Genomic DNA, 115,343 nt, shown 5'->3' with positions numbered 1-115,343 from the left:
ATTGCATGCCGCTGCCAGTCCGTGATCCCGGTACCACGTGCAGAACGCCTCCGCGCACCAAATCGCTGACAACAATTTCGGGCGCCACCAGAAGGCATTTTCCCGTCATGACCGCCGGCAGAGCAAGGTAATTGTGATCGTATCGCGCGCCCGTCTTGACGTCTGCAAAAGTCAGGCTCATCGCCCGCAGCCAGGTGGGCAGGATGTCGGGCCGCGACGTGATGTTCAGAATTGGCATTGAGCGAACGATCGAGAGGTTCTTGCCATTCACGTGACTTGGCGAGCCTACGCAGACGAGTTGCTCGTTGTAGACCTCCCAATCATCGGCCGGTTCGATCATGGAAAGATCGCGCGTAATCAAAACGTCGTAGTCGTCCGACGATGTCGGCTGAGATAGCGAACTCGTGACATCCACGATGACGCCGCCCATCTCAGCGGAAAATGCCTGGAGATTCGGAATCAGAAGCGAGTAGGCGAACGTTGAAAGCGACGTGCGCACCACAATCCGATTGGCGCTTGGGCGAGTCCGCCGGCGCATCCTTTTTGCGGTGAAGCACACTGTGTCCAATGGTTCGGCGACCGTGTTTGCAAAAAGCCTTCCGAATTCCGTCAATTCGCTCCGTTTCCCGCGTCGCGCGATAAGGTCTGTCCCCAGATACTCCTGCAGCACGGCGAGATAGCGGCTGACCGAGCTCTGTGTCACTCCCAGCGCGCTGGCCGCGCGCGTGACGCTTCCTTCTCGCGCAATCGCCACGAACACGCGAATCGCGTTGATCGGCACTTCATCGTCGTCGCTGGCCATCTTCTATTCCGGCGGGTTCTGGGATGTCCGCTGATTTCACGCTGGGCATCGTCAACCGAAGATACTTCATCACATTATTCGATGCTTCTATCCTATTTGATGTTTCTAGCTGGATTGCTGCTTGTGGGCAGCACTTCGCGCACAAAACCTGCGCGGGTTAAACATCGGTACGACCCGTACCGTCAGGCTTCAACACGTCAATTGACCGTCCACCCCCGGAGCCGCATCTCAAGTGCGCCGTGGGAATGGCCGTCGATGCCTCTCCTCGCAATCGACCCACACAGCATCGGCCTCATGATCGCCTGATAGGCGCCGGGACGTCACTTACCGCATTGAAACTTTGACGGATGCGGCTGGAAGGAATGTTGCGTTCAGCGGAGGAACCGAGCTTCAGCGGCCTTAACCTCGTCCATCTTCTGAAGTCTGAAAATCTCCTCCACCGGCAGAATGTCCTTGTGGACGTTCTGGACGCCACCGTCGGCGATGATGCGGCGGAAGGTCTCCTGCATGGCAGTTGCAGCAGCGCGGATGCCATAATTGCCATAGATCATCATGCGCACGTTGCGGAGCGCCTTGACGCGCTCGGCGTCGAGATCCGGGTAGGCGTTCGGAACGATGACCAGCGGCACCGCTCCGGCCCAGGCCCGCGAAAAACTTTCGATCTCGGAAGGATCCTTCTTTTTCGAATGGATCAGGATCATGTCGGCCCCAGCCTTCACATAGGCTTTGGCGCGATCGAGGGCTTCCGCTTCGCCAAGTCCCGCGATCAACGCTTCGGTGCGGGCGATGACGAGAAAATTCGGGTCTCGCCTTGTCGAAACCGCAGCCTCGATCTTGCCTTGAAACTCTTCAATGCGCAGCAGTTCCTGGCGGCCGTCGGCAACAAGGCTGGTCACTTTCGGGAATGTCTTGTCCTCGATAACGACGGCGCTGGCGCCGGCCCGCTCGTATTCGCCGATGGCGTGGATGACATTGATCGCATTACCGTAGCCCGTATCGATGTCGGCGACGATCGGTAGCCTCGTGCGTCCGGCGATCGCCCGCAGCATCTCAAGATGCTGTGTCATCGAGATCAGGCTCATGTCGGGCAGGCCGTAAAGTGCAGACAGCTCGAACCCGGAAGCCCACAGGCCATCAAATCCGGCTTGTTCCGCGAGGATTGCCGAAAACGGGCTATGGGCGGCCATGATGTGGACAAGGGCGGTCTCGGCCATGCGGGCGCGGAGGCGTTTGGCAGCGGACATCGGAGAGATCCTTCAAGATAGCGCCGCGCAGGCCGCGATAATGCGATCGCAGGCGCGCGTGAGGTCCTCAAGCGAGGAAGCAAAGGAGATGCGGATATAGGGCGAGGCCATAAAGCCGCAGCCGGGCACGACGGCCACTGCGAAGGAGTCGAGCAGATACATGGCGAAATCGGTGTCGGTTTCGATCACCTTGCCGTCTGGCGTGCGCTTGCCGATAACACCAACGCAGGAGGGGAACACGTAGAAGGCACCATCTGGTACCCGGCACGAAAGCCCCTCGGCCTGATTCAGCTTGGCGACGACGAGATCGCGGCGCCCGAGAAATGCGCTCGCGAATTCCTTGATGTGGCGCCGGCCGCCGGACAGCGCCTCGATGGCGGCATATTGCGAAATCGAGCTGGTATGCGAAGAGGTCTGGCCCTGGACGAGGTTCATGGCTTTGATGAGCGCCAAAGGTCCCGCGCCGTAACCGACCCGCCAGCCAGTCATCGCGTCGGCCTTGGACACGCCGTTGACCGTCAGTGTGCGCTCATAGAGGTCTGGCGCGACCACGGCCATGGTCGCGAAGGCATCGTTATATGTGAGCTTCTCATAGATGTCGTCGGACAACACGTGGACATGGGGATGCCGGCGCAGCATCACGGCGAGCGCAAGCAACTCGCCTTGGCTGTACACCGCACCGGTCGGATTGCACGGCGAGTTCAGCATCAGCCACTTCGTGTGCGGCGTGATCGCCGCTTCCAACGCCTCGGGGCGCAGCTTGAATCCATGGAATTCACTGCACGCGACGAGAACAGGCTTGCCGCCGGCCAGCGCCACCATATCGGGATAGGAGACCCAGCACGGCGCCGGGATCACCACCTCGTCGCCCGGATCGAGACTTGCGAAGAGCGCGTTGAAGACGACCTGCTTGGCGCCGCAGCCCACCGTGATCTGGTCGATACCGTAGTCGAGGCCGTGATCGCGCCCCAGAGTCTTGCGGATCGCCTCGCGCAGCCGCTTGATTCCGGGGACGGGCGTGTATTTCGTCCGTCCGTTGCGGATGGCCTGGATGCCGGCTTCGCCGATCGCGGAGGGCGTGTCGAAATCCGGTTCGCCCTGACTGAGCGTGATGACATCAATGCCCTGATCACGCAATTCGGCGGCGCGAGCCGTCATGGCTTTGGTTTCAGAGGGGCGGACGACGTCGAGGCGGTTTGCAACGAGGGGCAAGCTAGAATGTCCAAGAGCTTAGAAGAAATGTGGACCACCTCTACTCGCTCTCAAACAGCCAAACCAATCAGATTATCGAATTTGTGAATGGAATGATCGAGAGTCGCGATATTTCAATCTGGTCGGCCTGCGCGCTTGCCAAGCTTTGCCTCCCCGGACACGATCTGCCGATCGCCCTCGTGCTGATGGGCCTGCTCCTGCGGCATCAGGTGCTCGCGCTGCCGCCTTTCACCCTCGCTTATCAGCCGGGCATTTTGAACACCTATGTAAGGCTATTCCGGACGATGTGGTGCATGAAGATCTTTGGCGCAGGCGCAGATCAGTGACGTGCCGTAGAAATCCTTCGGCAAAAGTCGGCTTTCCACCCAAAATGCAATTCCCAATAGTGTGTGCAACCAGGCTGCCTTGGGCGCGCCAAGCGCAGTGTCACGCTTCATGCCTAGTTTCTTCAGCAATAGGGCCGCCACATATAACGCATGAAAGAAGTAACTGTAGGATTTTATCGAAAGGCACGATCGAAGCGCCAATTTGCGAAGTTCACTTGCATCGTACCGTAGGTAATGGCGGTAATGTTCATCATAGTTCGACCAGAGCTCTTGCCGCGCTGGCACTGTAATGATCAACAAACGCAGCGCCGGAAAGGCACGAAAAATTGCTTCGATGAATGTCGAGGGCTGCTCGATGTGCTCAAGCACGTCCAAAAGCAGAACCGTGGTGACGCGGTCGTGGAGGTCCTTATCAAGGTCGGCGAAATCTGTGTTCGGAAAGACGAACGGCCTCGCCTCATCCTCGCGGACCGATGGATCGCCTAGATCGCAGCCGTACGCTTCGAACCCGGCTTTTCGCAAGACAGTAACATAATGACCGCGACCAGCGCCAATTTCGAGCAGCGTATCACTAAGGCCACAATACGTGTGGACATAGCTCTTCACAATGGCGGCCCGAGCGCGGTGCCAATAATGCCGCTCATAACCGGGCGGATAGGCTTCATCGAACTCATTGTCCGAAAATTCGCTGCCTATTTGTCGATGGCCGGAGACGCTCACTTCATCAATCATCGGAGACCTGCATCGCGCATGAGCTGCGCGAAAAGAACTATATCCGGGTTAGGAAAAAGACGGAAGATCCAGGCGCAAGGTGAAGTTTCATACCTTCAGGGCGAATTTTGAGCCCCGATGAGCTGACTTCGCGTACCTACCATACCTGAGTGGTGAAGTTTGAAGGCTGATGAGCTAAACGCGGGCGCTCCCCCTAAGTGTTTGCGGTCCCCTATGGAACTTTCTCGGATATGCGACATCGATCTGTCAATAGTCGTGCCTTGCTTCAACGAGGTCTTGGGCCTCCACGAGCTAGTTCGGCGTTGCTGTCGTAGTGCGGCGACTGCGGTTGGCGAGAGCTACGAGCTTATTCTGATAGATGATGGCTCCACAGACGGAACTTGGGAGGCCATGTTCTCCTTGACCGTCCACCAAAACGTTGTGGCGATCAAACTTTCACGCAATTACGGCCATCAAGTCGCGCTTACGGCTGGGCTCGCTGCAGTTCGCGGACGAGCTGTCCTCATAATCGATGCGGACTTACAGGATCCTCCGGAGCTTCTATCCAAAATGCTTCAGATAATGAAGGAGACCTCTGCCGACGTTGTGTACGGCCAACGAAATAGCCGTGCTGGTGAGACCTGGCTTAAGACATGGACCGCGCGAATCTTTTATCGGCTTCTAGAGCGCTCGACGGATGGTTCGATTCCCGTTGACACGGGAGATTTCAGATTGATGTCTCGCAGGATAGCCGACATCATTGCGCAAATGCCGGAGCGGGACCGCTTCATTCGCGGGATGGTTGCATCGATTGGTTTCAAGCAGATCGCATTCGCGTATGATCGACAGGAACGGTATGCCGGCTCCACGAAATATCCCCTCGCCAAAATGGTTAGGTTCGCGACAGATGCGTTTCTTGGATATTCGATGGTCCTGCTGCGGTTCTCATCGGTCGTCGCCCTCGGCTTGCTGGTTGCATTTGGCGGAGTGGCCGTCTATTCGCTCTACGCTTGGATTTACCTAGCAGTCGTGCCTGGATGGACAAGTCTTATGCTGTCGATCATCGTCGTGTCCTTTTTTCAACTGGTCGCCTTGAGCATCATAGGCGAATATGTTGGACGGATCTATCTCAGCACTAAGAATCGGCCACTGTTCATCGTGGACTCAATCGCCCGAGGTCGCAGCGAGTGAACAAGTTGCACGAATATACAGACGAATTTTTTGAATCTATTGAGCGCGGCTCGATTGTTTCGGCCAAGTGCTTTGCCGACTTTATTGTGCCGCTGCTTGATATTACTTCTGTCCTTGATGTCGGTTGCGGAAGGGGAGCTTGGTTACGCGAGTGGAGAAATTCAGGTGTTACAATAGCGCGAGGAGTGGACGGACCTTACGTGCGTGAGGACTCTCTTTTGATTCCCGCGACTGATTTTCGTGCGATCGATCTTTCACAACGATTCAATATCGGGGAAAGATACGATCTAGTCACCTGTCTGGAAGTCGCGGAGCACTTACCGCCGAGTTCCTCGATGGAGTTGATCAATTCTTTGGTGGCGCACTCAGAGCTCATACTGTTTTCCGCGGCAACTCCAGGCCAAGGCGGGGAAAATCACATCAATGAGCGACCTCTATCCTTCTGGCAAGCAGCATTTGCCAAGCACGGTTACTCCGCCTTTGATATCATTCGCAAACGTTTCGGAAGGGATCTACGCGTCGAGCCGTGGTACCGCTTCAATTCGATCCTGTATGCTGCCCCTGCACGGGCAGGTGCTCTTCCGCGATCTTTCCTTGAAACCCTGGTTGCAGACACGCCCATCCCAGAGATCGGTAATCTCTCTTGGTTCGCGCGACGGTCTCTTCTCCGCCTTCTCCCCGTCCAAACTGTTACTATGCTAGCGAAGTGGAACTATCGACGCCTGTGCAGTACGTATCAGGCGCGCGCTGCAAGGATCACGGGGACGCAGAACCAGTGAGCTGGACCCGGAAATCTGAACATTGCGATAAGTGGAGTTTCTGCCTGAATGCGGCGATAGTTGCCGTACACAGGAGCGACGATGAGCAGACGATCCCGCCGAACACATTCCCCGACCTTCAAGGCGAAAGTGGCACTGGCCGCCATCAAGGGCGATCGAACGCTGGCGCAGTTGGCCGCGCATTTTGATGTCCACCCCAATCAGATTACGGCGTGGAAGGCCCAACTGGAGGGCGGCGCCTCTGACGTTTTCGGGGCGGGTCCCGCGGCATCGACCGCGCCGACCGTCGACATGAAGTCGCTACACGCCAAAATCGGGGAACTGACGCTGGAGAACGATTCCTAAGAAACGGCTGCGCTGGGTGCCGGCTCCATGGGCTGGAGAACAAAGCCGAACACCTTGGCACGTCGATGCAGATTATCGATCACCCGCGTGCGATAGCGGGTTTCATAGAACGATGCGCCGGGATCGACGTACTCCATTCCGTGACGCACAGCGTTATAGAATAGCACGGCAATCTTGCGCGCCGTGGCGGTCACCGCCTTGGCCTTGCCGATGCGTGCGGAGAGCCGCCGATAGAATGCGCCCAGCGCGGTGTCGGTCCGTCCAACAGTTACGGCCGCAAGGCGCAGGAGCGCCGCGGCCCGGCTCCCGCAACGGCGTGTTCGTGACGAGAGCACCTTCCCGCCGGAGATCTTATTGCTCGGCGCCAATCCTAGCCATGAGGTGAAGTGTTTTGCACTTGCCCACGCGGAGAGGTCGTCGCCGCATTCAGCGATCAGCTTCAGCGAGAGGTAGGGGCCGAGGCCGTCGATCTGCGTGATGTCCTTTCCGAGCAACGCGAAGAGTGCCGCGCGGACATCGAAGGCCAGTCCGTTCGCTTGATCGGATCTCGGCCGGCTTGGGGACAGCAATGAATCTGATCTGCGACCGCGACAGATGCTGAGCTCCTTCAATACGGCTTCGATCCGGGCGTCGCAGGCAGACACCTTCTCGTGGTAGGCGTCGTAGAGGGAGAGTGCCTGCTCCAGCGCAAACAGGTGCTCGGAGCGGTAGCTGCCGGTGAGCGCCTTCTCGATCGTCTCAGCGCTGACGTACGTACGCACGCAGCTCGGCGATCTGGCCTTTGGGCCGAAAGCTGGCACGAAGCAGACCGTAGGAATATAGCCGCTGTAGCCACTGTGCATCGCTGACGTCGGTCTTGCGTCCGGGCACGTGCTTGGCATCGCGCGCATTGACGAGGAATACGGTAAAGCCACGGGCGTCGAGGAGTTCGAAAAATGGAATCCAGTAGACGCTGGTCGATTCCATAACGACCGTCTCGACGCCGCATTCCCTAAACCAGCTGACCAGGCGATGTGGATCGGCCGTGAAGGTACCGAAGCTGCGCACGGGCTCAGGCGTGCGATCTGGCATTACGGCAGCCATGTGCATAGTCGCCCCAACGTCGATGGCCGCCGCGTTCGAGTGGATCATCGGCATCATGCGGTCGATTTTGGGTTTCGAGGTTTTCCGGTTCATCTCCAATCCTCCTACTGACATCGGAAGGGCTGGGTTGCGCTATTGGTCAAATTCCTAAACGGGATCGCCGGATGGCGTCACCACTCTCAAGTGCGCAACAACCCATGGACCATGTTTTTTAACGGGGTGACATGCCACCAAAATCGTGACGGCCGCTCCCTTCCGGCCGAAGTCCTAGCAGCCACCCGTTTCTATCCCACAGGGGGCGCGTAGCGCCGAGACTAGTTTTTTAGAGGGCGCGCTCACCAAGGCGGGATTGCTGAGCGCAAAGCGATGATCGACCGTGAGCGCGATCTGTCGATCACCAGGCAGGCGGAAGTTTTGAAGATCAGTCGCGGCGCTGTTTACTATCTGCCGCGTCCGGTGCCGTCTGCCGACCTCGCGATCATGCAGCGGCTCGACCGGCTGCATCTGGAGTATCCTTTCGCCGGTTCGCGAATGTTGCGAGGCCTGCTGGCTGCCGAGGGGTGCAAGATCGGCCGCCGGCATGTCAAAACGCTGATGCGATGGATGGGAATAGAAGCGCTGTACCGCCGTCCGCGCACCACCAAGCCCGAGCCCGGCCACAAGATCTATCCATACCTGCTGCGCGGCATGGAGATCACGCGCCCGAACCAGGTCTGGGCGATGGACATCACGTATATCCCGATGGCGCGTGGCTTCGTGTATCTCGCCGTCGTGCTGGACTGGGCGACCCGCCGGGTTCTGCCGTGGCGGCTCTCGATCACGATGGAGGCGGCGTTCTGCGTCGAGATATTGGAGGATGCTCTGGCCCGTCACGGCAAGCCAGAAGTCTTCAACACCGACCAGGGCTCGCAGTTCACCAGCGCGGCCTTTACCGGCACTCTCGCGGGCAACAGCATCGCCATCAGCATGGATGGTCGTGGGGCCTGGCGGGACAACGTGTTCGTCGAGCGGTTGTGGCGCAGCGTCAAGTACGAGGAGGTTTACCTGCGTGCCTACGACAGCGTGTCCGACGCCCGCGCCTCGATCGGCCGATACCTCGACTTTTACAATGGCCGGCGTCCACACTCGAGCCTTGACGGCGGCACACCGGATCAAGCCTACTTCAACCCGCTGCCAACCCGCATGGTGGCTTAACCCCGGCAGACGCTCCACTTATCGATGCGGAGATTCTGTTCAGATAACCGGGACCAGCTCAGTCTCCCATACCATCACCATAAGTGAAGCAGAAGGCGTCTTCATCGGTCAGGTAACTTGCAACTCGCTTGAGCCGACCGCCAGTCATTGTCGTCTCGCCGGTATTGGCCAGCGTCACCTTCCAAGGTTCGGTACGTGCTGGCGAACTTCCATGCGGCTATTGTCATGTCAAAGGTGATATCCGACACGTACCGGAAGTAGTTGGCGAAAGTATTCCTTGATCAGATTGCCCTTGTAGCCGCAGCAGATGACCAAATCTTTCATGCCAGGTGCGAGTAGATTTTGAGGATGTGCCGTAGAATCGGCCCTGCCGCCGAGTTGGCTCATTCCTGGCTAGCCGGCCGCTGTCTCCTGGCTTCACGGCAGGATTGCTGCGCCTGCGCGGCGGGACGTACGGGCTTCAACAAGAACTGCCTGTAAGCATCCGGATGAGGCCCATCATTGACGGGGGTTTCGAACGTAGCGGCGGCAACATAGTCCACCTGCCCGGCTCCGAAAGAGGCCATGACACTGGCTTCGTCAAAACGATGCGGGCCCTCTGGCTCGATCAGTACCCACGCCTTGGCTAGATCGGCGCAGTTCTCAAGTCCGAGTGCTTCCACCGCAGCCGCGTTACCGCCGGAGTATGGCACGACAGGCCATGGTTGACCAAAATGCGCTTCGGTACTTTCCCATGGCCCGATCAGCCATGGTAGACCGAGCGCTCGCGTCTCGAGCACAAACAGCAGGCCCGGCGACCAGCCAGTGAGATCGACCACAGGGCTACCGGCTTCGAGGCCGGCCGCACGAGCCTGGGATCTGGCCGTGGCTAGATAGTCGTGGAGGGGTTGCGAGAGCACCAATTTTCCACCACCGGGCATGGGCGTGACAGCGGTATAAGCGCGCAGATCTTTCACCTGACCCAACGGCTTGAGAATGGCGGCATTGATCACTGATGCAGTGAGCAACTGTGCTAACACCGTAAGGGACAGTAGTGTGGCGACGCTGCGTTCCTGTTGCGCAAGAGGACTTAGGAAGGCAACGACCGCGAGCATCCAGAACAAGGCGGCCTTCGCACCAGCGAACCAGTAGTTGAGATTGGAGCCGAGCGCAGACACGTGCGGCAAGACCAAAAAGGTTATCGCTAGTGCGACGCTGCTGGGCGTTTGGGCGCGCAGAATCAATCCCCCACGATAGAACATCGCGCCAAGGCATGTGAAGGCCGGCACGAGGAACAGCATCGAAGGCTTGATGCTGATCGGATCGGCCCCCAGCAGGGCAATCGCTATTGTTAAGATCAACACCGCAGCGAGAGCGAGCGATGGGAGCAACTTGTGCGTAGACCCCACGAGAATACTAAGCAAAAGGGCTATTGCTATTAACACAGCGATAGCGAGTTGCCCGCGACTGATGGCGAGCCAGTCAATCCGAAACATGAATGACACCTCGTGCCTGGCACCCAGCAGAATTTCCAAATCAGCGCTGTTGACCATACGGATCACCAACCCGGTGATGCCGCGGTCGATCAAATAGGCGGTAACGATTAGCAGAACGAGAGCGACCAGCGCTGCGCCAAGCATGGGCAGCAGCGACTTTCGGCGCAAAACGACGACATAGAGTATAACGAGGAGGGCAATGGCCGCAGCGGTGGTCGGCTTGGCCATGAAGCAGCACCAGCCGCCAACGGCGATCAGTATCCAACCCAAGACCTGGCGGGCGCGCCCTGGCCGATCGGCTAGCAGCAAGCCGATCATCACCATCAAGAGCGATTGAAAGGTCAGTGTGTTATAGTTGGGGGTAAGCAGCCAGAGGTGAAAGGCGACTAACGCCAGGCTGGCGATCCCTGCCGATAGCACCGCCGCATGCGGCCAGCTCACTGTCCAGAGGCGCCGGATCACAAGGAAACTGAGAATCCAGCCCAGCGCCATGGTAAGCGTGATGTTCACCATGCGAAGCACTGCGATGTCACCACCCGCCCACTGATACGGCCAGTGATAGACGAAGCCAAAAAGGGACGGCGGCGAATTGATTGCGTAGGGGAACGGGTTCGCCATGGAGTTGAGGTATGAACCTTCGGAGCTGAGATAAAGTCCGTAACTGCTGTAGTATAGCAGCCAAGCGAAAAGGATTGCTGTGGTCACGGCGGACAGAGCCAGCAAAGTCCGATCCAGCAAGACCGACAACGTCCTTCCGTTGGCAAAGTGATTATCCTTTGGCATAGGCTCCTTCCTGCCAGCCTAAAAAGCGAGGCCCGTTCCAATTGATATTGTCCTTGAGGTTTTATAACTGACCTTGGCTTGCGCAATCTCCTGCCAAAAATGGTAGAGTCGATCACCTCGGAGCGGGATGGAAATAAAGCTGAGCCGGTTCACGGAAGAACGGATCGTGGGGATCTTACGGGATCAGGAAGCCGGGTGACGACGGGCGACGTGTGCCGCAAACACGGGATCAGCAGCGCAGCCTTATACAAACGGAAAGCCAAATACGACGGGCTGGATGCCAATCATTCGGCCTGCAAAAATTGAACACGATGAAGTAATTGCGGTCGATGCCCGCGGCACGAAAGGTCCGCTATCTTAGAGCCTTCGCAATCTCACGAATCGGAGGGGGCTATAGTGCTCCATGCCAACAGCTCAGAATTCGGGAGCATTTGTGGCAATGCAATCGCGGCTCCCATCCAGATTGCCGCGCTAGGTCCTGCTCATCGGGGCGCGTGGACCGCACCATTCTATAGCGGGAATGCAACCATTTTCGTCCGGTCAACTACCAACGCTGGCAATTGATTCAGGTAACAAGAGCTTGTCACCTATGGTGGGTGGTTAGAGTCGGTCAAACGTTGCTGAAGCGAGACGCTTAGCCTCTGCTTTCAGCCCGTTGGGATTTGAAGGGTTCGGAAGAGGCGATGAGCCGGTGCGTTCACGAGATTATATCGCTCTAGCAGATCTCGGCACGGATAAGCGGTGCCTGCTTTCTGCGGCAGTCTTTCTCTCGGAGCTTAAACAGAAGGTGAACTTTGACCATCCTCGGGACGCTTTTGTCGGAGCGCCCCCTCAACTTTGGCCTCATAGGAGGTGCAGCGGAGCGACTTCGCCGGAAGGCAGAGCCGTCGAGAGTTTTGGTAGGTCGAGCCTCTGTGGTGCCAATGAGAAAGACTAAGCAGCATGAACGCTATGCACAAGGATAATTCAAACGGAGGTACGGGATGCGGCGCAATGATGAAATGAAGCTCGGAGTGATGCTCCAGTCGGTGGGATATCACGAAGGTGCATGGCGCGATCCGAACGTGCCAGCGAACGGCGGAGTCAATATCGACAATTATGCTCACCTGGCAGCACTTGCTGAAGGTGCGGCATTTCACTTCATATTTCTCGCTGATCACCCAAGCGTTTTAGCACGAAATGACGCACATCTAGCTCGTGTAAGTCGAAACGAGGAGTTCGAGCCGCTCACACTGTTGTCGGCGCTTTCATCGAGAACTCAAGCCATCGGCCTTGTCGCGACAGCGACGACGACTTATCATCAACCTTATCATCTCGCACGCATGTTCGCCTCACTTGACCACCTATCGCGGGGACGTGCGGCTTGGAACATTGTGACCTCGGGACATGACTCCGAAGCCCAAAATTTCGGCGACGAGACACTTCCGAATCACGATACTCGCTATGCTAGAGCGAGAGAATTCGTAGACGTTGTCAAGGGGCTTTGGGACACATGGGAAGACGACGCTTTTATTCGCGACAAGCAGAGTGGTATTTTTGCTGACACCACGAAGCTACATTTGATTAACCACCAAGGGAACTACTTATCAGTCAGGGGCCCATTGAATATCGCAAGGCCGCCACAAGGGTATCCGGTGTTGATTCAGGCTGGCGCTTCCGATGTCGGAAGACGGTTCGCCGCGGAAGTCGGCGAGGTCGTGTTCACCGCCGAGCCGTCTCTAGAAAACGGTAAACGATACTATGCAGCTCTCAAAGAGAGAGCGCGCGCCTTCGGGCGGGAGGACGATCAGGTGCTAGTTATGCCAGGCATTGTCCCAATCGTTGGGAGGACGAAGCAAGAAGCGTCTGAGAAGCTTCAAAGACTACAGTCGTATACACACATCGATGTACAAATTGGATTGGCAGAGCGTTTGTTAAACGCCGACCTGCGTTCAATGGATCTCGACTCACTGGTCCCCGAGACCTTACCGCAGACGAATCTTATTCAGAGCCGCCAAAAGCTGCTACTCGATCTCGCCGCACGCCAAAAATTGACCTGGAGACAACTGATCCGCCTGGTGTCGGATGGCAAAGGCCATCTTACGGTTGTTGGAACACCGGACGAAATTGCCGAAGTCATGGTGGATACATTTGATCAACATGCGGCCGACGGATTCAACGTAATGCCGGTGACTTTCCCCGGGGAGCTCAAGGATTTTGTTGAGCTCGTCGTGCCCGAATTACGTCGACGAGGCAAATTCAGATCTGAATATTCCGGACAGACACTGAGAGAGAATCTCGGTCTCAAGCGGCCACTCAATCGGTTCACGCAAGCAGGTGCAGGCAGTCGCCCCTGAAAGAGTGTCAGAGAGCCGTTGAGCCGGACGGGGCTTTTGGTGCCGAGGTGGTCTCGAGATTGCTAGCTAGCTTTCGGGGCTGGAGGGTCGAAAGCTTGCAGTGTCACTTTCGAGAATCCCTCGACCCGCCGCCACGATTGCGTGCGCACAGCGGGAAAAATTATAGGATCGAAGAAGCCGGACATGACCGGGAAGGCGATCTGTTTCGTGCCTGCGAGATTTCCAACAGCTTTGGCACGTTCGCTTTCCGACATCGTACCAACAAAAGCCTGCAGTAACCGCTGCGGCTCCGGATGGCCTCATTGTGGCTTCCGTCCGGCGATCGCCCGCAGCATGTCGAGATGCTGTGTCATCGAGATCAGGCTCAGGTCCGGCAATTTATACAACGCTGACACTCCGAAGCCGGAAGCCCACAGACCATCGTACCCGGCCTCTTGTGCGAGGACCGCCGAAAGCGGGCTGTGAGCGGCCATGATGTGGAGAAGGCTCGTCTCGGCCACGCGGGCGCGCAGGCGTTTGGCTGGAGACATCGGAAAGACCTTTTAGGACAGGGCCGCGCAGGCTGCAATGATGCGGTCGCAGGCCCGAGTGAGGTCCTCGAGCGACGAGGCATAGGCAATGCGGATGTAGGGCGAGGCCATGAAGTCGCTGCCGGGCACGACGGCCACGGCGAAAACGTCGAGCAGATACATGGCGAAATCGGTGTCGGTCTTGATCACCTTGCCGTCTGGCGTGCGTCTGCCGATGACGCCTGCGCAGGAGGGAAAAACGTAGAATGCGCCGTCCGGCACCCGGCACGAAAGCCCGTCGGCCTGCTTCAGCTTGGCTACAACGAGACCGCGGCGCTGCAATAATCCGCTCGCGAATTCCTTGACATGCTGCCGTCCGCCGGACAGTGCGTCGATGGCAGCATATTGCGAAATCGAGCTGGTGTGCGAAGAGGCCTGGCCTTGGATCAGGTTCATGGCCCTGATCAGCGGCAGAGGCCCTGCGCCATAACCGATGCGCCAGCCCGTCATTGCGTCGCCCTTAGACACACCGTTAACCGTCAGCGTGCGGTCGAACAGGTCCGGTGCGACCACGGCCATGGTGGCGAACTCGGCGTTATGGATCAGCTTTTCATAGATGTCGTCGGATAGCACGTGAACATGGGCATGACGGCGCAGTATCCCGGCGAGCGCCAGCAACTCGCTTCGGCCGTAAACCGCCCCGGTCGGATTGCAGGGCGAGTTCAGTATCAGCCACTTGGTACGCGGCGTGATCGCCGCGTCCAGCGCTTTGGGGCGCAGCTTGAAGCCGTGGAATTCATCGCAAGGGACGAGAACCGGCCGCCCGCCGGCGAGCGCCACCATATCGGGATAGGAGACCCAGCACGGCGTCGGAATCACCACCTCGTCGCCCGGATCGAGGCTTGCGAAAAGCGCGTTGAAAACGACTTGCTTGGCATCACAACCCACCGTGATCTGGTCGACGCCGTAATCGAGCCCGTGATCGCGACTGAGGTTCGTGCGGATCACCTCGCGCAGCGGCTTGATCCCGGGAGCGGGCGTGTATTTCGTCCGCCCGTCGCGGATGGCCTGGATGCCGGCTTCGCTGATAGCGGACGGCATGTCGAAATCTGGTTCGCCCTGGCTGAGTGTGATCACATCTGCGCCCTGATCGCGCAGTTCGGCGGCGCGAGCCGCCATGGCTTTGGTTTCAGAGGGGCGGACGTCGTCGAGCCGTTGTGCAACAAGAGGCAAGCTGCAAACCTGTGAACTTAGAAGAAAGGATAAGGAGTTTTCAGCGGCTTCTACTCGTTCTCAAGCGGCCTAGCCAATTTCCTTATCTCATTTTCAGATGAATCGATCGAAAGGCGCGATATCTGGTGCGTTTCATCAGATACGACGTGCGTCATCCAGCGATCGCGAGCACTGGAATGTGAAGACCGAGCTTGTGGATGAGATGCGCAGGATAATTTGGCTCGCCTCTGTTGACGCGTGCGCTGCGCGGTAAACAGGATCGCTCCCGTTGTTCGGCGAGGGCGTCAGCAAAGCTCCGACGAAGTTCGTCAATTTTTGGTGGCGCGCGCTGAGCTTTGACTCGGAGACAGAGTTTACAGGTATCGAGATGACGGCGAACTCCGGCAATCGGGACCTTTGCCAGCCATGTTCACCTCCAGTTCGCGAGCGATCTCCGCCAAAGTGCGTGCCGCAATCAACGGGAGCCGAATAGGTCATCGCATCCAAGCATGTTCATATCCAATTATTCGATGGGCGTCATCCGATTGAAAAGTTGTGAAGCCTATAGGACGAGCCAACGAGACGCTGGCGCGATGAGCACGTGGCGGTCCAAATGGGCAACAGGAGAGGTTAAGTAATGCAACGAGTTTCGGGTACCGCAGACCGGCGGCGGCTCAAGCGCCGCTTTATCGACGCCGCCCTGTGGCTTGCTGCGAGCGTTCCGCCGGTGGTCGGGGCGACGGGTGCTCACGCCCAACAGACGACGGACCTCGGGACCGTCCAGACCTCGGATAGTGGTGCGGGCGATGTCAATTCGGCCGTCTATCAAGCGCCGACGACGACGCCATTGACGGCGACGCAGCCGACGTCAGTCATCAGCAGGCACTACATCGAAAACAATATTTCGGCGACAAGCAATTTCGACAAGGTCATCAGCGTCGCGCCCAGCGTACTGACTTCGCCCAGCGGAAGCGGTGGATATGATGCAAAAATCTCGATCCGCGGCTTTCAAGACGGTCAGTTCAACGTCACCCTCGACGGAATCCCGGTCCGGGCCTTCAATCTTAAGCAGCGCAGCGGAACCTTCGTCATGACGAACGATCTGGGACAGGTCAGCATTGATCGTGGCCCAGGTACGGCGTCGAATGTGGGCGATGCGACGTTCGGTGGCACTGTGGCACTCCAAACCAAGTCGCCATTGTCGACCCTAGCGACAACGGCGACTACGAGCTACGGCAGCTTCAACACCCAGCTTTACGGGCTTGAATTTGATTCCGGTCTGATCAAAGGCACGAACGGTGCGTCGCTCTTCCTCGACACCCAGTTTACGAAAAGCGACGGCTATTACACGAACGTTAAGAATGAGCGGGAAAACGCGACACTGAAGATTCAGCAGCCGCTCAATGACAACACCACGCTCACGTTCGTTTCGATCTACAATAACATGACACGAAACTATTTCCAGGGTGCGTCGCTCGCCCAGATCGCCGCCTTCGGTCCGAACTATGGACTGTCGTCCTCCCCAAACAAGCAGGAGTACGCGGGCTATAACCGTTGGAATATCAAGACCGACTTCGACTATCTCGGTCTGAAGTCCGACTACGGCGACGGATGGCATCTCGAAAACAAGCTCTACACCTACGCCTATTACACGACTCCGCAACTTCTGGGAAACGATGTCAGTGACAAGACTATCGGCACGGTCTTCGGCGCCACCAATGTGCCGGGTACGTTAAATCCCTCGAACTACCGCTCCTATGGCGATGTGGTCGCGCTCACCAAGGATCTGCCCGACGGAGCCATAAAAGTCGGTGCATGGGCCGAGCACCAGCCGGGTTATCGGGCTCTCTTTAACGTCGACATGACGTTGGCGCAGAAATACATCTCGACGAAGTTCGACCAGAACCTCACGTTGGACACTTTCCAACCCTATATCGAAGCGGATTGGAAAGCGCTGCCCGATCTGACGATTACGACCGGCGCAAAGTACGCGTATGTCACGCGCAGCTACGCCTCGCTCGTCGATCCCAACACAAAGGGGCCACTGGATTATTCTCAGGCTTGGGCGAAGGTTCTGCCCTCGCTTGCCGCGAACTACAAGCTGGCGCCCAACTGGTCGGTTTATGCGCAGGCCGCGGAAGGCTTCTTGACCCCACCGTATGCTGTGACCACCACATCTTCTATCCAACCTCAAACCACCTGGAACTATCAGGTTGGCACGTCTTATCAGAGCAAGGCTTTCACGCTTGCCGGCGACGTCTACTACATCGACTTCAACAATATGATTGCGTCGCAGACGATCGGCGGTGTTACCAACTATTTCAACGCCGGCGGCGCGATCTACCAGGGCGTCGAAGTCGAGGGAACGGTCCACGTCGGCAACGGCTTCAGCCTGTTCGCCAACGGCAGCCTCAACAGCGCGAAGAACAAGCAGACCGGGCAATGGATCGCCCTGGCGCCGAACGTAACAGCTGCTGCCGGCGTGATCTACGAAGAGGGGAACTGGCATGCCTCGCTGACCGACAAATGGGTCGGTCAGCGCTTTGGCGACGTCGGCGAAAAGCAACCGCTATCGCCGTTCAATCAGCTCGATATGGCCGTCACCTACAAGGTCAAGAACCCGCTGCCCAATTTGGCCGCAGTGACCGCAAAAGTTGGAATCGACAACCTACTCAACAGTCATGCGATCGTAGATTTTGCCGGCTATTCCGGCGGGTCAGTAACGCCGCTCTTCTACACTCAGATCGGCCGGAATATCTATAGCAGCCTGTCTGTGCAGTTCTGACAGCAGATCATCACCAAAGGAAAGAACATGACCCTGGACCGTCTCACCGAACTCGCGGCGCAGTCCGATGGCATTCTCTACGTAATGGCCGTCCTGCTGTTGGTTGCGCTCACCGTGATTATTGATCGCTTCTGGCTGCTTGGCCGGACCATTCGTCGCGGAAAGCGCGTTACAGCTACCGTCGCGCAATTCGCGCACCTGGACCGGAAGATGCTGGCGGACCTCGTCGAGAAATCGCCGCGGCTGCCACACCGTGCCTTGATGGAAGTGCCGCTGCACCATCCTGAGCTGAAGGATCCGCATCGATTGTCCGAGCTGTTGGAGGAGGCGATCCTCTGGCAGGTCCCCAAGCTGGATAGCCGGTTGTGGCTGCTCGACACCATCGTGACGCTGGCGCCTCTGCTCGGCCTGCTCGGCACGATCGCTGGCATGGTCAAAGCGTTCGCAGTCCTTGGCGACGCCGGCAACGCGGCGACACAGATCACCGGCGGCGTCGGCGAGGCTCTGATCGCGACCGCATGTGGCCTGCTCATCGCCATTGTCGGTCTGGTTTGCTTCAACAGTCTCAACAACTGGACGCGGCTCATCGTTCATCAACTTGAGACTTTGAAGATCTCCATGGTCAATCGTCTCGATGCGCCTCGGGTAGCTTCAGGGGACAAGCGTGCCTACGGTCACGCAATCCACCCCGTTGCGAATACGGGAACCTGACCGATGCGATATTTGGAGGTACGGAAGGGCCGCATAGAAATCATCCCGATGATCGACATCATGCTATTTCTGCTGGTGTTCTTCATCATGATCACGCTGCGAATGATCCCGGCAACCGGTATCGCCTCGCAGCTTCCGCAGAGCAGCACCACACAGGATCTGCCCCATCCAAAGATCGTCGTTACGATGTTTGCTGACGGCGCTATCGAAACGGATGGTCAGAAACTGACCATCGACGATCTGACGGCCAAATTGGCCGCGGAGCCGGACCGAGAGCACGCTGCCGTTACCATTGCCGGAGCTGGCAATGCAACGCTGCAGAATCTTCTCGCTGTGATGGATGCGTGCCGCAAAGCCGGCATTGTCCAGGTGGGCCTCGCCGCGAAGGACGCCAAGTAGGAGTGCAATCGCTGTGAGCATCGCGACAGCCGACCAATTGAGCCCACCGCAGGGGCGCTCCGCACTGCCCGTTTCGTTTGCCGCTGCGCTATTGCTGGAGGGCCTGTGTTTTCTTGCCGTCGTCGGCTGGCTCACGCAACGACCGGCCAAAATCGAGTCGTCGGCGCCGACGATGCAGATCTCGCTGGAGGCCGCTCCGCCTGCGCCGGCCGATGCTCCGGCGGATCCGCCTCCTATGGTCGCGGAAACTCCCCCGGTACCCGAAGAGCCTCAGGTTACGCCACCGCCCCCGGAGGTCCCTCCACCGCCGGCGGAGGTTGCTCCACCAGAACCGACTCCGCCGCCTCCGAAGGCGGAAGCGCCCGTCGTGCGCCCGAAGCCAGCAAAACCGCCGCAGCAGGTCCACCGGAAGCCGGCCGCTCGCCCCGCGCAACAACAGGCGACGGCAAGCGCTGCGCCGAGCGCTGGCGCGATGTCGAGCTTTCAAGGCCAAATGCGGCGAGCGGTAGAAAGTGCGCTGATCTATCCGGCATCTGCGCGTGCCTCGGGCCAGCATGGTCGTGCGCGCGTGACGTTCGATTATCTCGACGGACGCGCATCGGGGGTCAGCTTGTCCCAATCAAGCGGCTCTCCAGCTCTCGATCAGGCGGCGCTCGCCACGGTCAGGAGCGCGCGTTATCCGTCCCCGCCACCGGAGATGGGCCATCGGACGCTTCATCTCAGCATCTTCGTCGAGTTCAAAGCAGGGATGTGATGGCAGGGGTCCTATGTTTGAGCGAACCCGCGGACAGGCGGTATGTGTGAGCGCAAAGAGAGCCGCAGACTAGCGCGTAGTCTATCGAGAGGCCGTATAATGAGACGCATGCGAAATGTTGCCATCTCCCTTCTATCCCTGACAGTGTTGGTATCCGCTGCGATGGCCGCCGACATCGCTTCAGCCCGGTCCGGCGCCAATTCGGAAATCGTAAGCATGAGGCGGCTGACGCAGGCGGAGTACCGTAACTCTATTGCCGATATCTTCGGAACCGAGATTGAAGTGCGCGGCTCCTTCGAGCCCGCAATCCGCATTGGCGGCTTGCAAGCAGCCAGCACCTCGGTGCTTTCGGTAACGCCTGTGGGCTTTGAATCCTTCACCAAACTGGCGGACAGCATCGCTACCCAGGTCACGGGGGAGAAATACCGCGCCAAGCTTCCCTGTGTGCCCAAGTCGGCCAAAGAGCCCGATGATGCCTGCACCGCGCAGGTGCTGAGCCATTATGGACGGGTGCTGTACCGTCGGCCATTGACCGAGGACGAGATCAAAAGCGTCGTCAATCTGAGCCACGGACTCGCCGAGTCGCAGAACAACTTCTATGCCGGCCTGCGCTATGGCTTGGCCAGCTTGCTCCAGGCGCCGGATTTCGTATTCCGCATGGAAACTGGTGTCCCGGCCGGCGACAAGCAATGGGCGCTGGACTCTTACAGCAGGGCCACGCGCCTCAGCTACCTGATGTGGGATTCAACCCCCGACGCCGAGTTGCTCCAAGCGGCCGAGAAGGGCGATCTGAACACGCCCGCCGGGCTTGAGAAACAGGTCGACCGTCTCACGGCCTCGCCGCGGCTGGATGTGGGCATGCGGGCCTTCTTCAACGACATGCTGGAGCTCGACAACTTCGACACAGTTTCCAAGGACAGCAAGCTGTACCCCAAATGGAACTCGGGTATTGCCGCCTCAGCGAAAGAAGAGACGCTGCGCACCGTCATCGAACTGGCGTTGCACAGCAACGGCGACATGCGCGACCTGATGACCACGCGCAAGACCTTTCTCAACCGCAACCTGGCGGCCGACTATCAGCTGCCGTTCCAATTCAAGGGCGAATGGATGCCCTATGAATTTCCCGCCGATTCCGACCGCAGCGGTGTTCTTACCCAGGCCAGCATGCTGGCGATGTTCTCCCATCCCGGCCGCAGCTCACCCACCAAGCGCGGTGTTGCGGTGATGGATATCTTCCTTTGCGAGCCCACGCCCGCGCCGCCCGCCAATGTAGATTTCTCGGTAGTCAATGACACCAGCGGTCCGTTGAAGACGGTGCGCGAGCGCTTGATGGCGCACGCCACTAACCCGACCTGCGCCTCCTGCCACAATCACAGCGATCCCATCGGACTGACTCTCGAAGGCTTTGACACGATTGGTCAGCGCCGCACCATAGAGAACGGCAAGCTGATCGATCTTTCGGCCACTATAAAGGGCAAGCATTTTGCCGGCGCCGCAGGGCTTGGCCAAGTCCTGCACGACGATCCCAAATACACGGCCTGCCTTGCACGCAAGACCTATGCGTATTCCCGTGGCGTGAACAGCGAAGATGTCCCTGCCTCCGCCTTCAAGACCGCCCACCAGGCCTTCGCGGATTCCGGTTTTCGCATGCGTTCCTTGCTGAAGAGCTTAGTTGAAGACAGGGACTACTTCAGCGCGCCGGCGCCTTCCCCTGAAACAACCAGCTCCGCGCCCAGCGTCGCGGACCAATAAATAGGAGTCCGTCATGAAGATCGATCGCAGAGTTCTGCTCCGGGGCACATGCCAGGGCGCTCTGGCCGTCATGGGCCTGCCATTTCTCGACTGCTTCCTGGACAGCAAGGGCGAAGCGCTGGCAGCGACGGGACGCCCGCTGCCCACGCGGTTCAGCACCTTCTTCTACGGCCTGGGGCTGACCAGTCAGCTGTGGATTCCCAAGACGGCCGGCAAGGACTATGAGATGCCCACCCAGTTGAAGCCGCTGGAGCCGTATCGCGCCAAGCTGAACGTGTTCAGTGGGTTGCGCGTTCCGCTCGACGACAATCCCAACTACCAGCACTGGTCCGGCGCCGCCGCCGCCAGCACCGGCATTTCACCTACCAAACTAAACGAATTCGATTCCAAGACCATCGACCAGCAGATTGGCGACGTCATTTCCCACGGCGCCCGCTTCAAATCGGTGTCGGCTTCTTCCGCCGGTGACCCGAAGCAGAGCTATTCCAGCCTTGGTGGCGCCAACACCCTGCCGGCGGAACCGTCGCCCCTCTCGCTTTACACCCGCTTGTTCGGGCCGGGCTTCCAGGACCCCACCAAAGAGGACTGGAAACCGGATCCCCAAGTCCTGATCCAACAAAGCGTGCTGTCAGTTGTGGCCGACAATCGCAAGCGGGTCATGCAGAGCCTCGGTCCCGCTGATCGCGCCCGCATGGACCAGTATTTCACCTCCGTGCGCGAGGCCGAACTGCAGTTGGCCGCGGAACTGCAGCGTCCCGAAATCCAGGCCAAGGTCACCATTCCTTCCGCGCCCGCCGAGATGGTCTGCAACAATGCGTTGCCCAACCTTCGTAACGTGACGCCGTTGATGGCGCGGCTTGGCGCGCTGGCGCTCGCTACCGACCAGACCAGGGTGTTCAATCTCAGCATTTCAGAGCCCACAGCCCAGATCTTCGTGCCCGGCGATTCCCTCGGGTATCACCAGTCCACCCATGAAGAGCCCACCGATCCAGTCCTCGGTTATCAGCCGCGGGTCGCGCAGTACAATGTCGACACGATGGAATTGTTCGCCATGCTCTTGGAAGAGCTGGACGCGGTTCGCGAAGGCGACGGTACAGTTCTCGACCACAGTCTGGTCTTTGCCTTTACTGATCAGAGCTTCGCCAAGATTCACGCGGTTGATGGCCTCCCGATCTTCGTGGCCGGTAGCGCAAGCGGCCGGATGAGGACCGGTTATCATGTCGCCGGAGATAACAGTCCGGTGTCGCGCGTCGGCCTGACAATCCAAAAGGCGATGGGCGTGTCACTCGACGTCTGGGGCAAGGGCTCGATGGAAATCAAACAACCGTACACGGATTTGTTGACGTAAGGGCATCCGCTTCATGACAAGTAGGTCGCCACGTCAGCCTGGAGTTGTTGTTCGTATGTCTGCGTTGGGCTTTCGCTGCGTTGTCGCAGCGGTGTGTGTAACGTTTGGTCTTGCCTTCTGGAAAGCTGCCGCGGGTCCGACAGCGGTCGCTCAAATCAAGTCTCGTCAGGACAAATTGCGTGACATGGGCGGCGCACTAAAGGCAATCAATGACGAACTCAAGAAGCGAACGATCGATTGGGACAATACGGTCGTCCCTAACGCTCAGACGATCAAGGATCGCAGCGGCTACCTGCTGAACTGGTTTCCCAAGGGCAGCGGCCCAGAGTCCGGAGTCAAGACATATGCGCTGCCGGCCATCTGGCAGAACAATGATGATTTCGTAACATTGGGCAAAGTAGCGCAGGTCGAGGCTGCGAAGCTGAATCAGGTTGCGCTCAGCAAGGACGCGAATGCGCTGAAGGCGCAGGTGGAAGCGATGGGCAAGGCCTGCAAGGCCTGCCATGACAACTATCGTTCGCCCGATTCCGAAAAAGAAGACGAAAACTAGGGCGCTCCATGACTTCAACTGAGAGCCGAATGGAAGCCCTGGCCGGCACAGCGGAATTGAGAATCTGGGACCTGCCAGTGCGTATCCTGCACTGGTCGCTCGTGATCGCGATCGGGATTTGCTGTTGGACCGGGCTTCAAAATGAACTCGAATATCACCTCTATAGCGGCTATGCGGTCCTCTGGATCGTGCTGATGCGTCTCTATTGGGGGGTGGTCGGCTCCTCGACCGCGCGGTTTGTCAATTTCGTGCGCGGTCCGAAGGCCATCCTCGACTGTGCCAACACACTGCATCGGCGCGATACGCCCCACAGCCATGGCCACAACGCGCTGGGCGCGGTCAGCATTGTCCTCATGATGGGGCTGGTCCTGGCCGTTGTCATTCTTGGCTTGTTTGCGGTCGATGTTGACGGGCTCCACTCGGGACCTTTGTCTGGTTACGTGAGCTTCAGGCAGGGCCGCCATCTCGCGCACCTCCACTATTATTGGTTCACCATTCTTCTTTGGGTGATCGCGCTGCATCTGGCGGCCGTGATCTTCTACTTCATCTACAAGCGCAAAAACCTCATCGGGCCCATGATCTCCGGAAAGCGCCGGGGCGATATCGGCGATACCGAGATGAAGATGGCGCCGTTGTGGAGATTTGCGATCGGCGCCGTCATCACTGCCGCCATTGTATGGGCAGTATCGATCGGTTTCTATTTCTGAGGAAATGAGAAAGAACAGGCAGGCAAGAATGAAACGTAGTCTTGGTATCGGCTTTGCCCTCGCAGCGCTTTGCGCCTCGGCGGGAATCAGTTTTGCGGCGGAACAGCCGCCGGCCGCCGCCGCCCCGCCTCCCGCCAAGTCCGCGGAAGCCTCCGACAACCTTCCCATGGTGCCACCGGCCAAGCCGGGGGTTTTTACGAAGCAGAACAAGGGCGTCGATCGGTTTCACCTGGTGGTTGCCGGCCAAAAATTCGCCAGCCGCAGCGATATCGAGAAGTATCTCGCTTATCGCTCCGCCGAGCTGACTATGGAGCAAAAGGCGAGCTGGTTCACACTTGTTGAATCCCGCACCAAAGGCGACACGGCACCGGTGCCAAAGCGCGATCCTGCCGGCCTGCGCTACAGCTTTCGCACGGAGTACTTCCGGCCCGTCTGGCGCTACAAGACAAGCGGCTCCTCGGATTGGAAGTCTTGGAGTCCTTTCGCGGGCACGGCATTCATTTCCGATGACCCCAAGAGCATCACTGATTTCGAGGTGAGCGCCGACATCGTCCTTCACAACGGGCAGATGGATGACGCCGACCCCCTGGCTTTTGAAGCCAGAGCGGTATCTGACCTCTTGATCAACCAAGTATCTCCGCCGGAATAGTGGTAAGGAATTTCTCATGAAAATTGACCGCCGCGCCTTTATGGAGATGGCCGCAACCGTCGGTGTCATCGTTGCCTCACCCGCGCTGGCCCAAGGTAAGACCGTCGAGGTCTCCATGAAAAACAGTCCCAAGGGAGTGTTCGTGCCTACGACCGTCAATATCAGCGTGGGAGACACAGTAAAGTGGACCAATCCCGGCGTCATCACACATTCGGTCACCTTCGATCCTGCCCAGGCGACGATGGCTTCGGATGTCGTATTGCCGGTGGGCGTGGCGCCGTTCGATTCCGGCAACATGGAGGAGGGCGCCACCTTCAGCCACACCTTCACGGTGAAGGGCACGTACAAATATGTTTGCAAATTTCACGAAGCAATGGGGATGGCTGGAACGGTCGTCGTTTCCTAGCTCCAGCCGGCAGAAGGAGAACGTCATGGTCCTGAAAAAGAGTCTCATAGCGTGCGCGGCGGTCTTGGCCTTGACCAGTGGCACAGCTTTGCCCGCTAAGGCAGGTCACTGGACCCGCGGCTTTGTGGTGAGCGCCTATGAATATGGCTTTCGCTACGGCGGACGGCCTGATTTCCGCCGGGGCGCGGAGGTCGAGCCCGGCGTGGATTGCCCGCATGGCAGTTCCATCCATTTTGCCGACGACATCCAGAGCAAGATCGCCTTGACGCGCCAGAAGTGGCGTTCGCAACAGGAGATCGACTGGATTCTTGAGCCCCCCGGATTGGACCAAGTCCGCGACCCGCCGGCTCTGGGCGGCGTTATCTTGAGGCGCGCCATTTCCTATCGGGGCTACAAGCGCGGCATTGAAACCTACATCAATCCTTGGGCGGCCGAAGATCCCGGCCAGGCTGAAGTAACCAGCCGCATCGCTGAGGGTTTCAATCTGGATGGGAAGATCGGTCCCAATGATTTTGTCAGTCCTGATGGTGAGAAGGGAATCGACAATGCGCTTTACCGCGCCTGGGGGTGCGACGCGCCTTGGCGAGGCAATGGCAATGCCACCTTGGCTCTGCGTGCCAATAACGCAATGCAGGACGGCCTATACACGATGGTGCTCCGAATCTCCGGAAACCAGGATCCGATGAACGATAACGACGCAACGCTGGAGATCGGCTATTCACCGGACAAGATGGCGAGAGACGCCCGCGGCGGCATCGCGACAGATTATTCTTATCGCATCCTGAAATCCACACAGTACAGCAAACTGAAAGCAACTATCAAAAATGGTGGAGTAGAGTCCGAGCAGGTCGAGCACCTCCAGACCCCGCGCATCGCGTGGTACTACGACCAGACCGGCGACGCGAACTTCACCAAGGGCAAGATCCGCCTGATTATGGCTCCTGACGGTTTGAGCGCCACTGGCTTGATCGGCGGCTACCGTAAATTGTCCGACCTTTATGCCGAGGCGTCGTTTGGGGGTAGTGCCTCCAGCGGAGCCGGCGGTCAGGACCGCACATGGCATGAGGATCATGTGGCACTGTTCTATGCACTGCATCGTAACGCCGATGGCATGTACAATGAAAAAACTGGCCGATACGAAGGCATCTCCGCCGCTTACCGCCTCAAGATGTCTTCGGCCTTTGTGGTGGACCCCGATAAGCCGATGGACATTCCGATACTCGCTGGGCAACAGTGGACAAAGAAGGCTTTTGAGGCCTGCAAGGCCAACACCATCAAGGGTATTGAGACCCGCATTCCGCAGGATGTCCCGCCGGGTAGCAGAGAAGCTTCGTATCCTGGTCTTGAAGAGTCGATCAAGGATCTTCCCAGCAGGGACTTCTTTCTCAAAACGCTGGATCGCCCACACTATCCGGACGGCGTGGGCATGGACATGTACGGCAATCCGATCGACGACCAGGGCGACCGGATCGACCAGCGCGGCAACAAACTTAATCAGCAGGATACCCGGTAAGCCTGCGGCGGGAAACCACCTCGACGAATTCGAGGGCAGATCATCTTGACAAGGGTAGCGCGGCAACTCGACTTGCGGCACACACGCGGACGCCCTGGTGCTTCTTCCAATCTACCGGCCGCAGCCGCTCCATGCACACATTCTCCATACAACAGCCCGACCGTCCATCTGGCGAGCTGACTACACTGATCGGTGTTGAAGATCTCCGGGGTGCTGAAGCAGACGAGCGTCTCCTCGAGCCCCAGGACACAGAAGGAAGTGTTCATGGTGTTCGACGGCCGTCACGCAAGCACCGTCTCGCTGGCCCAGTTCATGATCTTGCCACGAGATAGAGTAGGCCGCGACAGATCGGGAAATGGGTGATGTCAACGTACCACACCTAGTTCGGCCGCTCGATCGCAGGATCGCGCAGCAAAGAAGGGAAAATCCTGTGCCCCGAGTCGGCTTCGTGGTGCGGCTACGGCCGAGAGCTGCAATCCCGATTCTGCGCATCAGCCGCTGCACCCGACTCGCGGTTGACGGCATGGCCCTCAGCCCGCAGCATCGCTATCATCCGCCGCCAGCCGAGGAGCGGCCAGGTCGTAAGCAGCTTGTCAATCCGCCGCATCAAAGCCGAATCGTCATCATTGGCGGCGGGCCGATAGACGCCCGACCGCGAATGCCGAGTATCGCCTTCTGCCGCCGAACCGACAGGTCGGAACGGTCGCGGCCAACTAGAGTGTGGAAGGCCTTTGCCGTCTACGTGATCCAGAGAGCCAACCCTGGCGAGTTATCCGCCAGAGATTTCATTTCTCAGTCGTCGGCGGTTCCACGACCGAAAGGTCGCGCGTAATCAAGATGTCGAAATCGTCGAAGCTCGGCAGGAGACAGTGAACTCACTACATCCTCCATAACCTGCCCACCTCAGCGGAGAATGCTTGAGAGTCGGAATCGCAAGGGAGTAAGAAAAAGTCCGAGAGCAAAGTGCGGACGACAAGCCGAGTTGTGTTCGGACGATTACGTCTGTGCATTCTCTTGGTGAAGAAAACGAGCTTCAGCTGCTTTGATTTCGTTCATCCTCTGCAATCTGAATATCTCCTCCACCGGCAGAATGTCCTTGTGGACGTTCTGGACGCCCCCGTCGGCTATGATGCGGCCGAAGGTGTTCTGCATCGCAGTTGCCGCTGCGCGGATGCTATAATTGCCGTAGATCATCATGCGGATATTGGAAAGGGCCTTGACCCGCTCGGCGTTGAGATCCGGGTAAGCGTTCGGTATGATCGTTAACGGCACCGATCCGGTCCAGGCGCGCGAAAAGCTTTCGATCTCTGAAGGATCCTTCTTTTTTGAATGAACCAGTATCATATCGGCCCCAGCCTCGGCATAGGCTTGCGCGCGATCCAGGGCTTCCGGTTCGCCGAGACCTGCGATCAGAGCCTCGGTACGCGCGATAACGAGAAAGTCCCTGTCCTGCCTTGTCTCGACGGCAGCTTCGATCTTGCCTTGAAACTCCTTGATACGCAGCAATTCCTGCCGCCCGTCGCCAAGGCTCGTCACTTTCGGAAAGGTCTTGTCCTCGATAACCACCGCGCTCGCGCCAGCCCGCTCGTATTCGCGGACGGCATGAATGACATTGATCGCGTTGCCATACCCCGTATCGATGTCGGCGACGATCGGCAAGGTGGTACGTCCCGCGATCGCCCGCAGCATTTCGAGATGTTGTGTCATCGAGATCAGGCTCATATCGGGCAGCCCGTAGAGCGTCGACAACTCGAAGCCGGAGGCCCACAGGCCGTCGAATCCCGCTTCTTCTGCAAGGATTGCCGAAAGTGGACTATGCGCTGCCATGATATGCACGAGGCGGCGCTCGGCCACGCGAGCGCCGAGAACGTTCGTTTTGGTCATCTAGATGGCTTTCAGTTGAGGGCGGCGCAAGCCGTGATGATGCGATTGCAGGCGCGGATGAGGTCCTCGAGTGACGAGGCGTACGAAATTCGAATATAGGGTGAGGCCATAAAGCTGCTTCCCGGCACGACCGCCACGCCGAACGCGTTGAGGAGGTACATGGCGAAATCGGTGTCAGTTTCAATCACCTTACCGTTCGGGATCCGCTTGCCGATAACACCCTTGCAGGAGGGAAAGGCGTAGAAGGCGCCATCCGGCATCCGACACGAAAGCCCCCGGGCCTGGTTCAGTTTCGCAACGACAAGGTCGCGGCGCTGCCGGAAGGCGCTCGCGAAGTGCTTAACATGGTCTCGGTCGCCAGACAGCGCCTCGATAGCAGCATATTGTGAAATCGAGCTGGTGTGCGAGGAGGTCTGGCTTTGGATTAGGTTCATAGCCTTGATCAGCGCCAGAGGCCCCGCGCCATAACCGACGCGCCAGCCGGTCATTGCGTCAGCCTTGGACACGCCGTTGACTGTCAGCGTGCGCTCGTAGAGATCCGGCACGACCGCGGCCATGGTAGCAAACTCGCCGCAATAGGTGAGTTTCTCATAGATGTCGTCGGACAGCACATGGACCCGGGGATGGTTTCGCAGCACAGCGGCGAGCCCAAGCAATTCGTCTCGGCTGTACACCGATCCGCTCGGGTTGGATGGCGAGTTCAGCATCAGCCACTTGGTGCGCGGCGTGATCGCCGCCTCCAACGCCTCGGGGCGCAGCTTGAAGCCGTAAAATTCATTGCAGGCGACGAGAATGGGCCTACCACCGGCGAGCGCCACCATATCGGGATAGGAGACCCAGCACGGCGTCGGGATCACCACCTCGTCGCCCGGATCGAGACTGGCGAATAGCGCGTTGAAGACGACCTGCTTCGCGCCGCAGCCAACCGTGATCTGGTCGATATCGTAGTCAAGCCCCTGATCGCGGGTGAACCTCTCGCGGATCGCCTGGCGAAGCGGCCTGATCCCGGCCACCGCCGTGTATTTTGTTCGCCCGTCACGGATCGCCCGGATGCCGGCTTCACAGACAGCGGATGGTGTTTCAAAATCTGGTTCGCCCTGACTGAGCGTAATTACATCGACCCCCTGATCGCGCAGCTCGGCAGCACGAGCTGTCATAGCTTTCGTTTCAGAGGGACGGACGACGCTTAGCCGCTCTGCGACAAGAGACACGATAGAGCACCTGCGAGATAGGAAGCCAAAGAATTGAATGACTTCTAACCGCTGTCTTATGCTCTAACCAATCCGTCTATCGCATTTTTGAATGAAACTATCGAAAGTTAAGATGGTTTCGATCCGCGTGGCCAGGCGCGATCTTGTTTCTTGACCCGCGTCGTCCCGCGGTGAAAGGCGTGGGCACGATGAGAGGGCGGTCTGCTTCCGCTTTTCGGCAACGCGAGCGTTGCGCGGCATTTCTTCAAGCCCCAGAGGATACGCGCCGACGCCGCACCTCCCGATCTACGTGCCGATCAGTGGACCAATTTGCAGACACTCGTCGGCACGTTACCGGCGCGGCTCTACCGGGAGATACGGGCAGGCCATTTCGTTTTCGTCCGTGCGCGCGGTGCCGAGGCGACAGTCGCCCACATTGCTAGCCTTATTAACGAGGCGCGAGGCCTTCGCACCGAACTCGACACAGTCCTCGGCTCAGGCCGCGCCGCAACGACGCCCCTCTCGGACCGAGTACATAGACGCTATCGGCAGTGCGCTACAGTCGGCTGCGCCTTGCCCGAAACGGAAGTCTCGCGTGGCGACTGCTCTAACTGGAGAAATAATGCAGCAGTGGCAAAGAGCGAAGTCATGGGTGCGGAAGAGCCAAGGAGCGTAGCGTGAGCAAAAGTGTCAGACTCGAAGCTCATATACTATTCCAGGGCGCGTCGCTCGCCCAGATCGCCGCCTTCGGTCCGAACTATGGACTGTCGTCCTCCCAAACAAGCACCGAGGAGTGGCCAGATCGTAAACAGCTTGTCGATCCGCCGCATGAAAGCCGGAACAGATTCTAAGGCAGGGAGACTACGCGCGACGCCACGATCCAAATGCGACGGCTTAACGCTTTTGGCAACCGAAGCCCTAGGATGCGGGAAAGACTCAAACCTTACCGCGCGTCGCGGGGGAGCCCTAGGTGGTGTGGACTCTAGGGATTCCATTTTAGCAAATTCAGTTTCAAGGCTGCCTTTTGGGAGGTAGTCTTGGGTGTGATGGACCGGTTGGTTTTGAGCGACGCAGCGTGGGAGCGGATGGCGCCGCTGATCATAGGTCGGCCTGACCAAAAGGGCTCCAGCGGGCGCGACAACCGGATGTTGGTAGAAGGTGTGCTGTGGATCGTGCGTACGGGTTCTCCCTGGTGCGATCTTCCGGAAGCGTTTGGAGATTGGAACAGCGTGTTCCGGCGCTTCAGTCGATGGAGCATCAAGGGTGTCTGGCGGCGGATCTTCGAGGCGATGTCCGATGATCCGGACTTCGAATATCTGATCGGCGACTCGACCATCGTCCGGGCGCATCAGCACGCCGCCGGGGCGAAAAAAGGGGATCTGATTTGTCGAAAATCCAGAGTATTGGCCGAGCTAGTGGATCGAATCTAACAGTTGATGCCCGCGTTTGACGGCGGCGACAATTTTGTCTGGGTCTGCGGTCCATGTGAAGGGTCTTGGGTCATTATTGGTCTCGTCGAGGAACCGGTTGATGGCGGCCTTGAGTTCGCGGACTGATCGGAAGACGCCGCGTTTAAGGCGGCGTCTGGAGAGCTTGGCGAAGAATCCTTCGACGGCATTGAGCCATGAGGATGAGGTGGGCGTGAAATGGAAGGTGAAACGCGGATGTCGATCGAGCCATTTGCGGACCTTCGGGTGCTTGTGGATCGCATAGTTATCGAGGATGACGTGGACGGCCCTGTTGGCGGGGACTTGAGCCTCGATCCGGTTGAGGAAGCGGATGAACTCCGGATGCCGATGCTTTGCATGCAGCGCCCGATGACCTTGCCTTCGAGGACGTCGAAGGCAGCGAACAGGGTAGTGGTGCCGTTGCGCTTATAATCGTGGTTCATGGTGGCGGCGCGCCCCTTCTTCAGCGGCAGGCCCGGCTGAGTGCGGTCGAGTGCCTGGATTTGGCTCTTCTCGTCGATCGAGAGCACGATGGCATGCTCGGGCGGATTGACATAGAGCCCGACCACATCATGCAGCTTGTTGACAAAGTTGGGATCATTCGAGAGCTTGAACTGCCGAACGCGGTGCGGTTGCAGCCCGTGCGCTCGCCAGATGCGCTGCACCGAGCTTGCCCTGATACCGGCAGCCTTCGCCATCATGGTTGCGGTCCAGTGCGTGGCCTCGGCTGGGGGATCGGTTTGCGTAAGGGCGACCACGCGTACGGCGACTTCCGCTCCGAGCGGCGCAATGCGCGAGGGCGTGCCTTGTCGCGCAGCAGGCCCTCGAAGCCCTCGTGCGCGAAACGTTCCTGCCAGCGCCAGACGCAGGTCTTGGACTTGCCGGTCCGGCGGTTGATCTCGTTCGTGCCGACCCCATCCGCACTCAAAAACACGATCTCGGCTCGCCAAACCTACTTCTGCGGCGCATTGCGATCCCGCACGAGCGCCCCAGACGCAGACGATCGGCACGTGTAATAGTGATGGAAATACCCGTGCGCATGCGTCAGATTCGCACGCAATCGGCTCCGGAGGAATCCCCTCTGGGATTCAAATGTCAGATTTGATCCACTAGAGTGCAGTGTCGCTGGTGATCATTCCCATCTTTATTTGGATACGGCTTGTGTGAAAGCGCTCGGCAATATCCCTACGATGTTACACGCAATTAAAGCATTCGCGCTGCAATGATGGCAATGTAGGCTACCTTCCACCGGATCATCACATTGAGAGTGATATTCCTCAAGAAAACTTTGCAAACGAAGGATGGCGATAGTCTAGTCTAGGAAGACTGACCTCAGGCGGGCTTTGCAGCGACAACCGAGATTTCAACAAGATTGCCTAGCGACAAGGTCGCGCCGACACATGCCGCGCAGCGGCCAGAAACGGACGATGATTAAGATCACTTCCGATCGCTTTGGTGAGAGGCGCCGATGTCCACGCGCGGCAATCAAGGCTGGATCACCTTTTGCGCAATCCGGAGAGCCGGCGACGCAAGGACGCCTGATGATGACACGCGCTCGGCTGGGAGAACGCGACGGTCATTGACGACGATCTTCGCCGCTCGTGGGCGGGATGGACCGCCGAGTTTGAGGGCCTGCTGGCGATAATCTGGCGCAGCGTCGCGGGGACGGTCTTGGCGTCGAGACCTCAGGAACCAGGCAATGCGGCATTTGGTATCAAGGGGTCGCTCAAGAAACAACTAGGTACATTGTGGACCTAACCCTCCCAGCGTCCGCGCGGACTTGGGCGAAGGGTGACGAGGTTCAGTCAATTGCGATGCCGCAGCGTCGCAAGAGCCTTGATGCCTATCTCCCGCTCTGTTCGAGAGCGATCTAAGCCTTGCCGTTCAGTACATCATCGCGTCTACGCATGTTCAGATCGAATTATTCGATGAGCGTCATCCCGCTGTATTAGTTCGAGCATTTAAGAAGGCGCAGCGAGCGCGTCCAAACAGACGGTCGATCTCATTGACGCGGCTCGCAGAGGTTTCATCAAGACGTGGAAGCATGGCTATGGCATCCGTATTGATTGCCGGGATCCAAAAGAATTACGGCCCCGCGTCTGTCTTGCGCGGTGTTTCGCTCTCTATAGCGGATGGTGAGTTCCTGACATTGCTGGGTCCATCGGGATGCGGGAAATCAACTCTGCTCCGTGTCTTGGCGGGGCTCGAGGTGCAGGATGCAGGTTCGGTCTCGATCGGCAATCGAGTGGTGGATGGGGTGCGTCCAAAGCGGAGGGACGTCGCCATGGTCTTCCAGTCATACGCGCTCTATCCGCATATGACGGTTGCCTCCAACATGGCGCTACCGCTTCGGATGCGCAGGCTCTCGGCCATCCGGAGGCTTCCGCTTCTCGGCCGCTTGCTACCGGGCACGGCGGCAATCGCTGCCGACATCGACGTCGAAGTCACCCGTACGGCTAAATCCCTCGGCATCGGCCACCTGCTGGCTCGCAAGCCGGCGCAGCTCTCCGGCGGTCAGCGCCAGCGCGTGGCGGTCGGCCGCGCGATGGTGCGCCATCCGGCTGTTTTCCTGATGGACGAGCCGCTTTCCAACCTCGACGCCAAGCTGCGTGTGCAGATGCGCGCCGAGATCAAGGAGTTGCATCAGCGGCTCGGCGTTACCTTCGTCTACGTCACCCATGACCAGGCCGAGGCCATGACGCTGTCGGACCGGGTGGCGGTGATGCTCGACGGTGAGCTGTTGCAGGTCGCTCCGCCGCAGGACATCTATAACGATCCCGACGATCGGCGCGTCGCCGAATTCGTTGGTTCGCCCAAGATCAACATGCTCGACGGCGTTGTGCGCGAGCGCGGCCTGATAGACGTCGCCGGATCGGCCCTTGCGATTGAATTCGGTGCGCTCGCCGGCGTGCACCTAACCATCGGTATTCGCCCCGAAGCTCTTCATCTCGTTGACCATGGCGGGCAGGGAAAAATGACTGGTTCCGTGCGCATGATCGAGCATATGGGCTCCGATCTCTTCGTGCATCTCGATCTTGCAGGGGTTGATCATCCGTTGGTCGCGAGACTGCTTGCCGAACGGGCGCCTCATATCACCCCCGGCCAGACAATGCATGTAGGCGTTAGGCCGGATCGCGTGCTTCTTTTTACCCGTGATGGGCGGCGATTGCGCCGGGAAGTGGAATGCAACCGGGCATCGCTCACGCCAATCCGAGAGGTCGCCAGATGAGCGCGCCTCTTGCTCTTTCCGGCTCCTCCGACGAGCCGTCCGCGACCGGCGCCTCCCTGCACCGCAGAAGTGCCCGTATGGAGGCACTGGCGGCTTGGATCCTTGCCGGGCCGGCGGTCTTGTTGCTGCTCATCCTGTTCTTCCTGCCCGTGATGGGCGTCTTTGTTATCGCGCTCACCGACTGGAAATTCGGAGCGCTTTCTCTTTCGTTCGTCGGCCTTGCCAACTTCCGAGAGGTGTTTGCTGACCCAGGCTTCAGGGCCTCGCTCGTCAACACTATCGTGTACGTCCTGATCGTCGTGCCGGGCACTGCCATTCTCGGTCTTCTGATTGCGCTTCTGATCGAAAGCGGAAAATCCTGGCGTTCATTTTACCGTGCTATCCACTTCCTTCCTTTTATGGCAACCCTCACGGCCACGGCGATTGCCTGGGAGGCGCTGCTGCATCCGACGATCGGCCTCGTGAACCAGACGCTCGACGCAATAGGCCTGCCGACCGCCAACTGGCTACGCAATGAGAATACGGCTCTACCGGTCCTGGCCGTGATCGGTGTTTGGCAGAACCTCGGCTACGCTATGGTCTTATTTCTCGCCGGTCTCAAGAGCATCCCGCAGGATCTCTACGACGCTGCCGATGTCGACGGTGCGGACCTTTGGCTTGACCGCCTGCGTACCGTTACTCTGCCCATGCTCGGGCCGATCTCTATGTTCGTTGTCATCGTCGTGGCACTGAGGGCGTTCGAAGCGTTCGATACGATCAAGACCCTTACTCAGGGCGGCCCCGGCCACGCCTCGGATGTGCTGCTCTACACACTCTATCGCGAGAGTTTCGAGTATCTGCGCACCGGATATGGCGCCGCCGTTGCCGTTGTCTTTCTTGCGATTGTTGTGACGCTTACCCTCGTTCAGGCACAGCTCATGGATAGAAAGGTGCACTACCAATGAGCGCCACCAGCAACCGTCTGTCGCCGCCTGCCGCTATTCTTCGGCACGCCTCGCTGCTCGTCACCGGCGCGCTCATTCTCGTCCCCTTCGTTTGGATGGTGTCGCTGTCGATGAAGCCGCCTGGAGAGATCTTCCACGCGTTCTTCTCCTTCTGGCCTGCACAGTTTTATGGGGTCGAGAACTATACCAAGGCGCTGACCGAAGCGCCGCTACCACGCTACATGGGCAACGGCCTGATCGTCTGTACTCTAATTCTGGCGTTGCAGATTCTCGTCTGCGCCCCCTGCGCCTACGCGCTCGCCAAGCTGCGGTTTCAAGGTCGTGAGATACTCTTCGGCATGGTGCTCCTCGGTCTGCTGCTGCCGCATCAGGTGCTCTCGCTGCCGCTCTTTATCCTCGGCTACCAATTAGGCATCCTCAACACCTATGCGGCGCTTATCTTACCCTACGTCGTCTCGCCTTTCGGCATCTTCCTGTTTCGGCAGTTTTTCAAAACCATTCCCGACAATGTAGTGCACGCCGCCCGCCTCGACGGTCTCTCTGAGCTTGCCATAGTCTGGAGGATCATGGTGCCGATGTCGCTTCCCGCTGTCATCGCCTTCTCGATCTTCTCAGTAGTCGGTCACTGGAACGATCTCTTCTGGCCGCTGATCGCCGTGCGCGACCAGTCACTGATGCCACCTCCGCTCGGCGTCATGGCCTTCAAGAGCGAAGAGGCCGGCAGCGACTACGGCGCGCTGATGGCCGCATCCACTCTTATCGTGCTGCCCCTCGTCATTGCCTTCCTCGCCGCCCAACGTTGGTTTGTCGACGGACTTACCGCAGGTGCGATAAAGTAAATGATCCAGGGAGCCGACTTATGGGTCCAAATCGCCCTTCGGAAATTTGCTCCAATCCTGAACATGGACACGTTGCCCACGACATCAGCGCGTTCTGTCGATCATCGGAAGAGAAAGATGAGGACTTCTACGAAACAACGTTTGCGCTTCTACCCGCGAAGCTCTGTGATTTCGCGGGTCGTTGGTAAATACGTAAACAGACAAACACGCTGACGGTCGCGCCGGACGATCGCATTAGCGAGCCACACGACAAGACCGGACTATCTACAACCACGGTCAGATCCATTGGAGGCCCTATGACAACAACAACCGCGATTTCGCCGTCGAAATCGTCCGTCACTGATTCACCAACGTCGCCGCTCGTGATTATGCCGATATCGCCGACACTTGGGGCGGACGTAAGAAATGTCGAGCTTGTGGATCTCGTGCGAGATAAATCCGATGTGCGTGTAAACAAGATTCGTGAGGCGCTGAATCGGCACCTGGTCCTACGCTTCCGAAATACTGGACTCGATGTCGACGGGGTAGCTGGCTTCGCCGCGCTATTCGGTGAATTGATCACCGAACGGCGTAACCCAGAATCCTACGTATCGGCTCATTCGACTCAGTTTCCGGATCGCCCTGAAGTTGAAGTCATTTCCAACGTTGTTAAGGATGGGCGGCCCGTAGGCGACAAGGGAGCTCATGCGCAGATCTGGCACATGGATGGCTCTCATCGTGAAAAGCCGGCTGCCTACACGCTTCTCTATGCCAGTAAGGCACCACCAAAGGCTCCAGCGACAGGTTTCATGAGCACGTACTCCCTATACGAGAGCCTGTCTCATGAATTCAAAGCCGAGATCTCGCAACTCCAGGTAATTCACAGCATCCACAACAGATCTCAAGCCTTTTGGGACTTTATGGAAGGACCGTCGGCATCACTCGAAAAACGTCTGAACGGTCGAACTCATCCGCTAGTTGCGGTCCACCCGACCTCCAAGCGACCTTATGTTGTGTTACCGCGGCGCCGAGACGCACTCATCGTAGGCTATACGCCAGAGCAGAGCCGTATGATTCTCGAACGAGTCTGGGCCGCAATATTCAATATGAGAGAGACGATCGCGATTCCTCTTGGGACTGGGGACCTAGTTCTCTTCGACAATCGGTCCGTGCTTCACAATCGGGAAGGGTGGAACGCCAGCGACGAGCGCGTTGTCCTAAACCTTGGCATGGCGCCACAAGCACCCATTCCAGCATTTCCATAGCTGCAGCCAGCAAGGGTGCGGCCCCTGATGGCGGCATTCGTCATGCCCTCAGCATCGCATCCTTCAGTGCACAAAATGGTTCGGATTGGCATTAACGGGTGTGCGGCCATGTGAAGAAGTGCAAAAACTAACCTGACTACATCTCAAGCGGCATAATTGAAGCGCGGCCGTCTAGGCGCGATTGCTTATGGATTTGTCGCCGAGCCAGTCGCCCTGCAATTGTCGTCTAAATGTTCGCTGCGGTTGCGTTGAGTGAGCGCGTCGACACGCAATACTTCGTGCGCCCTTCCTAACCTTACCCACGACCGGCAATCTTGGAGTTTTCAGCTTATTCACCTTCACCGCAGCGTTTTCGTTTCGCTTGGCGAGATCGAGTTATCGGAGAGGCCCACATTAGATCGTCGCGGCCTTTATCGTCAAACGAGTGAACTATCCTAACATCGAACATTGGCCTCGATCGCTCATCCCATGCAAGATTTACGCTTCGTCATCGTCAGCTTTGATGGTCTGCGCCCAGACCTCGTCGATCCCGAGCTGACGCCCAACCTCTGTCGCCTGAAAGCCGCCGGCGTCACGCTGGCTAGCCACCGCACCGTTTATCCGAGCGAAACCCGTGCAGCCTTTCCTAGCCTCATCACCGGTGCGACGCCCGACCACCACGGGATGGTTGGTAACAAATTTGTCGACCGCTCCGCAGCGCCGCCGCGCTACATCGACACTTCCGACGCGAATCTCTTGCGCCGCCTCGACGTCGAGAGTGGCGGACGCCTTTATACAGCGCCCTCGCTCGGCGAAATCCTGGCATCAGCCGGCCGCAACCTCGCGGTACTCGCCACCAACACGCCAGGCACCACCCGGCTTTTCCATCACAAGGCGGAGGATTTTGGCCATATCCGCCTCTCCGGCCATTTCCGCGAGGCCTGCACTCCGGACGACGTGCTCGTCGATGTTGAAGCCCATGTCGGTCCCTTATCAGCGGCTCCACCTAGTACGGAGCCGGATCGTATCGGGCAAGATTGGATCACCTCGGCATTCCTCGACGTCCTCTGGCCGAGATATCGTCCCGATGTCACAATTCTTTCCTATGGCGAGCCGGACGTCACCTCGCATTTCCACGGCACGGGTGCGGAGGCGACACGCTCGATTATAGCTCATTGCGACCGCCAGTTCGGCCGTGTGCTCGATTGGTGGGAAGCAGAGGGAAGACGGGCGGGTGTTCAGATGTTCGCGATCTCGGACCATGGTCATATCACGGGCCATACCCGCGTTTCGGTGGCAAATAGCCTGCGTGCGGCAGGTTTTCGGCCAGGCGTCGTGCCTGCGCCTGATATTGATCTGGTGGTGGTGCCGGGCCAGGTCGGCGCACTCTATCTTGCCGATGCGGATGATGTGAACGTCGCTCGGTTGGTCGCGACGATTGCATCCGAGCCATGGTGCGGGCCTGTGTTCACGCGCGCGAAGGACGAGGTCAACGGCATCGCACCGGGGAGTCTCTCAAACCGCCTCGTCTTCGCGGATCATGTCCGGGGACCAGACGTCGCCTTCTCCTTCCGCGCCGACGATACCATCGACCCCTTCGGCCTCGTAGGGGGCACCTTCTATGACAACAATCGCCGGCCCGGTCTCGGCCTTCACGGGGGGCTGCATCCAAAGGAACTCGCAGCAGTGGGCATCGTCGCGGGATCAGCCTTTCCGAGCGTTGGATCGGCGTCCACTTTGCCATCGGGGATTTGCGATGTGGCCCCGACGATCCTTCATCTGCTTGGAATTTTCCCACCACAGCCGCAGACGATGGGTGGACGGGCGCTCTGCGAGCTACTACGGCCAGGATTGGCTCCAAAGGTCGCCACCCGTAGTGAAATTTTCGAGGCCAGACTTAGTAGCTATAAACAGGTTCTTCGTCGGGTAACGGTAGGCGACACTAGGTACCTTGAAAGCGGAATGGCAGAAAGCTGACACTCATGACAAAAGCGCTTGGAAACCAAAATTCAACGTGGAGGGGTATGACTTCATCCTCAGCGTCCAAGACCCTTGAGGGCTCTGGCAAGCAGCGGGCCGCAGTCATTGAACTAGTGCGGGCTACACCCCCTCTTATTCCTGCTATCGAGTCCGTACTGCAGGAAACTTTTGCAGCACTTCAATCATCCCTTGCGCTGCCAGGCGAATTTCAACAACACCGATTTGGAGGTACGGCCGAAGATAAAGAAGCTGCGGCTCGATGGCTTGGGCGACGCCTCGCTTATACGCCTGACTCCGATTTGGTTATTGTCACAAATGGTATGCAGAACACGCTTTTTCTTCTAGCGGCGGGGGTTGTCGGCTCTGGCAACGTATTGCTCACCGAATCTCTCACGTATCCGCAGATAAAGTCGTTAAGCAACCTCCTAGGCGTCCGAGTGGTTGGTGTGCCCATAGACACAGAAGGCGTGTTGCCAGATGCACTAGATTTCGCTTGCCGGACCTACGCCCCAAAAGCATTGTATTGCATTCCGACGATCCACAACCCCACCACCTCGGTGATGGGAAACGATCGAAGGAGGGAAGTCGTGGAGGTTGCCCGTCGACATCGCATCTTTATCTTCGAAGATGACGCGCAGTCCATGCTAGCTGCAAATAGCCCACCCCCCATCGCAACTTTCGGGCCCGACTTGACTTGGTACACCATGACGCTCTCCAAGAGTACCGCCGTGGGGCTACGCGTGTGTTATCTGCTTGCGCCAGCTGGGAACCACCTTGAACCTCTCATGTCGCGCTTCAGGGCAATGTCAATGTGGTTCGCCTCGCCCATTAGTGCCGCAATTGCCAGTCGTTGGACTCGTGATGGAACTGCCGAGCGGGTTCTGCTGGCAATTCGAGATGAAATGGCAAGTCGTCATGCGATCGCTGCCAATGTTCTCAAGAAATTGCCGTTCGTGGCCTCGCCATACGCGCTTTTCGGCTGGTTGGCGTTACCTGATGGTATGAGATCTCGTGAGTTTGGAGCGGCGATGGCGGATGCTGGTATTCTGCTTCGTGCCGGCGAGCAGTTCGCGGTCGTAGATTCGCCAATACCGCAAGGTATGCGCGTCTCACTCAGCGCGCGCCCGCGCGAGGAGCTTGAGCAGGGCCTTTCGATTCTCGCAGAAGCATTCAATCGAGTTGTCGCCTGACAATGAGATGGCAGAAATGGCGGATGGTCCGCCAGATCGTCTTACGCGATCCGTGGACGGTGGCCATTTCTTCTTCATTGGGCTCCCGGAGCTTGGCAGACTGTTCGCTATATTCTCGGAACTAAGTCGCTAAATCAGCGGTTCGGAAATCAATGAAGCCACCTGTCGCATCAAAAGTACCAAACAAGGCAGGTATGCCAAATGAGCACTAGACACGTTGTTTTCGGGCTTACTGTTTCTTTAGTTCTTACCTGTTTCATCGGACAGGCGAACGCGGTTGAACTCAATGTCCTCTATACGGATCCCAATTTTCTCAAGAATGTCCAAGAGGAGATCGCACGAAAATTCAAAAGTGTACGCCCAGACGTCAATGTTCATCTCCGTGTCGTCGCTGACTACGACCAAGCGATTCAAAGCGCCCTGAGAGACGGCCTGACAGGCGGGCTGCCAGATTTAGCGTTCCATGGCATCTTCTATCTCCCTGTCCTCGTCGAGCGGAAGCTCATTGTACCATTAGATGGCTACGCTCTGGCTGACAGCGATTGGTACAAAACTAACTTTTCCGAGCCCACGCGAGACATAGGCAAGTTGGACGGCAAAATTTATGGAATCCCGTTCGCCGTGAGCTTGCCAACGGTGTTCTACAACCTTGACCTCGTCAAGCAAGCCGGTGGTGATCCCGCTAGACTTCCGGCGACTTGGGATGAGCTCAGTGCTCTCAGTAAGAGGATCACTGCACCCAGCGGCGGAATCTACTTTACGTATGAATCGACCGCAAACTGGAGTTTTGCAGCGCTGCTTCAGAGTCTCGGTAGTAGCCTAATGAACTCGGATCGCAAAAAAATCGGATTTGACAATGCTAAGGGAATTCGAGCACTAGACATCCTTCGACAGATTGGTGAAGCCCGACATGGCAATGACATGTCTAAAGCTCAGGCCCGTCAAGCCTTCTCGGCAGGTTCGTTAGGCATACTCATAGATTCCGCAAGTGGCCTGGCCAATTACGAAACCCAGGCAGGAAATAGATTTAGGATTCGTACCGCACCAATGCCGATCGAGGCAGCGGACAACGGCAGTCTCCCGCCTACCGGAAATGTCGGGGTTATCTTTGCCGCAGACCCGTCGAAACAGCAAGCTGCTTGGGACTATCTTAAATTCGCCACAGGGCCGGAAATGCAAACCCTAATGGCGATCAAAACTGGCTACGCACCTACTAGCCAGATCGCAGTGAGCCGAGATGATCTTCTTGGAGGCTTCTATCAAAAACATCCTAATAGCCGGATCGTAGTAGATGAATTCAAGTTGATGAGAGCTTGGTCTGGCTTCCCCGGCGATGACGCTTTCCGACTAAACGAAGACATTCTGAATGAGCTGCAGGCCGTCGTCACATTGAGGAGAACTCCCGCCGATGCCCTGACTAACATGGTCAAAGACACTACTGCCAGACTTCCAAAACAGGACGACGGCGGCGCTTCCTCGAAATCCGTCCGAGACCAATAAAGGCGTAGATCGAGACGACTACGCACGAGCGCCGTTAGCTATAGAGAAGGATTTCGCGCGAGAGAGGCCGGTTCAAGTGTGGGTGGCATGTGCGCAGGACGGGATATCAACGGCATCTCAAAAGTCAGGTGGCGGCCAGCGCGAGGTTGCGGCAATGCGCTCTTCAAGGCTGAGCTGGCCATAACATCTTCCCATCGCGACAACACCTTACCAGGTGTTGCACTTGCATCGTGAACCGAAGCCTCAGCCCTGTTGAGTTCGAGCGCAAGGTGGGATTAGCTTAACCGGGTGTCCATCAAACCGGCAGCAGCTCACTCGATCCTGCCTGCTCCATCGCTCGCGAGTGCGATGCGCGCGCGGAGCAGTGTAGGATAATGGCCACCTATAACAACTGCCTTGTTAATCCGCCTTTATGATAGGCAACCGTGCTTCGCCGGACGCCGGGCAGAATCCTACGCTTTCGAATAAAGAAGCGGCCGTGCTTGATGGGTCACGCGGGCGCAAGATGGCTCCTCGCGGGCACCATCGGACGAAGCTGCGTTATGTCGCAGTCCGAGCAATCCAAGGATTGCAAGCAGAGGCTGAACATCTAACTTTCGGCAACGCCTTTCGGACGCAGAAGTTGCCACTTGTCGTCGCGGAGGCAATGATTCCGGCTTTGATTGAAGCGCGCAAGGTCTTTCTCAGCTTGATTGTCGGTAAGCGCTTAGCCGCCACCCTATTGAGGCTGGCTTGACGCCTTGCGGAATCGCCACGGCATGAGGTCGTCGATCCTGCTACGGGGATGGCCGTCGATGATCGCCTCGAGTGTTTCGGCGATGTAGCCGGCCGGATTGACGTCGTTGAGCTTGCAGGTGGCCACGATGGATGCAAGCAAAGCCCAGTTTTCTGCCCCGATTTCGTGACCGGCGAAGAGAGCATTTTTCCTGGTCAAGCAAACTGGGCGGATGGCGTTCTCGACCGGGTTGGTGTCGAGCTCGAGATGTCCGTCTTCGAGGAAGCGGGTCAGCCCCTGCCAATGATTGAGCGCATAGCGGATGTCCTCGGCGAGCGTCGAACCGCTGGAGATCATCGACAGTTGTTTCTCGAACCACGACTTTAACGCGGCTACCATGGGCAGCGAGTGCTCCTTGCGCGCGGCCAACCGGATGTCCGGCGATGAGCCGCGCACTATGGCTTCGATGGCGTAAAGCTGCGCGATGTGCCGAACGGCGGCCTCGGCGATCGGAGACTTGCTGTTGCGCACCAATTTGACGAAGCGCCGGCGCAAATGGCTCCAGCAATGCACGAGCGTCCACGGCCCTTGCGGGCGAGCGACTTCGGTCAGCCGGTCATAACCGCCATAGGCATCGCATTGCAGAAAGCGTCCGTTGAAGCCGTGCAGGAACTCCTCAGCGAAGGCACCACTGCGACTGGGGGCATATCGGAACAGCACGATCGGCGGACTTGGACCGCTGTGGCCACGGTCGTCGGAGACGATCGCCCAGAAGTAGCCCTTCTTCGTTTGGCCTCGCCCGGGATCGAGCACCGGCACCGTGGTTTCGTCCATGAACAGACGATCCGCCATGGCCAGGCGGCGGCGCATGTGGTCCGCGATGGGCTGAAGATGGAAGCAGGCGCGGCCGGACCAGTTGCCCAGTGTCGCCCGATCAAGCCGGATGCCCTGGCGCGCATAGATCTCGGCCTGACGGTAGAACGGCGTATGGTCGCCAAACTTGGAGACGATCACGTGCGCAATGGCCGCTTCGGTCGGCAGCCCGCTGGGCACGACGTGCTCCGGTGCGTGCGCCTGCACGACAGGGCCCGAGCAGTGGCGACAGATGTATTTCGGGCGGCGCGTGACCAACACCCGCCATTGCGCCAGGATCACGTCGAGGCGTTTGCTGACGTCCTCGCCGATCTTCGTCATGGCGCCGCAACCGCACGGACAGAGCGTGCTCGCAGGCTCGATGATCCGTTCCACGCGCGGCAAATGGGCAGGCAAGCAGCCGCGATTGCGATGAGAGCCTTGATCCGGCACGCTCCGCGATCGGCCCTTGATCACAGCCTCGGCTCTCTCCTGCGCCGCGTCCAGGATGCCTTGCGCGATCTCCACGTCTTCCAGCGGTAAGTGATACTGATCTGGCCGCAGCTTCTCGGACTTCGCGCCGAACTTCTCGCGTCGGAATTCGCCGAGGATGACCTCCAGCCGACGCCGCGCTTCCTCCGACGCCGCCAGCGCTCCCTGATGCTCGCTCAAGGCCGCCTGCGTTTGCGCCAAAAGCGCTTTCAGTTGTTCATTTTCGTCGCGCAGCGCCGCGATTCTCATGCGCTATTTCGAGCACATCGCCGCCGCGCGTGCCACGTTCAAAATAGCTTCCGAGTCATTCTGCCGCAGTTATCCAGCCGCCTGGGGACGCCGTGCTTCTTCCGGGCGGACCAACCTCCAATCCAGCCCCTCGAACAGGGCTGCGAACATCGCCGGCGATATGCGCATCACGCCGTCTGCGATCGTTGGCCAAACGAACTTGCAACCTTCGAGAACGCTTGTGCACCAACACCAGGCCCGTTCGATCCCAGACCAAAAACTTGATCCGGTCCGCTCGTTTCGATCGGAACACGAAGGCTGCGCCGCTGAACGGGTCGAGACGAAGCATCTCCTGCACCTTCGCCGCAAGCCCATTGTGGCCACAGCGGAAGTCGATCGGCCGCGTCGCGATGTAAATCTTCAGATCGGCACCGGCCGCGATCATCGTGACGCTCGCACTGCGCGGATCACCCGGGACAGCTGCTCGCCATCTATGGCGGTGTCCGTCCGCAGCACGACATCGCCGATCGCGATCTCAAGCTTGATCGCCGGAACGTGACGCTCCTCCAACGCGCTTTCCACGACCAGCGGTGCGAATGTCGACTGCGATGCCTCGCACGGCGCCAGCATGCCTCGCTGTCGAAAGCGTCGTCGCCAATCGTAAATCTGCCAGCGCGTCGCTCCGTGCTTGCGCGCCACCTCGGACACTGGGCACCGGGGAGCAAACTCTCCGCGACAATCCGGGCTCTCTCAGCCTCCGAACGCACACGGCGCCCCGACGGTCCTTCAAGAACCTCCAGCCGGCTCACCGACCCTGCCGATGAGCCGTCCAAATGGACGTCTTTTTTGCTGTCCAATCCCATCCCAAACCTCCGTCCAAGCCGGAGGCTTCTTCGCACAGCTATCCCGATCCCGAAGCGAGGGTCCCGCTTAGCGCTTACGATTGTCGCGAGGCGTCAATCAGGAGCAATGTTGGCGGATGTGGCGTGTGATGTTGGCCCCCGGGGCCCTTCCTCTTGACGGCCTCGCGCCGCCGGGAGCTTTCGACATTGAGCTCGAAGATGGTCGCGTGGTGCACGAGACGATCCACGGCGGCGAATGTCGTAGCCGCCTGGTGGCACGACAAGCCACGCTCAAGGACAGCCCCAACCACATGCTTACGAAGGTTAAGTGAATAGGCTCACCCATCCATTGCTGGCCTCCTTCCCAGCCAGCATGTTGAATCAGAACCGGCCTGATTTGGGAATCTGGAGGGTTCTGTGAGGTCGCGCTCACGCGAGGGCGCCGCAAGCGCTTATCACGCGACCTCATTGAAGCCGTATTGAGCGAAGGGCGCGGGAGGGTGGGCACGGTGGTGAGGCTATGGGGATTGTTCGAGATCGCAACTGGCTATCGCAGACTGTGTATCTGAAGCGGAGACGTGCTGGCTGCGCATTGGCGGCAATTTGAGACCGGGAGCGTTTTTGCAGGCGGTCGCGATCGATGGTCGCTGCATTGAATGGTTGTCGTCGCGCGGTGTGGCCGCACGGCTTCGACCGCGTCGGCGGTGATCGAGACGCTGGGAATGATGATCGTCGTGCAGGGCACGAACTGGCTCACGACGTGTCGCATCGGAACGGTGGGGTTCGAGGGCTGGAGCGGCTGCAGCTGTGTCGAAAGCGCTCGACGATGCGCATGACGCCCCCACAATCGGGACAGGCAGGAACCTCGGCCCGGGTATGGAGGGCCGAATCCAAGGGCGACGGCTCGGCATTGTTTGGCGCTGTCCGCTCATGATCGAGAAGTTTGCGGCAGAGGGCGAGTTTGGCAGCGCGATGGCCGTTAGCCATGAAGCCGAAGTGGCGGATGCGATGGAAGCCGTCGGGCAGCGTGTGAAGAAGGAAGCGGCGGACGAACTCGTCGGGCTTGAGCCTCATGATCTTTGTCGCGCCGTTCTGGCGGTAGTCCTTCCAGGTAAAGGCGACGTGATCCTCGTCGAGGGCTGCGAGCCGGCTGTTGGCGATGGCGACGCGATGGGTGTAGCGGCCGAGATAGGCCAGCACCTGTGCGGGCCCGCCGAAGGGCCGCTTGGCGTAAACAACCCAGTTGATGCGTCGCATGACGTCGAGGTGGGCCGCGAAGGCAGCCGGCTCGGCCAGAGCTCCGAGTTCGCCGAAGAAACGCAAGGCACCGCAGTTGAAGGCTGCCGACAGACGTTTGAGAAAAAGTGTGCGAAATAGTCTGGACAACGGTTTGACGGCCAGGAAGAAGTTCGGTCGGCAAGCGATCCAGCGCGCGCCATCGGGCGAGAGGCCGCCACTCGGAACGACGCAGTGGACGTGGGGATGATGCATCAGCGCCTGTTCCCAGGTGTGGAGGACGGCGACGCCGCCGATCGCACCGCCGAGCCGGCGTGGATTGGCGGCGAGCGTCGTCATCGCCTTGGCGGCAGCCTTGAACAGGATGGCATAGACGACGGCCTTGTTCTGGAAAGCGATCGCGGCGATCGGTGCGGGAAGTGTAAAGACGACGTGGAAATAGGGAACCGGAAGCAGGTCGGCTTGACGCGCGGCGAGCCACGCGGCTCGGGCTCTCCCTGATACTTCGGACAGTGCGGGATGCGGCAGGAATTATAGGCTACGCGTGTCGTGCCGCAGTCGTCGCAAGCCTCCACGTGGCCACCGAGCGCCTCGGTCCGGCACGCCACGATCGCGCTCATCACGCGCCGCTCGACCCGACCGAGATGACCGGCATGTACACGGCGATAGGCGTCGCCATGCCGGCGCAGAATATCGGCAATCTCGATGGCGGGCCTGTTGGAGCGGCTGTCGGAGCGGCTGTCGGAGCGGGTCATGACCCACTTCCCGCCGCGGATCATCCAGGTGGCGTCACCTCCAGCGACAGGCGGTCGAGCGGGCTCTGGGTCGCTCGGATCGTATCGGTGGCGACCTGCGTGTAGCGCGCTGTCGACGACAAATTGTTGTGCCCGAGCAAGACCTGGATGATCCGGATATCGGTTCCGTTCTCGAGAAGATGCGTCGCGAAGCTGTGGCGCAGCGTGTGCAGCGTGACGCGCTTGGTCAGGCCCGCAGCCTTCACCGCCGACCGGTAGGCGGCATGCAACACGGTCTGATCGATCGGATGATCTTCGTCACGTCCCGGGAACAGATAAAGCCGCGGCCGGGCGAGCCGCCAGTAGGTGCGCAGGATGCCCAGCAGCTGGGGCGACAGCATCACGTTACGATCCTTCGCGCCCTTGCCGTGGCGCACCTGGATGACGCCGCGGGCGCTGTCGATGTCTTCGATCCGCAGTCCCGCGACTTCGGAGGCCCTGAGCCCGGCCGCATAGGCGGTGGTGAGCGCGGCGCGGCTCTTCAGACTCGATACCACTTCAAGAAACTGAACCACTTCGTCGGCGCTGAGCACGACCGGCAGCTTGCGTGGTTCTCGCGCATAGGGAATGCGCTCCGGGATGAGCGCCTCGCCGAGCGTGACGCCGTAGAAAAACCGTAGCGCACAGACGATCTGGTTCAGCGCCGGCCATGAGATGCCGGTCGAGACCAGATGCACCTGGAACGCGCGGACGTCTTCCAGCTCCAACCGCTCAGGCGATCGGCCAAAATAGCGGCTGAACTTCGAAACCGCGCTGATGTAGGATCGCTGCGTCGCCGGCGACAGATTGCGAACGGTCATGTCTTCGATCATGCGGCGGCGAAGAGGGCTCAAATCGGCCATCTCGATACTCCTGTCTGAGGGGGTGGGCTCCAACACCCACATCCTCTCAGCCAGGAGGCGATCTACGCCACCTTGCCCCTTACGCCGCGGCAGCGGCTTCGTTCAATCCAAAATCGATTCAGACATTCCGCTCTCTAGACAGGTGGGCAAGCGATACAGTTATCCTATCCAATAATGTAGGCGCATTGTCGGCGCGATCTTGTGGCCAACACGTTCTCTTGACATCCCGGTTGTCGCAGCAAAGCGCATCTGAGGCAGTCTCCGGAGAGACCCGTTTGCTTACGGCACATATCCGCAGGCGGGACGCGGGCCTCGTGCTCCTATAAATTGCAATGACCTCTCCGGCGCAATTTACGCTGTGATCCATATGTTGAGTCAGAGCGAACTCCGTGGGACAAGACCGCCAAGGCTACTCGCTGCTTTTGCTTGCCACATTCAACTGGCCGGCTCTTGTCGCTTGCTGGCGCCAATCGGCTTCTTGCGCGATGTAACGCCTTGGTCGGTAATCCCGTAGCTCGACCGCATTCCTCTTTTCTATCATTTCAGATGCGAGCAGGCGTCCTGCTAGCGGTCCGAGCGTTATTCCTCCGTGCATGACTGCCACATATATGGTGTGTTCTTCGTCAAGAGCGCCGATCATCGGTCGACCATCCGCCGGCATCGGACGGAATCCAACGGTCCACTTTCGTTGCATTTCTGCAAAATGTATTACCCACTGGCATCCGGAATTGACGAGAGAAAGGCGTTCTGCCTCCATTCGCTCAACTAGGGACGCATCGGCTTCGAGAGCAGCGACACCGGCCAGAACCCCGCCGTGGTCGCCTTGCCTAACATGGAGTTTATCAGCGTAAACGACGTGCCGGAGGCTGTGGGGGCCGACGCCACCCGAGAGCTCCACAAGCGGCCCAGGTTCTGTACTCAACCTAAGTGGGGCGATGCCAGCAAGCGTGAGTAGCGCATTCGTGTCATTACCGGCCGCCAGCACGAGAGAGTCGAATACCTCTGTACCCATCATATGGCCTACTCGCACCTTTGAGCCTCGGCTGTCAAACCCAACTACGTGCTCCCGCCGATACTGAACGTCAAATTGCTTGGTGGACGCGTTGATAAGTGCTTCACATAAAGCTCTTGCGTTCACCCATCCTTCTTCCGGCACAAGCACTCGTTCGGATGCCGAATGACTGTTGATACCTGGCTCGAGGCGACTTGCTGCTGCCGGTGCGATGGCTTCTACCCGACTTCCGTACTCGCGAAGCATCTTCGCGCTTTGGTTAAGTTTCGCCGCTTCTTTCGCCGAAGACGCAAGCCGAAGCGTTCCCGTTATATGGAGGTGGCGCTCGCTTCTAATCTCGCGCGCGAGCGCGCCATGGTACTTGATAGCGTCGAGCCTGAACTTCAGGTGGGTCTCAGGTTGCCCGAACGCGTTAAGACAAGAAAACGACGTTGAGGAAACCCCGTTGCCAGGATCGCCGACATCGAAGACGGTCACTCGTGCACCTGCCTTCCCAAGATGATAGGCAACGGAAGTGCCAATGATACCAGCTCCAATCACCCCAATCTTCTTCGACTTCTCGTTCATAAAAATGTCTCCTTATGCGCTGGCTGTTAGCCCGCCATCTACGTAGAGGATCTGGCCGGTCACAAACCGTGATAGGGGTGATGCGAAGAAGTACACGGCGCCAGCGACATCCCCCGGTGTAGCCAATCGCCCAAGGGGAATGTCCGCAGTGGCCTGCTGAAACGCGGTCGCGTCGGCGAGAGCCGTTTCGTTTTTATAAGTCCTCACAAACCCCGGCGCGACACCATTAACGGTGATGCCGTATGGCGCCAACTCAGTTGCAACTTGCTTCAACAGCATTGCGAGCCCGCCTTTCGCGGCGCAAAACGCACTGTAGCCCCGGTTTCGGAAACCAAGCGATGAGCGGACGGAAAGAAGATGGATGTGACTGCCGGCCCTGCCGACTGATACTTGGCGTGCAGCAACTGCCTGAGACAGAAACATTCCAACACGCAACGTCCTGGAGTAGACTTCATCGAAGGCTTCTGGTGTCACCTCGAGCAATCTCTGCTCCTTATTGAAGCCGATGCAATTCACTAGGATATCGATTGATCCATATCGCTGGCTCAGCGCACCAACTAAATCCCGTACTGCGCGGACATCGCACGCATCGAGTGCGACACCTTGGGCAGAAGCCCCGTTGTCGGTCAGTTCTGCGGCAAGAGTGCGCGCCCGGTCGCCATTTCGGCCCGCAACAATGCTGATCGCACCGGCGGCGGCCAACATCTCGGAGATCGTTGCACCGATCGCTCCGTAGCCGCCGACGACCAACGCGACTTTTCCATTCAGGCTCCTCGGATGCCGGAGCGCTATGTCTACATCCTGAATCGTCAATCCAGTCTCCATTTGGTCGGTGGCACACTTCGTGATCCTCCTCGATCCATCCTTACTTCACCGAGGGGGTTGCATGCCATTTGGCAACACCAAATTGGCCTTTGAACACCGGCCCGAGATGCTCTTTGGTGCTGCCACCGAGGCGCACTGTTCCACTGATGGAGCCATCCTCTGTTAGTTCGCCATCAAACCCGTAGAACAGTGCGATTGGAACCTGTTCGTGTGCAGCCTCGAAGCGAACATGACGGCCGTGCACCCCACCAGATAACGCTCCGGCGGACGATCCAGTATCATGGACGCCTGAGATGATTTCCTCGCTCTGCTGAACCTCAATATGATGTGTCGCCGAACCGTGAAGGAACTGCATTTCAACACGCCATCTGCCAGAGACGTCGATTTCTGCACGAACGTCCGGTGCAGGTTGAGCGATGAAGTGGGGCTGCCGAAATGCAGCTACCAGCGCACAGCCAACGATCTCGGCCTCATCATCGGAGAGATTCACGGGATCGATTATGATCGAGGTTGGGGTAGACCAAAAGTCGTGGATCAGGATCCGCGGTCGGCGTTGCAACAGCGCAAGCCTTAGGCCTTCCGCATCAAATGGAATAATATCGGTATCCCAGATGACCTTCAGCCGAATAGCTGTCACAGACCCCGCCCATGACAGTACTTTCGTGGTAACGCCTGGCAACAAACCGAGGAGATCCTGGATCCGTTTCAATCGGCGAACCCATTGGTCGCGCTCGTCTTTGGCCGACTGAAAATTGATCCAGCGATCGAGCGCGAATAGGGCGCCAACCATCTCTTCCTTGCCAACCTTCATTGCCCGGCCGAATGCCTGGTGAGGTGCTCCATTCCACCAAATCGCCTTGCAAAGCCGCTCCCTACCAAGCACGATCGCGGTGGATTGTGGTCCTCGAATATACTTGCCGCCTGCGTAAACCACTAAGTCAGCCCCGTTCTTGATCCACCGGTCCGGCTTCGCCGGCGAAAGGCCAGCCGCATCGACGAGTATAGGCACGGCGTGCGCACGCGCGAGGGGGAGCAGCGAGCTCAGTGGCAATATCGACTCAGCGTCCGTGCGACCAAGCAAGCAAACCATTGCGACGCTTCCGTCCAATGCTTGCGCAAAATCCTCTGTACTGGAAATGCTGACGATTTCACCGCCCGCGACGCGAATCGCCTGTTCGTAAGCAAAACGTTCATCGGACGGAATGAGAACCTTGTTCCGTAGACCTGATGTATCCGGTAGCCGCAGCATCAGCTCCGGATTGTTGCCGGCGATGCACGCCGCAGTGGCCAACGCTAGCGTTGCCGCAGTGCCGGCGGTAATGACACCCCATTCCGTGCCCGTAAGTTCAGCAATCCTTTGACCTGCGGCTTCGGCCAACTCGTCCATATCGACGAACGCTTCGGCGGAAGCGTTCATTGCCGCTATAACTTCGTTGCTTGGATTGCTTGCTCCATAAAGCGTCCGGACGCCGGCGCATTGAATGAGCGGCTCGATGCCGATTTCTCGATAGATCCAGCCGCGGGTGTAGTTTCGCTCGGATAGACGGCCCGCTTGGAGGGGTTCACAGCGAACATTCATGCAAGCTTCCCTTTGCAAGTACGAACCTTGCTTCAACGTAAAATGAAGTCAGGATTGGGCACGTGACACAAACCGTTTTCGCACTCAAACTAGCAAGTACGACCAGGGCGAGCACGAACTGAACCGAGATGATCGCCTCGAGAATGCCGGAAAACGTGACGCCACCGATAGCGCATAATTGCTAGGCCCTCTGATGAACGGCTACGCAAGGAGCCAGATTCCGACGGCGATAGCCGCGAGACGCTCGCCAGAATTAGAATGGTTGCTGCGGCAACAAGAGCTGTGGCGTTGCACTCAGGCCCGGCTGACGATGCTTGAAGGTGCTTTCAGCAATCAGCGACTTAGCTGCGCTGGGTATCTCATACGAACTCAGATCATCACAACTCGCAGTCGCTAACCCTTTTCCGCCATTCGCCCCGATAGGCGAGCGGCCTCTCTGTGTAAGCCTTTTTAGTTAGACGAACTTCGTTGACATCGTGGCAGCCGAGAGAGCAGGCAATTGACCGTCCGCACGCAAAGAGCGCCCTGGAACCTTCGCGCTTGCTACCCGGACACGCATTGTGCGCTTTCATGAGAAAGGAGAGCGCGTACTTTGCGCGGAACTGAGCGCGTCTGATGCTACTAAACGAAGTGTCGCGCTGATCTTGGGTGGTTGCAAAAACTGGTTGTGGTTTATGTTGCATGCCGAGTTCCTTCGAGAGATCCCCCTCAGGGTGTGTTTGCTCGTCAATCGATAGAAGACATCCTTATGTCAATTGGATCAATTACGAGTCTTGGTAGTTGACCTGCGCGCGAAGAGTCGAGGCGAGCCTAACAATTGAAAGCCGCCGATGATTGGCAATAGATACAAAATTGCAGCCTCTAAAAAGGGGCGGATCGACTCAGCGCGTTGTTATGGCTTGACATCGATTCCGAAACGTCGACTCGGTCACGGTGCTGGGACGAATCTCTCGGCGCAGAACCTGATTAGCGTTTCGATGCCTCGTGAAAGGCGCTGTCGCTCAGCCGGAATGCAACTGTCATGGCTGCGGAAGGCAAGCCAATTCGTGATGTTCTACGGCGAGTATTTATGGTCACTGTGCTGCAGAGCCAGCGAACGCGATACGCCGCCACGGCTACGTTAGTGCCAAGCTTCACAGCGCCTCTAACGGGACACGCCATAAGGTGTTTCTTGACGCCTTAGTGCCCGATGCAGAAATTCGCACCGTAATCAACTACCAGTACCAGTAATTGATCGAGATGACGGCTAAATGTCATCTGTCTGCTTGCGACGATCGGGCTGGTCAAACGTCAGCCTGCAAGGCATTCATCATGCTGCATAAACCACAATCATCTTTCGCCAAAGGTCTTCAAAAAGGTTGCGCGAACCCCTCTGCGCCGACCGCGAACTCTCCTCCCCTCAGAAAAACGCACGATGGTCTCGCGAGCGAGATAGGTCTCTACCGCGGTGCCAAGGAAGCTGCTTGGCTTATCGATGTCGTACGATACACGACGCGGACCGAGGCTCTTGCAGCAGGTGTGCTTGGCCATTTAGGCATTCAGTTTGCGGCCGAGCCGCAATTGACCGAAGCCATACGGGGATCGGGTATCCTGCTGCGTCCCCTCATGGGCAGAACCAGCTTGGTTGTGGCGAAAATCTGGCCATTATCACGGCAAAACAGGGTGTAATGACTTGGAGTGTATCACCTGCGCATTCTGATTGAGTTGAGTGAGCTCGACGAAGCGCGCGAAAATGGTGCCAAACACTGGAAGCGGAGAGAGCAATGACAAGAAAGCTGTTGCGATCGTGCAACTGGGAATTGTTCAATGAGTTAGCAAATGAGTTTCAAATACGGCCAGGCTACGCGATCCAAGCACTTCAGTACTTGGATACTGAGCTCTCCGACGCCGGTGGGACAGCACGTGTGGCCGATATCGGTGCCGGCACGGGCATATTCACTAGACAGCTTGCCGACTATCTATCAAATGCCGGGGTTATTGTGGGGATTGAACCGAGCGACGCAATGAGAACAATTGCAGCGAAGCAGCCCAGCACGATGCCTATCGAATACATCGCCGGCTCGGCCGAACGGTTGCCGCTGCCCGATGCGCCTTACGACGCTATAACAGCTGCTAATGCCGTGCATCGATTCGATCGGCCGATATTCTTCAATTCAATTCCGGGTATACTTCGTCCAGGTGGGCTCATCGCCTTCCTCGACAACCTGCCGCACGATAATCTATCGAAGTTGCATGATGACTATCTGACGCTTCAGGAGAAGTACGCGCCAGCTTTCCGTCGTGGAATGAATACTGACGGTGGAACCGGCGGCTACGCTTTCCTTGATCTCGTGAAAGAGCTGCGCGAACATGGCGGATTCGGAGATATCAAAACGCTGAAATGGAATAATGATCACTACGTTGATGAAACGACGTTCGTGACTCTTTCTCACGCGTCGACAATAAACCTCCGCATTGTCGAAGATATCGGTAAAGCGGAGTTCGACGCAAAAATTAGAAAGATCTACCGCGATGCAGCCAATAGCGGCTCCAAGACTGAGCTGACCTTCATAACTAAGTTAGTCGTCGCAAGGCTACCTCCCGGTTGAAACTAGTGGTCCCTGTCTAACATAAGAGTCCCCTGTAGGGATTCCCGTTGGCGGGCGGGCGTGCGAGCCTCGGGCATGCGCACTTGGGATTTCGATCAAGCTCACACGACCAGATCGCGGTCGGCTCGAGGCGATCACCAAGGACCGCAACTCCTCGCAGAAGCACGCTTGGCGAGCGGCCATCGTGCTCCTGAGCGCCGACGACGTCGGCACCAACGAGATCATGCGCCGGACCGGCACCTCCAAGACCTGCGTCTGGCGCTGGCAACAACGCGTCATGGAAGAAGGTGTCGACGGCCTCTTGCGGGATAAGACGCGGCCCTCGCGGATTCCTGGGCTCGGCCCGGAGGTGGCCGAACGTGTGGTCGCGCTCACGTTGGCGGCTCCGCCGACCGAGACGACCCATTGGACAGCCGACTTGATGGCGATGACGAGCGGCATCAGCGCCAGTGCGGTTCGCCGTATCTGGAAGGCGCACGGGCTCCAGCCTCATCGGTGCCGACTGTTCAAGCTCTCGAACGATCCGGACTTCGTCGCCAAGCTGCGCGACGTTGTCGGGCTCTATGTCGACCCGCCGGCCCACGCTATCGTGCTGTCGGTCGACGAGAAGAGCCAGATTCAGGCCCTCGATCGCACCCAGCCGGGCCTGCCACTGAAGAAGGGCCGGCTGGGAACCATGACACACGACTACAAACGGCACGGCACAACGACGTTGTTCGCCGCACTCAACGTCCTCGACGGCACTGTCATCGGCCGCAACATGCAGCGCCATCGTCATCAGGAACTCATTCGATTTCTGAACACCATCGAGGCGGAGGTTCCGGTCGGTAAGATCATCCACGTCATTCTCGACAACTATGCCGCCCACAAGCGTCCCAACGTCCGGCATGGCTCGATCGCCACCCGCGTTTCGTCTTCCACTTCACGCCAACCTCGTGCTCCTGGCTCAACGCCGTCGAGGGATTCTTCGCCAAGCTCAGCCGACGTCGATTGAAGCGCGGTGTCTTCCATTCCCTTGTCGATCTACAGGCCGCCATCAATCGCTCCCGCGATTTACGAACAGATGGCCAGTCATCATTACCACTGCAATAAGTAATGGAGAGTAGAGATGCGCGCTCTCGGCTGATGAGCCCTGGGGGAGGACGACGAAGCGAGTAAGTGTGCATACGAGATCCGTTGCTGCGCAGGCTTCATACGATGCGCCAAAATGTCCGGATCGACCGACGGATCAAGAACGATCCGTCAGTCAAAGCAGCGATAGCATCTATTGGGGGTGCTATGTGCTTTTCATTGTCGCGAACGGCCGTACGGGAACGAGGCCGCAAATTCGTACCAATGATGGAAAGTAGTCTTCTGGATAGATTACCGCGTGCTGCGCGTAGCAGGGACCGCACCACAAAACAGTTCGGTCGCTACGATTATACTTGGCTCCGTTGATCTCATCTGAATCCGCCTACAGGCGTCTGAAAGGAGCGACCGGCCAATGCCGCCGCCGACGCGACGGCAAAGATGATGACTGCCGCATACATTGTCATGTTCGGTGATGGCACGCGAATCGATGCGACGTGGGCAACGGCGAGCAGCGAGAAGCAGATGTTAACGACGCCCGCAAACCATTCAGCGGGGATGAGAGGTTGGAGAAGAAACAATAGGGCCAGAAGCGGCACATCGTATGACAAGGGCAGACCTAAGAAGCGCCCATCGGACGACTTGCCGAAGTTGGCAAAGTAGCTAAGCCTAATGGCTCCCGCCACAAGTAGGGCAGTTGCGGTCGCCAAGGCGAGCAGGGAGGCGTGACTGATCTGGATCACAATTGCTGCGGGCAAAACGGCCCCGTAGATCATGTCGCCGAATCCGTCGAGGCTCTTTCCCATTTTCGCAGCATCTGGATCCCGATTCTTCGTGTTAGCTGCCACAAGCCCGTCAAGATGATCTGACAGGACAGCCCAAAGAGCCATCGCTACGGCAAGCTCAAGGTGCTCGGAGAGAGCGAAGAATAGGCTGACGGATGAGCACAGAAGGCCTACGGTAGTTATTGCGTTCGCTGGATCCCAAAGGTATTTTATCATTGAACCCTCCACTTGGTCTGCAGCCTATACGGCATGACGATCGGTGTTCAGTTTTGCAAAAATGCGCTCCGCCATGCGCAGATCTTCGGTGCTGTCGATTTCATACCACCTGGCGTCGTCACATCGCACAGCTGCCAGCTTGAGGCCCCGCCTTTCCACCAGAAACGCAAGGAGCTCCTCCGTGTACGCCTGAGTAGCTCCAGATCCGATAACATCGTCCAGCGCCGGAACGATCGTCGCCCTGAGAGTCGGCGCCGCGAAACGTAGCAGATTCATAGTCTTGAAGAGCCGTGGGCCATTCGTGACAAGATCTGCTGCGGTTTGCTTCATTCGAAAAGCTGAGATGAATCCGTTGTCAGAAAGCAGAACTGCCGATCCTTCCATCAATTCGTGGAACGGGGCGACTGCGGCTGCATCGGTCGATTGGCAGCCCATAAGATGCCGTAGTGCATCCTCTTCGAAGAAAACGTCCCCCTCCAGAACAAAGCAGTCTCCGGAAAGAAGTGTCTCGCGCGCGAGCCACAGCGAATAGGCGCTACCGGTACGGTTGAACACGGATGACTCGAAGTAGCTTATTTCGAGTCCGCCGAAGCGACTACCACAAACGTATTGGATGGCATCCTTGCGATATCCGACGACGATGGTCACCTGTTCGACGCCGACCGCTTCGAGGTTCCGCAGAGCATTGTGGAGAATCGACGTGCCATTAACCTCAACAAGTGGCTTGGGCCGCAGCTCCGTCAGCGGTCGTAAGCGCGAGCCGCAGCCGGCAGCAAGAATGACGGCGCTTTTGGGGATATTTGTGGTCATTTCATTCGCCTTGATCTGTGGCGCGAGTCGGTTCGTCCCTGCTAGTCAAAGAGCTAACCCGCAGCGGCAGATCGACCTCGAGCGTTTCGGGTGGAAGTTCCTGGAAGAGGCGATTGCCCGTGGCGGGCGCCGAATGAAGCCTCGCATACGGCCGGGATGCCAGGCGGTGAGCGGCGCGTTCGCGGTGCTGGCGGCTCTCGTCAAGGTGTTGCTGATTGTCGATGGTGGCAGACTGGAACGATGGACATCAATGCAATGGCCGCATGTGCGTATCCGTGTTAGCGAGGGAAAATGGCCGACCTTGATGTGTCTGACCTCCGTCAGCGCTGAACGCATCTTGCTCTCATGGTCACGGCCTTTCTGCTGCAGATTAGTGGATGGATATATGCTGGCTGCATGATCACGAGCATGCATTGATTGGCGCCGCCGCAGCGCAATTGACGATGCTAGTGAGGGCCGGTCTCTTGCTGCAGAAATCGGTTTGGCTACGAGGCGTTCTGTCGTGCTGTCGATCTCGGACTCTGATATCATTGCAGCGAGCCCTTAATCTTCAGCCCATCGTCCCCGATCAAGCAGACAAGAACTTGTCCCGCGTAGTGATTGCTCCCGCCGAGAGCGAAATGGTCGTAGTGCGCAAAATGACATACTCCGTCAACGAGTGTATGCGGAGGCAGAATCGGTGGTCTCATGGAGCCGGTCCCGCTGTAAAATGCGTCGCGGCTATGGAAACTCACGTCAAATTGCACGCATGTTTTGGAGCCAAGCATCAGCCGTACGCGTTCAGGGTTGCCGTCAGGCGTCGCAAGCCTTTGTCTAGTGATTCAAGATCGATGCCGTAGGAGACGCGGAGTCCAGCGGAATCGCCGAAAGCTGTGCCCGAAACTGTTGCGACGCCAGCCTCGACCAGCAATGTGTTGGCGACGTCATCTGCGTCGAGTTTGCGACCATCCGCTTTGGCTCGCCGCTGCAATTTGCTAAGATCGAGATAGAAGTAAAACCCACCTTGGGCGCTAGGCTGAGACACCGATCTCAGTTCTGAGAGGATTTGAAGTCCGAGCGTTCGCGCATTAGAAATCTGGCTCCGCAATTTCTGTTCGAACCCAGGATCGCCACGCTCGAGGTAATTGAGCAACCCATGCTGTGCAATTACGTTGGGGTTTGAAGTTGTGTGGCTCTGTAGCGCCTTGACCGCGCTGATGATCGCCTCCGGGCCAGCGAGATAGCCAATGCGCCAGCCGGTAACGGCCAACGATTTGGAAAAGGAATTAACGATTAAAGTGCGTTCGCGTGCGTCGGGCGCTGACGACACCATGGGATGATGCCTATGTGGTGCATGGGCGAAGGTCCCGTAGCATTCGTCGAAAATGATCCACAGATCCCGATCCATGGCGAGTCGGGCAACACCGGCAAGAGTGTCGCGGTTGTAGATCGCGCCCGTGGGATTATTCGGCGTGTTGACCACGATTGCCTTAGTCTTTGGTGTAATCGCTGCCGCCAAATCAGCAAGCATCGGTACAAAGCTGCTATGGCGGGTTTCAACAAAGACTGGGATGCCGCCAGCAACGAGGATCTGCGCGGGGAACGTAGTCCAGTAGGGGGAGGGGATCAGTACTTCGTCCCCGGGATTCAGAAGCACCATGGCCGCGTTGAAGAGCGCCTGTTTGGCACCGTTCGTCACCGCGATTTCGTCAGCCGACCAAGGTTGTGCGGTCTCGGCGGATAGCTTGCAAGAAAGCGCTTTGCGCAGTTCCACCAAACCGATCGTGTCGGTGTAGCGATTGAGATTGCGATTGATCGCGGCGATCGCACCATCGCGTACTGACGGAGCGAGATCGGTCCATATTTCTCCGGCGGTCAAGTCGATGATTTCCTTGCCGTTCGCCGAAGCTGCCTTAGCAGCCGTCTTCGCCGCGGCTGTGCCCGACAGTTTGAATAAGCGTGTTCGTTGCGCCAACATGAGCGCGTCTCCTTTCCAAGTGGTCCCTTATAAGGGGCGCCACTTGCGTGAAGTCTGCCGAAGATCCTGGTGGGGCCTCGCAGAGAGAACCGATCCTGCACACAGCGTTCTGTCCTAGAACGCGCCCTGTGTTGCACGGAGCAGAAGCGTCTGTTGTGAAATTCAGCGGGGGTGTAAATATCGCGATTCCGCACGTGCAAGCTCGTCGTACCTCAACAATTCGAAGACATCGTCGAGCGTCGCGACGTCTGGCTCAATCCCGGCAGCGCTTTCCTCGGCAAGAATGCGGCCGCAGACACGCCGCATTGCCGCTATTGCAGCTCGCATGGAGTGGTTGGCCCAGATCACTGTGGAAATGCCGGCATCGCGGTATGCAGAGGCAGGTGTTCGATAGTATTTCGTCGGAACGATCACGAGAGGCAGGCGGTGTTGCCAGGCGCTCGCGAAAGAGAGGATCTCCTCGGCGGTGCTCTTGCGCGAGTGAATGAGGATCGCGTCGGCTCCCGCCGCGGCGTAAGCGCTAGCGCGCATGATCGCTTCGTCCATTTCATAGCCGGCTATCAGCGCCTCGATCCGCGCCACTAGGACCAAGTCGTCAGCGACTGTATCTTTCACTGCTCGCAGTCTGCCGGAAAACTCATCGATATCGGCCAAAGGATGCCGATCGCCGACAAACGAGTTAATCTTCGGAAAGCAGCTGTCCTCCAACGCGATCCCGGCAGCGCCACGTTGACGAAGTTTGCGTGCCAGGAGGCGAGCATTGTTGAAATTCCCGAAACCGCCATCGCCGTCAACGAGGACAGGCAGTTCGGTCGAGTCCACTATACGCTCGACTACATCGACGAGTTGACTCCAGGACGCTTCGTTGGCATCGCGGTAGCCGAGGGAGCTGGCAATGGATAAGCCTGACGCCCAGAGCCCTTTGAAGCCTGCCCGACTGGCAATCGCGCCGGACAGCGCATCATGAGCTTCCATCAAGAAGGAGAGGTCGCTCTTGGAACAGATCTCAGCGCGGAGCTCTTGTGAAAGTGAGGGGCTTCGCTCAGGGCGGTTGGCGATAGCGGATCTTGGTTGATATTGCATGACGGCTCCTTGCAGGTGCGTTGACCTGTCGGGCGTACAGTGCGTCCTTAGTCCAGCTCTCGATGACTAAGTCGTTTAGGCAATCCCGCAGCTCAATCGACAGGTGACATGCGTCTGTCATTGTGATCAATAACCAGCGTTGGTAGTTGACCGGCGCGAGATGTGTTCTATGTCCCTATAAATTGGCGCACGAGCTACGGCTAACTCCCAGAAATCGTAGGATATTGATCGTTAACGCTGCGGTCGCTCATTTTATTGCGCGCCGCGCTCTCGCACAGGTGTAGCGAGAAAACACATCCCCAGCCGCGTTCGTTCGATATCCCACCAATGTCTTAGCTGCTGCAAACGGCGGCGTCCCATTTCCGACGTAGGTTGCAATGGTTTCGATTGCGTGACCGGTAGCGATTGACCGCCGACTTCTAAAGCGTGTGTTCTTCCGCGCTGATATCGCGGCGCAGCAACTGGTATGAGAATTGCTGTTCTCATCGTCCGCGCAGATCTGTGTGCACTCATAACCTACAGCCCGTAGACCAGAAGGAAGCGGACCATTATCAGCTTTATCGCAGCCGGAATTCCAACGAAGTGCAATCCGTCTAAAATGCGCCGACTGATCGCCACGATCACATCGAATGCCGCAATGATCCTCGACGTCGCGCATATTGATAGTGGAAGCCACATATCCGGAGGCTCGTATCGCTTGACGCGCTTTCGCGCGTGGTGGTGTGCTTTCGCGACACCGGATTAAGCCAAGTGCAGGATAAGATGCGGTTGGGGGAGTCGGGGAAACGCCGCGCGGGTCGACTGCATCTGGCGCCAGAGAACAGTGTGGAAAGATAGGTCGATTCTCAAAGGGACGATGCATGAACAAGGACAGATGCGCTTTGCTCCATTGTGACTACTCACTGGGGCATGAAGCATGAATATCGAGTGAGGTTGCAGCGTGCTAGCGCGAGGGCGCGCCGAATGCGGCGTCATGTCGTCCAATTCCGCAGAGCATCAATGAGAACTGGTACCGATGATACTTATTGGAAAGAAGTCCGCGATCCTGGAAGTCCACCTTGTACGCAAGTTGTGTGCTGCGGCCATTGCGATACTGGTCTCGTCACAAGCTGGCGCAGAAGACGATTTGATGAAGGCTGCTAGGCGGACGTTCAAGCCGATTCCCTCAGTCGTACCTGCGGTGAAGGACAACCCGGTCACCCACGAGAAGGTCGAACTCGGTAAGATGCTGTTCTTCGATCCGCGAATCTCGGCTAGCGGGATCATTAGCTGCAATACTTGTCACAATCTAGGTACCGGCGGAGCGGATGCGGGGCCGACGTCGATCGGTCACGGCTGGCAACTCGGGCCACGTCGGGCTCCCACCGTTTATAACGCAGTCTTCAATGTGGCGCAGTTCTGGGATGGGCGGGCGCCGGATCTCAAGGCGCAAGCAAAGGGCCCCGTGCAGGCGAGTGTTGAAATGAACGCGACTCCAGAGCATGTGATCAACACGCTGAACTCGATGAGCGACTATGTGGTCATGTTCAAAAAGGCATTTCCAATCGAGGCATCGCCAGTCACCTTTGACAACTTCGCGAAGTCGATCGAGGCCTTTGAAGCGATTCTCATTACGCCCGCGGCCCCTTTCGATCAGTACCTTGAAGGCGATCCAAATGCTCTCAACGTTCAGCAGAAAGCAGGATTGAAGCTATTCATGGAAACAGGATGCTCCTCCTGTCACAATGGAATCAACGTTGGTGGACAGGATTATTTTCCATTTGGCGCCGTCGAAAGACCAAGCACAAGCTTGCTTCCGACCGCCGACAAAGGCCGATCCGCCGTCACAAAGGTGGCCAGCGACGAATACGTTTTTCGTGCAGCACCGTTGCGCAACGTCGCGTTGCGACCGCCATACTTCCATTCGGGTCAGGTTTGGAGCCTTAAGCAAGCTGTCGGCGTGATGGCCGAAGTTCAGCTTGGCGCCAAGCTTAGCGATAAGGAACAGAACGATATTGTCGCGTTTCTGAATTCGCTGACCGGGCAGCTGCCCAAGATTGAGTATCCGATACTGCCCGCCCGGACCGAGACGACGCCACTGCCGTCTACAGGAAGATAATATGTTCCATTACTATAGTGGCCGTTTTGTTTGATGAAAGCATGGCGCAGGGAGCCGGGCGTTCGCCAGCCGCCAGGTGCCTTACTCGAAGCCGAACTCATGACCGCACAGTCATCTCTTGTTTAACCAGGAAAGATCTCGCGGCCCAGGCCGTTCCCATATATGGGTTAGACCGATGCGTCGGCGCCGATTCACATTGTGGAGGAAGTTGTCCTTCGCCGTGCTGAATGAAAAGCACGATTGGCCCAAACCTAAACGGCATATCGAATAAAGCAACTCTTAAGCGCGGCATAATAGAATGCACGTTTGGATTGCAAATATTGAAAGAGGGGTTTATACGCAAAGCGCGATCTTTCTGAAGCGACATGGAGTCGGCGATGCATCAAGAAAACTGGAACCTCACAAGATGGATGGCTTTGGCTGGCCTTGGGCTGCTATTGGCGGCACCCGCACGGGCGCAGCCCATCTGGACCTGGAACAACCAATACGGCTCGGTTCTGGCGGTCAACGGCTACGACCAGAGCACGGGCGCCATTTCCGGCACCTATACGAATAACGCAACGAATAGCTGCGACGAAGGCGCCCCTCAGCCGATGACAGGCTGGCTGGCCCAAACCAATAGCGGCACAGCGATCAGCTTTACAGTCAACTTCGGGGGCTGCGGCTCAACGACTGTGTGGACGGGACAGCTCAATGCCGCATCGGGTTTTCAAGGGCTTTGGCTCCTCTCGCTCGCCGAGCCCGTGGTATGGAATGGGATCAGCGCCGGCGCTGACACTTTTACGTTCGGCAGCGGCGACAAGTCGAAATTGATATCCGCTGGTAAAGGGGAGGCCAAGGACGGGCCAGGCGAGAAACTCTCCAATACGAAAAACCGCAAATAGCATGATCTTTTCGGGTGACGACGTTGAGCGTCGTCACGCCGACATTGCCTAATGAACTCGCTTTTGCGCCGACGGCGTTGGCGGGAGTGCACTCATCGAATATTCGACAAGTGCCTGGACATCCGCCGGTGCTTTCGAAGATCGCGAGAACCCGTCTCCCAGCGTGGGGCTGCTCGGACCGGCTCACGGTTGCAAACTCCGGCTCATCTCAGAGCGATTGCAAGGAGGAGCCTATTGCCTAAGCTACCATCTGCACTGGGAGGGCGGAATAACCGTGCACGAAGTTAGATGCGACTCGTTCCGGCTCGCCGACCACCTTGATGTCGAGGCGCCTGTCCAGCATCTCCTCCCAAAGGATCTTCAGCTGCAGTTCCGCAAGGTGTCTTCCGACGCAGCGATGGATGCCGAACCCGAACGAGAGATGTTGCCGTGCATTGTTTCGATCAATGATGAAGCTGTCGGCCTGGTTGATGGCCTCATCGTCCCGGTTCCCTGAAATGTACCACATGACGACCTTATCGCCTCGTCTGATGTGCTTGTTACGTATCACGATGTCGACCACGGCGGTGCGGCGCATGTGTGCGATCGGCGTCTGGTAGCGTATGATCTCGGAGACGGCACTCGACACGAGCACAGGAGTCTCGCGTAGCTTCCGGAGCTCGGACGGATTCTGATTCATGAACAATACGCTTCCACTCATCGAATTGCGCGTGGTGTCATTCCCGCCTACGATCAGCAGGATGAGGTTTCCCAGGAACTCGCGTGGCTCCATATTCCGAGTCGCCGGTGAGTGCGCCATCATCGAAATCAAGTCGGCGCGTGGCTCGGCATTTTTGCGCTCGTTCCAAAGTCTTGTGAAATAGTCCAGGCACCCGGACAGGACTGCGCGTCGCTTCTCCCAAGTGTCGATCTCGTGGCCAGTTCGCGGAGTTGTGGCGGCGACGTCCGACCAATAGGTCAACAGCCGCCGATCCTCAAATGGAAAATCAAACAGCGTCGCCAACATTTGCGTCGTCAGCTCGATCGAGACCTTATCGACCCAGTCGAAGGTTTCGTTGCGCGGCAAGCCATCCAGAATGGCCTTGACCCGCCGACGGATCAATCCCTCGAGCTTGGCCAGGTTCTCCGGTGCCACTATCGGGCTGATCGTGTTGCGCTGCTCGCCATGTTTCGGAGGGCTCATCTTAATGAAACTCGGAGTCCAATACTCCTCCGGCAAATCGACGATCGTGACGCCTTGCTCTGACGAGAACACTCCGTGAGTCATGTTGACTGCAACGATGTCGTGGTATTTTGTTATGGACCAATAGGGACCGTACGAGCTATCGCTACAGTAGTGGATCGGATCTTCCTTTCGTAACCGCTCGAAGTAGGGCCAAATGCTGTCATCCTGAAAGCGCTTGACGTCGCTGACATCCAGATCGCTCAGAAGAACATCATATGCGCTCTGGCGCGCGTGACCTGCCAATATTGTATTCATGATCGCCCTCCGGCCTTAACCTGTCATCTTGCTTTCGTTCGTCTGGGCGAATGCCCAGGGTGGCTCTGAGAGCTTCCGACGATTTTTGAATGAACCGACGCATCATTTTCCGCCCGCTGCGGCGCTTTCGGTCGCGAGCGATTGATCAGTTTGAATGTCGAACAATATCGCAAGCCGGAGCGCAGCTCCCCTACCATAATTGGGAGCAGCGTGAGCTTGCGTTCACTGCTATACTCGTTTGTCGCACAACCGCTCAGTGGTTGCAGCGTCATCGCGAGCTAAGTTGAATTCTGGTGACGGCTTGGCCGGTCAGGAGGCGACGGCTGTGGCTTGACTGACCTCGATCCCGTCGCTGAATGTCGAACCGAGAACGAGTTTTGGCAAGTGATTGTGGTCATCGAGACGACGCCGCTTTTCCGTGCGACCGATCGATCTGCTGGCGTTCTTAGCCGGGCTCGCTCCGTACCTGATCGGTATTGAGGCGTACGCGACTGCACACCATTTGGCGCGCGAATTGATCGCGCTCGACCACCAGGTCCGGCTGGTGCCGCCGAGCTACGTCAAGGCCCACCTTAGGCGCGGCAAGAACCATGCGGCCGATGCAGAAGCAATCTGCGAGGCGTTGACGCGACCGAGCATGCGCTTCGTGCCTGCAAAGAGCGAAGAGCACCACCTGCTCCCTCTTCGCAGTGGATGTCCACCATCTACTCCTTGCCGGTTTCCCGGCGCACCAACTGTAGTGCTCAATCTGAGTGCGGCGCAGCGGCATCCGGGTCACAAACGCTTCTTAGAAATGAAATTACCGGTACCGCTTATGCACCTTTGCCAAGGAGCGAAATGATGTCGTCGAGCGTCGTCATGACAGCGACCGATTCGTCTTTTGGCAACGAGGCGTCACGGCAAAACCAGACCGCTCGGCATCCCGCGCCGCGTGCGCCCAAAATATCCGAGCGAAAGCTATCACCTACCATGATGACCCCGTCTGGCGCCTCACGCAAAAGGTCTAGACAGGCTTCAAAAGCGGCTTGGCTGGGCTTGCGATAGCCGCAATCGCCGCAGAACATGACAAGATCGCAGTTGCGGCTGACATTTGTGTGCCGACCTACCTCGGCTCGCCACAACCTGTGGCTCGTTCCCCAAGGCGTATTAGACAAGATCGCCGTCCGGTAGCCCATTCGGCGAACTGTAGCAATGACTGTCTCCGCTTCTGGCAAGAGCTGGCCACTGGCAAAGATTCGTTTGCAGAGGCGCAGCTCGAGTAGCGTTGCATCCGCGTCATCCATGTCGGGTGCCAGTGCGCATCTCAACCGGTCGGCGAAAGAGACCACGACAATCCTCGCGCTCTCTGTTCAGCGCCTGCAACGTTGCGCTAGCGATGGATCTCGGCGCTGTGACAGTAGCCAAATCTGTAAAGCTGGACGAATCGGTGAGGAAATCATGCAAGAACTCAACCTGTTCGGCCTCGGTCCGCAATGGATAGTCGCAAAGGGTGTTACCCCAGTCAAAGATGATGGCTCCAGGATTGCTCATCTTCATGGAAGCGCTTTCAACCGATCTAGAAACGCTCGCCACTGGCGGAGGATAACCTCTGGATCTTTGCCCTTACGCCAAAGGTCCTTGTCTAAATCATGTGAGGCGTGCTTGGCTCGCATGCAGTCTGGTGAAACCTCGCCAAATATCGCATCGCCTTCGGCGGTGATAAAAAAGCAAATATCGATGAGTTCGATTTCGCACGATGCCAAGACTCTCGCCAGCGCCTTGAAGGCCCGCAAAGCCAAATGCTTGGCAGCATCCGTATCGATGAAGCGGTCCGCCAGCCAGTTCGGCATGCATTCGTCCCGATGTGGTAGTGGGTTGCGCCAGTCGAAGCGCACATAGGGTTCGTGTCGCTGATCGGGTCGGAGGTATCCGCCATGACGCGTTGGGAAAGTCTCCAACCCGAGGTAAATATGTTTTGGTGTCCCGACATAGGCGGCCTTCACGATGATCTCGATAGGCGGAGCCGCAACGCGCCGACTGATGTAATAGTCTTCACCAACGTGAACGATCGTGGAAGGCACACCCTCAGTCTCTAGCATCCGCCAAAGCCGCTCGCTGATGCGCAGGCGTAACCAGTCGGTGCCTTCAACTGTGGCTGCGCGGTTTGCGGAGTACGAAAACAACGTGGGCTTTAAACGCACGATGACGCTTTGATCGTCGATAACGCGGATCACCTTCGACTCGCCCTCTGTCAGCAAAGGCAAATCTTCGAACTTGGAGCGCCAGTGGTCCGGATATGGAAACGCGGCTCGTTCAACAGGCTGCATTAGGAGTTCCACCTATTCACTATGTTTCTGCGTACCGGGGCAAAGTCCTGTCGTGCGCACGGGGCTTCGTGTTCGTACCCCCGAGGGCATCTCGACGAAGGCCGTGAGCGACCGCGACCGCGCCGCAACCGTCCAGACTTCCGTTGCAACCCACCTCGGTCCGATTACAAAACGGGGTGGCCCAACGTCGGGTATTGTCAGGCGCTGGATCCGCCCTACATCACCGATTGCTCAGTGATGTCCTTCCAACACGCAAATGGCGTGCCGAACCGAAACTAGCGCTTCTGCAGACCCTTGATCCAAGCATCTTCAAGAGCCTTGAGGCGTGCGTCGCGACACATTGCTCGAACTGTCTCTAAACCGACAATCGACACTGAAGGATATCCGACAATGTCAGTTGGATTGTAATGTACCCCGATTGTGGGGCCACGTACTTGGTTGGAAGGGGCCGCTCCGTTTGATAGGCGGAGCCCATGATGACGACGAAGACCAGACGCAAGATCGACGCGGCACTGAAGGCAAAGATCGCGCTGGAAGCCGTGCGGGAGCAGGCGACGTTATGTGTGCGAAGCTTAGTTAGGTCGCGTGCAAGGTACCCAATCGCGCCAAGCCCTGCTCAATTAGCGATGTGGGGAGATAGCTAAAACACAGACGTACATGATCGCCGCTTCGTGGGCCATAATTGCGACCATTTATGAGGTGAACGGCGTGCTCGCGACGCGCAGCCTCAATGAAAGTCTCAACCTCGACGCCAGCGGCCAACCGCACCCAAAACGAGAAACCACTGCTTGGTACGACATACTCTGGCTCGCAAAAGCGGCTGGACTGCAAGAGCGTATGCAGGATATCTCGCTTGGCACGATAATGCTGGCGCAGGCGCGCAATGTGCGCATCAATGGCGCCCGATTGCAATAACGCTAGAACGATATTACTGACGATGGGGCTTACGCCGCCATCGCATTTTAGCCGTGCAAGCCTGTTGATGATGTCCGACTCCGCAAGCACCCAGCCTACCCGTAACCCCGGTCCGGCGACCTTGGAGACGCTATGGATGTTGATCACATTGCCGCCTGGTGCCAACCAATCAACCGTGCCGTTATAGGGCAGCTCCGCATAAACAAGATCCTGTACCAACGCCACGCCATAGTGGTCCAGCAGCGCTGCGACCCGGGCCATATGGGTGCGCGACATCTGGCGCCCAGTCGGGTTATGAAATGCTGGCGTCGTATAGAAAAGCTTCACGCGGATATGACTACGCAACATTGCTTCGAGTTCATTCAGATCGACCCCTTCTGCGCACATACCGAGCTGGAGGATGTTCGCGCCCACGATCGAAAACGTGCGCAGTGCGCCCAAATAGCACGGGTCCTCGGTCAGGACGACATCGCCCGGGTCGATCCAAGCGTCGGCAATCAATTGCAACGCCTGTGAAGCGCCACCCGTAAGGATAACTTGGTCATGGCGCACACCGAAGCGCCCTGCGAGCTTTGTACGGAGCTCGGGTAAACCCAGCGCATCCGTATACTGCGGCAGATCGGCGGAGGCGACCCCGGTATCCCGGTTAAATGCATCCGGCCAGGCCAGCTCTGCAAACATCACCGGATCGGGCAGGCCGTAACCGAAATTGATGGCGTGCTTCGTACCGGAGTAAGAGAACGGGGCAAAGCCCTGAGCGAGGACGCTGCGGTTGGAGGCCCGCGAAGTCATGGTTTTGTCTCTCAAACAGATTGCCTCACCTGTTCTGTGCGAAAACGCGTGTTGTACGCCGCGATGAAGTTCGCAGATACCGCCGCACTGAAATACGGGAAGTCCACCCTTGCGCCCGGCAGCGCAGCTGCTGCAGCAGGTATCTTGAGGGACGGCTGCCAGGCCGCGCCGAAGAAATGCTGACCGTAGCGTATCGCTAGCTCAGGTACCACGGGATAGAGCAGACTCAGGAACAATGAGACCTTCGCAGCATTCCACATACCATTATCCTCGCGCGCAAAGTCGGCCACCTCCAGGTACATATCGATGATATCAAGCGCGTCCCAGAAACGCAGTGACTCGATCGCATCGGCATAACGCTGAACCAGGCTGCGGAGAGTTGGGCAGACGTGCTTGCTGTCGACTATGCGTGCGTTGTTGGCTGAGTGGCGTAACGCATCCTCCCAGATCCGAAGGCGTGACGCTGCCATGATCAGGCTGTCAACATCGAAGTCGTTCTTATTGCTGTCGAATGGCTTGGCCACGCGCGCCAGCGCGTAGCGGAGTACGCTGGCGTCCACCTCTCGCGTCACTTCATCGGCCCAAAGGGCATGGTCACGACTAGTCGAAAACTTTTCGCCCTCGAGCTTGTAGAAGTCCTGGACGGAATGACTTTTGGGAATTGGGTAGCCGCGCGCGAGCAGGGCGCCTGTCACACCTACCGTGTAGTAAAAACGGTTATCCTGGCCCATGAAAAACAAAAGCTGGGTGTTCAGATCGTGCAATGCCGAGTGGGCGTCCAGATTGTCACGGTCGCATAGCTCGCGAATCCCAGTGTCGAAACTCCACAGGCCCTCAAACCATGTGAGGAGGGTTTGGCCAATCAAATGTTCAGGCTGTGTTAGCTTGACACCATGACTGAAGTGGCGCGACATCGGCAAGCCATGTACGGCGCCGGCTAACCAAGTGCGCGCCTTGTCGCGGATAACCCCGGGCCAGGCGCTTTGTCCAATAGCTTTGTCCAGCACCTGAGCCAGCCGGGGCATATCAAACACGGCCTGCTTGATCGGGCTTAGCCCAAGTGTGCTGCCGCACGTGGTGTGCCGCGCGTCGCGTAGGGTGTCGTGCTGGACAGCTAGGCCACAGTTTTCGCACAAATTACTGTCGGTCGTCGCATCGCATGCCGGACAGGTGCCAACTGCCAGCGAGTCGGCCACGTATTCATCGCAGTGTTCGCAATAGAGCTGGACACCGTCGCGCACGCCGACATAGCCGGCCTCCTGCAACTCGCGGAAAATCGCCAGCGCATTCTCTTTGTGGATCGCGCTAGATGTACGCACAAACGCATCAGGCGTGATTTGCACCGCGCGCAAGCACTGCAAGATCTCGTGAATGTGCTTCTGTGCGACGTCGCTAACCGGTTGGCCGAGTTTTCGTGCCTTTACCAGCGTGTACGTGCCGTGCTCATCCGCACCCGTAATATAGTATGCGCGATGGCCGGCCATACGCTGAAAGCGCGTAAACATATCGGCGAGTAAGTATACGCCACCGACGTGACCGAGATGCAGCTTGCCGTTGGGGCAAGGGGGAGCGGGACAGACAAAATAGGTACGCATGTCAATCCCACCAAATAGATAGAAATTTGAGAGAACTGTCCTGACTGACGTTACGGATAGTGTGCTGCTGGTTTGGTTGCATGTAGCACAACGTCGTCTCGCTCACCGGCCTCAACCGGCCGTCGGCTTCGAACTCTCCATGCCCGGAAATCACCACCCATAGTTCGTGCTCGTGGTGCCCGTGCAGATCGACCGCACCGCCGGGTGCGACCTCCACCACCGAGGCACCGAACCCGGGGCTGAGACCATCCGGAAGATGCTCCAACAGACGGCAGACCAGCACACCATATTCCGTTCGCATCAATGAATGATCGATCTGCTTGGTGTACACGACGGTCCTTTCTCCGAATTGGCACTCAATCGCGATAGAATATGCCGTTAGGCGCGTTCAGGTTTTCCTGATCCGATAGCTTGCCTTCCGGTGGGTTGTAGGCGCGCTTCATGCGCATATACTCGGCACGCGTTGGACCTCCAGTAGAAGCGCGCTGGAACACCAGATAAAGCGCGCGGCGGGGCCGATCGCTCTTATTTGGCAGTGAATAGTGAGGGGCGTAGTCGTCGAAAATGAACACATCGCCGGCTTTCCATGACACCGGTTCCCATGTGAAGGTCTCGGCGATCTCTGGATTGATCACGCCGCCGGGATCCATTGGAAACACTCCCTCCTTATGGCGACCTGGCGTGAAGAAAAGACCGCCGTTGTCAGGCTCCGAATCGTCGATGGCAACGGCTGCCACTGCATGCACCATGCGTTCCGGTATCTTGTGCGGGATATGATAAATGTCCTGGTGCGGGCGGTAGCCGCCGCTATCAGGATACTTGAAGATCAGCAGCTCCTTTAGCATCCGCGTGTCCTCATCGAGTAGCGTCTCGACGGTCGTGCGAATGCGGCCGTCGGCCAACAGCGCCTCGCGCAGAGCGTCATGGTAATCCAAGAAGTTCTCCACCTTTGAGATAATCTTGCGATTGCCGGATGTCTTCTCGAACCACATCATCCATTTGTCCACGCTTACATCCCAGCGCGCGACGTCGTCCACGAAATTGGAAATCCCGTCGCGAGCGGCTGGATCGAAAAAGCCCTCGAGCCGGAGATATCCGTCCTGTTGCCATTTCACTTTTTGCGACTCGGTCAGCATAGGCGAGCTCCTTTCCAAAAATTACAGGTAACCAGTTGTAGCCTTCACTCGAAGCGCAGCTACCAGCAGCGCATTCAAGGCCGTCGCGCCCAATAGCGTCAGCAACATCACGTCGGGACCAAATCCGCGGATCAACTGCCCGCCGACCAGCGGAAAGCCGAACAATCCGAGGAAATATGCCAGCGTGAAGATCTGTGAGGTGACGGGCACGGACACCCCGTGGTCGCCGGCAAGATTGACGGCCATTCCGTTGAGGGTGGAGTAGGTGAGCCCATAGCCTGTCGCGAAAATGGCCGTGGCCACGATATAGAGCGGGGTGCTGCCGGTATTCACAATGAATAGTACCAGTGACGCACCAGTAGCTGCGAAGAGCATGAGCGCAAGTCGGTGTATGGGCAGGCGGCCCATCATGTGGGCGAGCGAGAAGCGCAGGGCCACGCTGGACGCGGTAAATATCAAAAAGAACAAATCGGAATTCAGGTGACGTGATGCGGCATAGGCACTCTGATACGTCGACAGTCCCGAGAAAATGCAGGCGGCAATCGCAATCATAGCGATGGGGGCAGCCGTGGATTTTCGAACGAGCGCTACGGTTGCAGTTACCGTGATTTCGATATGCGGCATCGGCACTGCGGACAGGCCCAACATGGCACGTCGTGCGGCTTCTACGCAGATGGTCGCGATGACGCATGCTATCGCGAACAGTACATAGACATTGGCCAGAGAGCCGGTGACGTTTGCCAAGAAGTGACCGAGTGGAGCGGCTAAACCGAGCCCAGCCATTTGTGAGCCAGACAAAATGGTTAAATATTGGATACGTGCGGCGGGCCGTAGATGGCGAATGACCTGCAAGGGCGCCAAGATGAAGGACACCGACCATCCCGCGCCCATCAGCATGCTGCCAGCATAAGCTGCTCGCTCATCGAGGACTGCGCCGGCAACGAGCAGCATGGCTAGCGCCATGGTGATCGAGGCGGCGGCCATCGTCGGCATAATGCCGATGCGCTGCGCGACCCAGCCTGCCGAGCAGCAGCACACGATCGTCACAACCATGGCGCTGGAGATCAGAAAGCCAGCGGTTTCACTGCTCTTACCGAGCGCCTGCATGTAGTCCGGCAATAGGAAGCTCGTGCCGTAAGCTGCTGCAATAACAATCGACGCGACCAGAAATGGTCCAAAGGCGCGGTAGTGTAGCCTGACAGAAAGCTGGTCCGCAGCTGGGGCATCAACACGACGGCTGTGTAGGGGGGAGAACGACGCTTGGCTCATGTGATTGCGGCCATGTGTTGCGTGGACGGCATTGCATCCCGACTGCCTGGTTCGGGCATGTCTGAAGTGCCACAACCGTCCAGGATCTGCCGATCTGACGTATCCAGATAGAATGGTTGGCCGAGCAGGCTATTGATGATGAGGCTGCTGCGGTATGCGACCAGCGATAAATTGACGCTCTGCAGCCCATGCTGCAGGCGGCTTTGGTTCTGCAAATATACCGGCCCTGGCATGGGCTGATCGAACCGGACCGCGTAGTCCGGGCCGACTACAGGCAGGCTATCCTCCATGCGCGCGCCGCGCAGGAGCGTTTGCAAGAACGGCGGGGTGCGCGGCTGGAAGCCTGTGGCGAGCACTATGCGATCAACCAGGATGCTGTGATTTCGCTGCGACGCGATCCCAATCAGATCGACTTGCCAACGTTTGTTGTGCGACGTGATGTCCTTTAGGGCAACGCTGGACAACAAACGAAAACTGTCATCCAGCGAGCCCGCCACGCCGCGTTCGTACAACATGTCATAGAGGCGATTGCACAACTCGACGGAAATGCCGTCGCTTGTCAACTTCTCGTGCTCCACGATGGCACGACGTTGCTGGAGCGGGAGAGCGTGAAAACGCCGGCTGTACGCCGGCATGTAGGCCTCGTTTACGAAACTGTTGTCGTCCATTGCAAACAGGTTTGTCCGCGACGTCACCCACGTAATCCGGGCCGCTACGGGACGACTAAGCATGTGCTCAACAATCTCTGCGCCGCTCTGACCACCTCCCACCACGAGCACATGCTCGCCGGCGTAAGGTGGATCCCGCTCGAGATAGTCGGCCGCATGATAGACGGCGTTGCCGATCAAGGGCCTAGCACACGCGGGAATCTTCGGCTCTACGCCAACTCCTATCACCACAGCGCGCGCGAGGTATGTGGTTGTGCTCGTGTTGACGCGGTAGCCGTCCCTGAGGGGCGCAACGTCGACCACCTCTTCGCCAAAGCGGAGTGTCTTGAGCCGTCGTGCGACCCACTGGTAATAGTCGGTAAATTCCCGCCGCGAGGTTGAGGCGTCGCGTCTGTTGACGAAGCTGTAGAGCCGCCCGTGTAGCGCTAGGTAGTTGAGGAAAGAATAGGTGCTGGTAGGGTCTACCAGGGTCACGCAATCCTTAAGGGGCGACACTTGTAGCCGGCTGTTCGGCAGCGCCAGTCCCGGATGCCAACAAAACCCCTCGCGTTTCTCTAAAAAGAGCGCGCGTAGCGGGGTAGGTTCGATCAGTGCCGCCAGGCTGAGGTTGAACGGGCCGATCCCGATGCCAATGACATCAAGCATATCCACAGAGGCCTCTTTCACGCTCGTGCAAAACCTATCCGGAGGAAGAAGGAAGTCGCCTACTCGAATTGGCAGCCTACAACCTGACGTCACGTGCGATACAAGCCCTTCAGATGATTCAGCTGGATACGGACTTCAGCTGTATCGGCGCCGTGAAAGGCTAACCGAATTCGAACGCGCAGGGGATTTTACGATGCATGGCGCGGTGCTGGCTGCTGATCTCCTTGATCCGCAGAAGTGCGATTTCGAGACTCACCTGACAGCCCGGTTGCGTGCCTCACTCCATCAGCAGATGCACAGACAACGACCAGCTTTCTTGACCCGTTCGCGGCAGAGGCGTTCGGCAATTTCATCGGGGCGCGGCGCCTTTGTGAGTCGTCTCACGTGCTCGCAACCAATCCATATCGGCAGGGCAACGGAGGCCGAGCATAGAAAGGCTTAACCCGACTTCTGTTCACCGAGGGGCGCGTGATCCCGCTTGGATTGCTTTCAGGATAAGATGCTTGACCTTAGCGAGCGCCGTTCGAGGCAAGACCCGTATGATGACGGACATCTGAAGCAGGACATCTCGCCCCGTGCGCGGCCTCCGCTGTCACCGTCACATTCGGAATACGCCGTAATGCGGCGAGGTGATTGGGCTGTTGAGCGAGGCACTCAGAACGATTGCGAGCGCGTTCCTGGTATCGACCGGATCAAGAATGCCGTCATCCCACAATTCGGATGTCGCATAATACGCGCTCGACCGCTCCCGATATTCTTCCAGAATCGGCTCGCGAATGGCTGTCAACTCCTCCGTGGAGAGGTGCCCATCGTGACGGGCCAGCTGTCTTGCCTTGACATGTGTGAGCACGCCCGCTGCCTGCTCGGCGCCCATCGCCGAAATCTGAGACTGCGGCCAAGTGAACACAAAACGCGGATCGAAAGCCCGTCCGGCCATAGCGTAGGTTCCAGCTCCGTGGGAGGCGTTACAGACGATTGTGAATTTTGGCACCGACGCCCCGGAGACAGCCATGATCAGCTTGGCGCCGTCCTTGGTTATGCCACGCCGTTCGTAGTCGCGGCCGACCATAAAGCCGGTCGTATTCTGCAAAAAGAGCAGAGGCGTTCGCGACTTGTCGCACAATTGAATGAAGTGAGCGCCTTTTAGTGCGCTTTCGCTCAACAGAACACCGTTGTTTGCGAGAATACCAACCTGACAGCCATGCAGACGCGCGAAGCCGCACACAAGAGTCTCGCCATAATTTGGCTTATATTCGTGGAACCGGCTGCCATCAACCAGACGGGCGATGATCTCCCGCATGTCGAATTGCGTCCGAGGATCCCTCGGAAGAATACCGTACAGTTCGGATGCACTATAGGCGGGCGGCTCCGGAGCGGCCCGGTTGATCGGGGCTTTTACAGGATCACTGAAGCGAGCGACGATATCTCGGGCAATTGCAATCGCATGCAGCTCCGAACTTGCAAGATAGTCGCTCGTCCCCGATACGCTGGTATGCAAGTGAGCGCCGCCGAGTTCTTCGGCGGAAATCTCTGCACCGGTGGCAGCTTTGACGACCGGAGGACCGCCCAGAAAGATCGCTCCCGTGCCCTCAACAATGATGTTGTAGTCGCTAAGCGCCGGGACGTATGCGCCGCCGGCGCTGCAATGGCCCATGGCTATACCGACCTGCGGTACTCCCATCTTTGAAAGAATGGACTGATTGCGAAGGATTCGACCCGCGTGATAGCGATCAGCAAAGAACTCCGCCTGTAAGGGCAAGAAGCCGCCGGCACAGTCGCACAAATGAACGACCGGCAGGCAATTCTCGATCGCGATGTCCAAGGCCCGCACGATCTTCTTGACCGATAGCGGATACCACGCCCCGCCCTTAACGCTAGCGTCATCTGCGTGAATGACGACCTCTCGACCCGCGACAATGCCGATCCCAACGACCTGAGCGGCGCCGGGCACCTCACCATCATAGGCTTTGTTAGCCGCCAGCGTCGAAAGCTCGAGGAACGGGGTTTCTGGGTCAAGCAAAGCCTCGATCCGATCACGCACAAATAGCTTGTTTTGCCGCTTGAGACGCTCAAGATCCCGCACCGGACGCGCAAAGCGGGCGGCATGCTGGCGCTCCTCCAATTCTTTTGCAAGTCGCCTGTTATGAACTTCGTTGAGCCGATAGTCTTCCGAATTGACATCCACCAGAGACGAGAGCTGCTGCATTTCAGGTCCGCTCCTTGAGGAGCGTAACCAGTACAGCATCCTGCTCAAAGCTCTCGCCCTCCTTGAAGTGAATACGCTCGACAATGCCATCTAGCGGAGACCGTATGACGGTCTCCAACTTCATGCTCTCGATCGTCATCAGGGCCGTCCCGGCAAAAACGGCCTGACCAAGCGAAACCCGGGCGCCAATGACGACGCCCGGCATTGGCGCGCGAGCGACGGCTTGGCTTATCTCCTGCTTCGACGTCGCGAGCGTTCGCAATGGGTCGCGGTAATGCAAACTGCGCGTTTCGCCACCCATGTGCACGTGAATGGTTTCGCCATCAATGGCGAACCTGACGGGTTGGCTTTCACCCGCAATAACAACAACACCGCAGCCGTTACAGCGATGGGAGAACGCGACCGGGGCAATCACCCTGTCATGCAAGCAGAGACGGTAGTCCTCTCGGCATCGTGACAGCCATAGCTGGTATTCGACGCCATCGACCTCAAAAGAGTGATTCACGTTAGTTTCTCCAACTGCCCAGCGCCGCGTGAAGGTCGGACACGGCATCTGCCGATTCGCGGACCGGTCCGGTCAGGAGGGCGCCTGCTACCAGGAAGGCCGACAAGTCGGCCCGGGGGTCGCCTGCGGCGATATGCGGATGTTCCTCAAGATAACCCGTGTGAATGTGTCCATGCAGAAATCCGTCGTCCGCGAGGATTCGGGCAAGGAAGCTTGCGTTGGTTGCGCAGCCGAGAAGCACCAAGTCCCGCATCGCGCGATGCGCCTTTTGCGCAGTCTCGATACGTGAGGGCGAATGCACGATGACCTTGGCGAGCAGGGGATCGAATGCTGTCGTGATCTTCTGACCTCGCGAAAGGCCGCTGTCGATGCGTAGACCGTCGCCGTCGGGGTAGTCGAGCACAAGGACCTTACCTGTTGTTGGCGCGTATCCGCGCTCCGGCGCTTCGGCACACAACCTGGCTTCGATCGCATGTCCGCTCGGCACAATGTCGGACTGTACCAATCTGAGTGGACGGCCCGCAGCGATCTGGATCTGTTCGGCAACAAGATCGACGCCGGTGATCATCTCGGTCACGGGATGTTCAACTTGCAAACGCGTATTCATTTCCAGAAAGTGGAACTCTTCTCCGCCAAGGATGAATTCGACAGTGCCTGCACTGTGATAGTTGGCTGCACGGGCGATGCCGACGGCGGCATCGCAGATCCGTTGACGCAACTCCGACGACAGCCCCGGCGCGGGAGCCTCTTCGATGACCTTCTGAAACCGACGCTGGATCGAGCACTCGCGCTCGAACAGATGAGTAACGTTTCCGAAGGCGTCGCCGAGCACCTGGACTTCGATATGACGCGGGCTTTCGATATATCGTTCGACATAAAGCCGCCCATCTGCGAAGTAGCGCCGCGCCTCGCTGCGCGCCTGCGCAATTGCGTCCTCCAGGGCGCCGGTGTCGCGCACAATCTGCATGCCCTTGCCGCCACCGGCCGCGGAAGGCTTTACGACCAAAGGGGCTCCCATGGCCCGGGCTCTGCGCACGAAGGTCGTTGGATCATCTTCCTCGATGGTGCAAGGAGCGACTGGAAACCCGTGCCGCTGTACGAAGTTCCGAGCCCGGATTTTGTCGCCCATCAGTTCGATGCTTTCGGGGGCAGGTCCGATGAACGTGATGCCGGCGCTCGTAACGGCCCTGGCGAACTCCGCGTTCTCCGACAGAAATCCATAACCTGGATGCAGTGCACCGGCGTTCGCTTTTCGGGCGGCGGCGATAATCTGCGGAATGTCGAGATAGGCAGCCATCGGCGTACGTCCGTCGATCGCGATGGCTGCATCGGCTATGGAGACGGCAAGCGTGCGGGCATCAATGTCATGGTAGACGACCGCAGAACGAAGCCCCAGCTTGCGAAGGGTCTTGATGATGCGAACGGCAATCTCGCCCCTATTGGCGATCAGAACGGTATCAAAAGGCAGTTCGTGCATGTCCGTACTTTCCGCTGCTTGGTTGCCCGACCACAGACGTTGGGCTTGGGCGCGACGATCGTCCTGTCAGCACCGCGTCACGAATCACAACCGTTGATCGGATCGGTCTAAGGCCGCGGCACGCACACGTGTCGCGGCACGAATACGATCAAGCGAAAGCAGCTGTCGCGCGTACCTCATCTCGGGCCGCCATTTCCTGTGGCAGCATCCCGAACTGAGATGATTTGGCGACATTGCACGCTCAAGCGGTGGATATTGGCTTTGAGACAGGCCGCGACGGCGTCCTCATCAGGTATGTGGGCGCCGCAGAGGCGAAACGCATCCGGTGTGCACGCCTGTCGCGCCTCCGCTGGGACCGGCCGATCTCGCGCACCTGCACTTCCGCAGCACAAAGCTGTCGTCATCGCAACGCCAAAAAGAACAATCGTATAGCGATGCGCTCTGGGGCGCGACGATCCGTTGGTACGCTGCTTGTGGTTCAATGGCTATCCTCTGTCGGTGTGATCTATGATATTGTTCATGCTGTCGAAAACGACACCAGCGCGTAAGAGACGCCGACGTCGCTCTCAGCTGCACGAGCGGTTGGCGTGCTTCCGATGTTGCGTCCTCGCATCGGACGTCGTGCGATGGGCGAGCTTGCGTTCAAGCCCCGCCGTGATGCGAGAATGCCGCGCTCCGATCTCAGATGCCCGGTTCGCCCGAGCGGCCGTCGGACCGGCGGTCCGCGCGTGGTGACCGCTCGGCCGTGTAGGGAGTGCACGGGCATCAGAACAGAGTGTCGCGATGTAGGTTCGAGAGTCTGTGAGGTTCACTATTCTCATCATGCGTCAGGAAGTGACAAACGGTCGGACGTGGTCCGCCTTACCTGCGTGATGATACAAACTCACGTTACGTGCGATTCAAGCCCCTTGAGAGCCGCTCGCGAGAATAGGTCGAGACCGTCACGCTGCCAGAAGGATCTCTGCCGAACAAAGTACCTGCCCAATGCTTGAGGCAGTCCGCATTTGCCGTTGCCGCGAGCTCATGGGATAGGCAGAGCGAGAGCGCCCTTGCACGCGGCAGGCGAATGAAGGCGTCTTGGGTCGCGCCATACGCCTCAAAATGGCAAAATGCTGCCTGGGAATCACAGCGAGGCCCGGACAGGGTGCAGGCCAATCTCCTCGCGCTGCTCGATGCGCGCCTATCGCCCGGACCCGGTACCGCCGTGCATGGCGGAAACGCTTGTCGCAGCCGCGCAGTCAAGCCTCATCATGCTCCACCTCGAAAGGACGGGAGCATGATCCACTTCGGTGCGCCGCTCCGGGGGGCGCACGCGCGGCTATCCTTGCAAACACGAACGTCTCACGGCTCGAGTGCGATCTGCAAGCCCTGGTGACCTCCAATGTGTACGTAACGCGGCCCGATTGGTCGACCTCGACCGCTGGCGACGGTGACAATGTCTTCAAGGGGAGCGGCGCGTGCATCCGATTCAGGGCGTGACAAGATCAGGTCGGCGTGGAATAGACCTTCCGATTCCAGTCCGGTCGCATCGACGCCAAGAGTTGCCAACGTGGCCAGGCTCTTTTCAAATTCCTCAGCATCGCGAAATCGACGCTGAATGAATGTCGCACCAGTAAGGCGTTCCGTCACAAGACCACGCTTCGCGAACGTCGCAGCCAAGGAATCATACGGGAACATCCGCAGCACGAAAGAGATGATCCATGGATGCTTCTCTGTCGCATCGAGAATTTTGCTGAACGTCTTCTCGGTCACGTAGCCGATGCAGCCAGTCGACATGATGACATCAGTGGAACGGAGAATACGCGCGCTTTCTGTCGAAAGCGCTTCTTTTTCAAGGTCGGCGACAATACCCACCTCAAGGAGGCCAACGGCCGTTGCATAGCGGATTGCCGGTGCTGATACATCGAGACCGATAAACCGCGCTAGACCAACATCAGGCCAAGCCGAATAAAACTTGCGATCGAGATCCACCAGTGTCTCGGAACTGATCGCCCTCATCTCGCGCCTGGCATAGCGGTGACGCAAGCCGCCGAAGGTCAGTGGAAACCGATGCACCGCCGCGTTGATGCCGTATGAACAGCCGACATCAAGCACGATCGGCTTAACGCTGGTCGCCAAAGCTTTCGCTGCGAGAATCTGACGCACGACCGGCTCTGCCACATCCGGGATCATATAATCTAAGCTTCCCAGGACGGAGAAATACGCTCTTGGATCATCCAAAGCATAAATGTCATCGAAGATAGCTTTATCCCGATTGATACGCGAAAAATCTGCTCGCAACCCACCGTCTCCACATTTCAATTTGCACGTAAGCCTAAGGCTCTTGCCTCGACCAGTACTCCTCTCATCGCAGATGTTGGCCGATATATGAACCCACAGTACTTTTGCGCTCTGCCTAAACCGAAATTCGTGAAAGATGCGCCAGATAGGTCGAAATCGCAGCTACGATGCCCAGTACCGACTTGCATTGTACAGTCAAGACAAGCTTCGTATTCGTGATAGCTGCTCCTGTCGGCAGCGCGGCCGCAAAAATGACGCGATGCGCTTAGGTGTTGTTGGAGTTAGGGATATTCGGCACTCAGCTCGGCAAGCTGGTCCCACAAGCTTTCCGCAAAACTTCGCAACACCATCAGCTCGAACCCGTCTTGTGAGATGCGGGTGATGTGGGTGGCGATGTGGCCCATCAGCGTCGTGGTCGCGTGGCCTGCCGGGAAGGTGTTTAACGCAAGATCCGCGGCGGTGCCCTTAGCCAGCACGAACGCCGCCTTTGGTCCCGCGATGGCTATACCGACGCGGCCGTGACTTTGATCGATGACGTCGGCATGCGGCTTCAGCTTTTGCACGATGTTGGCGAGTGCCGCCGCCGACACAGGCTCATCGCCGACGACGAACCACTGGCCGGGCGAAACGATGCGTACGGCGAACGCCTCGGCTCCGAACGCGGCGCGGATCTTTCCGGAAAGATCGTCGTGCGCGTTCGCTGAAAGCACATGCAGCACGTGCCCTTCGGGAAGTGCCCTGAGCGTCACGCTGGTCGATATCAGAGGGATCTTGCCGCTGAGCGCTGCCCGGTGCTCGATCGCGAATGCGGACATCGGGACCTCAGACTTTCAAGTTTTCGTTGTCGGGATCGACGAACGTAGGATGACAGAGGCGGGCTACTGTGTATTCGTTGCGAACGCCGTTCCAGACCTGCACTTCCTCGCCATGGCGCGATGAGCCGCGCTTGACGAGCGCCAGGCCGATGGTGGACCCGACATGCGGTGAGTAGCAGCTGGAACTGACATAGCCCTGGTCGTTCTCGAGCGTTGCTGCTGTACCCTTTTCCAGAATGTGCGAGCCGCTGCGGAAAGAAGTCTTGGAATCAAGCGGCACGACGCCGACGAGTTGATGCCGGTTCGGGTCGCAGAGGCCCTCGCGTTCGAGCATCCGCTTACCGATGAAGTCCGCCTTCGTGGTCGAAACCATCTTGCTGAAGCCGAGGTCGGCCGGCACGACCGTGCCGTTGATCTCATTATGGGTGACGTGGCCCTTCTCGATACGCAGCACCGACAGGGTTTCGACCCCATACGCGCAGATCCCGTGCTCCCTGCCAACTTCCATCAGTGCATCGGCCACGGCCTCACCGTAACCGGCGGGAACCGCCAGTTCGTAGGCCAGTTCGCCAGAGAAGGAAATGCGGAAGAGCCGACCTGAGAGCTTGCCGCTGAACAGCGAGACCTCTTTGGCAGCGAGGAACACGAACGCCTCGTTGGAAATATCCTCATCGACGAGTTTCCGCAGAATACGGCGCGACTTCGGCCCGGCGATCGCCATCTGCGCCCACTGGTCGGTCACGGAAGCAAGCCGCACGTCAAGCTCCGGCCACAGCGTTTGTGCGCAGAATTCCAAATGATTCATAACCCCCGCCGCATAGGCGGTCGTGGTCGTCATGAAGAAGCGGTCGTCTTCGAGGCGGCTGGTTGTGCCGTCGTCATAAATGAAGCCGTCCTCGCGCAGCATCAGCCCGTAACGGGCTTTACCGAGGGGCAGGTTTTTGAAGGCGTTGCAATAAACGCGCTCGAGGAATTCCGGAACATCGTTGCCGGTGATCTCGATCTTGCCGAGCATCGAGACGTCGCAAAGCCCGGCATTAATGCGTACGTTCTTCACTTCACGGTCGACGCTTTCGCGCCAGGTCTTTTCGCCGACAAGTGGGAACCAGGCGGAACGGTACCAGAGACCGGTCTCCACGAAAGTCGCGCCGTTCTTCGCTGCCCAGTTGTGCAGCGGGGAGTTGCGCACCGGCTGGAAATGCTTGCCGTGCGAGGTGCCGGCGAGCGCCCCGACGGAAACCGGGGTATAGAACGGGCGGAACGTCGTGGTGCCAACGTCGCCGGGAGATACGCCGCGCGCCTCGGCCAGAAGGCCAATGGCATTGACATTGGAAAGCTTGCCCTGGTCCGTCGCCATCCCGTTGGTGGTATAGCGCTTGGCAAGCTCGACGTGACCATAGCCTTCGCGAACCGCAAGGCCGATATCCTTGTGATGGACGTCGTTCTGGAAGTCGACGAAGGCCTTGCCCTTGACGCCGGGAATCATCCAGACCGGCTTGGTGGCAGCCGCGACGATGTCGCCTTCGACCGTGCCGAACGCGGCGCGTTCGGCCCTTATCTCCAGCTTGCTCAGCAGCGCCACAGCCTTTGCGGCTCCCCCCTCCAGGCAGGCGGCGAGACCGCTTGCCGTCGCGGCGGCACCGGCCAGAGAAAGCCCCTTGTGATCCTCTGCCGCTACGAACGCGGCTTTGGTATCCGACCATTGCGGCCTGCCGCCACGGTGGTAAGCGAGATGGATGATCGGGCTGAAGCCGCCGGACATCGCGAGCGCGTCGACGGCGAGCTTCTCCTTCCGGCCGTCCTGCAAGATTGTGATGGAGGAGAGCGCCTTGCCGCCTTCGGCGTCGGGCACGAAGCTGCCGCCTATGATACGCGCCGAACCCTGATACACGCCTGTTGCGGCGCCCGGGCGGCGGCTGTCAATGATGGCTGCTAGCCGCACGCCAGCTTTTTCGAGATCGCGGGCCAGTGCGTAGCCGCTGTCGTTGGTCGTGACGACCGCGACCGACTTGCCGGGCGCAACGCCGTAGCGGTTGAGATAGGCGCGCATGGCGCCGGCCATCATTACCCCGGGGATATCGTTCCCGCCGAAAACCAATGGGCGTTCCTCAGCGCCGGTGGTAAGAAGGGCCTGCTTTGCCACAATGCGCCACAGCCGCTCGACTGGCACTTCGGCGCGTGGATCGCAAACGTGCTTCTGGACCCTCTCGACGGCGCCAAAGACGTTGCCGTCATACCAGCCGAACGCCGTAGTGCGCGAAAGAAGCTGCACATTGGGCAGGCCTCCGAGCTCCGCAACTGCCCGGCCGGCGAATTCGACTGCGGATACGCCGCCAATCGTCGCGGTTTCGGAGAGCAGTCCGCCACCGATCATTGCATTCTCGTCGACAAGGATGACGCGAGCGTCGGCGCGGCCGGCCGTCAGCGCTGCGGCAAGGCCGGTGGCGCCGCCGCCGACGATCAGCAGGTCGCAGTGAACCCAGCACTTTTCGTAGCGGTCAGGGTCGGTCTCGTAGGTCGCCTTGCCGAGGCCGGCGGCCCGGCGGATGAAGGGCTCGTAGAGCTTCTCCCAAAGCGGCGCCGGCCACATAAACGTTTTGTAGTAGAAGCCCGCAGACAGGAAGGGTAACAGCAGGCCATTTAGCGAGCCGATGTCAATATTGAGCGAGGGCCACCGGTTCTGACTCTGCGCGACAAGGCCCTCGTAAAGTTCCTGCATTGTGGCGCGGCTATTGGGCTCTGAACGCCCGCCCTGGCCAATGGTCATCAGTGCATTGGGTTCGGATGCGCCGGACGAAAGCACGCCGCGCGGTCGATGGTACTTGAAGGAGCGGCCCATCAGCATCTGGCCGTTGGCAAGCAGGGCCGAGGCGAGGCTGTCGCCTTCGGCGCCGATCATGCGCTTGCCGTCGAAAGTGAAAGAGCGCGGCTTCGCGCGGTCGATGAGACCGCCCTTGTCGAGACGGTACGACGTCATTCCGCTGCCTCTGTGCGGATGGCGGCGTCACGCACTTCTTCGATTTCATGGGTCGCGGTGTCGCGCGTCACCACCAGCCAGCGGCGGCAGCCGGAAGTGTGGTGCCAATGCTCGTCGTAGCGGCCTCTCGGATTGTCACGCAGATAGACATAGTCGAACCACGCTTCGCGACTGGCGTTCGCAACAGGACGGGCGAGCGCCGCACCCTTCACGGTAAATTCTTCCTTGGGCCTTTGCCCGCAATGGGGGCAGGGGATAAGGCTTGCCATTTTGGTGTCCTTGCTTTCCCGAATTCAGTGCAGATTCGGTTGGGCACCCTGGCCCTCTTCGTCAACCAGATAACCGCGCTCGAAACGGTCGAGACGCATTTCTCGCGTCACAGCGTGCGGTTCGTTTCGGGCGATGAGGTGGGCGAAGCAGAAGCCGGAGCCGGGTGTCGCCTTGAAGCCGCCGTAGCACCAGCCGGCATTGAGGTAGAGATTGTCGATATGGGTGCGGTCGATGATCGGCGTGCCGTCCATGCTCATGTCCATGATGCCCCCCCAGGAGCGCAGCACGCGCACCCGCGAGAGCGCCGGGATCATCGCCTTACCGGCTTCGATGACGTGTTCGACGCTGGCGAGATTGCCGCGCTGAGCATAGGAATTGTAACCGTCGATGTCGCCGCCGAAGACGAGGCCGCCCTTGTCGGACTGAGAGACGTAGAAATGACCGGCACCGAAGGTGACGACGCAATCGATGAAGGGCTTCAGACCTTCTGAGACGAAGGCCTGGAGCACGTGGCTTTCGATCGGCAGTTTCATGTCCGCCATCGCGGCCACCTGAGACGAATTCCCGGCCACGGCAACGGCGAGTTTGCTGCAGCCGACAACGCCCTTGGTGGTCTCGACGCCGGTGACCCTGCCATTTTCGCGGCGGATGCCGGTCACCCCGCATTCCTGGATGATGTCGACTCCCATCGCGTCGGCGCCGCGGGCATAGCCCCACGCGACGCCGTCATGGCGCACCGTGCCGCCACGCCGCTGGATAAGGCCTCCCTGAATCGGGAAGCGAGCATTGTCGAAGTCGAGGAAGGGGAGCATCTTGCTGACCTGTGTCCGGTCCAGCAGGTCGGCATCCACGCCGTGCAGCCGCATGGCATTGCCGCGCCGTGTATAGGCGTCGCACTGGGCGTCGGAATGGAAGAGATTCAACACGCCGCGTTGCGAGACCATGGCGTTGAAGTTGAAGTCCTGCTCCAGTCTCTCCCACAGCTTCATGGAAAGCTCGTAGAACGGATTGTTGCCGGGTAGCAGGTAGTTCGAGCGAATGATCGTCGTGTTGCGGCCAACGTTGCCCGAACCGATGTAGGTCTTTTCGAGGACCGCGACGTTGCGCATCCCAAATTCCTTGGCGAGATAATAGGCGGTGGCGAGGCCGTGCCCGCCACCGCCGCCGATGATCACGTCATAGTGCGGTTTGGGCCTCGGGGCGCGCCATGCAGGCTTCCATGCCGTGTTGCTGCGAAGACCATTCAGGAAAATGGAGAAGGCTGAGTAGCGCATGGTGTGTTCCCCATCGTTCGGCCTTGTATAGCGACGATTTCCAAGTCAAAGTTTCAAAGGAGAGACACAAAAAGATACCTTGCGGCCATGAAGAACATGGGCTTCCTGCTGCTGCCCGCTCGGTTGAATGCGCGGAGCCTGTATCCCCTGCAGAAGGCGCTGCCCTCTATCATATGGAGGACGCCGAGGCGGGATTACTATCAGATTTGGCAGTCGGCGGCATGGTCGCGCTCAGCTTAACTCCTGCAGTTCTTCGCTTGGACGCTGGACCGGCATTCAGAAAATGCTTTCCGAGACCCACACGACGCAGCTGGCCCGCTAACGCCCTCGTCTCGATGCGGCAAGCGCTGCTGAAGAGACGTAATTGACGCCGATAAAACGCGGGAAGAAGCGCTTATGCCTGCTCCTTGCCAGACCCAGATTGCGAGCGATGTTTCAATCCCAGTCGTCAGTCTTTGCCCTAGAGTGGTGCGATCTCGCCTTCGATCCAGGCTCAATCGACCTTGCCAGCAAGCAGAGCCAAACTCGTGGTTCATGTTGATGATGATCCGGTCCAACCGTGCCCGGAACAGTCGTTTGATCCCGTCGTCTTGTGCTTCTTGTGCATGAGGCTTACCTGCGTCTGCGGAACCGCCGGCCCTGCACAATTTCGCAGACTGGAGAAGCCGCGCCGGGTTCTTAGCGAGAGCACCGCCGCAGCCGTTGGCGGTGTCACTTGAACGTACTTAACCGATACGACAACGTCGGGGCGCAACACCTGGCTTGCACGAGAAAGGCGCGTAGCTCGGTGTTGGAGGTGAACAGCTGAAAAAGCCCCGGCCTGGGGGCCGGGGCTCTCGATCCGCCGCACTAACGCGGTGGAGTCAGTATCTGAGAACGACTGGGCCCCCGAACTTGTAGTTGAGCCGTGCGGTCAGGAGGTCGAAATCCTGCCGGATGCGATCGCTTGCGACCGCGCCGGCAGCGGTGGTGAAGTTCACATTGGCGTCTTGGCGGAACAGATGGTCGTACTCGACGCCGACCGACCAGTTCGGCGCGAAGCCGAATTCGATGCCCGCCCCGACCACGCCGCCCCAACCGGTCTTGTCAGTGCTCGCCAGCTGCGCGCCGCTGATGGAGCTGACCTGATAGGTGTTGCCGGTCACAGCGGCACCGCCCTTGGCGTAGAGCAATACGTTGTTGATGGCATAGCCGACTTGGCCTGTAAGCAGACCGAACGATCCCGTCTTGGTCTGATTGATGTCGCCCGGGAAGGCGGCGCTGACATTGGAGCCGCTGAAATCGGCCCAGTTGCCTTGGCCTTCGACACCGAAAACGACCTGGCCCGTCTGCCAGCGATAGCCAAGCTGGCCACCAACGGTTCCGCCGCTCGCGTCATGAGAGCCCTCGGGCGTGACGCCTCCAAAATCCCAGGAGCTATTGGTCGAACCCCAGCCACCATTGGCACCAAGATAGAAACCGCTCCAGTCATAGATTGCGGCCGCGACCGGTGCTTGCGGCGGCGGTGCCTTGGTGTAGATGGGCTGCTGAGCGAGATCGGCGGCGAATGCGGGCGCTGCCCCGATCAACGCGACGATGCTGGCAGTCACAAGCAACTTCTTCATTTCGAATACGCTCCTTCACATGTCCCCTGCGCCACGCGCGTCTTAACAGTGCTGTCGCGAATTGCTGTAGCTGTTGCGCAACATTTTCGCTTCCAGAAGCGCGTGAACCTAACGCTGCGTCAGGTTGCTCGCCCGTAAATCATGATCAAACCGACAGAACACGCAGTGGTCCATCGTGTATCGAACCCGAGGGCGTGCGCGCCAACTCACATATAGAAATGAAGTTGTCGTTGCACTTGAACCAGAGCGATCACGACAGGCGCGTGCACTGAAGCAGCGAGCATAGCAAAGAATCGAAGTGAGCCATCATGTCCGCCCATTTCCTGTGACCGCCTCTCACCCGGCGAGCGGAAACAGTCACTATCTGGTCAGTCAAGACGGATCAAGCCACGGATCTAAGTGGGTCGAAGGTTTCAACGATCAAGACCGCACGCGCGTCAAACGCGGCACGCACGCTGCTGGTCTACCTCGTTCACAACATCATCGGGGAAAGCCAGTTCGAACATAGTCGCCTGATAATGGCCAGTTCTCAACACGATGTGTTTCGTTCGAGACAAAGTGCTCGCGCGGCGTCCACGTCGCTGCGCATTCACGGTGAGCCTTTGCGATCGAGGGCCCAGCACGCTTGGCGCGCCTCTTGCTTCGTTGGCGCTTAAAGGATTTGGCTCGACTTAATAGGAGCGGTGAATGCCGGCCTGTTGGCGGATCTTACAAGGGAGCGTGCTTTGATACTGCGCCGTCCTGATGTGCAACCAATCTTTATGAGGCGCACGCAACGCAGGTTGTTCTGGTGCGAAGGAGCGAGCCGATTTCAATTAGAACAAGGAGGCGACCTACGAAAACGACCCGCATCGATTAGGCCCATCCGAACCGCACCTGGTGCCGCTCCCCCGGGCCAGGCCGAACACAATCTCAAAAGAAAGACGCAATGAAGTACCTGGAGGACAGCAAGGACCTGGACATCGAGACCCGGCTTTCTCGTCTCGGCCGTGCGCCCGCCGAACATTCCGGGATGGTCAACATGCCCGTCTACCGGGGCTCCACAATTGTTTCGGAAACCCTGGAGGAGTACGAATGGCGCAGGCAGAGCGATCCGACGGGGAACTACGGCCGCTTTGGCTCGCCCCTGTCCCGCGCACTCGAGCTTGCCGTTTGCGAACTGGAGGGCGGCTATCGCTCGCTGCTATTTCCGTCGGGGCTCTCGGCCTGCACGCATTCGCTTCTCGGCGTTCTGCGCGCAGGCGACCACGTTCTGATCAGCGACGGCGTCTATACACCTCTCAGGACATTTGCAGACGAGGTTCTCTCAAGACTTCAGATCACGGTGCAATACTTCTCTCCAACGCAGCCTGCAGAGCTTGCGGCAAAAATCACCCAGAAGACCCGGGCCATCTATCTGGAATCACCTTCGTCCCTCACGTTCGAGGTGCAAAACGTCCCTGCGCTTGCCACCGTCGCCCATCGCTCCAATGCGCTAGTGGTCATGGACAATACGTGGGCAACGCCTCTGTATTTCAAGCCGTTTGCGCACGGCGTCGACATCTCGATCCAAGCGGCGACCAAATATATCATCGGCCATTCAGACGCGCTGCTTGGTATCGCCTCGGCCAACGAATCGGCGTGGCCGGCGCTGCGGTCGAGCGCCCATGATTTCGGGGAGATCGCTGGGCCGGATGACATCTATTTGGCCCTGCGGGGACTGCGTACCTTGGCCGTCCGCATGAAGCGTCATTGGGACAATGGCCTCAAGCTGGCCCAAAGCCTTCAGTCGCATCCAGCTGTCGACAACATCTTGCACCCGGCGTGTCCGGACGATCCTGGTCACGCGCTTTGGAAACGAGACTTTTCGGGGGCGAGCGGCCTCTTTGGCCTCGCGCTGAAACCGATGTCGCAGCCGCAGCTTTCGACTTTCTTCAATAGGCTGCGGCTTTTTGGCATCGGCTGGTCCTGGGGCGGATATGAAAGCCTCGTGATGCATGTCGACCCATTGAAACGCGCGGAACCATCGCTTGCTCTCGCTGGACCGCTGATTCGGGTTCACGCGGGCTTGGAGGACGCGAGCGACCTGAACGCGGATATGTATCAGGCGCTCGATGCGGCTTGGGAGACAAGAAGCAGTCGTGTTGATCCGGACAATGATGATGCGCTTGTCGCTGAGCTCTCCAAACGAGCTTAAGCGCAGTCAACTCGAAGCCGAACCTTGGCTTGGCCAAGAGAAGTCGGCAGTGAACGAGTAGGAAGGGACCGTCATCGGCGCTTGTTGATGAAGAGCGAGAGACCCGCTCGTCATCCAGATGCTCTGGCCTACGATTCCTGGGTCAGAAGTTCGCTCGCGGGATGGTGTCGGAGCAGCTCCGATACCCCATCCAGCGGGACCGCCGCCAAACCTGGGAGGAGCGTTATGACGACCATTGCAGCTGCGCCAACCGCGCGGGCGTCTCGGTCATGGTATAAGGTCCTCTACGTCCAAGTGTTGTTGGCAATCCTACTCGGCATCATCGTCGGCTGGGGCTGGCCGTCGCTTGCCACCTCTGACTGGATGAGGGCGCTCGGCGACGGCTTCATCAAGCTCATCAAGATGGTGATCGCGCCGATCATCTTCTGCACCGTGGTCTCCGGCATCGCTCATATCCAGGATGCGAAGAAGGTCGGCAGGGTGGGGATCAAGGCGCTGGTCTATTTCGAGATCGTCTCCACCCTCGCGCTCGTGATTGGTCTCGTCATGGGCAATCTGTTCCAGATTGGCCGCGGCCTTGCCGCCAAGCCCGATGCGACCGCAGTTGCCAATTATGTCGAGCAGGCGAAGGCGACCAAGTTCGTTGATTTTGTTCTTAGCATCATTCCAGACAGCGTGGTCGGCGCGCTCGCGCGCGGTGACATCCTGCAGGTGCTGCTGTTTGCGATTCTCCTCGGCTTTTCACTGATGGCGCTCGGAGAGCGCGGCGAGAGGCTGCGCAGCACGATCGACGACGCCGCGCAGGCCGTGTTCGGCGTGATCGCCATCATTATGAAGGCCGCGCCGATCGGAGCGTTCGCCGCCATGGCATTTACAATCGGCAAGTTCGGACCCTCGGCGCTGGCCAATCTGATCGGATTGATCGCGCTGTTCTACGCGACCGCCGCGCTATTCGTGATCGTCGTTCTCGGGTTGATCGCGCGGTTCGTCGGCTTCTCGATCTTCAAGTTCATCGCCTATCTCAAAGACGAACTCTTGATTGTGCTCGGCACATCGTCCTCAGAGAGTGCGCTGCCACAGTTGATGGAGAAGCTCGAGCGGCTGGGCTGCTCGAAGCCCGTGGTCGGCCTCGTGGTGCCGACCGGCTATTCCTTCAATCTCGACGGCACCAACATCTATATGACGCTCGCGACATTGTTCATCGCGCGCGCCCTCGGGCTCGACCTCGCTTTCGACCAGCAACTCACGATTTTGATCGTGGCGATGCTGACCTCAAAAGGGGCGAGCGGTGTCACCGGAGCTGGTTTCATCACGCTGGCAGCGACCCTGTCCGCGGTCAACCCGGCTCTGGTGCCAGGGATGGCGATCGTGTTCTCGATCGACAAGTTCATGAGCGAGGTGCGCGCACTCACCAACATCATAGGCAATGGCGTTGCAGTTGTGTTCGTGTCCTGGTGGGAAGGCGAGCTCGACCGGATCACGCTGCATGCACGCCTTGGCCGCCGGGCCGATCTGCCCGATGTGGAAACGGCGTTCGCGACTGCTGACGCCGTTCCTACCTCGGAGGACACGCGCAATTCAGAGATCGCGCGCGCAAGAAGAGGAAATTGGACTGAACGTGCGCGTGGCAAACGCGGACGAACGCATTCGTCGTGATGCTGTTTCAACGCGACCAACGCCTGGTGGAGTAGGCGAAGGTCGAGGTCGTGCGTGGTCCCGCGCATTGACCAAACGCGAGCTTTGAACGGCGAACTGCTGTTGAAACGGCGGAATGATGACTCAGGATTGGTCGAGCAACTCGGATTGGATCGTCCTCGCGGTGTAGAGGGAAGCATCTAGCGGCAAATTACCAAATGCGAGCTGACAAAGCAGGTAATTTGCGCCTGCTTCCTCCAGCTGATGAAGCAGAACGTTTCGGACGGAGCTCGGCGTTCCGACGACGCACAATTCGCTCTCGACTGCCGCATGGAATGTCAGCGGAAGGGATTGTGGCGTCGGGATGTCATTGAGCTCGTAAAGGAATTTGAAGCTCCGCAGCCATTGTTCGTAAGCGGATCTGGCGAGCGAATAAGCGTCCGCCTCAGATCGCCCAATCACGATCATGCGCAGCAATCCAACAAATGGCCCACGATCAGGGGCGCTGGGGCTGCGCTCTCGATGGGTGTGGTAGGCATCGGTAATTTGGCGGACGCCGGCGGCGGGCCCAACGCAGGCGAGGTTTGCGCCATTGCCCGCGGCCCAGATGGCCGTTTCGGGTCGATTGGTAGTCACCCATATCGGGGGAGATGGACGCTGGTGAGTCGTTAATGTCAGAGGAACCTCATTCAACTGGAAATGTCGGCCTTGGTAGGACAGAACTCCACCCTTCATGGCCTTCAGGAGAATGTTGTTGGCTTCCTCATATTGGCTTGGCGCCGCATCCTCGCCAATTCCAAAATAGCCTAACTCGGCCGGCAGGGCGCCCCGTCCGAGACCCAGCTCGAGCCTGCCGCCGCTCAATTGATCGAGCATGCAGATCTCTTCAAAAGCGCGGAGCGGATGATAGAGGTTAAGCAGCATCACCAATGGGCCGAGACGGAGGTGCTGCGTACGCTGCGCGAGACTCGACAGGAAAAGACTCGGCGAAGGGCCTCTTCCATGGGGCGTGCAATGGTGCTCTGCCACGTGATACGCATAGAATCCGAGGCGGTCGTATGCCTCCGCCAACATGAGCCGATCTTCGTATTGATGGCCAATATCGCGGCCGTCGTCGTCCAGGTGATCGAAAATGCCGCAGGTGAGTTTTGACGAAGGCTGTTGTGTCATTAGAATATATCCTTGCTGAGGGGGAAGGCCTGCTCGTTTTCAGGGCGCGACTTAAGGGCCGAATTTGTTTTGGCCGCATCTCGCGAGCGTCGGGTCTGAGCTTCGATAGGTGCCTAGGGTCGAGCGACGAGATCGTTGTTCCGTTTCGCCTCCGTGAGGCTGGGATAAGCGCTCGATGCGCGGCCACTTGGTCGTCAGCTGTAATGGGTCAATGCTTGGCTTGAGCCGCTATCATCGTTTTCTCGTTCCATCAGTGGGATAACGAAATGAGTGGGCCTCGACGCGCGGTTGGCTATCCACCGCGCTTCAGGCATTCTGAGATCGCGGCAACTGCAGCTAATGCCAATGCTGATGCAGTGGTCGAGGCCGTCATCTGGAAAAACGGCAACGAGTAACGGTGGCTTGCTGTACCAAATGACGACTTAGGGATGGCCTAGCAGCTCGGATTGGATGGTTTCTGCGGCGTATAGGGATGCATCTAGTGGTAAATTCCCAAATGCGAGCTGGCAAAGGAGGTAATTTGCGCCTGCCTCCTCCAGCTGATTGAGCAGAAGGCGTCGGACGGGCGTTGGTGTTCCTACGACGCACAATTCGCTCTCGATTGCCGCATCGAATGTCAGCGGAAAGGCCTGTGGCGTCGGGATATCATTGAGCTCGTAAAGGAATTTGAAGCTCCGCAGCCATTGCTCGTAGGCGGATCTAGCCAGCGAATATGCGTCCGTCTCGGATCGCCCAATCACGACCATGCGCAGCAATCCAACAAATGGCCTGCGATCAGGGGCGCAGGGACTGCGCTCTCGATGTGTGCGGTAAGCATCGGAAATGTTGCGAACACCGACGGAGGGACCCACGCAGGCGAGGTTCGCGCCATTGCCAGCGGCCCAAATTGCCGTGTCGAGCCGATTGGTGGTCACCCATATCGGGGGAGATGGACGCTGGTGAGTCGTTAACGTCGGAGGAACCTCGTTCAACTGGAAATGTCGGCCTCGGTACGACAAGGCTCCGCCCGTTATGGCCTTTACCAGAATGTCATTGGCTTCCTCGTACCGGCTCGGCGCCGCGTCCTCGCAAATCCCGAAACAGCTCAACTCGACTGGAAGGCCCCCCCGTCCGAGACCCAGCTCGAGCCTGCCGCCGCTTAATTGATCAAGCATGCAGATCTCCTCAAAAGCGCGGAGCGGATGATAGAAGTTGAGCAGCATTACAAATGGGCCGAGACGAAGGTGCCGCGTACGCTGGGCGACACTCGACAGGAAGAGACCCGGCGAAGGACCTCTTCCATGGGGCGTGCAATGCTCTGCGACGTGATACGCATAGAAGCCGAGGCGATCGTATGCCTCCGCCAAAATAAGGCGATCTTCGTATTGACGACCAATATCGCGGCCGTCGTCGTCCAGTTGATCGAAAATGCCGCAGGCGAGTTTTGACGAAGGCTGTTGTGTCATTTGCATAGATCCTTGTTGGGGCGGAATGCCTGCTCGTTCCAGGAGGGCGTAAGGCCGCATTTATTATGGCCACATCTCACGACCGTCGGGTCTGAACGTCGATGGGTGCCCGTGCGTCGAGCGCACGAGATCGTTGTCTCGCTTCAGCCCTGCAACACGCGCTGGGGTAAGCACTCAATGCGCGGTCACTTGGCCATCACCTGCAGGGGTCCTTGCTTGGCTCGAGCCGCTATCATCGGCTTCCTGTTTCATCAGCGGTATAACGAAGGGAGGGGACATCGACGCGCGGTCGGCTATCCACCTCGCTTCAGGCGTTCTGAGATCGCGGCAACTGCAGCTAAAAAGGAGTCCATTTGTTCGTTTGTGCCAATGCTGATGCGGATGCAGTGGTCGAGGCCGTCATCTGGAAAAACGGCAACGAGTATTCCTTCCCTCTCCAGTGCGGCGTGCCACCACCTGCCGTCCTGTCCGTTCGGGACGCGCGCCAGCAAGAAATTGGTATGAGAGGGCGCGACGCGGAACCCAAACTGACGCAGTGCGGCCGCAACTCGTTCTCTCTCGTGCCTGATATGTCTATGGTTCTCTTCGTAGGCCGCGCGATGTGAAAGGATGCTGACGCCGACCGCATGCGCTATGACATTCATGTTGAAGACGTTCTGGATGTTCCGCAGTCTTCCAATAAGCTCTGGATGTCCAAGGCCAAAGCCGACGCGAATGCCGGCGGCCGCATAGCTCTTTGAAAGCGTTCTGAGGAGCAGGAGATTGGGGTGGCGGCGCACGAGCCGTAGACCGTTATCAGGTGCGAAGTCGACATAGGCTTCATCCAACACGACCAAGCGGTCAGATTGTGCCACGAGGCGTTCGATGTCGGCGATGGGGGCGAACGTCCCAGTCGGATTGTTGGGATTGGCTAACAAGATGAACTTGGCGTCCTTTGCCGGACCGAAGAGCAGCTGATCAATCGGGATCGAATGCGAGTCGCTCCACAAAACTTCGAGAAATTTGGCGCTCTGCAACACAGCTAGCTTACGATTGAACGAAAACCCGGGAGACATCATTGCGACGCTATCGCCGGGCGCAAGAAAGGCCCTGTAGATCAGGCCGAGAAGCTCCGACGATCCGTTGCCGGCGATCACATGGTCCTTTGAGAGGCCGTAGGCATTGGCGGCAGCCTCCCTCAAACCGATGTTATCGTCTTCCGGATACAGATACTGACGCTCGAGCGCCGAGATCGCACTTCGCCATACCATTGTTGGTAGTGGAAATGGGTTCTCATTGGTGTTTAGTTTCACGTAACGCGCATCTGGCGCCCGCTGGCCGGGCGACTGGGCTTCTAGGTCCTTAACCGGCTGCGCCAGAGAAGAGAGCACACTTTGCAGTTTTGCATCGACCATATTCTTGTCCCTCTTGATGCGCAGACGGCAGTTGCCATTAGGAGTGTGCTTGACGGTCTAGCGAGAAATCCGCTTCGCACACCTGGCGTTGCGTCGCCTGGCTCGTTGGCGGTGCGCGAGAGCCAAAAGGCGGCAGTTAAAGCGCAGCGCATCACAAGAACGACCTGGTTGTTGGTGCGCGACCTTGCGAGCGCTCTGTCAATCTCAGCCGCGACTGCGTGCAGCCGAGTCGGGTCGCCAAGCCAGCCCCTGCAGGCCCAGCACGATCGAGCCGCAAGCCTCGGTTTGAAAGTCGGTACATTGGCAGCGTCATGCGATGCTCCCCGGCGAAGCACTGACCTACGCCGGCTTTTCTGAAGGCCGTAGCGACCTGTTTGCCGAACCTACAATTTGACGCTACGTGCGAATCAAGTCCTGTCGACGTGCTCGTCACACGAATTCGCGCAAGCTTGTGGCTGAACGCTCGTTAGGCCTGGCTCGGGCTTTGAGAGCGCGTGCGGCGAATCAAGGGCGGTTCGGGCGGTATCACGGGGCAAGATCGGTCGCCGGGACGAGCGCTGCACGGCTCTCGGGCAATCCACTGTTGGAATTCTGCCCTTTGTCAGAAAGCAAACACAGCCCATGTCCTGAGTCCGTGCCCCTTCGCGAGACGACATTTGGCTGCGAACTTCTACGTTGTTGATCGCGGTGGCCAAGATCCTGCAACGCGCTCACCGGTGGCGCTATGGGAATAAGGTGTGTGTTTGTGCCGCGATCTTGGCGAAGAACGTGGGAAATTCAGTCGGCCGGAGCCGACGACTGGCGCCCAACGGCCGCACGCTTTTCGAAGGCAGCATCCCGGAGCGAAGACGCAAGACGCTTGTTCCGGCCGCGGCCTCGCGCAATCCCGAGTGCCTTGCTGGAGCGCCGTGTCGGGCAGCCGGCTGGCCGATGGCCCTCTGCACACGTCCGCCGCTTCAACGTGAGCGATCCAGGTGCGACCCTGCAACCAGTGTCAAGATCGAGGTCAATCGCGGCAGATATCGGCAGCTATTATTCGCCGCCCTAGACGTCGAAGAATGGCTCGCGAGCGCAATCACATGCCTCGATCGACACTGGCGGCATTCCTCCGAGGGCGCCGGACGTCACCAAGCTCGCCGTTGACGAGTTCAGTCAAGACGTCGCTCGGCCCATTCCACTTGAATCGGGGACCCGATGTGAACCGTGTGTTCCTGTTCGTCAGCTAAGGACAACGCCGACATCGATACTGTGATCGCCGGCGTTTGCGCGTTCGCCTGTCTTTGCAAGCAGCGATCAGCCTCCTTGCAAAGCGAGGTTCCGATTCTTACGAGCGAAATCGCACGCACCAACACACCGCGTCCGATTTCGGGCAATGCGATTGCATGCGCGAGCAGGCGTTTTGTCGCATGAGAGGATTAAGCATCCCTGCAAAACATCGGCGCTCCTCGCGTGGGACTGCACCAGAAGAGATCGCATGCATCGCATTCCAATGTTTGGTCGGGAAAAAATCCCATTCTGATCGGGAAAAAGATGACGCACGCGCCAAGTTGCTATTCAAAGGTTGCCGACGGCTCGCGGTCGGCTACAGATGGAGTCGGAAAATCGTAGACGAGGGTTCTGGAACTCGTGCAGCGCACTGTGAACACAGGACGACATCGTAACAAGGACGTTAGGACCACGATGCGTTTATAGCAGTGCCATGAAAGAGGGTTATCTTCAGCTGGCGTCCCTGAATTGCGCGCGACCATCGGACGCAGCATCAAACTCGCAAAATCCAAACAAGATGGTAGGGAGGATGCTGAAAATAACGGAGACGTCGTCATGTTGAATATCGCTTCCGCACTCGAAAGGTCTGACTCAGTGTCGGAGACGAGCCGAACTGTTCCCATTGTGACGCTGCATGAAAGCGCCGTTGTCGGGATCTTCGAAATCTCGAAGATACTCACCGCCCCGTGCCGGCTCGAGCTCACGTTGGCCAACGTCGTGGATATTCTGCATTCGTTTGTTCAGATGCGGCACGGCATCGTCTCGCTTTTCGACCATGATGGCCAGCCAGACATTACGGTCGGCGTCGGCTGGACCGAAGGCAGCGACGAGCGGTACCGGACGCGCCTGCCACCGAAAGCGATCGATCAGATCGTGGCGACAGACATGCCGCTCGTGGCCGAGGACATCGCAGTCCATTCGGCGTTCACGACGGCCGACCTCGAGGTGCTCGGTGCCACCGACAACGCACGGGTGTCGTTCATCGGTGTTCCCATTCGGATCGACGCGAAAGCAGTTGGCGCGCTGACCATCGACCGTGTTCTGGACGACAGCTCAAGCGTACGGCTCGAATACGACGTGAGACTTCTCACCATGATCGCCAATCTGGTCGGGCAGACCGTGAAGCTGCATCGGCTCTTTGCCACAGACCGCGAGCGACTGATGGCGGAAAAGGATCGATTACAAAAGCAATTGGCCGAAATCCAGCAACCCGCGCGCGAGCGCAAGAAGGTCAATGTGGAAGGCATCATTGGCGATAGTCCGGCGCTGCGCGCGCTGCTCGACAAGATCGCGGTGGTTGCCAAATCGAATAGCACGGTTCTGCTGCGCGGCGAATCCGGTACCGGGAAGGAGCTGGTAGCCAAGGCTATTCACGCCCTCTCGGCGCGCTCCAAGCGGCCGTTCATCAAGCTCAACTGTGCGGCGCTCCCCGAGACCGTTCTGGAATCTGAATTGTTCGGTCATGAGAAAGGTGCTTTTACCGGCGCCTTCAGTTCACGCAAGGGGCGCTTTGAGCTGGCCGACAAGGGTACGCTGTTTCTGGACGAGATCGGCGAGATCTCGCCCTCGTTTCAGGCAAAGCTGCTGCGCGTCCTGCAGGAGCAGGAATTCGAGCGTGTCGGCAGCAATCAGACCATGAAAGTCGACGTTCGCGTCATTGCAGCTACGAACAGAAACCTGGAGGAAGCGGTCGCAAATAATGGGTTCCGCGCTGACCTCTATTACCGCGTGAGCGTCGTTCCCTTGCTGCTGCCGCCTTTGCGCGAAAGGCGCAGCGACATTCCGCTGCTCGCCGCGGAGTTTCTCAGGAATTTCAACAGCGAAAACGGCCGCACGTTGACGTTCGATCAAAGTGCGACGGACGTGCTGATGAATTGCGGGTTTCCGGGTAACGTCCGTGAACTCGAAAATTGCGTGCAGCGGACAGCGACCCTCGCCCCAGGACCTTCGATCTGCAGAGAGGACTTCGCCTGCTGCCACGGCCAGTGCCTTTCGGCGATGCTGTGGAAGGGTGGATCTGAAGACGTGCCGCTGCAAGCGCGCCCAACTTGCGCAGGGGCCCCGAAGCCGAACAGCGCCGGCGTTGAATCTGGTCGATCGGCCGCCGGCGCTGTCCCGCCTGTCCGGGACGCGCAGGCTGGGCTGGGGCCAGCCGGCGCCGCACTCGTAAATACCGGACAGATGACCGATCCCGAGCGCGTCATCGCGGCCATGGAGCGATCGGGTTGGGTTCAGGCAAAGGCGGCGCGCCTGCTTGGCGTTACTCCCCGCCAGATTGGCTACGCGCTGAGGAAATACGGCATCGAGATCAAGCGTTTCTGAGCGGTGTGGTGTTGGTGCGACCATAGCGTCGCGATGACGACGAATGTCCGAAATGCGTCTGCACGTGTTGGAGCACGTCAGGCTCTCAGAACCCGTTGTTTTCATCGACTCATGCCGTAAACCGCAAATGGTACGACATTTGCTGTGCCTTCTCCGGATTTCGAAAGTCTCTGGAGAAGCACATGCACAATGTCGTCTGCATCAAGCAGGTCCCTGATTCCGCACAGATCCGCGTGCACCCTGTGACCAACACGATCATGCGCCAGGGCGTACCAACCATCATCAATCCTTACGACTTGTTCGCGCTCGAAGCTGCGCTCGATCTGCGCGACAAGTTTGGTGGTGAGATCACCGTCCTTACAATGGGCCCACCCTCGGCCGAGGACACTCTACGGAAAGCCCTCACCTTTGGCGCCGATCGCGCGGTGCTGCTGACCGACCGTTGCTTCGCGGGTGCGGACACCCTGGCAACCACCTACGCGCTTGCGACCGCCATCCGCAAGATCGGCAAGGATTATGGCCAGCCTGACCTCATATTCACGGGCAAGCAGACGATCGATGGCGACACCGCGCAGGTCGGGCCAGGTATCGCAAGGCGGCTTGCTGTGCAACAGCTCACCTACGTTGCCAAGATCATGACCATCGATCTCACGGTGCGCACAATCGAGGCGGAGCGGCGCTCCGAGGGCGGCACCCAGGTGCTGCGCGCAAGCCTGCCGTCGCTCATCACCATGATGGAGGCGACCAACCAGATTCGCCGTGGCGCAATGGCAGATGCTTTGCGCGCCGCACGAGCGCCGATTGTGAAATGGAACGCCCAGGAGGCTGGCGTCGAGGATGTTTCAAAATGCGGTCTCAGGGGCTCGCCCACCGTCGTTAAACGCGTCTTCGCGCCCTCAGCGCGCGCTGAGAAGGCAGCCATCGTGGATGCTGCCGAGCAGCCGGCGCAAGCCTTGATCGACACCATTTTCCAGCAGAAGCCCAAGCTTGAAACCGAGCTTGCCGCTCTGGCCCGAGGCTCATGACCCGGGGAGAGGTTCGGGCGATCGGCAAGGACGAGCAGCGGCCGTCGACGAGCTTACGCCGGGGCAGAGTAGGTGGGTGGACAGAGCGTTAAGCCGAAAGTTGCAGGCTACGAGTGGCGATGATCCTGCGATTCCACTGCGCCGTCGAGCATTTGGACGTGTGGAGTGCAAGCGGACATGGCTTCTCCTTCGTGATCGCTTATGCGAGCCGCGCAGGCCACGGCTTTCACGGACGTCCTGGCTATGTGGCGTCATGGCGCCCGCTTTATCGAAGTCGTGGCGCAATCAAGATCGCCGGCTCGCCCTTCACAACGTTCGCCGATGCCGAGCAAGCCTGCAACTCAACGCTGAAGCATCTGACAGGGTGAAGCTCAGAGCCGATGCGATGCACCGAACGGGAGCGTCAACGAATATGGTGATTGGTCCCAACCAGGTCGGTGAGAATACGTTTCGCACATTTGCGGCCGAGACGTTCCGTTTCTGGCGTTGCCTCTTGGTTTCCAGATCGAGCCGCTCGGCCGGGGACTCCCAGCCCCACTCAGGGGGAGCGTCATGTCTCTGGCAGCCGATTGGGTCGCAGAATGAGTGGCCGTATTGTCGTATCAGTCGCCGTCGGGTCGAAGACGCCCATGACTGGGGCGAACGCGACGACGTATCCCATCCGCACGAGCGGCGCAAAGCCCATGGTCTCCTTCGGGCAACCGCGCGCAGCGTCGTATCCGGCATGCTGATTGCTAGAGATTAGAAGACCCATTTCACCAATTGCGGTCCTCGCAGCGACCAGCCCAGGAGTTCATCTCAAATGTATCGATTTGTGCAAATTGAAAAACGCGCGCGTGCACCGCTGACTAGCGTCCGGTCTTTGAAGTGCTATCAATCGCAGCTTATGCCCCAAATGCGTTTTGTCCAGGCGGCCATTCCTCAGTTCTTTCGGCCGACGGATCAGATGGGGTAGGCGGATCACGCGATCGGACCGCAGATCAGTGCTCGGCGGAAACAAGGCAAAGTGTCAGGCAGGAAGTTTTGATAAGCTCAACGCAGGCAATTCGTAAACGCCTCCTCGAAGCTGGCGTGTCGTTTGCGCCAAACGCAAACATCGCAGAACACCTGCTGCCCGGTGACATTGAGGTGATACAGGCCGAGGTCGAGCGGCACATGCAGGCCGTACTGGATGCCTTGGTCATCGATACCAATCCCGCCCACAATACGCAGGGGACCGCGAAGCGAATTGCCAAAATGTACGTGCGCGAGGTGTTTGCCGGCCGCTTTGAGGCCGCGCCTGCGGTCACGGACTTTCAGAACGACAGCGGTCTAGATGAGATCTACTCGCTTGGCCCTATCGCAGTGCGTTCGGCGTGCGCCCACCACCTTGTACCCGTCACCGGCCGCATGTGGGTCGGCGTTCTGCCTGGTGACAAGCTGATCGGTATCAGCAAGTTTGTACGCCTCGCCAACTGGATCTTGTCGCGACCCCACCTGCAAGAGGAAGCGACCGTCATGCTGGCGGACGAGCTCGAGGGCCGTCTCAAGCCGAAGGGATTGGCCGTCGTCCTCAAGGCACAGCATCAGTGCATGGTCTGGCGCGGTGTTCGCGAAACGGGAACCATCATGACGACCAGCATCATGCGCGGAGCCTTCCGCGACAGCAAGGCAATGCGTAGCGAATTTATGACGCAGATCAAGGACTAAGCGTGGCATACCTATCGACGAAGACATACGGCCATGAGGTCGGCCTATCTGCCACGTTCCGCCAGTGGCGCGCAAAGTCGCACTGTCGCCTGCTGCACGGCTACTCGCTGTCGTTTCGTTTCGAGTTCGAAGCCAACACCCTGGACGACAAGAATTGGGTCGTCGATTTTGGCGGCCTCAAAGAGCTGAGGGCGATCCTCGAAGGCACGTTCGACCACAAGACAGTCGTGGCCGCGGACGACCCCGAGCTTGAATGGTTCCGCGAAGCCGCACGGCGCGGCTTAGCGGACATCATTGTCCTACCGGCGGTTGGCTGTGAAAAATTTGCCGAACACGTCTATCGCGTCGGCAGCAACTGGTTGCTGGAAAAAGGACTTGCTCCGCGTTGCCGGCTGGTGTCAGTCGAGGTGAAGGAGCACGGCGCGAACAGCGCCATCTATCGGGAGGCAGGCCGTGCTGCCGATTAACGAAATATTTGAAACCATCCAGGGGGAAGCCTGCAAGGCGGGCACACCGTCCGTGTTCGTACGGTTGCAGGGATGCCCGGTCAGGTGTCCGTGGTGCGACACCAAGCACACTTGGTTCGTCGATTCAGAGCGGCGGGTGTCGATAGCCGACGTGATGATCAAGACCGAGGACACCAACACCTGGGCCATGATGTCGCCGGAGGACGTCCTGCTCGCCGTGCAGGCGTTCAGCGCCCGGCATGTCGTGATTACGGGTGGCGAGCCCGCGCTGTACGACCTGCGGCCACTGACCACGCTGCTTGTCGGCTCGGGCTTCTCGGTGCAGTTGGAGACATCGGGCACCCAAGCCATTCAGGCGAATCCCTACACATGGGTGACCGTTAGTCCGAAAGTTGGCATGCCGGGTCGGCGATCCGTTCTGCGTGAGACCTTGCTGCGTGCCAATGAGATCAAGCACCCGGTGGGCAAGCCAGCCGACATCCAAAACCTGCTGAGCCTGCCTATCGAGTACGCGCTCAAGCCAGAGATATGGCTACAACCATTGAGCCAAAGCCGGAAAGCGACGGAGCTGTGCATCCGAGAGGCAACTGTACGCAACTGGCGCGTCAGCATCCAAATGCAGAAGTATATCGGCGTGCGGTGAAGCCCGCTAAAGCAACTGTCACAAAGTTCAGGTTTGCTACTGCGGAAATGGTTGTGAATTCGGACAACTTCACCGAAAACCGTGCTCCTCGGGCAAACCGAGCAGGAGCCGGGCAACGCAAGCCGCTTATTGGCTCCTCACAGGAGCCTTGAAGAATCCTTCCTTTGCCAGGCGAAGATGTCTGTCCAGTGTCGTGTGCAGCGACGCACGAAGCTCAAGCGGGATCGAGTCGTCTGTGTCGATCAGTTCCCGAATCTTCAGAAACATGCGGTCGATTGAGGTGAGCGTTGTCGTCATTCGCCCGGGTATCATCGGTTCTTCCTTAGCAACAGCCGCCGACGTCAAGCGAATAGCCAGATATTCTAGCGGCTCAATAATCTCGGCGGTGGCAAGCCAAGCCAGCTTTCGCCGCAACCGCAAGCCTACAATCTTACGCAGCGTAAGGTTCAAGCCCTTTCGACGGTCGAGTGGAGCTTTTTTCACTCTCAAACAACGAAATGTGCCTCCTCGCAATCGCCGACATTGAGACAAGCGGCTCCATCGTCATGGCTAACGGTCGAGACCACGTCTGCGGGCACTCTTCCACACGCCCCGTCAAGGTCCAATGGGCCGGCTTCAGTTTTGCGACCGATCATCGAGTCTTGACAGACATCAACCCGTCGCGGATGCAGTGTAACGAGACCCCGATCGTGTCTGATTCCGCGGGCATGGAATGAGGCAGGGTCGAGGGAAATCGCGTCAGGAGCGGCTGATTGTCAGGCCGGCATTCTCTAGCGCTTGGAGAATGTTGCTCGCAATGGCCCGCGCGTCAGCCTGCCCCTCACCGACCAAGTCAGCCGCCAGCGTCCGGGCAATCACATCGTGCGCATCCTCACGTTTGAGCGCCTCGAGCTCGGCATATTCGCCGCAGATCTTGCAGGCGATCACCGGCCGGCCGCTCCAGGGATCGTGCGTTGCAACTTCGTACCATTTGTCGGCCTCACATTTCGGACAGCGCATAGGTGAACTCTCCTGGTACGGTTCAGCGTGATCGATCCGCTTGATCTGCCTTCGCTCCAAACGGCGCACTCGTCTGCTGCTGCCAACACCCCATCAGGGTTGAAGAGCCGATCTCCTCGAAATGAGTCCGAAATACGATGCGGGGGCACAGTGATAGCGGATCCCTTCCTTCAGGTTGGGGGAGGTCAATACCGACGGCACTGCAAATAGCGGTTCGTGAGAGCGTCCGATCGGCCCTGATGTTCATTCATCGTGATCATCCATATTTTCTCGGAGCGGCCAAAAGAGGCGTGATGTCCGCCGGCTCTGCATGCGAAGCTCCGCAGATCCAAGACGCGCGACCACGCCAGGCAAATATCCAAGGACCAAGCAGAATGGATGAATCAAAACGGGGCCTTGAGAGAACGATCTCACCTGCGCACCTGGTCTGACTGCAGGCGATATCGTCATAGCTGGCGGCCGCCGGTCCGAGCGCGGGACCACAGATCAGTTACGGCGCCGGTCGGAGACCGACCGGTGGCGCACTGAACGAACTCACCCAAGGGTTCGATCATCTGCAGTGCGCCCGTGGCGCTAGCCGGGACATTTCCGATCTCCTCCATGAGGCGCTTACTCGCCCAGCTGCGCGATAGTACGCCAATATCGCGGATCGCCTGGCGACTGAACTCGAACCCAGCGATAGGGAGCACGCGACCACGATCGGATCTGCGGGGTCAGATTGTCCAGCACGAGGTCGCCGCTCTTAGTCCGTACCACCAGAACCAGATGATGTTTGCCCGAGGCGGTCACGACCTCGGCGAGCAACAGCGCTCGCGGCGGCCATCCACGCTGTAGAAGCTGGTGGCGCTTGCTGACGGCGTAGTCGTTGCAGTCGCCGCGCTCCGGATCAATGAGCCAGGCTTCCACCGGGGGACCGGGTTCACTGGCTTCCGGGATAATGGCCCTGTTCACCGTCTGGTTAGCTTCTTTCAAATCTGTCCACCGTGCCTCGGTCAGGTGGACCGGACCGCCGCGAAACAGGAGGCGGACGCGGCATTCATCCTGATAGCGCAGGCAGAACATGGTGTATGCCATAGGAGGAAGCGCCGGACGGTCAAGCTTGAGGTGCGGAGACGCCGACACCGCGATCGCGGGCATACCCGACGATCTCCGATCGGCAGATCGAGCAGTCGTCATCGTTTGAGCGACCATTGTGGCGGCTGCGACTGCAGCCAGGATTAACGTCCTGCGCATGCTGTAGCTGACGGACGAGCGATCGGACCCGAGGTCACGAGCACGAAACGACAGATCCACTGCGGCGGAGCTACGAGGCGCAGTGACCCGAGGAACGCCGTCATCCAAAGGGTCTGTCGTCCGCAGCACGTCTGCGACGCCGCGGCCCGCCAGTCATGCGCAGGTCCACTCCGTACCGACGGCCCGTGCGCGGTGCCCCCAAAACTGCAAGACATGTGCAACCCCCTGTAACTGCGCGGGAAGAGATCGAGGACGAGCAAAGGCCCGCCTGCCTGATCCGAAAACCGTACAATCTGACGCCACGTGCGATTCAAGCCCCCATGAAGGTCGTACAAGCGTGTTCGGGCTCCCGCCGTTCCGCGGACAATTCGCTGCGCAGAAGTCGTCACCAGATCCCGGTCCGCAGGGCGCCCCAACCGCCGACGACTCTTCGATTGTCAGCGCGGAGAGTCCGTTCAGACAACCGGGACCTGCGCTAGTTTTGCCTCTCAGGCATTACGGCCAACGATCTTCGTGACATCAATAATGTCCGCCCTGACCAAAAATGGCGCCGCTTCCCCTATTGAAGGTATTGTGACCTACGCCCGAGAAGTTCCTATGTATCACCACGGATGTCGGGCGCCGCTTCACCTGGTCTAGCCGTTGCATGCCATTTCCATGAAACGCAAAGGCCCATCGAGCGGTCCAACACACTGGCGACAACGAGCTCAAGCGACGCTTGCCAAGGCGGAGTCGTTCGATTGTCCAAAGTCAAAGGCCAAGCTGCTTAAAATCGCCGAGGAATATCAAAAGCTGGAACGGTGGGCCGACGAGCGGGAAAGATTGAGAAGAGATGCCGACGAGGAGCAATGAATATCTTCAATCCGGTAGCCTTCCGAGAAGATCTCTCTCGGCTCTGGCCCGCAGCATTTGAAGTGACCTCGACCCATGCGCTCGCACCCTTGACACCCCACGCCCATAATCCGCACGTTGCCTTCGATCTCCGGAATTCGGAGGATGTCTCACCGACTCGCATTCGATGGATCTTTTAGTTGGATCTAGCAATGCGACGACAACGCGTGCTGTCGCCCAGCGGCATCGAACTAGACGTTCGGATAGGCTCGCGTACCCGGAAGTGAGCACGCGCGTCGCCCCCGCCCATCATAGACGCGACGGATCATCGCGGCAGCCTTCAGGATGGCACGTGTTTTGCTGAAGCCTTCTGAGGGGAAAGGCTCTCCAGCGCCTATGCCTCGCCGGCCCGACGCGCCTTTTTACCCGGCAAGGCGCGTCGGGCTTTTTCGTGCTGCTCAGCCGAGAGACGCACAATGAGCTGTATCAACCAGCATGCGACATCCTCGGCCGTGTTGAACATCGACGCACGTCGTATCGGGTTCGTCGCGAAATCTCTCGGCCAATTTCCGCGGCACATCATTTGCAACAATCATCGTGGGCATGGACGTGGGCTCCCTCAGCGGCACGTCGATGCCCCCAACCTTGCCAGGTTGGGCCCGACGCACCTCCAGCCTGCTCCGAGGGCGTCGGGCTTTTTTACGTTTGAGACACTGCGATCGTTTTCATCCTTGCTATCGACCGCCGACATCGCTCTTGGGACCAGGGCGCGGCTCGAGCCGAGCAGTGCTGCGGCTCAGGATCTATCTTCCAATAGCGGGGCTGAATATCTCAAGACGATAGTCGTGGTCGCGGAGCGAAGATGGACGCCCACAAGCCCGATGCAGGTGAGGCGGCCCATCCCACGACCGGGGTGCCGCAAAAGAGGCTCGTGCGCAACTGTCGTCGGAAGATTTGCGTCATTCTCCGGGTACTTGGCTAGTCCAAGAGCCGGCACAGGCTTACCGCTGCGGCAAGACTCGCAGCGATGAACGCCTCAGGACTGTCAACGCAGTAGGCGATAAGCATGGCCCACAAGCTCACCGAAAACGCGATGCCCCAAATCACTTGTATCTGTCTTTGGCGCGGGCGAGGCTCGGCGAGCCGGGTCGTCGGCGCATTAAGCGCAGCACGCACCTGTGGCGGGTTGCAGTCGCCCATTGAAAAACCCCGGCAAGCCCGTAGATGCTCATCCAGACAAGCGCGGCGAAAATTGCCGCAAGCGACCAAAGTTGTGGCGTGCCAGACTTCAGGGGGAGATCACAACGCGCCGCTCGCAGCGCGTCCTGCGCGTTGATCAGGCGTCGTCTTGGTTCACGCCAGTGCATCATCAGCACTCATCTATCCCTAGTGAATCGAGGCGAGCGTCGCATCCGCGCGAAATCGGATGTCACCATGGCCAGGCGAAACGGCCCGATGCTCCCAAATTGAAGATCGGAACGGCCAACGCACGGCCGACCTCATCGACAGCAGATTGGGGCGTTAAGCCAAGCCAAGCCCCGGCCAATCTCCGGATTGGTCGAGGCAGGTATCGGTTCGATCGTGATTGCGACGACCGTCAAGTGCATCTCGGACAATTGCCAAGCCGCGATTCGTCCGCGTGTTGATCTGCGTGGGTTGACCAAGTGTCATCGAGAGATCCCGCGTTGGTGGGCTGTGCGCAAGCGTCCGCTGCCGCATATTCCGCTCAGCAATTGGCGTGCCGCAGGAATCGGTGCTGTAGGCGTTCGTTGACGCAAGAAAGCCTAGGGTTTGGCGTCGCCGCGGCAAATGGTGTCGCGCTTAGGGTCCGGTTTCCGACATCTTCGTCACGAACCGGACCTGAATGCTAAGCGGTGCGCAGGCGGTCTTTTCCGTTTGCGTCAACCAAACTCGTGTGAGGCAATATCGAAGTTGCTCGAATCCCGCGGTTTGGAGTCCGCGACATCTTGGATTGACGCGCTCGCAGCCCATGAGTCGGCTGTTGCTCCACGCGTCCCGGCGGAAATATTCAAATCCGCAGCTGTCCAAGCTCTTTCGTAACGCGTCGCCGAAAGCCACTTTCCCACAGACTGATCATTCGAGGGAGAGTGATGCAGCGACGAATGCGAGCGCGAGCTTGATTGACCTGACTAACTCAACGGCTGCGGCCACATAGATGACGTATTGGGATTGTTTCAGGCTGACCTATGTGCGGCAGCATTGGGTGAAGTCGACCGGCGAAACCTTCGTGTGCGCCGACTTCAGATGAGTTGAAAAGCTAAGGAGGACGCGTGAGAGCGCAGATCATAGATAGACTGGAGGCCGGCCGCGTACAGCATGGGCAGTTCGCCAGCGCGCCAGGGTCAGGTCCTTGTGGTCTCTTTTTTGTTCAAGGACCTTGCGGCTGCAAACTGCAAATCGCAGCATTGGTCCGTCCGGGATGGGAGCACGTCTCCGTCTCGACGCCGCGGCGTTGTCCGAACTGGGAAGAGATGTGCTTCGTCAAGGATCTGTTTTGGGATGAAGAGGAATGCGTCATGCAGCTGCACCCGCCTTACTCGCAATACGTGAACAACAGCAGGTACTGCCTTCACCTGTGGAAGCCCATTCGTGAGAGCATTCCAAGGCCCCCGGCATCCTTCATAGGCGTCGTCGGCCTCGGACCGTCCGAGGCCGCGTTGCTGTTGGCGCAAATGAGAGCACGATCGTGATTGGTTGTGTGCGGTTGGCACTCGGCTCAACGCACTCAGACGCTGGACCTGGTCGATCCACGTCTGCCGCGCTGCTTCAATATGGAGAGAGCTCGCCGACCGTATGGGTCACCGACTCATCGCCTCGCCTCAAGATGGGCTCTCCGCATGAGGATCAATTCGAGATCGCGGAATAGGGTGTAATTCCGCCGGATCCATTCGTGCAGCTCCGTGGTCGAATCCCTCTCGTGGCGCAGATACCCGGTAAAGGAAAACGTCAGGCGGTCGATATAGGTCTTCAAAAATTGGGGCAGTGCGAAGATGCGTAGCACAGGAGCGCGGCCCATTGCTTCGGGCAACTCGCTGCGCAGCACGAACTGATTATGTACGGTGATCAGCGCTGGTGCCCGGATCTGGTGCCGCAATACCTCATAGCTCCGTGAGGAGACGCGATCGGCGCTCCCGACAAATAGGATGATTGGTGCAACCTGGTTGCGTACCGCCTCCCTCACAAACTCAATCTCGATGCACATTTTGAAGAACTCGTCGAATGCGTGGAAACCGAGATCAATCACCTTCGCGATCCCGTCGTCCAGAATAAGCCGGTCCATCAACTGCATCTTGCCCCAGGTGTCGGTCACATCTGCCGTCTCGGTGATGTTGGGCAGGTAATCGACCAGTGACGGCTCCCTCAAATTGATATCGAAGGAGAGCACGGATCCGTTCTTGAGCAGCAAGAACTCGCTCAAAAGCCGTGCGATCAGTGTCTTGCCGACCTGCAGGCCGGGAGAGCAGATGATGTAGACCGGCGTAGGTGGCATCTCCAGCGACATCACACGAGCTTCGTATATTCCCGGAGGTGCATACCAAAAGGACTACGTTTCGCTGCTGCGAGGCACTGATCTGGCGCCAGTGAGATCGGTTAAGTCAATGCGGTCATACTCGGACCAGACGTTGGCCAGCCAGTGCCGGACATAGCCCCGCAGCACAAAGGAGTAGTTCGCGATCTCATCGAGCGGTCCCTTGTTTGCGACGAAATTGACGAACGAGACGGAAGCGACCTCGACCTGCTCATAGGCCATCTCGTTGAGTTTCGGAATCGTCAGTTCGGTGGCGCCCTTAATGCGGTGAAAATACGAGTCGTAAGTCGACTGATCCCACTGAAAGAACTGGGTATCATTTATGAAATTTTTGACAAGGAAGTATTTCGCACCGTTCATGAAATTGGAAGTTTCGGCGATCTCGTCCAGAGAGGCGATCGAAGGGCCAAGGATATGAAAGACGGCAAAGGTGATCTGACCGGACTTTACTGAATCCAGGAACCCGATGTCCCGCAACGAGTTCAGGGCGACCGATAGCAAACCTGCGCGGACGTCGATCACGGTGACCGAAAGCCCGGCGTTCAGGGTGTCGAAGATCCTCATCTGGTCTGCCGTCGTCGTCATATCGACGATCTCAGTGATGTCGGAATGAAAGCGCTTCAGCGTACCTCGCGGTGACTCCGTGTCAAAGGCGCGGGTCTGCACCTTGTTCACGCTGAAATAGTCCAGAAGCGTCCGACATACGGTCGTCTTGCCGACCCCACCCTTGTCCGCGCCCACCACAATCACAACCGGCTTCGCCATCGAATTCCCTTTAAGACACGCGCTACGCCAACCGCGACGCGCGATCGACAGTCTTTGCTTTGGACGTGAACATGGCAGAAAGAAGAGGTCGTCGAAGTTTTGCAAATTTATGCGAACGATGTCTGACGTGGCAGCGCTCTACGTCAGGTTTGCGGCCATCTAACAGCTCAGAGAATCCGGACTGCGGCCTTCGTCGTCGATCTGACGTGACGTCAGGTTTGAACTCGGAACGCCGAGCACGTTCGGCGTCTATCGCGTATGGGCAATAGAGAGCCAACGGTGCGGCGTCACATGCCGGCTGCTCGCTTGCAGGCGAGGGGACCACGCAGAGACATCTTGGGCAAAACGAGAGATGTCGCGAATGCTAGACAAACTGGATCGGCGGCAGGACCAGCTTGGCCGAAAGAGGGCGTTGCGCGCCGTGCCTCGGTCGAATCAAAAGAGCGATCTTGCGACTGAAGTGTTGCCTTGATGGACGTGTCGACGGCTTTGCAGTTGAACGACATTGCGCAGCTAAATGTGCAGCATGAGCGTCGACATGAGCCACCGCGGGGTTGTGCCATGAGCGCACATCATGCTAGGGCCGTCGCGAAAGCGAGCGCCGCCGCAGGACGGTTCGCTGTTTTGTCGGTCATAACTTGGCCGTCAATTCGCGAGATGACGTTTGCGGGCGGGCCAACAGCTGAAAGAAGGAAGAGGGGTGATTCAGGCTGAAATGGATGTCGTCGAGCACATGCTCGCCTCGCTAACTACATGCGCGCTTCAGACCCGGGTTGCCCCTAGTAACGAACAGGTTGCGCATCATTTCGAGCTCGCCTGCAAGAGAGTTGGACTCCTTGTTACGCCGGCGTCTGCCATTCGAATCTTCAAGCGCCTCGCGCACGAGGTTCGGAAGGCAGAGTCGATTCTGGAATTCGTCGGTCCTAATACCGGTGAGTTGCAATGAATGAACCAATAGAGTTGATGTGAGTTTGCGAGCGGAATCACTGTCCGTGCACGCAAAAGCCCTCGGCGTACGTCGGATGTAAACGGCGCCGAGGGTGTTGCTCGCGGGTCGCGCATTTGGGTTGTGGCGCATTCCCGTTTGGCGCGAGGTAACGTTCCAGAACGACGCGATGCTGGTCCGCGGCACAATCCCCGTCGTCACACTTTCCGTGTCTGTTGCAACGCGACCGGGCCTGGTGGCAGCAACCATTGCGACGTTTGGTCCACCGCGTGACACACGATTGCGGCTTGATAAGCCCAATCGAGGAGTCGTGCCGCTTCAGATAGCCAGCGCGTCACGCCAAATTGTCGGAAACCGCGCAGGTCGGCGGCAGCTCGTTCCTCGTGCGATGAGCACCGGTCTATCGTGCAGATCTTGAAGGAAGCGGCCATTCAGCCGCGTGCGTCGTCCAGCATCCAGTCAAGGCGAGCTGGCCGACGATCCGCAAGTCGACCAGCCAACGGCTGAGTATGCAGTGCCATCGTGGAGGAGCGCGATCGCTGATCGCAACTCAGAGCATTGGTGCCGGACCGGGATGTTCGATGGTTGTTGGCTGGAACTGAAACGGCGCCCGCTCTGGCGGTTGACCGCGCTCAGCAGCTCTCGACCATACGCTTCGCCGCGCATGGGATTACAGGGGTGCCCCTGTGCGCCTGCCTTGTGCTGCAGAGGGGGTACGTATCTTGTTGTTGGCGGCAGCTTTGGTGACCTGCAAATGTCGCTTCTGTAGCAAAGCGCAGTGTCGCATTCGGACGAATGTCGGAGTTGCTTCGACCCGCCGAACGACCGACGAGTGGCTCAACACACTGCTTTCAGACGTGAATTCATGACCGCCGGGAATTGGTACGACACTTGCTGTCCTAAGGGCCAGCTCGGAAGTTCCGGAGTCCCGCATGCACCGTTTCGTCTCGATGAAGCAAAGTTGCGGCTGCGCGCGGGTCCGCGTGCGACGAGGTGAAACGCTTGGTCATTGGCGCTTGAGATGGCATGCGGTTCTTGTGCGAGGTTCTCGTCTTCGACAACGGCCATCTCGTGCGGCTCGCCGAGCGCGTCTTCACCAGCATCGAACAAAGAGAGCGGATGCGCGTTGCTCTACCGTGGATCCGGGTTGCGGAAACGCAAATAGGCATCCCGAGGCTCCGCCACCGCTATGGCGCCTGCGATTGCACAACCGCACTCGTTTAGAAGTCGGTCATCCTCAACTCAGCGAGGAGCTCGCCGACAGTCCGATAGCGGCCGCTTCACTGTTCATCATATCCGGCCCTGCGCGCTGCAACGCGGGCTTGATCCGTCGACACGCGTCCGCGGCCTTCTCGTCTCGCCGCTGCTTCGAGGCGTCTATCCCTTCCGAGCGCGTTTCGGGAGAGCTTAACCAGCTCTGGAACTGCGTGCCGCAGCGCTCGATCGCTCGCATTGCAAAGACGCGAAGCCCAACGGTGAAGGCGAGTGAACGACGCCCACCCTCAACAAGCTCTGCGCAATGACGCAGTACGACATTTGGGCCGTGGGGCCTCGTGAGGCGCTACATGGATCTTTTCAATTTCATCGAATGCGCCAAGGCAACTCACTCTATCAAGGTCTTGTTCGACCTTCTTGTAAGCTGTGCGAGCGAGAAAGGCTTCAGTGAAGTCGCTTATGGAGCCCTCACGTTCGCGGAGGCATGTGGTCTGCCCGAATATCTGCCCTCTGGAGTAACGGTAACCTTCCCGCCCGATTGGTGCGGCCGGTACGTTGAACGCAAGTACCGTGTCATCGATCCGGTGGTACGACGGGCACCAACGCTTTCGCGGCCGTTCCTGTGGGATCAACTTGCCAAAAAATGTCAGTTGCAACCCAGCGAGCATCGCGTCCTCGCAGAAGCCAAAGAGGCAGGTCTGAAGCACGGTATGAGCGTGCCGTTGTACGGACCATTAGGCCAAGTGGCTCTGGCATCCTTCGCATCCCCGTTCGACGATGCTGATCCGCAGTGCCAGATGAGTCACCTCAACGTACTAGCCTGGCACTTCCACATTGCCCTTGCCGAGATCTCGCGCCCCTCAGCTAGCGGCTCAAATTGCGAAGTCGCACTGTCTGAGCGGGAAAAAGATTGCTTGCGATGGGTCGGAGAGGGCAAGTCCTCCTGGGAAATAGGCAAGATACTCGAGGTGAGCGAGAATACGGTCAACTTCCATCTCAAGAACGCGATACGAAAGCTCGGTACTTCAAACCGGACCCACGGAATTGCAAAGGCCATTCGCCAAAACCTCATTTGAATGCCCGGCCCGCCCCTGACCGACAGAATCATTCGATAAGGGGCGACGGTCCTGGCCGCGACGTGCAACCAACCAAGGTGGACATCGCCTTGAGTCGCACGTCGCCGTGGCGAGCGGTGCCCGTGGACGGCAATATCGCAGCTTCCTTACCGCCAAGGAAGGGTTGAGCAGACGCCGACTGTTTCAGTAAGCAGGAGCTTAGGTTCGCACAGGCAGTGACAAATGGTCCTGATCATGCCTGCGAAGACAAGGCTGGGTGGCGGCGCAAACTGCTGTCATTTCTGGGGTGGCGGCAAGGTCATTCCCGCGTTGGTCCAGCTACCAAATATCGGTCCTGACAGATCCTTCTGCAGACCGATCAGCACGCCAATGGGACCTGCGTGGCCGTGGCGATAAGCCATGACCACAGACCGATCATCGCTAGAGGTAAACTGGAATGTCCCGGTAAAATGTCGACTTCGCAACACCGCAATGTTTGTGCTCCGACACAATGGGCAGCTGATTGGCGGAGGACCAGCGGCATCGCGGCCAGAAATCGGTGCAGTCGATTCGATCAACTCAGATCGCTTGGAGACGTTGTCGAGTTCCGCTCGTTCGGGAGCGCTGATCGTACCGGCGTCGGCCTTCAAGTTGAGGTCATACATCCGATCGATCTCCGCGTCGCGCTGCTGACGCATCTGCATCGCCGCACAATGCGCAGCTTGTGCTTGCCGTTGCTGCTCGGTGAGTTGGGCCAGGCGCAAGTCGTCGCCGTTATCCGCGGCTCGCTGAATCTCATCTGCCAGAAAGCCTTGACTGGCATGATAACGTCGATCCGCATCCTGGCGTCGCATCATCTCGTCCAGCAGCTCGGGGGCGAGATCGTTCATCTGCCGGACTTTGCTCTCGCTAACATACGTCTCGTTGCCTTGTGCATCAACATAGATGAGGCTGGAATAGACCGGTGCCGCTTCAATCGTCCACACCGGAGGATACGGTCCGTCAACGAACCCGAATACTGTGTCATTTAAGGTCCCGCCGCCCACGTAGTAGTGAGCCGGTGTTTCCCGATACTCGAGTTCGTGTTGCGGTGCTAAGTTGTTCGCGCCACGATGATCGATGACGTCTTCAATGAACAGCACGCCAGGCGTACCCGGATGCGCGTCAATATATCTCTTGGCTTGTTCATAACGAAGAGTGCGACGCTGCGTTGTTTGTGGCGCGGGTCCATATACGTCCGCCAGAAACGTGACAGTCGCGTCAATGGACCCCAACTCCGCGGTATCAGTCGGAACTGGGGTTGGAGCCTCAGGCGTTTCAAATGGCTTCCTTGCAGACATTGCTTGGGGCGATCCATCATCAGCCTCACCTGGCGCGGCATGTTCCTCCACCGCCGCAAGAAGGTGGGAATCTTGAGCATTCGCTTGAGCTTGAGCGAGAACGAGCATGCTACAAGCGACAAGTATCTTCCGCATTGGAGAGCCTCCGTTTTGGTGTGGTGCAGCCCAGGTCAAGAAGCGCGGAGAACCGCACCAATTGACCAGCTGAATCGACTAGTGAGAGTTCCGAGGAACTCCCGTTACGGGGTACGAAAATCACGAGCAGTGCGCTCGTCGCCTTGCCATAT

Annotated in this window: 85 protein-coding genes and 9 pseudogenes (1 of these 94 running past the window's edge); 43 read left to right on the top strand and 51 right to left on the bottom strand. The window is 58.4% G+C overall.

What is annotated here, in order from left to right; genetic code table 11:
* From ACP2YP_RS33790 to ACP2YP_RS33780, 3 genes are all read right to left on the bottom strand, one after another.
* A protein-coding gene (locus tag ACP2YP_RS33790) for a LysR family transcriptional regulator (RefSeq protein WP_426420552.1) crosses the window boundary here: on the bottom strand, nucleotides 1–802 show its 5' portion. 107 nt of this gene lie to the left of the window's left edge; the window shows 802 of its 909 coding nt (coding positions 1–802); its start codon is at nucleotides 800–802; its stop codon lies off the left edge, out of view.
* A 371-nt stretch (nucleotides 803–1,173) separates the two neighbouring features.
* The gene (locus ACP2YP_RS33785; protein WP_426420550.1) at nucleotides 1,174–2,046 is read right to left on the bottom strand and encodes an isocitrate lyase/phosphoenolpyruvate mutase family protein; all 873 of its coding nucleotides are present in this window, start codon (nucleotides 2,044–2,046) and stop codon (nucleotides 1,174–1,176) included.
* Between the two features lie 12 nt (nucleotides 2,047–2,058).
* Nucleotides 2,059–3,258: a pyridoxal phosphate-dependent aminotransferase gene (locus ACP2YP_RS33780; RefSeq protein WP_426420548.1), complete on the bottom strand. Its 1,200-nt coding sequence runs from the start codon at nucleotides 3,256–3,258 to the stop codon at nucleotides 2,059–2,061.
* 29 nt (nucleotides 3,259–3,287) lie between these two features.
* Between ACP2YP_RS33780 and ACP2YP_RS33775 the strand changes: the two genes are divergently transcribed.
* Nucleotides 3,288–3,584: a hypothetical protein gene (locus ACP2YP_RS33775; RefSeq protein ID WP_426420546.1), complete on the top strand. Its 297-nt coding sequence runs from the start codon at nucleotides 3,288–3,290 to the stop codon at nucleotides 3,582–3,584.
* Here the strand turns inward: ACP2YP_RS33775 and ACP2YP_RS33770 are convergent.
* The gene (locus ACP2YP_RS33770; RefSeq protein WP_426420544.1) at nucleotides 3,531–4,316 is read right to left on the bottom strand and encodes a class I SAM-dependent methyltransferase; all 786 of its coding nucleotides are present in this window, start codon (nucleotides 4,314–4,316) and stop codon (nucleotides 3,531–3,533) included. The genes ACP2YP_RS33775 and ACP2YP_RS33770 overlap by 54 nt on opposite strands.
* A 213-nt stretch (nucleotides 4,317–4,529) precedes the next feature.
* On the opposite strand from ACP2YP_RS33770, the gene ACP2YP_RS33765 reads away from it, so the two are divergent.
* The 3 genes and pseudogenes from ACP2YP_RS33765 to ACP2YP_RS33755 all read left to right on the top strand — a co-directional run.
* On the top strand, nucleotides 4,530–5,486 hold the full coding sequence (locus ACP2YP_RS33765) for a glycosyltransferase family 2 protein (RefSeq protein WP_426420542.1): 957 nt from the start codon (nucleotides 4,530–4,532) through the stop codon (nucleotides 5,484–5,486).
* A complete protein-coding gene (locus tag ACP2YP_RS33760) occupies nucleotides 5,483–6,265 on the top strand; it encodes a methyltransferase domain-containing protein (protein WP_426420540.1) in 783 nt (260 codons plus the stop codon). The genes ACP2YP_RS33765 and ACP2YP_RS33760 overlap by 4 nt, the downstream gene beginning before the upstream one ends.
* 81 nt (nucleotides 6,266–6,346) lie before the next feature.
* Nucleotides 6,347–6,604: pseudogene (locus ACP2YP_RS33755) on the top strand (transposase); the annotation flags it as partial.
* Nucleotides 6,605–6,606: 2 nt separating this feature from the next.
* Here the strand turns inward: ACP2YP_RS33755 and ACP2YP_RS33750 are convergent.
* A pseudogene (locus ACP2YP_RS33750) lies at nucleotides 6,607–7,786 on the bottom strand (IS110 family transposase).
* Nucleotides 7,787–8,011: 225 nt separating this feature from the next.
* On the opposite strand from ACP2YP_RS33750, the pseudogene ACP2YP_RS33745 reads away from it, so the two are divergent.
* Nucleotides 8,012–8,887, top strand: a pseudogene (locus ACP2YP_RS33745) (IS3 family transposase); the annotation flags it as partial.
* 383 nt (nucleotides 8,888–9,270) lie between these two features.
* Here ACP2YP_RS33745 and ACP2YP_RS33740 read toward each other — a convergent pair.
* Nucleotides 9,271–11,145, bottom strand: coding sequence for a hypothetical protein (locus ACP2YP_RS33740; RefSeq protein ID WP_426420539.1), 1,875 nt, complete (start codon nucleotides 11,143–11,145; stop codon nucleotides 9,271–9,273).
* A 133-nt stretch (nucleotides 11,146–11,278) separates the two neighbouring features.
* Between ACP2YP_RS33740 and ACP2YP_RS33735 the strand changes: the two are divergent.
* Nucleotides 11,279–11,436: pseudogene (locus ACP2YP_RS33735) on the top strand (transposase); the annotation flags it as partial.
* Nucleotides 11,437–12,128: 692 nt separating this feature from the next.
* Nucleotides 12,129–13,481 (top strand): LLM class flavin-dependent oxidoreductase, encoded by a 1,353-nt coding sequence (locus ACP2YP_RS33730; RefSeq protein ID WP_426420537.1) that lies wholly within the window; start codon nucleotides 12,129–12,131, stop codon nucleotides 13,479–13,481.
* Between the two features lie 299 nt (nucleotides 13,482–13,780).
* On the opposite strand, the gene ACP2YP_RS33725 is transcribed toward ACP2YP_RS33730, so the two are convergent.
* Nucleotides 13,781–14,011, bottom strand: a complete 231-nt coding sequence (locus ACP2YP_RS33725) for an isocitrate lyase/phosphoenolpyruvate mutase family protein (RefSeq protein ID WP_426420535.1) — start codon at nucleotides 14,009–14,011, stop codon at nucleotides 13,781–13,783.
* Between the two features lie 12 nt (nucleotides 14,012–14,023).
* Nucleotides 14,024–15,169, bottom strand: coding sequence for a pyridoxal phosphate-dependent aminotransferase (locus ACP2YP_RS33720; RefSeq protein WP_426420534.1), 1,146 nt, complete (start codon nucleotides 15,167–15,169; stop codon nucleotides 14,024–14,026).
* Nucleotides 15,170–15,839: 670 nt separating this feature from the next.
* Between ACP2YP_RS33720 and ACP2YP_RS33715 the strand changes: the two genes are divergently transcribed.
* The 11 genes from ACP2YP_RS33715 to ACP2YP_RS33665 all read left to right on the top strand — a co-directional run bounded on the left by ACP2YP_RS33715 (nucleotide 15,840) and on the right by ACP2YP_RS33665 (nucleotide 26,776).
* Complete coding sequence (locus tag ACP2YP_RS33715; protein WP_426420532.1) at nucleotides 15,840–17,987, top strand: TonB-dependent receptor; 2,148 nt, start codon at nucleotides 15,840–15,842, stop codon at nucleotides 17,985–17,987.
* Between the two features lie 27 nt (nucleotides 17,988–18,014).
* A complete protein-coding gene (locus ACP2YP_RS33710; protein ID WP_426420531.1) occupies nucleotides 18,015–18,698 on the top strand; it encodes a MotA/TolQ/ExbB proton channel family protein in 684 nt (227 codons plus the stop codon).
* Nucleotides 18,699–18,746: 48 nt separating this feature from the next.
* On the top strand, nucleotides 18,747–19,097 hold the full coding sequence (locus tag ACP2YP_RS33705) for an ExbD/TolR family protein (protein ID WP_426420529.1): 351 nt from the start codon (nucleotides 18,747–18,749) through the stop codon (nucleotides 19,095–19,097).
* The gene (locus ACP2YP_RS33700; protein ID WP_426420527.1) at nucleotides 19,039–19,851 is read left to right on the top strand and encodes an energy transducer TonB; all 813 of its coding nucleotides are present in this window, start codon (nucleotides 19,039–19,041) and stop codon (nucleotides 19,849–19,851) included. Before ACP2YP_RS33705 ends, ACP2YP_RS33700 begins: the two co-directional genes overlap by 59 nt.
* A 162-nt stretch (nucleotides 19,852–20,013) precedes the next feature.
* On the top strand, nucleotides 20,014–21,603 hold the full coding sequence (locus ACP2YP_RS33695; RefSeq protein WP_426420526.1) for a DUF1592 domain-containing protein: 1,590 nt from the start codon (nucleotides 20,014–20,016) through the stop codon (nucleotides 21,601–21,603).
* A gap of 13 nt (nucleotides 21,604–21,616) precedes the next feature.
* Nucleotides 21,617–22,951 carry a DUF1552 domain-containing protein gene (locus tag ACP2YP_RS33690; protein ID WP_426420525.1) on the top strand — a complete coding sequence of 445 codons (1,335 nt, stop codon included), beginning with the start codon at nucleotides 21,617–21,619 and terminating at the stop codon, nucleotides 22,949–22,951.
* A gap of 55 nt (nucleotides 22,952–23,006) precedes the next feature.
* Nucleotides 23,007–23,501, top strand: coding sequence for a c-type cytochrome (locus tag ACP2YP_RS33685; protein ID WP_426420523.1), 495 nt, complete (start codon nucleotides 23,007–23,009; stop codon nucleotides 23,499–23,501).
* A 29-nt stretch (nucleotides 23,502–23,530) separates the two neighbouring features.
* Nucleotides 23,531–24,208, top strand: coding sequence for a cytochrome b/b6 domain-containing protein (locus ACP2YP_RS33680; RefSeq protein ID WP_426420521.1), 678 nt, complete (start codon nucleotides 23,531–23,533; stop codon nucleotides 24,206–24,208).
* A gap of 28 nt (nucleotides 24,209–24,236) precedes the next feature.
* Nucleotides 24,237–24,857: a CC0125/CC1285 family lipoprotein gene (locus tag ACP2YP_RS33675; RefSeq protein WP_426420519.1), complete on the top strand. Its 621-nt coding sequence runs from the start codon at nucleotides 24,237–24,239 to the stop codon at nucleotides 24,855–24,857.
* A gap of 16 nt (nucleotides 24,858–24,873) precedes the next feature.
* Entirely contained in the window at nucleotides 24,874–25,263 is a 390-nt protein-coding gene (locus tag ACP2YP_RS33670; RefSeq protein WP_426420518.1) for a cupredoxin domain-containing protein, read from the top strand.
* Between the two features lie 25 nt (nucleotides 25,264–25,288).
* Entirely contained in the window at nucleotides 25,289–26,776 is a 1,488-nt protein-coding gene (locus ACP2YP_RS33665) for a hypothetical protein (RefSeq protein WP_426420516.1), read from the top strand.
* A 996-nt stretch (nucleotides 26,777–27,772) separates the two neighbouring features.
* Here the strand turns inward: ACP2YP_RS33665 and ACP2YP_RS33660 are convergent.
* Both ACP2YP_RS33660 and ACP2YP_RS33655 read right to left on the bottom strand, forming a co-directional pair.
* On the bottom strand, nucleotides 27,773–28,660 hold the full coding sequence (locus ACP2YP_RS33660; RefSeq protein ID WP_426420514.1) for an isocitrate lyase/phosphoenolpyruvate mutase family protein: 888 nt from the start codon (nucleotides 28,658–28,660) through the stop codon (nucleotides 27,773–27,775).
* 11 nt (nucleotides 28,661–28,671) lie between these two features.
* A complete protein-coding gene (locus tag ACP2YP_RS33655; RefSeq protein ID WP_426420512.1) occupies nucleotides 28,672–29,817 on the bottom strand; it encodes a pyridoxal phosphate-dependent aminotransferase in 1,146 nt (381 codons plus the stop codon).
* A gap of 1,070 nt (nucleotides 29,818–30,887) precedes the next feature.
* On the opposite strand from ACP2YP_RS33655, the pseudogene ACP2YP_RS33650 reads away from it, so the two are divergent.
* Nucleotides 30,888–31,226: pseudogene (locus tag ACP2YP_RS33650) on the top strand (IS5 family transposase); the annotation flags it as partial.
* A 36-nt stretch (nucleotides 31,227–31,262) separates the two neighbouring features.
* On the opposite strand, the pseudogene ACP2YP_RS33645 reads toward ACP2YP_RS33650, so the two are convergent.
* A pseudogene (locus ACP2YP_RS33645) lies at nucleotides 31,263–32,339 on the bottom strand (IS630 family transposase).
* 1,009 nt (nucleotides 32,340–33,348) lie between these two features.
* Between ACP2YP_RS33645 and ACP2YP_RS33640 the strand changes: the two are divergent.
* The 7 genes from ACP2YP_RS33640 (at nucleotide 33,349) to ACP2YP_RS33610 (ending at nucleotide 42,203) form a co-directional block, all read left to right on the top strand.
* Nucleotides 33,349–34,527, top strand: a complete 1,179-nt coding sequence (locus ACP2YP_RS33640; protein ID WP_426420511.1) for an ABC transporter ATP-binding protein — start codon at nucleotides 33,349–33,351, stop codon at nucleotides 34,525–34,527.
* Nucleotides 34,524–35,471, top strand: a complete 948-nt coding sequence (locus ACP2YP_RS33635; protein ID WP_426420509.1) for a carbohydrate ABC transporter permease — start codon at nucleotides 34,524–34,526, stop codon at nucleotides 35,469–35,471. The genes ACP2YP_RS33640 and ACP2YP_RS33635 overlap by 4 nt, the downstream gene beginning before the upstream one ends.
* Nucleotides 35,468–36,310, top strand: a complete 843-nt coding sequence (locus ACP2YP_RS33630; RefSeq protein WP_426420507.1) for a carbohydrate ABC transporter permease — start codon at nucleotides 35,468–35,470, stop codon at nucleotides 36,308–36,310. The genes ACP2YP_RS33635 and ACP2YP_RS33630 overlap by 4 nt, the downstream gene beginning before the upstream one ends.
* 296 nt (nucleotides 36,311–36,606) lie before the next feature.
* Nucleotides 36,607–37,554 (top strand): TauD/TfdA dioxygenase family protein, encoded by a 948-nt coding sequence (locus tag ACP2YP_RS33625; RefSeq protein WP_426420506.1) that lies wholly within the window; start codon nucleotides 36,607–36,609, stop codon nucleotides 37,552–37,554.
* Nucleotides 37,555–38,022: 468 nt separating this feature from the next.
* Entirely contained in the window at nucleotides 38,023–39,510 is a 1,488-nt protein-coding gene (locus tag ACP2YP_RS33620; RefSeq protein WP_426420504.1) for an alkaline phosphatase family protein, read from the top strand.
* Nucleotides 39,511–39,515: 5 nt separating this feature from the next.
* Nucleotides 39,516–40,703, top strand: a complete 1,188-nt coding sequence (locus tag ACP2YP_RS33615; protein ID WP_426420503.1) for a PLP-dependent aminotransferase family protein — start codon at nucleotides 39,516–39,518, stop codon at nucleotides 40,701–40,703.
* 201 nt (nucleotides 40,704–40,904) lie between these two features.
* A complete protein-coding gene (locus tag ACP2YP_RS33610) occupies nucleotides 40,905–42,203 on the top strand; it encodes an ABC transporter substrate-binding protein (RefSeq protein WP_426420502.1) in 1,299 nt (432 codons plus the stop codon).
* Between the two features lie 718 nt (nucleotides 42,204–42,921).
* Here the strand turns inward: ACP2YP_RS33610 and tnpC are convergent.
* From tnpC to ACP2YP_RS33570, 8 genes and pseudogenes are all read right to left on the bottom strand, one after another.
* Nucleotides 42,922–44,511 carry an IS66 family transposase gene (gene tnpC, locus ACP2YP_RS33605; RefSeq protein ID WP_426420500.1) on the bottom strand — a complete coding sequence of 530 codons (1,590 nt, stop codon included), beginning with the start codon at nucleotides 44,509–44,511 and terminating at the stop codon, nucleotides 42,922–42,924.
* A 55-nt stretch (nucleotides 44,512–44,566) separates the two neighbouring features.
* Nucleotides 44,567–44,935: an IS66 family insertion sequence element accessory protein TnpB gene (tnpB, locus tag ACP2YP_RS33600; protein WP_426420498.1), complete on the bottom strand. Its 369-nt coding sequence runs from the start codon at nucleotides 44,933–44,935 to the stop codon at nucleotides 44,567–44,569.
* A complete protein-coding gene (locus ACP2YP_RS33595; RefSeq protein WP_426420496.1) occupies nucleotides 44,932–45,120 on the bottom strand; it encodes a hypothetical protein in 189 nt (62 codons plus the stop codon). Before ACP2YP_RS33595 ends, tnpB begins: the two co-directional genes overlap by 4 nt.
* Nucleotides 45,121–46,085: 965 nt before the next feature.
* A pseudogene (locus ACP2YP_RS33590) lies at nucleotides 46,086–47,323 on the bottom strand (IS91 family transposase).
* A 20-nt stretch (nucleotides 47,324–47,343) separates the two neighbouring features.
* Nucleotides 47,344–48,204, bottom strand: coding sequence for a tyrosine-type recombinase/integrase (locus ACP2YP_RS33585; RefSeq protein ID WP_426420494.1), 861 nt, complete (start codon nucleotides 48,202–48,204; stop codon nucleotides 47,344–47,346).
* Between the two features lie 409 nt (nucleotides 48,205–48,613).
* Nucleotides 48,614–49,783 carry an NAD(P)/FAD-dependent oxidoreductase gene (locus ACP2YP_RS33580; RefSeq protein WP_426420492.1) on the bottom strand — a complete coding sequence of 390 codons (1,170 nt, stop codon included), beginning with the start codon at nucleotides 49,781–49,783 and terminating at the stop codon, nucleotides 48,614–48,616.
* Between the two features lie 12 nt (nucleotides 49,784–49,795).
* On the bottom strand, nucleotides 49,796–50,596 hold the full coding sequence (locus tag ACP2YP_RS33575) for an SDR family NAD(P)-dependent oxidoreductase (RefSeq protein WP_426420490.1): 801 nt from the start codon (nucleotides 50,594–50,596) through the stop codon (nucleotides 49,796–49,798).
* Between the two features lie 52 nt (nucleotides 50,597–50,648).
* A complete protein-coding gene (locus ACP2YP_RS33570; RefSeq protein ID WP_426420488.1) occupies nucleotides 50,649–52,187 on the bottom strand; it encodes a hypothetical protein in 1,539 nt (512 codons plus the stop codon).
* 1,311 nt (nucleotides 52,188–53,498) lie between these two features.
* Here ACP2YP_RS33570 and ACP2YP_RS33565 point away from each other — a divergent pair.
* From ACP2YP_RS33565 to ACP2YP_RS33555, 3 genes and pseudogenes are all read left to right on the top strand, one after another.
* Nucleotides 53,499–53,855 (top strand): hypothetical protein, encoded by a 357-nt coding sequence (locus ACP2YP_RS33565; protein WP_426420486.1) that lies wholly within the window; start codon nucleotides 53,499–53,501, stop codon nucleotides 53,853–53,855.
* Between the two features lie 95 nt (nucleotides 53,856–53,950).
* Nucleotides 53,951–54,775, top strand: coding sequence for a class I SAM-dependent methyltransferase (locus ACP2YP_RS33560; RefSeq protein ID WP_426420484.1), 825 nt, complete (start codon nucleotides 53,951–53,953; stop codon nucleotides 54,773–54,775).
* Between the two features lie 88 nt (nucleotides 54,776–54,863).
* Nucleotides 54,864–55,867 (top strand): annotated as a pseudogene (locus tag ACP2YP_RS33555) (IS630 family transposase).
* A gap of 347 nt (nucleotides 55,868–56,214) precedes the next feature.
* Here the strand turns inward: ACP2YP_RS33555 and ACP2YP_RS33550 are convergent.
* From ACP2YP_RS33550 to aepX, 4 genes are all read right to left on the bottom strand, one after another.
* Complete coding sequence (locus ACP2YP_RS33550; protein ID WP_426420482.1) at nucleotides 56,215–56,844, bottom strand: CDP-alcohol phosphatidyltransferase family protein; 630 nt, start codon at nucleotides 56,842–56,844, stop codon at nucleotides 56,215–56,217.
* 24 nt (nucleotides 56,845–56,868) lie between these two features.
* Nucleotides 56,869–57,654 carry a phosphocholine cytidylyltransferase family protein gene (locus tag ACP2YP_RS33545; protein ID WP_426420480.1) on the bottom strand — a complete coding sequence of 262 codons (786 nt, stop codon included), beginning with the start codon at nucleotides 57,652–57,654 and terminating at the stop codon, nucleotides 56,869–56,871.
* A 766-nt stretch (nucleotides 57,655–58,420) separates the two neighbouring features.
* A complete protein-coding gene (locus tag ACP2YP_RS33540; RefSeq protein ID WP_426420478.1) occupies nucleotides 58,421–59,611 on the bottom strand; it encodes a pyridoxal phosphate-dependent aminotransferase in 1,191 nt (396 codons plus the stop codon).
* 162 nt (nucleotides 59,612–59,773) lie between these two features.
* Nucleotides 59,774–60,586: a phosphoenolpyruvate mutase gene (gene aepX / locus ACP2YP_RS33535; protein ID WP_426426353.1), complete on the bottom strand. Its 813-nt coding sequence runs from the start codon at nucleotides 60,584–60,586 to the stop codon at nucleotides 59,774–59,776.
* Between the two features lie 1,123 nt (nucleotides 60,587–61,709).
* Between aepX and ACP2YP_RS33530 the strand changes: the two genes are divergently transcribed.
* On the top strand, nucleotides 61,710–62,792 hold the full coding sequence (locus ACP2YP_RS33530; RefSeq protein WP_426420476.1) for a cytochrome-c peroxidase: 1,083 nt from the start codon (nucleotides 61,710–61,712) through the stop codon (nucleotides 62,790–62,792).
* Between the two features lie 377 nt (nucleotides 62,793–63,169).
* Complete coding sequence (locus ACP2YP_RS33525) at nucleotides 63,170–63,676, top strand: avidin/streptavidin family protein (RefSeq protein ID WP_426420474.1); 507 nt, start codon at nucleotides 63,170–63,172, stop codon at nucleotides 63,674–63,676.
* 238 nt (nucleotides 63,677–63,914) lie between these two features.
* Here ACP2YP_RS33525 and ACP2YP_RS33520 read toward each other — a convergent pair whose 3' ends face one another.
* Entirely contained in the window at nucleotides 63,915–65,156 is a 1,242-nt protein-coding gene (locus ACP2YP_RS33520; protein WP_426420472.1) for a cytochrome P450, read from the bottom strand.
* Between the two features lie 454 nt (nucleotides 65,157–65,610).
* Here ACP2YP_RS33520 and ACP2YP_RS33515 point away from each other — a divergent pair.
* Nucleotides 65,611–65,823: pseudogene (locus ACP2YP_RS33515) on the top strand (IS110 family transposase); the annotation flags it as partial.
* Nucleotides 65,824–65,968: 145 nt separating this feature from the next.
* Here the strand turns inward: ACP2YP_RS33515 and ACP2YP_RS33510 are convergent.
* The 17 genes from ACP2YP_RS33510 to ACP2YP_RS33430 form a co-directional block, all read right to left on the bottom strand.
* Complete coding sequence (locus ACP2YP_RS33510; protein ID WP_426420470.1) at nucleotides 65,969–66,439, bottom strand: HAD family hydrolase; 471 nt, start codon at nucleotides 66,437–66,439, stop codon at nucleotides 65,969–65,971.
* Between the two features lie 249 nt (nucleotides 66,440–66,688).
* Nucleotides 66,689–67,462 carry a phosphoribosylaminoimidazolesuccinocarboxamide synthase gene (locus tag ACP2YP_RS33505; RefSeq protein ID WP_426420468.1) on the bottom strand — a complete coding sequence of 258 codons (774 nt, stop codon included), beginning with the start codon at nucleotides 67,460–67,462 and terminating at the stop codon, nucleotides 66,689–66,691.
* Between the two features lie 576 nt (nucleotides 67,463–68,038).
* On the bottom strand, nucleotides 68,039–69,169 hold the full coding sequence (locus tag ACP2YP_RS33500) for a PLP-dependent aminotransferase family protein (protein ID WP_426420466.1): 1,131 nt from the start codon (nucleotides 69,167–69,169) through the stop codon (nucleotides 68,039–68,041).
* Between the two features lie 11 nt (nucleotides 69,170–69,180).
* Nucleotides 69,181–70,764 carry a class I tRNA ligase family protein gene (locus tag ACP2YP_RS33495; protein WP_426420464.1) on the bottom strand — a complete coding sequence of 528 codons (1,584 nt, stop codon included), beginning with the start codon at nucleotides 70,762–70,764 and terminating at the stop codon, nucleotides 69,181–69,183.
* A gap of 1 nt (nucleotide 70,765) precedes the next feature.
* Entirely contained in the window at nucleotides 70,766–71,095 is a 330-nt protein-coding gene (locus ACP2YP_RS33490; protein ID WP_426420462.1) for a cupin domain-containing protein, read from the bottom strand.
* Nucleotides 71,096–71,120: 25 nt separating this feature from the next.
* On the bottom strand, nucleotides 71,121–71,900 hold the full coding sequence (locus tag ACP2YP_RS33485; RefSeq protein WP_426420460.1) for a phytanoyl-CoA dioxygenase family protein: 780 nt from the start codon (nucleotides 71,898–71,900) through the stop codon (nucleotides 71,121–71,123).
* Nucleotides 71,901–71,921: 21 nt separating this feature from the next.
* On the bottom strand, nucleotides 71,922–73,169 hold the full coding sequence (locus ACP2YP_RS33480) for an MFS transporter (RefSeq protein WP_426420458.1): 1,248 nt from the start codon (nucleotides 73,167–73,169) through the stop codon (nucleotides 71,922–71,924).
* Nucleotides 73,166–74,482 (bottom strand): lysine N(6)-hydroxylase/L-ornithine N(5)-oxygenase family protein, encoded by a 1,317-nt coding sequence (locus ACP2YP_RS33475; protein ID WP_426426352.1) that lies wholly within the window; start codon nucleotides 74,480–74,482, stop codon nucleotides 73,166–73,168. Before ACP2YP_RS33475 ends, ACP2YP_RS33480 begins: the two co-directional genes overlap by 4 nt.
* A gap of 598 nt (nucleotides 74,483–75,080) precedes the next feature.
* Nucleotides 75,081–76,688 (bottom strand): acyl-CoA carboxylase subunit beta, encoded by a 1,608-nt coding sequence (locus ACP2YP_RS33470; RefSeq protein ID WP_426420456.1) that lies wholly within the window; start codon nucleotides 76,686–76,688, stop codon nucleotides 75,081–75,083.
* A 1-nt stretch (nucleotide 76,689) separates the two neighbouring features.
* The gene (locus tag ACP2YP_RS33465; RefSeq protein WP_426420454.1) at nucleotides 76,690–77,193 is read right to left on the bottom strand and encodes an acetyl-CoA carboxylase biotin carboxyl carrier protein subunit; all 504 of its coding nucleotides are present in this window, start codon (nucleotides 77,191–77,193) and stop codon (nucleotides 76,690–76,692) included.
* 1 nt (nucleotide 77,194) lies between these two features.
* Entirely contained in the window at nucleotides 77,195–78,670 is a 1,476-nt protein-coding gene (locus ACP2YP_RS33460) for an acetyl-CoA carboxylase biotin carboxylase subunit (RefSeq protein WP_426420453.1), read from the bottom strand.
* 1,341 nt (nucleotides 78,671–80,011) lie between these two features.
* On the bottom strand, nucleotides 80,012–80,842 hold the full coding sequence (locus ACP2YP_RS33455) for a class I SAM-dependent methyltransferase (RefSeq protein ID WP_426426351.1): 831 nt from the start codon (nucleotides 80,840–80,842) through the stop codon (nucleotides 80,012–80,014).
* Between the two features lie 389 nt (nucleotides 80,843–81,231).
* The gene (locus ACP2YP_RS33450) at nucleotides 81,232–81,765 is read right to left on the bottom strand and encodes a sarcosine oxidase subunit gamma family protein (RefSeq protein WP_426420451.1); all 534 of its coding nucleotides are present in this window, start codon (nucleotides 81,763–81,765) and stop codon (nucleotides 81,232–81,234) included.
* Between the two features lie 7 nt (nucleotides 81,766–81,772).
* Complete coding sequence (locus tag ACP2YP_RS33445) at nucleotides 81,773–84,742, bottom strand: sarcosine oxidase subunit alpha family protein (protein WP_426420449.1); 2,970 nt, start codon at nucleotides 84,740–84,742, stop codon at nucleotides 81,773–81,775.
* Nucleotides 84,739–85,011 carry a sarcosine oxidase subunit delta gene (locus ACP2YP_RS33440; RefSeq protein ID WP_426420448.1) on the bottom strand — a complete coding sequence of 91 codons (273 nt, stop codon included), beginning with the start codon at nucleotides 85,009–85,011 and terminating at the stop codon, nucleotides 84,739–84,741. The genes ACP2YP_RS33445 and ACP2YP_RS33440 overlap by 4 nt, the downstream gene beginning before the upstream one ends.
* 24 nt (nucleotides 85,012–85,035) lie before the next feature.
* A complete protein-coding gene (locus tag ACP2YP_RS33435; protein WP_426420446.1) occupies nucleotides 85,036–86,286 on the bottom strand; it encodes a sarcosine oxidase subunit beta family protein in 1,251 nt (416 codons plus the stop codon).
* Between the two features lie 863 nt (nucleotides 86,287–87,149).
* The gene (locus ACP2YP_RS33430) at nucleotides 87,150–87,890 is read right to left on the bottom strand and encodes an outer membrane protein (protein ID WP_426420445.1); all 741 of its coding nucleotides are present in this window, start codon (nucleotides 87,888–87,890) and stop codon (nucleotides 87,150–87,152) included.
* 928 nt (nucleotides 87,891–88,818) lie between these two features.
* Between ACP2YP_RS33430 and metC the strand changes: the two genes are divergently transcribed.
* Nucleotides 88,819–90,066, top strand: coding sequence for a cystathionine beta-lyase (metC, locus tag ACP2YP_RS33425; protein ID WP_426420444.1), 1,248 nt, complete (start codon nucleotides 88,819–88,821; stop codon nucleotides 90,064–90,066).
* A 225-nt stretch (nucleotides 90,067–90,291) separates the two neighbouring features.
* Nucleotides 90,292–91,722 carry a dicarboxylate/amino acid:cation symporter gene (locus ACP2YP_RS33420; RefSeq protein ID WP_426420443.1) on the top strand — a complete coding sequence of 477 codons (1,431 nt, stop codon included), beginning with the start codon at nucleotides 90,292–90,294 and terminating at the stop codon, nucleotides 91,720–91,722.
* A gap of 123 nt (nucleotides 91,723–91,845) precedes the next feature.
* Here ACP2YP_RS33420 and ACP2YP_RS33415 read toward each other — a convergent pair whose 3' ends face one another.
* From ACP2YP_RS33415 to hisC, 3 genes are all read right to left on the bottom strand, one after another.
* A complete protein-coding gene (locus tag ACP2YP_RS33415) occupies nucleotides 91,846–92,871 on the bottom strand; it encodes an LLM class flavin-dependent oxidoreductase (RefSeq protein WP_426420442.1) in 1,026 nt (341 codons plus the stop codon).
* A gap of 422 nt (nucleotides 92,872–93,293) precedes the next feature.
* Nucleotides 93,294–94,316, bottom strand: coding sequence for an LLM class flavin-dependent oxidoreductase (locus ACP2YP_RS33410; protein WP_426420441.1), 1,023 nt, complete (start codon nucleotides 94,314–94,316; stop codon nucleotides 93,294–93,296).
* A gap of 293 nt (nucleotides 94,317–94,609) precedes the next feature.
* Nucleotides 94,610–95,710 carry a histidinol-phosphate transaminase gene (gene hisC, locus ACP2YP_RS33405; protein ID WP_426420440.1) on the bottom strand — a complete coding sequence of 367 codons (1,101 nt, stop codon included), beginning with the start codon at nucleotides 95,708–95,710 and terminating at the stop codon, nucleotides 94,610–94,612.
* A 1,821-nt stretch (nucleotides 95,711–97,531) separates the two neighbouring features.
* Between hisC and nifA the strand changes: the two genes are divergently transcribed.
* The 6 genes from nifA (at nucleotide 97,532) to queE (ending at nucleotide 103,122) form a co-directional block, all read left to right on the top strand.
* Complete coding sequence (nifA, locus tag ACP2YP_RS33400) at nucleotides 97,532–99,298, top strand: nif-specific transcriptional activator NifA (RefSeq protein WP_426420439.1); 1,767 nt, start codon at nucleotides 97,532–97,534, stop codon at nucleotides 99,296–99,298.
* A 182-nt stretch (nucleotides 99,299–99,480) separates the two neighbouring features.
* Nucleotides 99,481–100,323 (top strand): electron transfer flavoprotein subunit beta/FixA family protein, encoded by an 843-nt coding sequence (locus tag ACP2YP_RS33395; protein ID WP_426420438.1) that lies wholly within the window; start codon nucleotides 99,481–99,483, stop codon nucleotides 100,321–100,323.
* 119 nt (nucleotides 100,324–100,442) lie between these two features.
* Complete coding sequence (locus ACP2YP_RS33390; protein WP_426426350.1) at nucleotides 100,443–100,691, top strand: hypothetical protein; 249 nt, start codon at nucleotides 100,443–100,445, stop codon at nucleotides 100,689–100,691.
* Between the two features lie 703 nt (nucleotides 100,692–101,394).
* Nucleotides 101,395–102,012 (top strand): GTP cyclohydrolase I, encoded by a 618-nt coding sequence (folE, locus tag ACP2YP_RS33385; RefSeq protein ID WP_426420437.1) that lies wholly within the window; start codon nucleotides 101,395–101,397, stop codon nucleotides 102,010–102,012.
* Between the two features lie 2 nt (nucleotides 102,013–102,014).
* On the top strand, nucleotides 102,015–102,479 hold the full coding sequence (locus tag ACP2YP_RS33380; RefSeq protein WP_426420436.1) for a 6-pyruvoyl trahydropterin synthase family protein: 465 nt from the start codon (nucleotides 102,015–102,017) through the stop codon (nucleotides 102,477–102,479).
* Complete coding sequence (gene queE / locus ACP2YP_RS33375) at nucleotides 102,466–103,122, top strand: 7-carboxy-7-deazaguanine synthase QueE (protein ID WP_426420435.1); 657 nt, start codon at nucleotides 102,466–102,468, stop codon at nucleotides 103,120–103,122. Before ACP2YP_RS33380 ends, queE begins: the two co-directional genes overlap by 14 nt.
* 126 nt (nucleotides 103,123–103,248) lie before the next feature.
* Here queE and ACP2YP_RS33370 read toward each other — a convergent pair whose 3' ends face one another.
* From ACP2YP_RS33370 to ACP2YP_RS33360, 3 genes are all read right to left on the bottom strand, one after another.
* Nucleotides 103,249–103,572 (bottom strand): hypothetical protein, encoded by a 324-nt coding sequence (locus tag ACP2YP_RS33370; protein ID WP_426420434.1) that lies wholly within the window; start codon nucleotides 103,570–103,572, stop codon nucleotides 103,249–103,251.
* 288 nt (nucleotides 103,573–103,860) lie between these two features.
* The gene (locus ACP2YP_RS33365) at nucleotides 103,861–104,121 is read right to left on the bottom strand and encodes a hypothetical protein (RefSeq protein ID WP_426420433.1); all 261 of its coding nucleotides are present in this window, start codon (nucleotides 104,119–104,121) and stop codon (nucleotides 103,861–103,863) included.
* Between the two features lie 609 nt (nucleotides 104,122–104,730).
* Entirely contained in the window at nucleotides 104,731–105,258 is a 528-nt protein-coding gene (locus tag ACP2YP_RS33360; protein WP_426420432.1) for a transglutaminase-like cysteine peptidase, read from the bottom strand.
* 753 nt (nucleotides 105,259–106,011) lie between these two features.
* On the opposite strand from ACP2YP_RS33360, the gene ACP2YP_RS33355 reads away from it, so the two are divergent.
* On the top strand, nucleotides 106,012–106,206 hold the full coding sequence (locus ACP2YP_RS33355) for a hypothetical protein (protein WP_426420431.1): 195 nt from the start codon (nucleotides 106,012–106,014) through the stop codon (nucleotides 106,204–106,206).
* A 1,082-nt stretch (nucleotides 106,207–107,288) separates the two neighbouring features.
* On the opposite strand, the gene ACP2YP_RS33350 is transcribed toward ACP2YP_RS33355, so the two are convergent.
* On the bottom strand, nucleotides 107,289–107,561 hold the full coding sequence (locus ACP2YP_RS33350; RefSeq protein WP_426420429.1) for a hypothetical protein: 273 nt from the start codon (nucleotides 107,559–107,561) through the stop codon (nucleotides 107,289–107,291).
* 1,116 nt (nucleotides 107,562–108,677) lie between these two features.
* Here ACP2YP_RS33350 and ACP2YP_RS33345 point away from each other — a divergent pair.
* Entirely contained in the window at nucleotides 108,678–108,896 is a 219-nt protein-coding gene (locus tag ACP2YP_RS33345) for a DUF7694 domain-containing protein (RefSeq protein ID WP_426426349.1), read from the top strand.
* Nucleotides 108,897–109,012: 116 nt separating this feature from the next.
* On the opposite strand, the gene ACP2YP_RS33340 is transcribed toward ACP2YP_RS33345, so the two are convergent.
* Together ACP2YP_RS33340 and ACP2YP_RS33335 are read right to left on the bottom strand one after the other, a co-directional pair.
* The gene (locus ACP2YP_RS33340; RefSeq protein ID WP_426426348.1) at nucleotides 109,013–109,696 is read right to left on the bottom strand and encodes a hypothetical protein; all 684 of its coding nucleotides are present in this window, start codon (nucleotides 109,694–109,696) and stop codon (nucleotides 109,013–109,015) included.
* Between the two features lie 54 nt (nucleotides 109,697–109,750).
* The gene (locus tag ACP2YP_RS33335; protein ID WP_426420427.1) at nucleotides 109,751–110,500 is read right to left on the bottom strand and encodes a hypothetical protein; all 750 of its coding nucleotides are present in this window, start codon (nucleotides 110,498–110,500) and stop codon (nucleotides 109,751–109,753) included.
* Nucleotides 110,501–113,011: 2,511 nt separating this feature from the next.
* Here ACP2YP_RS33335 and ACP2YP_RS33330 point away from each other — a divergent pair.
* A complete protein-coding gene (locus ACP2YP_RS33330) occupies nucleotides 113,012–113,737 on the top strand; it encodes an autoinducer binding domain-containing protein (protein ID WP_426420426.1) in 726 nt (241 codons plus the stop codon).
* 275 nt (nucleotides 113,738–114,012) lie between these two features.
* On the opposite strand, the gene ACP2YP_RS33325 is transcribed toward ACP2YP_RS33330, so the two are convergent.
* Complete coding sequence (locus tag ACP2YP_RS33325) at nucleotides 114,013–115,164, bottom strand: hypothetical protein (RefSeq protein WP_426420424.1); 1,152 nt, start codon at nucleotides 115,162–115,164, stop codon at nucleotides 114,013–114,015.
* Between the last annotated feature and the right edge of the window lie 179 nt (nucleotides 115,165–115,343).

Origin of the sequence: Bradyrhizobium genosp. A (assembly GCF_049949275.1) — a bacterium.
Lineage (GTDB): Bacteria > Pseudomonadota > Alphaproteobacteria > Rhizobiales > Xanthobacteraceae > Bradyrhizobium.
This window is presented reverse-complemented; position numbering and strand designations above follow the sequence as displayed.

What these genes read in the sequence shown, in the direction of transcription:
- ACP2YP_RS33785 (WP_426420550.1), bottom strand. Translation starts at nt 2,046, where the DNA reads ATGTCCGCTGCCAAACGCCTCCGCGCCCGCATGGCCGAGACCGCCCTT.
- ACP2YP_RS33770 (WP_426420544.1), bottom strand. Translation starts at nt 4,316, where the DNA reads ATGATTGATGAAGTGAGCGTCTCCGGCCATCGACAAATAGGCAGCGAA.
- ACP2YP_RS33765 (WP_426420542.1), top strand. Translation starts at nt 4,530, where the DNA reads ATGGAACTTTCTCGGATATGCGACATCGATCTGTCAATAGTCGTGCCT.
- ACP2YP_RS33740 (WP_426420539.1), bottom strand. Translation starts at nt 11,145, where the DNA reads ATGCCAAAGGATAATCACTTTGCCAACGGAAGGACGTTGTCGGTCTTG.
- ACP2YP_RS33730 (WP_426420537.1), top strand. Translation starts at nt 12,129, where the DNA reads ATGCGGCGCAATGATGAAATGAAGCTCGGAGTGATGCTCCAGTCGGTG.
- ACP2YP_RS33725 (WP_426420535.1), bottom strand. Translation starts at nt 14,011, where the DNA reads ATGTCTCCAGCCAAACGCCTGCGCGCCCGCGTGGCCGAGACGAGCCTT.
- ACP2YP_RS33720 (WP_426420534.1), bottom strand. Translation starts at nt 15,169, where the DNA reads ATGGCGGCTCGCGCCGCCGAACTGCGCGATCAGGGCGCAGATGTGATC.
- ACP2YP_RS33715 (WP_426420532.1), top strand. Translation starts at nt 15,840, where the DNA reads ATGCAACGAGTTTCGGGTACCGCAGACCGGCGGCGGCTCAAGCGCCGC.
- ACP2YP_RS33710 (WP_426420531.1), top strand. Translation starts at nt 18,015, where the DNA reads ATGACCCTGGACCGTCTCACCGAACTCGCGGCGCAGTCCGATGGCATT.
- ACP2YP_RS33705 (WP_426420529.1), top strand. Translation starts at nt 18,747, where the DNA reads ATGATCGACATCATGCTATTTCTGCTGGTGTTCTTCATCATGATCACG.
- ACP2YP_RS33700 (WP_426420527.1), top strand. Translation starts at nt 19,039, where the DNA reads ATGCGTGCCGCAAAGCCGGCATTGTCCAGGTGGGCCTCGCCGCGAAGG.
- ACP2YP_RS33695 (WP_426420526.1), top strand. Translation starts at nt 20,014, where the DNA reads ATGGCCGCCGACATCGCTTCAGCCCGGTCCGGCGCCAATTCGGAAATC.
- ACP2YP_RS33690 (WP_426420525.1), top strand. Translation starts at nt 21,617, where the DNA reads ATGAAGATCGATCGCAGAGTTCTGCTCCGGGGCACATGCCAGGGCGCT.
- ACP2YP_RS33685 (WP_426420523.1), top strand. Translation starts at nt 23,007, where the DNA reads ATGTCTGCGTTGGGCTTTCGCTGCGTTGTCGCAGCGGTGTGTGTAACG.
- ACP2YP_RS33680 (WP_426420521.1), top strand. Translation starts at nt 23,531, where the DNA reads ATGGAAGCCCTGGCCGGCACAGCGGAATTGAGAATCTGGGACCTGCCA.
- ACP2YP_RS33675 (WP_426420519.1), top strand. Translation starts at nt 24,237, where the DNA reads ATGAAACGTAGTCTTGGTATCGGCTTTGCCCTCGCAGCGCTTTGCGCC.
- ACP2YP_RS33670 (WP_426420518.1), top strand. Translation starts at nt 24,874, where the DNA reads ATGAAAATTGACCGCCGCGCCTTTATGGAGATGGCCGCAACCGTCGGT.
- ACP2YP_RS33665 (WP_426420516.1), top strand. Translation starts at nt 25,289, where the DNA reads ATGGTCCTGAAAAAGAGTCTCATAGCGTGCGCGGCGGTCTTGGCCTTG.
- ACP2YP_RS33660 (WP_426420514.1), bottom strand. Translation starts at nt 28,660, where the DNA reads ATGACCAAAACGAACGTTCTCGGCGCTCGCGTGGCCGAGCGCCGCCTC.
- ACP2YP_RS33655 (WP_426420512.1), bottom strand. Translation starts at nt 29,817, where the DNA reads ATGACAGCTCGTGCTGCCGAGCTGCGCGATCAGGGGGTCGATGTAATT.
- ACP2YP_RS33640 (WP_426420511.1), top strand. Translation starts at nt 33,349, where the DNA reads ATGGCATCCGTATTGATTGCCGGGATCCAAAAGAATTACGGCCCCGCG.
- ACP2YP_RS33635 (WP_426420509.1), top strand. Translation starts at nt 34,524, where the DNA reads ATGAGCGCGCCTCTTGCTCTTTCCGGCTCCTCCGACGAGCCGTCCGCG.
- ACP2YP_RS33630 (WP_426420507.1), top strand. Translation starts at nt 35,468, where the DNA reads ATGAGCGCCACCAGCAACCGTCTGTCGCCGCCTGCCGCTATTCTTCGG.
- ACP2YP_RS33625 (WP_426420506.1), top strand. Translation starts at nt 36,607, where the DNA reads ATGACAACAACAACCGCGATTTCGCCGTCGAAATCGTCCGTCACTGAT.
- ACP2YP_RS33620 (WP_426420504.1), top strand. Translation starts at nt 38,023, where the DNA reads ATGCAAGATTTACGCTTCGTCATCGTCAGCTTTGATGGTCTGCGCCCA.
- ACP2YP_RS33615 (WP_426420503.1), top strand. Translation starts at nt 39,516, where the DNA reads ATGACAAAAGCGCTTGGAAACCAAAATTCAACGTGGAGGGGTATGACT.
- ACP2YP_RS33610 (WP_426420502.1), top strand. Translation starts at nt 40,905, where the DNA reads ATGAGCACTAGACACGTTGTTTTCGGGCTTACTGTTTCTTTAGTTCTT.
- tnpC (WP_426420500.1), bottom strand. Translation starts at nt 44,511, where the DNA reads ATGAGAATCGCGGCGCTGCGCGACGAAAATGAACAACTGAAAGCGCTT.
- tnpB (WP_426420498.1), bottom strand. Translation starts at nt 44,935, where the DNA reads ATGATCGCGGCCGGTGCCGATCTGAAGATTTACATCGCGACGCGGCCG.
- ACP2YP_RS33595 (WP_426420496.1), bottom strand. Translation starts at nt 45,120, where the DNA reads ATGCTGGCGCCGTGCGAGGCATCGCAGTCGACATTCGCACCGCTGGTC.
- ACP2YP_RS33585 (WP_426420494.1), bottom strand. Translation starts at nt 48,204, where the DNA reads ATGGCCGATTTGAGCCCTCTTCGCCGCCGCATGATCGAAGACATGACC.
- ACP2YP_RS33580 (WP_426420492.1), bottom strand. Translation starts at nt 49,783, where the DNA reads ATGAACGAGAAGTCGAAGAAGATTGGGGTGATTGGAGCTGGTATCATT.
- ACP2YP_RS33570 (WP_426420488.1), bottom strand. Translation starts at nt 52,187, where the DNA reads ATGAATGTTCGCTGTGAACCCCTCCAAGCGGGCCGTCTATCCGAGCGA.
- ACP2YP_RS33565 (WP_426420486.1), top strand. Translation starts at nt 53,499, where the DNA reads ATGCTGCATAAACCACAATCATCTTTCGCCAAAGGTCTTCAAAAAGGT.
- ACP2YP_RS33560 (WP_426420484.1), top strand. Translation starts at nt 53,951, where the DNA reads ATGACAAGAAAGCTGTTGCGATCGTGCAACTGGGAATTGTTCAATGAG.
- ACP2YP_RS33550 (WP_426420482.1), bottom strand. Translation starts at nt 56,844, where the DNA reads ATGATAAAATACCTTTGGGATCCAGCGAACGCAATAACTACCGTAGGC.
- ACP2YP_RS33545 (WP_426420480.1), bottom strand. Translation starts at nt 57,654, where the DNA reads ATGACCACAAATATCCCCAAAAGCGCCGTCATTCTTGCTGCCGGCTGC.
- ACP2YP_RS33540 (WP_426420478.1), bottom strand. Translation starts at nt 59,611, where the DNA reads ATGTTGGCGCAACGAACACGCTTATTCAAACTGTCGGGCACAGCCGCG.
- aepX (WP_426426353.1), bottom strand. Translation starts at nt 60,586, where the DNA reads ATGGAAGCTCATGATGCGCTGTCCGGCGCGATTGCCAGTCGGGCAGGC.
- ACP2YP_RS33530 (WP_426420476.1), top strand. Translation starts at nt 61,710, where the DNA reads ATGATACTTATTGGAAAGAAGTCCGCGATCCTGGAAGTCCACCTTGTA.
- ACP2YP_RS33525 (WP_426420474.1), top strand. Translation starts at nt 63,170, where the DNA reads ATGCATCAAGAAAACTGGAACCTCACAAGATGGATGGCTTTGGCTGGC.
- ACP2YP_RS33520 (WP_426420472.1), bottom strand. Translation starts at nt 65,156, where the DNA reads ATGAATACAATATTGGCAGGTCACGCGCGCCAGAGCGCATATGATGTT.
- ACP2YP_RS33510 (WP_426420470.1), bottom strand. Translation starts at nt 66,439, where the DNA reads ATGGATGACGCGGATGCAACGCTACTCGAGCTGCGCCTCTGCAAACGA.
- ACP2YP_RS33505 (WP_426420468.1), bottom strand. Translation starts at nt 67,462, where the DNA reads ATGCAGCCTGTTGAACGAGCCGCGTTTCCATATCCGGACCACTGGCGC.
- ACP2YP_RS33500 (WP_426420466.1), bottom strand. Translation starts at nt 69,169, where the DNA reads ATGACTTCGCGGGCCTCCAACCGCAGCGTCCTCGCTCAGGGCTTTGCC.
- ACP2YP_RS33495 (WP_426420464.1), bottom strand. Translation starts at nt 70,764, where the DNA reads ATGCGTACCTATTTTGTCTGTCCCGCTCCCCCTTGCCCCAACGGCAAG.
- ACP2YP_RS33485 (WP_426420460.1), bottom strand. Translation starts at nt 71,900, where the DNA reads ATGCTGACCGAGTCGCAAAAAGTGAAATGGCAACAGGACGGATATCTC.
- ACP2YP_RS33480 (WP_426420458.1), bottom strand. Translation starts at nt 73,169, where the DNA reads ATGAGCCAAGCGTCGTTCTCCCCCCTACACAGCCGTCGTGTTGATGCC.
- ACP2YP_RS33475 (WP_426426352.1), bottom strand. Translation starts at nt 74,482, where the DNA reads ATGCTTGATGTCATTGGCATCGGGATCGGCCCGTTCAACCTCAGCCTG.
- ACP2YP_RS33470 (WP_426420456.1), bottom strand. Translation starts at nt 76,688, where the DNA reads ATGCAGCAGCTCTCGTCTCTGGTGGATGTCAATTCGGAAGACTATCGG.
- ACP2YP_RS33460 (WP_426420453.1), bottom strand. Translation starts at nt 78,670, where the DNA reads ATGCACGAACTGCCTTTTGATACCGTTCTGATCGCCAATAGGGGCGAG.
- ACP2YP_RS33455 (WP_426426351.1), bottom strand. Translation starts at nt 80,842, where the DNA reads ATGATCCCGGATGTGGCAGAGCCGGTCGTGCGTCAGATTCTCGCAGCG.
- ACP2YP_RS33450 (WP_426420451.1), bottom strand. Translation starts at nt 81,765, where the DNA reads ATGTCCGCATTCGCGATCGAGCACCGGGCAGCGCTCAGCGGCAAGATC.
- ACP2YP_RS33445 (WP_426420449.1), bottom strand. Translation starts at nt 84,742, where the DNA reads ATGACGTCGTACCGTCTCGACAAGGGCGGTCTCATCGACCGCGCGAAG.
- ACP2YP_RS33440 (WP_426420448.1), bottom strand. Translation starts at nt 85,011, where the DNA reads ATGGCAAGCCTTATCCCCTGCCCCCATTGCGGGCAAAGGCCCAAGGAA.
- ACP2YP_RS33435 (WP_426420446.1), bottom strand. Translation starts at nt 86,286, where the DNA reads ATGCGCTACTCAGCCTTCTCCATTTTCCTGAATGGTCTTCGCAGCAAC.
- ACP2YP_RS33430 (WP_426420445.1), bottom strand. Translation starts at nt 87,890, where the DNA reads ATGAAGAAGTTGCTTGTGACTGCCAGCATCGTCGCGTTGATCGGGGCA.
- metC (WP_426420444.1), top strand. Translation starts at nt 88,819, where the DNA reads ATGAAGTACCTGGAGGACAGCAAGGACCTGGACATCGAGACCCGGCTT.
- ACP2YP_RS33420 (WP_426420443.1), top strand. Translation starts at nt 90,292, where the DNA reads ATGACGACCATTGCAGCTGCGCCAACCGCGCGGGCGTCTCGGTCATGG.
- ACP2YP_RS33415 (WP_426420442.1), bottom strand. Translation starts at nt 92,871, where the DNA reads ATGACACAACAGCCTTCGTCAAAACTCACCTGCGGCATTTTCGATCAC.
- ACP2YP_RS33410 (WP_426420441.1), bottom strand. Translation starts at nt 94,316, where the DNA reads ATGACACAACAGCCTTCGTCAAAACTCGCCTGCGGCATTTTCGATCAA.
- hisC (WP_426420440.1), bottom strand. Translation starts at nt 95,710, where the DNA reads ATGGTCGATGCAAAACTGCAAAGTGTGCTCTCTTCTCTGGCGCAGCCG.
- nifA (WP_426420439.1), top strand. Translation starts at nt 97,532, where the DNA reads ATGTTGAATATCGCTTCCGCACTCGAAAGGTCTGACTCAGTGTCGGAG.
- ACP2YP_RS33395 (WP_426420438.1), top strand. Translation starts at nt 99,481, where the DNA reads ATGCACAATGTCGTCTGCATCAAGCAGGTCCCTGATTCCGCACAGATC.
- ACP2YP_RS33390 (WP_426426350.1), top strand. Translation starts at nt 100,443, where the DNA reads ATGATCCTGCGATTCCACTGCGCCGTCGAGCATTTGGACGTGTGGAGT.
- ACP2YP_RS33365 (WP_426420433.1), bottom strand. Translation starts at nt 104,121, where the DNA reads ATGCGCTGTCCGAAATGTGAGGCCGACAAATGGTACGAAGTTGCAACG.
- ACP2YP_RS33360 (WP_426420432.1), bottom strand. Translation starts at nt 105,258, where the DNA reads ATGCCCGCGATCGCGGTGTCGGCGTCTCCGCACCTCAAGCTTGACCGT.
- ACP2YP_RS33355 (WP_426420431.1), top strand. Translation starts at nt 106,012, where the DNA reads ATGAAACGCAAAGGCCCATCGAGCGGTCCAACACACTGGCGACAACGA.
- ACP2YP_RS33345 (WP_426426349.1), top strand. Translation starts at nt 108,678, where the DNA reads ATGTGCTTCGTCAAGGATCTGTTTTGGGATGAAGAGGAATGCGTCATG.
- ACP2YP_RS33340 (WP_426426348.1), bottom strand. Translation starts at nt 109,696, where the DNA reads ATGCCACCTACGCCGGTCTACATCATCTGCTCTCCCGGCCTGCAGGTC.
- ACP2YP_RS33335 (WP_426420427.1), bottom strand. Translation starts at nt 110,500, where the DNA reads ATGGCGAAGCCGGTTGTGATTGTGGTGGGCGCGGACAAGGGTGGGGTC.
- ACP2YP_RS33330 (WP_426420426.1), top strand. Translation starts at nt 113,012, where the DNA reads ATGGATCTTTTCAATTTCATCGAATGCGCCAAGGCAACTCACTCTATC.
- ACP2YP_RS33325 (WP_426420424.1), bottom strand. Translation starts at nt 115,164, where the DNA reads ATGCTCGTTCTCGCTCAAGCTCAAGCGAATGCTCAAGATTCCCACCTT.